Origin of the sequence: Streptomyces sp. NPDC048257, assembly GCF_043201855.1 — a bacterium.
Classification (GTDB): domain Bacteria; phylum Actinomycetota; class Actinomycetes; order Streptomycetales; family Streptomycetaceae; genus Streptomyces.
In genome coordinates this window covers 54912-168234 of the sequence record NZ_JBICZI010000011.1, presented here as the reverse complement: position 1 = coordinate 168234, position 113323 = coordinate 54912, and the positions used below count along the sequence as shown (strand labels likewise).

The following is a 113323-nucleotide window of genomic DNA, read 5'->3' as shown; positions in this document are numbered from 1 at the left end:
GGCGATACGGCCGCGCTCGACGACCATCGCGGTGGCGAAGGGGTCGGCGGGGCTGTGTACCTCGCCCCCGCGGAGGAGGACGGTCCTGGTCGGTGCTCCGGCGGCGTCGGCGGAGTGGGCGGTGCGGTCAGTCATGCCGACCAGTGTCCCGCGTCGCCCACCCCGGCCCGACCACCGGGTCCCCGCTCAGACGCGGGGCGGGCGGGCCTCGTAGGGGGTGGACAGGACGACCGTCGTGCGTGTCGCTACGTGGGCGAGGGCGCGCAGGCGGCCCAGGAGGTCTTCCAGCTCCAGGGGGGTGGCGACGCGCACCTTCAGGATGTAGTTCTCGTCGCCCGCGACGCTGTGGCAGGCCTCGATCTCGGGGACGCCGGCCAGCCGGTCGGCGATGTCGTCCGGGGCGCTCGGGTCGAAGGGCTTGACCGAGATGAACGCGGTCAGCGGCAGGCCGACGGCCTCCGGGTCGACCACGGCCGCATAGCCGCGGATCACCCCGCGCTGCTCCAGACGACGTACTCGCTGATGGACTGCCGACGTGGACAGTCCCGTGGCCTTGCCCAGATCCGTGTAGCTCATCCGCCCGTCCCGCACGAGCAGATCCACGATCTGGCGGTCCAGCTCCTCCATTGCGCTCATAGCCGCTCAACTTACGGCCCAAGAGCGCTCCAGGCCCAGTGCTGTCCGCCCACTGGAGGCATCTGCGGCAGGCATGTGACCAAGGCCACAGGGGTATGCAGGTGGAGGCCTGTCTGTTGTGGTTACTCGTGACGCTCGACGGGAATTGGTTGCTGTGGCCGAGGCCGAAGAACCTGCCCGCCCGGCCCACCCAAGGGGGAGTACATCCATGCTGAACACCAAGCGCACCGGTCGCACCGAACCGGAGCCCCTGGAACTGCTCGATTCCGCGGACGGCGCGTACCCGGACGACGGCGGGGACGGCGATTACCTCGACGACATCGAGGGATTCGAGATCCACCACGCGATCTGCCCCGACTGCGGCCAGTCGATCGCCCTCGTCGCGGACGAGGAGTACCTGCCGCAGCACGCGCTCTGCCTGACCCCGTGGAACCCCTTCGGCCTCACCGTGTGCGCGGGCACCGGGCGGCCCGCCACCGACGCGCTGCCCACCGTCGGCATGATCCAGCCGGTGGAGGCGCCGGAGCCGGCGTCCGTCATCCTCTCGGCCCTGCCCCAGGGGCTGGACTGGCGGACGCAGCCCTTCTCGCACGTCGGCGGTCCGGGCTCGCGTCCGGTGCGTGTGGTGAGCCCCGTGCTGCCGCGGCCGCAGACGCGGCAGCAGCACGCCCAGGCGGCCTGACGGCCGCCCCTCTCCCTTACCAGTACGTTCCCTGCACCATGGCGGCCAGGCTCGCGTGGTGCAGGATCAGGCTGTCCGGATCCGCCGGGACCTCGACCTCGCCGAAGTGGGCCTGCCGGTAGGCGATGCGCAGCATCACGATCCCGTGGCGCAGGGCCGCGTAGAGGGTGTGGAACTCCATGTCCCGCGGGGTGTGCCCGGTGAGTTCGGCGTACCTTCGCTCCAGGTCCTCGCGGCGCAGGAAGTCCGGCAGACCGGGCTGACCGAAACCGACGGTGAGGTCCTGGAAGAACCGGTGCAGGTACACGGTCCAGCCGAGGTCCACCTCGCGCGGGGCGTACGCCGCCATCTCCCAGTCCAGCACGGCCACCGGCGTGAAACCGTCGTAGATGACGTTGCCGATGCGGGCGTCCCCCCAGTTGAGGACGGCGGGACCCTCGTCCTGCGGCCACAGCTCCTCCAGGCGGGCGAACGCCCGCTCGATGAGCGGGGACGGGGCGAGCCCGCCCACCACCCAGGAGTAGTAGGCGCGTTGGGCGTCCACGTGCCGGCGCAGGGGCGTGCCCTCGCCGTCGGGGAGGAGGAACTCGGCCTCCTTGGACGGGAACTGGTCGTGCAGGCGGGCCAGCAGCGAGATGCTCGCCTCCTGGAGGTCGGCGCGCTCGGCGTCGGTGGCGGCGTGCAGCCAGTTGCCCTCGTAGGTGTAGGGCATCACGTCGGGCGGGACGCGGCCCTCCGCACGGGCCATGACGAAGAACGGCGCCCCCAACGGCCCCGGATCCGCCTCCAGCCACTGCACGCGCGGGACGGGCACGTCCGTGTGCTCCGCGACCAGGCTCATCACACGGTGCTGGCGCGGCATGTCGTACGTCGGGAAGACGGTGTAGGCGGCCGGGTCGGCGGCGAGGCGCAGCGCGCAGGCGCGGAGCGGGGTGCCGGGGTGCTCGATGTCGAAGAGCAGGGTCTCGCTGGACATCCCGTTGGAGCCGGGGACGGAGACGTTGGTGACCTCGGCGCCGGGGAGCCTGGCGTCCAGCCAGACGGCGAGGCGGCGGCCGAGCTCCTCGGGCTCCCGGGTGGAGGTGCGCGGACGTGGTGCGGTGGCCATGGATGAGCCCCTTTCCTGCTGGTCCTCGCGGTCCTGGCGGGTGCTGACCGGTGCTGACCGGTGCTGACCGGTGCTGACCGGTGCTGACCGGTTCTACTGGGCGACGGAGGAGTAGTCGGCGAAACCGCTCGGGTCGTGTCGCCCGAAGCTGCCGTGCTCGAAGATGCCGTAGCCGGTCTGCCCGTCGAGGGTGAAGCGGGCCGAGTGGTCGGTCACCCCGAAGGCGGCCATCGGGTGGGCGGCGGGGTCGGAGAGGTCGTACACGCGGCGGTCGCTCCAGCCGCGGCCCTGCCAGGTGCCGTGCTGCCAGTCGGCGGCGGGCGGATAGCCGGCGCCGACGGCGAGCGGGGAGGAGTTGAGGATCTCCACGCCCAGCTCGAGGGGCTTGCGGGAGGGGTCGGTGAGGTGGACGACGGCCCGCTCGGGGTGCCGGCTGCCGGGCCGGTAGCGGATCTCGGTCTGGGGCCAGCCGAGCTGGACGTCGCGCCGTCCGCTGCCCTCGGGGAATACCTGCACGGCTTCGTTCAGGGTGCGGTGGCCGTCGGCGTCCTCCTGGGCGATGACCATGACGAAGCGGTCCTCGAAGCGGACCGGGATCCACAGCCAGTGGAATCCCTCGGGGCGGTGCTCCTCGGCCGCGCGGCCGCCCTCCTCACCGGGAATCGGCCGCACGCCCCAGCTCCGGTCGCGGGTGCCGGTCCACTCCCCCGGCGTGAGGGCGAACTCCTCGCCCTTGGCCCGGACGGTGCCGGTGACCTGGCCGGCCTGGACGAAGCGGCGGCCTTCGAGCATGAGGCGGTCACCGCGCCGCTGGATGTGGTGCGGCTCCCAGACCGCGGGGAACTCGGCGGTCCAGGTGATGTCGTACGAGAGCCCGTGCGGGTCGGCCGGATCGGGAGCGCAGCGCAGCGTGAGCTGCTTGAGCGGCACGTCGACGGTGATGGACAGGGGTCCCACCGAGAGGTTCATCCGGTCGTCGGTGAGGGCGTCGGAGGCCCGGACGGCCAGGAGCTCGTCGCCGAGGCGGAGGGTGGCGTAGGCGTCGATGACCCCGGCGTTGGGGTAGACGCCGAGGCCGAGTATCAGGACGGCGCGACCGGCGTGGTCGAAGACGTGGAAGATGCAGCGGTCGTAGGCGTTCCGGTCACCGCTGACGAGGTGCTTCATCGACAAGGGGGCCTGGTGGACGGGGTATTCGTCGAGGGCGACGGGCCGGTCGGCGGGCATGGCGGACCTCCTGGACGGACGGCTTCGGGCTGGCTTCGGCCTGGCTTCGGGGGCGACTCAGGCGGATATGACGGTACGTCAGAAACCGGTCCGGGGACCAGCCTTCTGGCACGGTGTGACAGAGCGACGCGCTGTGCCGGGTGTAGGGCGGGGTCGGCAGGAGCCGGGCGGGCGGGGTCAGGCAGCGCGGCGGCGGGGCGCGGGAGCCGCTCGGCCGGGGCCGGGACGGCGCGGCGCAGACCCGGGGCAGCGGAAGCAGAGCGACCGGGAGCGCGACACTGGACGGAGGCTCCGGGCAGGCGGAAGCCACTCGGCCGGAGCGGAACGGCGCGACGGAAGCCCGGGGCAGCGAAAGCAGAGCGACCGGGAGCGCGACACTGGACGAAGGCTCCGGATAGACGGAAGCCACTCGGCCGGCATCGGGGATGCGTATGGGGGTTTCCCGTCAGTCTCATCGTCTCTCCGGTTCGGGCCGGTCCCTCAAGGGCGCTCGTTCCTCGCGTCGCTACGCGATGTCGCTGCGCTCCACCCTTGACCGACCGTCCCGCCCCGGAAAGTCGAAGACAGCCGGGAAACCCCCAAAAGAACGAGCCGGGCGGCAAGAGACCATCAGGGCGATCAGAGATGCCCGACCCGGTCGGGCGCAAGAGGCACGACGGACAGGCGGGGCCCATGGCTGCCATCGGCCGGGTCGGTGGGGCGCGCCACATCGCTACGCGCTCCTCACCTCTCAGCGTCCGACGACCGCCTGTGGCTGGACATAGGCCGCCCACGGTCTCGGTTCGGTGCCCGCTATGCGTCCGGCGACCGTCTGTGGTTGGGCATAAGCCGCCAGCCCCCTCGGGCGCTCCTCATGAGAGGCGTCTGACGGCTGCCGGGGGGGGTGGAGGAGCGTCTGACGGCGGCTATGTCGAGGTGAGCTCGGGTCAGCGAGTGCGGGCGGCACGGACGGTTGACCACTTGCCCTAATTACCCTTGTTTGTGCGTGAGTTTGTGGTGCCGTCCTCGCGCTGACCCGCCCCCACCTCGGCTGAGGCGAGGAATCAGCCGTCAGCCCCCTCACCGGCCCCTGACGGCGGCCGGTCGCAGTCAAAGAGGGAGTGCTGAGGCTGTGGGCCGCCTATGACCAGCCACAGACGATCGTCGGACGCGGGGAGTGGGAAACGCCCAGGCAGTGGGCGGCCTATGTCCAGCCACAGACGGTCGTCGGACGCTGGGACGTGAGGAGCGCGTAGCGATTGGACGCGCTCACCGACCCGGCCGATGGCTGTGATGGGCCCCGCCTGTCGGACGTGCCCCTTGCGCCCGACCGGGCCGCGGCATCTCCGACGAGGCCGTCCCTTTGTCCTTGGCCCGGCTCGTTCTTTTGGGGGCTTCCCGACAGTCTTCGACTTTCCGGGGCGGGACGGTCGGTCAAGGGTGGCCGAAGGCCATCGCGAAGCGACGCGACGAAGGAGCGCCCTTGAGGGACCGGCCCGAACCGGAGAGACGATGAGACTGACGGGAAACCCCCATACGCATCCCTGATGCCGGCCGAGTGGCTTCCGTCTATCCGGAGCCTTCGTCCAGTGTCGCGCTCCCGGTCGTTCTGCTTTGGCTGCCCCGGGTCTCCGTCGCGCCGTTCCGGCTCCGGCCGAGTGGCTTCCGCCTACCCGAAGCCCCCGCCCCACCTCACCATCCCGACCGGCCGGCTCCCCCCGCCCCGGACCCCGCCGCGCCGCCCCGGCCCCGGCCGAGGGGCTCCCGCACGCCCGAAGCCACCGCCCCACGTCTCCATCCCGACCGGCCGGCTCCCGCCGCCCCGGACCCCGCCGCGCCGCCCGTGCCCCGGCCGAGGGGCTCCCGCACACCCGAAGCCCCGCCCCACGTCACCACCCCGACCCGGCCGGCTCCCGCCGCCCCGGACCCCCGCCGCGCCGCCCCGGCCCCGGCTGAGTAGCCCCCGCACACCCGAAGCCCCCGCCCCCGGCACAGCGCCCCGCCCCCGACCCCGCCCCCCGGCGACACCTCGAACGGATAGCCGCACCCCGGGGGCGATTACCCGGCCCTTCGGTTCCGCGTTGGCCGGGTATGACCATGCTTCAGTCTTCAACGGGCCGAAGGCGTCGCCCGGTGCCGCCGGGTTTCGAAGAATCGGTTCAGCGTCCGCGTGAGCAGCCGCAGCAAGCGCCCGATCCGCCGATCTACCGCGACCTGCTGGCACGGTGGGCCGACGCCGGGCGGACCCTGCCCGGCCGGCGTGACCCGGAGTGGTCGCGGCTCACGTCCTCCCCGGTGTGGCCCACCACGAGCAGCGGGCTGTACTGACCGCGGTCAGCGCGTCTCCGGGCCCGCCAGGTGGCGGGCGATGACCATGCGCTGGATCTGGTTGGTGCCCTCCACGATCTGGAGCACCTTCGCCTCGCGCATCAGCCGCTCGACGGGGAAGTCCGCCGTGTAGCCGTATCCGCCGAGGACCTGCACCGCGTCGGTGGTGACGGACATCGCCGCGTCGGTGCAGAACAGCTTGGCCATGGCCGCCTGGCGGGAGAACGGCTTGCCCGCGTCCCGCAGCCGCGCCGCCGCGAGGTACAGCGCGCGGCCCGCCTCGATCTTGGTGGCCATGTCGGCCAGCATGAAGCGCAGCCCCTGGAAGTCCGCGATGGGGTGCCCGAACTGCTTGCGGTCCAGGGCGTACGTCAGTGCCTCGTCCAGCGCGGCCTGGGCCACGCCGATGGCGCAGGCGGCGATGCCCAGGCGCCCCGCGTCCAGCGCGGCCAGGGCGATGGTGAAGCCCTGGCCCTCCTCGCCGATGCGGCGGGCGTCGGGGACCCGTACGCCGTCGAAGTGCAGCTGGGCGGTGGGCGAGCCCTTCATGCCCATCTTCTTCTCGGGCACGGCGGCGGTCAGGCCCTCCGCGTCTCCGGGGACGAGGAAGGCCGTGATGCCCTTGGGTCCCTGGGCGCCGGTGCGCGCGAGGACGGTGTAGAAGTCGGCGACTCCGCCGTGGGTGATCCAGGCCTTGGTGCCGGTGATGATCCAGTCGTCGCCGTCGCGCACCGCCTTGGTGGTGAGCGAGGCCGCGTCGGAGCCGGCGGCCGGTTCGGAGAGGCAGTAGGCACCCAGCAGGCCGCCGCCGAGCATCGCGGGCAGGTGGGCGCCCTGCTGCTCCTTGGTGCCGTAGCCGGCGAGGCCGTGGCAGGCCAGGGAGTGCACGCTGACGCCGAGCCCGACGGTGAGGCGGGCCGCGGCGAGCTCTTCGAGGACCTGGAGGTAGACCTCGTACGGCTGCTCACCGCCGCCGAATTCCCCGGGGTAGGGCAGGCCGAGCAGACCGGCCTCGGAGAGCAGGGTGAAGACCTCCCGCGGGAAGCGGCCGGAGTCCTCCTCGTCGGCCGCCTTGGGGCGGATCTCCCGCTGCGCGATCTCGCGTACGAGGGCGAGGAGGTCCCGGGACTCCTCGGTGGGCAGCTGTCGGTCCACCGGCTGCGGGGCGCGGTCAGTCATGGCGGCGCTCTCCTCCCTGGTCGGGCACGGCGGCGACGCGTGAGGTGTGGGACGCGCCGCCGGGTCTCGGATCTCTCACAGCCGATGTTGCCCTCCCGGATCACGGAAGGGGCTGTCAGCGGCTGCGGCGGCTTGAGTATGCCCGATCAGTGGCTTCCCGTCACCGGGGCAAGATCACCTATGGGGTCGGACGGCTCTTCGGGGGCGGGAGGTGCCGGACACTCCGGGACGAACTCCTCGATCACCGTCAGTGTCGCGCGCAGCTGGCGCACCAGCAGGCCGGCGAGCTCGGCGCGGTCGGGCTGGTCCGGGGCGCTCAGCCCGCCGATCCAGTCCAGGGTGGTCCCTTCGACGCCGGACAGCCAGCCGACGAGGGCGAGCCGGGCGAGCGGCGGGAGGGTGCGGCGTCCGTACGCGCCTTCGGCGATGGTGGCGACGAGTTCCTCGCGGACGGTGTCGCGGATGGCGAGCACCTCGGCGTCGGATCCGACGCCGCCGGTGACGATGGTGCGGTAGGCGGCGTGGTGGTGCTCGGCGTAGTACAGGTAGCCGTCGATGGTGCGGCGGACGCGTTCCGCGTCGGGGAGGTCGGTGTCGCCGCCGGCGCGGGCGACGAGTTCGGCCACGGAGTCCTCGACGATGGCGAGGTAGTAGCCGCGCTTGCTGGCGAAGTAGTAGTAGATCAACCCCTTGGCGACGCCCGCCTGTTTGGCGATGTCGTCCATGGAGAGCGCGTCTCCCGCCGCTCGTCTTCGTGACCCGGGTGAGTGCCGAGCAGGCGCTCGTGGCGTCGGACGTGATCGTCACCGAGGGCCACACCGACGGGCCACACCGACGGGCCACGGCTGGCGGCCTCGTGATCCCGGGGGGCTAGAGCCAGCCGACCTGGGTGACGAACATGGCGACGACGACCACGAGGGTCCAGCCGAGTACGTGTTCCAGCCAGGAGGAGTCGTCCTGGGGGCCTCCGGTGCGGACGAGGTCCTTCGGGGCGGCGATCGGGGCGGCGCTGTCGGCAGTCATGCCGCCCAATGTGCCAGCGTTCGCGGCTTTCGCGGTAGAGACGCCCTGGGTGGCATGCGTCACGCAAACGCAGACAGAAGCAGGCAGAGTCGGACAGCCCAGGCCCGGCAGCAGGAGGCCGGGCCCCGGCCTCCTCGGTCGGGGCCCGGCGCGCTCGTCCATCCGGCGCCCGGCGTCTCGCTCCGGCGCTTCCTCCGGTGCCCGGGTCAGACGCGGGACTCGCGGTTGCGGCCCGCCATGCCGGCCATCGCGAGGCCGAGGCACAGTGCGACGCATCCGGCGATCACGTTGCTGACCACCGTTCGCGTCGTGTCCATCTCACCGGCGATGACCCACGGGGCGATGATCGTCCACGCACCGAGGGCGACCGCCGTCCACGCCATCGCGTGGGTGCGCTCGTAGGCGGAACCCAGACCGCCCATGCACAGGCAGAATGCCAGGCCGGCGATCAGGTTGTTGATGGCCAGCGGGGTGAGGTCGCTGAATCCCGCGATCCACGGCGAGGCCGCCAGGTACAGGCCCGTGATCAGGGCCAGTGCTTCGACGGCCTGCGCGGCCGGTGTGCTGGTCACCCGCTCGAACCGGGTGCGCATCTCGGCGAGGTCGGGGTGGTGCTCGATGCTGGGGTGGGTGGTCATGGCGGGCCGCCTCCTATTGAGAAGCCTTTATGTGCCATTTACCCCACTATATTCCGCTTACCCGTGCGCTCGGTCAACGGGGAAATTCGCGGCCTCCTCACAACACGCCCACCGCCCGCAACGCACGGACCTGCACCCGGTTCGGGAGGGCCGGGGCGTAGAGGTAGCAGATGCCTCCGGATCCCGAGGTGACCTTGCCGGAGACTCCCGTGCGCTTGGTCCGCAGCCAGATATTCTCCCACTCGGCGCGCTTGTAGACGCGGCGCACGGCGGGGTTGTCGGGCGAGTTGGGGTCGTTGGCGATCACGTCGCCGGCGGCGGTGAAGCCGATGACGGTCATCAGGTGGCCGGCGGTGCCGTAGCCGGCGCCCGTGAGCTCGTCCGGACGGAAGGACTGGGAGGTGATGACGGGGATGCCGGCCCCGACCAGGGTCTCCAGGTCGGTCAGGGAGGTGAGGCGGGTGACGACTCCGGCGAGCCCGCGGTAGGTGGCGGCGTACGCGGCGTTGAAGGGCCAGTTGCCGCAGCCCTTGTAGGCGGCGTCGTAGGTGGAGCGGGCCGCGTGGCAGATCTGCGGGTCGGCGTACTTGGGGTTCACCCAGGTCAGGGAGGAGGCGGCGGCCCTGCCGCCCCAGTACTCGATGATCATCTGGGAGGAGGTGGGGCTGCACCAGGCCTCGCCGCCGTTGTCGTACTCCGGGTACTGGCCGACGTGGATCTCCTGCGAGTAACGCGGGACCTTCAGCTCGTGGGCGGTACCGGAGGGGGTGGAGGCGGGGACGGTGAAGCGGTCCGGGACGTCCGAGACCATGGCGCCGGCGAGCCACACGGTGGGACCGCTTCCGGCGCCCGGCCTGCGGTGGAGGGTCAGCCGCAGCTGCCAGGCCGCGATCCGCAGACCGGCGGTCACGGCCGGGGTGTCCAGGGCCAGCGTGTCGGTCCACACGGTGGACCTTCCGTCGGTCTGGCCGTCCACCGAGGTGCGGCGGATGTCGCCGTCGCCCGAGGCCCAGCGGCCCATCACGTACCAGGGGGTGGCGGTGCCGTCGGAGTAGGTGCCGCGCAGTTCGGCCTGGATCCAGGTGCCGGCCGGGGTACGGGCGTTCCAGGAGGCGATGGCCTCGGTGGCGGGCACGGTGGAGCGGTGCACAGGGGAGGTCCAGGTGGCGTACTCCCAGGTGCTCTTGCGGCCGGTGTGCGGGTCGGCGTACTCGGTGCGGCCGACTGCCGCCGCGATCTCCAGGCCGGGGCGGGAGCCGCCGACGGCGGTGGTGCCCTGGTGGGTGCCGGCGAGCCAGTGGCCGTAGGAGTACCAGAAGCGGTTGTCGACGGTGGGGCCCGGCGTGCGCGGGGCCGGAAGGGTGGCGGCCGCCGAGGCGCCGCCGCCGGGGACGGTGGCGGCGGCGGCCGCGGTGGCGACCGCGAGCGCGGCGACGAGTACGGACCTGCGCGGCGTGGCTTCGGTCATCGCGTGGTTCCCCCAGGGTGGGTCGGCACTTCGGTGACACTCGGTGGCACTCGTGGCACTCGGTGGACTCGGTGGACTCAGTGGCTTCACCCTTCCATTTCCCGGCGGCGGCGGCCCGAAGCCACGGGTCGTGTCGGGCTTGTCTACGCTGGTCGGGTGGAGCCACAGCAGTCACTTGAGTCACTCGCCCGGGAGCTCGCGGCCCTTCCGCCCTCCCTCGGCGCGGTGCGCCTGATCGGGATCGACGGGCATGCCGGATCCGGGAAGAGCACCTTGGCGGGACGGCTCGCCGAGCTGCTGGGCGCGCCCGTGCTGCACCTGGACGACGTGGCCACCCATGAGGAGCCGTTCGGCTGGGAGGAGCGACTGCGCGCACAGGTGCTGGAGCCGCTGGCCGCCGGGCGGCCCGCGCACTGGGCCCCGTACGACTGGGTGGCGCGCCGGTTCGGGCCGGAGCGGGTGCTGGAGCCGGCGCCGGTGCTGCTGGTGGAGGGGGTCGGAGCCGGGCGGCAGGCGTTGCGCCCGTGTCTGGCGCGGCTGCTGTGGGTGGAGACGCCGCGCGAGGAGTCCTGGCAGCGGGGGCGAAACCGGGACGGGCGTGAACTTTCCGACTTCTGGGACGGATGGGAGTGCGCGGAGCGCGCGCACTTCTCCAACGACCCTTCGCGCCCCTTCGCCGACACCCTGGTACGCCAGAGCGGTACGGGATACGAGTGGTCTTCCGGGGCCCGTGCGACGGCGGGAACCTCCACTTCCGTCACGAAGAGTGACGACCTCCCCCGGGCCTGAGCGACCCCGTACGCCGGCTCCGCCGGGCCTCGACCGACCCGCTTGACCTGGGACACGCACCGGCCTTACGTTCTCAATGCGAGGCCCTTACAGGCCGACGCGGACACGAAGCCCCCGATTGTTCCCCCGTGATCGGGGGCTTCGTTCTGCCCGCGAACCCCCTCCCCGGTGGTGTCACGCGAGGCCGATCCACCCGGATCCTTCACCCAGCGTCACCACACACCCCAGGGGCGCACTCCGGAACCGGGTCTGTCGCGCCCTACGTAAGGTGCGTGACCGCGGGTACGATGCAGCCCTGATTTCATCGGCGCAGTGGGCAACTCATGTGCTCGTCACGGGGGTTGCCGCGCACCACGGGGGCGGGCTTGTGGGGGACGTGATGGATTTCGGCACGCCGGGCAGCATGCACGCCCCGGCCGAACTCGCCTGGCTGCGCGGGGTCGACGCCTGCACCATGGGCGCCTATCCGCAGGCCGAGGAGGAGTTCCGGGCGGCCGTACGACTCGATCCCTCCATGGCCGACGCATGGCTGGGCCTGCACGCGCTCCGGATCGACACCGGCAACGCGTTACTTCGCATGTACGCCCACCGGGACCGGTTCGGCGAGCAGCGCGCCCGGCACCGCCGGACGCTGAACTCCTGGTACTGGCTGGGCTGGTGGGTGCAACCGGTGCTGGAGAGCCCGCGGGACCTGCTCCTCGCCCATGCCTCGCACTGGCTGGACGGCCGCCACGTGCCCGAGCTGGACCAGGCGCTGGCCGCGCTGCCACCGGTGGACACCGATGCGCAGGTTCGGTTCCTGCACGCCTGCCGGGCCTATCTGGTCAAGGACTGGGAGCAGCTGGTCCGGCACACCGAGCCACTGGTGAACGATCCGCTGCTGGGCATCGAGGCCGGGCTGTTCGGCGGGATGGCGCGGGTCCGGCTGGAGATGTACGGGCAGGCGGAGCCGATGCTGGCGGCGGCGCTGATGCGCTGTCGCAGTGAGCAGCCCCAGCGCAAGGAGCTGCGGTACTGGCTGGCGCGGGCGCGGGAGGGCACCGGGCGCACTGCGGCGGCGCTGCCGCTGTACCGGGCGGTGCACCGGGTGGATCCCTCGTTCATGGACACCGCGGCCCGGTTGACGGCCATCGAGGACGGCGACGACACGGACGGCATGGCCGATCTGGCGGGGCTCGCCGGGTACGCCGGGTACGGGGGCTACGCCGGGCACGGCCCGTCCCCGGCGGGAGGGGACTTCGCGGCGGTCGCGCTGGGCGGCGGGCCCGTCCAGGACATCGCGGCGGACGGTCAGGTGGAGCCCGATCCGCCGGCTCCGCCCCCTCCCCCGGCGGAGCGGGTGGAGGGCGGCGTGCGGCGCAAGGTGTCCGTCCCGCCGCAGGGCACGCCCGGGGGGCTGCCGACCGGGCCGGCGGACCCGGCGGCGCTCGCGGAGGCGCTGGCGGAGCTGGAGCGGATGGTGGGCCTGGAGCCGGTGAAGCGGCAGGTGAAGGCGCTCTCCGCACAGCTGCACATGGCGCGGCTGAGGGCGGGTCAGGGGCTGCCCGTGCAGCCGCCGAAACGGCATTTCGTGTTCTCGGGGCCGTCCGGTACCGGGAAGACGACGGTGGCCAGGATCCTGGGCCGGGTCTTCTACGCGCTGGGCCTGCTCGGCGGCGACCATCTGGTGGAGGCCCAGCGGGCCGACCTCGTGGGCGAGTTCCTCGGGCAGACCGCGGTGAAGGCGAACGAGCTGATCGATTCGGCGATCGGCGGGGTGCTGTTCGTGGACGAGGCGTACTCGCTGTCGAACTCGGGCTACAGCAAGGGCGACGCGTACGGCGACGAGGCCCTGCAGGTGCTGCTGAAGCGGGCCGAGGACAACCGGGACCACCTGGTGGTGATCCTGGCGGGCTACCCGGCCGGGATGGACCGGCTGCTGGCCGCCAATCCGGGGCTGTCCTCGCGCTTCACGACCCGGGTGGACTTCCCCAGCTACCGGCCGCTGGAACTGACCGCGATCGGCGGGGTGCTGGCGGACGCGAACGGGGACCACTGGGACGAGGAGGCGCTGGAGGAGCTGCGCAGCATCAGCGGGCACGTGGTGGAGCAGGGCTGGATCGACGAGCTGGGCAACGGGCGCTTCCTGCGGACCCTGTACGAGAAGAGCTGCGCGTACCGGGACCTGCGGCTGGCGGGCTTTCCGGGTGAGCCGTCGCGGGACGACCTGGCGACGCTGCGGCTGCCGGACCTGATGCAGGCGTACGGGGAGGTCCTGTCGGGCCGCGGCCCGCAGGAACGGCCGGATCCGCCGCCGTTGTAGGGGCCGGGCAGGGCGCCGCGCGGGGTGTTCCCCCCGGCCGGGGCCCGGACCCGGGCCCCGAACGCCGGACGGGCTGGAAGATCCGGCTTCGCCGGCGTTCGGGGCGCGGGGTGCGCGGGGCGGAGCCCCGGCAGCGGGTCCGCAGGGCGGTGGCTACGCGCCCCGGACGTACGCGCGGTGGGCCGGGTCGCGGACCTCGCCGACCAGCATCTCCAGGACGTCCTCCAGGGCGACCAGGCCGAGGACCCGGCCCCCCGGGTCCGCGACCTGCGCCAGGTGGGTGGCGTCCCGGCGCATGACGCCGAGGGCGTCGTCCAGCGGGACGGTGGAGCACAGCGTGGTCATCCGCCGCCACACCCGCTGGGGCACCGCCCGCTCCCGGTCCTCCAGGTCCAGTACGTCCTTGACGTGCAGGTAGCCCATGAAGGCGCCGCTGTCGGCACGGACGGGGAAGCGGGAGTAGCCGGTGCGCACCGTCAGCTGCTCGATCTGGCGCGGGGTCACGTCCGGGCCGACCGTGACCAGCCGGTCCGGGCCGAGGAGGACGTCGGCGACGGGGCGGCTGCCCAGTTCCAGTGCGTCCTCCAGCCGCTCCTGCTCGACCGGCTCCAGGAGCCCGGCCTGCCGGGAGTCCTTGAGGAGCCGGCCCAGCTGGGCGGAGGTGTAGACGGCCTCGACCTCGTCCTTGGGCTCCACCTTGAAGAGCTTCAGGACGAGCTTGGCGCAGGCCCCGAGCGCGGTGGTGACCGGCCCGCACAGGCGGGCGAAGGCGACCAGGCCGGGGCTGAACCACAGCGCGGTCCTCTCCGGTGCGGCCATGGCCAGGTTCTTCGGCACCATCTCGCCGATGACCAGGTGCAGGAAGACCACGGCACTGAGCGCGAAGGCGTAACCCAGGGGGTGGATCAGGCCCTGCGGTACGTGGACGGCGTGGAAGACGGGTTCCAGCAGCCGGGCCACGGTGGGCTCGGCGACCGCGCCGAGGGTGAGCGAGCACATGGTGATGCCGAACTGCGCCGCGGCCATCATGCGGGGCAGGTTCTCCAGGCCGTGGAGCACCTGGCGGGCCCGCTTGGACTCGGCCGCGAGGGGCTCGATCTGGCTGCGCCGTACGGAGACGAGCGCGAACTCGGCGCCGACGAAGAAGCCGTTGGCAAGGACCAGGAGCAGGGCGAAGAGGAGCTGGAGCGCGTTCATCGGGCGGCGCCTTCGAGCTCGGCCCGCTCGGGTTCGTACGCGGCCGTGCCGTCGGCCCCGGCGGTGGGCCGGTAGGTACCGGCGGCGGGCACCGCCGCCTGCCGGACCAGCCGGACCCGCTCGGCGCGGTTGCGGCCTACGCGGCGGACGGACAGCTTCCAGCCGGGGAGCTCCGCACGGTCCCCGGGGGCGGGGATCCGGCCGAGCAGGTCGGCGACGAGGCCGGCGACGGTCTCGTACGGGCCTTCGGGTACTTCCAGGCCTATCCGGCGCAGGGTCTGCACCCGGCAGCTTCCGTCGGCCTCCCAGGAGGGGCGGCCGTCCTCGGCCGGTACCGCGGCCAGTTCGGGGGTCTCGTCCTCGGCGAAGTCGTGCTCGTCGCGGACCTCTCCGACGAGCTCCTCCACGATGTCCTCGAGCGTGACGACGCCGGCCGTGCCGCCGTACTCGTCGACGACCACGGCCATCGGCTGCTCGCTGCGCAGCCGCTCCAGCAGCGGCTGCACCGGCAGGGAGCCGGGCACCAGCAGCGGGGCGACGCAGATCCGGCTCACGCAGGTGCGGTCGCGTTCGGACTCGGGCACGGCGAGGGCGTCCTTGAGGTGGACCACGCCGGCGATCTCGTCGATGCGGTCGCGGTAGACCGGGAAGCGGGACAGGCCCGTGGCGCGGGTCAGGTTGAGCACGTCGGCCGCGGTGGCCGTGTGCATCAGGGCGCTGACCCTCACCCGGGGGGTCATGACGTGCTGGGCCGTGAGCTCGCCCAGCGAGAGGGTGCGTACGAAGAGGTCGGCGGTGTCCTGTTCGAGGGCGCCGGCCTGGGCCGAATGGCGGACCAGGGAGAGCAGTTCGCCGGGGGTCCGGGCGGAGGCCATCTCCTCGGTCGGTTCCACGCCGAGCGCCCGCACGAGGCGGTTGGCCACGGCGTTGAGGCCGGCGATGACGGGCCGGAAGGCCCGGGAGAAGGCGTGCTGGGGGCCGGCGACGAAGCGGGCCACCTGGAGCGGCCGGGAGACCGCCCAGTTCTTCGGTACGAGCTCGCCGACGACCATCTGGACGGCGGAGGCGAGCAGCATGCCGATGACGACGGCGACGCCGGAGACGGCTCCCTGCGGCAGGCCGGTCGCGGCGAGCGGCCCGGCCAGCAGTGCGGCGAGGGCGGGCTCGGCGAGCATGCCGACCACGAGGGAGGTGATGGTGATGCCGAGCTGGGTGCCGGAGAGCTGGAAGGACAGCTCCCGCAGGGCCTTGACCACCGTGCGGGCACGGCGGTCACCGTCGGCTGCGGCGCGTTCGGCCTCGGGTCGCTCGACGGTGACGAGGCCGAATTCGGCGGCCACGAAGAAACCGTTGGCGAGGATGAGGGCGAAGGCCGCCGCGAGAAGAAGTAGCGGGATGGTCATGCCGCCGCCTCCGGGGGGAGGGCGGCGCGGGTACTACCGGACGATCCGTCCATTGCTGGAGGGAGTCACTCCTCGAGTCGCAGGTGCCCACGGGCCACGAGGTCCCGGGGCCGGTGGGAGGGCGCACGGCTGCGCCCCGCCACCAGGGTAGTCATTGAGATCCCGGCCGCAACGGTAGGCGGCCACGAGGATCGGCCGACTCAGTGGTCGCCGGCACCCGTTCCGCGGGCTTCGGCCAGGGCGCGCAGGGCGCGCGCGTCGCCGATCGCCTGCTGCCTGGCCACGCCCGGCTGGATGCCGAGGGCGGGCAGGCTGGTGCCGTCGCTGAGGTCGAGGAACACCCACGGGTCGCCGGGGCGGAGGTTGACCCTCAGGATCTGGGCCCATGCCAGGCGCCGGGTGGTGGTCAGGTTGACGACCGTGACGCCGGTCTCGTCCGCGACGACCTTGGGGCGGCTGAGCAGGACGAGTACGGAGCTGAGCAGGACGGCGGTGAAGACGAAGCTGATCCGCTCGCCGGGGCTGAGGTTCTCCAGCAGCAGGGCGATCCCCGTGATGGTGGCGAACATGGCGAGACCGACGCCCAGCAGGACGACCCGGGTGCGGGTCGGCCGGAATGTGACCGGCAGGGTGGGTGTGACGGGCTGGGCGGCGGACTCGGCCATGGTGCGTTGCCTTCTGGAGGTGGCGTGGGGATCGGGGGCGGGCGGGCCGGGACGGCTCGCCGGAAGGCCCCTCAGAGACGGCAGGCGTGGATCGAGGTGGTGAGGATCGCGCGCGCGCCGAGCTCGTACAGGTCGTCCATGATCCGCTGGGCTTCCTTGGCGGGGACCATCGCGCGGACCGCGACCCAGCCCTCGTTGTGCAGCGGGGAGACGGTCGGCGACTCGAGGCCCGGGGTGAGGGCGACCGCGCGCTCGAGGTGCTCGGCGCGGCAGTCGTAGTCCATCATCACGTAGCTGCGGGCCACCAGGACGCCCTGCAGGCGGCGCAGGAACTGCTGGACCTGCGGGTCGTCGGCGTCGGCGCCGTTGCCGCGGACGACGACGGCCTCGGAGGTGAGGATCGGCTCGCCGATGACCTCGAGGCCGGCGTTGCGCAGGCTGGTGCCGGTCTCGACGACGTCCGCGATGATCTGGGCGACGCCGAGCTGGATGGCGGTCTCGACCGCGCCGTCGAGGTGTACGACGGAGGCGTCGATGCCCTTCTCGGCGAGGTGCTTGGCGACGATTCCCTCGTAAGAGGTCGCGATCGTCATGCCGTTGAAGTCCTCGGGGCCCTTCGCCGTGCCGGGGGTGGTGGCGTAGCGGAAGGTGGAGCGGCCGAAGTTCAGCGGCAGGATCTCCTCGGCGCTGGCGCCGGAGTCGAGCAGCAGGTCGCGGCCGGTGATGCCGATGTCGAGCTTGCCCGAGGAGACGTAGATCGCGATGTCCTTGGGGCGGAGGTAGAAGAACTCCACCTCGTTCTCGGGGTCGACGACCACGAGCTCCTTGGACTCCTTGCGCATCCGGTAGCCGGCCTCATGGAGCATCGCCGACGCCGGTCCGGAGAGTGAACCCTTGTTGGGGACGGCGATGCGCAGCATGGGGCTTCCTTTGGTGCGTGGATTACGGGTGACGGGCGGGTGTGCGTGCCGGGGCTCAGAGGTGCGCGTAGACGTCGTCGAGGGAGATCCCGCGCGCCACCATCATCACCTGGACGTGGTAGAGCAGCTGGGAGATCTCCTCGGCGGCGGCTTCCTTGCCCTCGTACTCGGCGGCCATCCAGACCTCTGCGGCCTCCTCGACGACCTTCTTGCCGATGGCATGGACGCCCTTGTGGACGAGCTCGGCGGTGCGGGAGGTGCTGGGGTCGCCGTTGGCGGCCTTGAGCTGGAGCTCGGCGAAGAGTTCTTCGAAGCTCTTGGAGGGTGTGTTCGCCATGATGGTCCTCAGAATACGGGGTATCCCGTCGCCACTCAGCGCCAGGGTTCGCTGACGGTCCGCAGGGTCATGGCCGTGGAGACGGCGGCGGTGACCGCTTCGTGCCCCTTGTCCTCGTTCGACCCCTCGAGTCCGGCGCGGTCCAGCGCCTGCTCGTCGTTGTCGCAGGTCAGTACTCCGAAGCCGACGGGGACTCCGGTGTCGATCGACACCTGTACCAGGCCCTGGGTGACGCCCTGGCAGACGTAGTCGAAGTGCGGGGTGCCGCCGCGGATGACCACTCCGAGGGCGACGATGGCATCGTATCCGCGACCGGCCAGTACCTTCGCCACGACCGGGAGCTCGAAGCTGCCGGGGACGCGGAGCAGGGTGGGCTCGTCGATGCCCAGCTCGTGCAGGGCCCGCAGGGCTCCGTCGACCAGCCCGTCCATGACCTTCTCGTGCCACTGGGCCGCGATCACGGCGACTCGGAGGTCTCCGCAGTTCTTCACGCTCAGTTCGGGTGCGCCCTTGCCGCTCACAGCTCTGCTCCTCGGTGGTTCGTGATGGTTCGTAGTGGTTCGTAAGGGTGGATCTACGTACGGGTGGTGGTGCGTGCCTACTGGTTGCCGCAGGCGGAGGTGGTCACGGGCCCGTCCAGCCAGGGCAGGTCGTGGCCCATCCGGTCCCGCTTGGTGCGCAGGTACCGCAGATTGTGCTCGCCGGCCTCCATCGGCATCGGCTCCCGGCTGGTGACCGTGATGCCGTGGCGGACGAGGGCGTCGGACTTCTCGGGGTTGTTGGTCATCAGCCGGACGCTGTGCACGCCGAGGTCGGCGAGGATCTGGGCCCCGGCGCCGTAGTCGCGGGCGTCGGCGGGCAGGCCGAGTTCCAGGTTGGCGTCGAGGGTGTCGCGGCCGCGCTCCTGGAGCTCGTACGCGCGCAGCTTGGACAGGAGTCCGATGCCTCGGCCCTCGTGGCCGCGCAGGTAGACGACGATGCCGCGGCCCTCGGTCTTGATGCGTTCCATGGAGGCGTGCAGCTGGGGGCCGCAGTCGCAGCGCTGGGAGGCGAAGATGTCGCCGGTCAGGCACTCGGAGTGCATGCGGACCAGGATGTCGGCGCCGTCGCCGATCTCGCCGTGGACGAGGGCGACGTGCTCGACGCCGTCGACGGTGGAGCGGTAGCCGTACGCGGTGAAGTCACCGAAGGAGGTCGGCAGGCTGACCTCGGCCTCGCGGCGCACGGTGGGCTCGGCGGAGCGGCGGTAGGCGATCAGGTCCTCGATGGAGATGATCGTCAGGCCGTGCTTGCGGGCGAAGGGGATCAGCTCGGGCAGGCGCAGCATGACGCCGTCCTCGCCGGCGATCTCCACGATGGCGCCGGCCGGGCGCAGGCCCGCGAGGCGGGCGAGGTCGACGGCGGCCTCGGTGTGGCCGTTGCGGACCAGGACGCCGCCGGGCTTGGCACGCAGGGGGAAGACGTGGCCGGGGCGGACGAAGTCGCCGGGCTCGGAGACCCCGTCGGCGAGCAGCCGCAGGGTGGTGGCGCGGTCGGCGGCCGAGATGCCGGTGGAGACGCCGTGGGCGGCGCTCGCGTCGACGGAGACGGTGAAGGCGGTCTTCATCGACTCGGTGTTGTTCTGGACCATCTGGGGGAGTTCGAGCCGGTCCAGCTCCGGGCCCTCCATGGGGGCGCAGATCAGGCCGCGGCACTCGCTCATCATGAAGGCGATGATCTCGGGGGTGGCCTTCTCGGCGGCGATGACGAGGTCGCCCTCGTTCTCGCGGTCCTCGTCGTCGACGACGACGATGGGGCGGCCCGCCGCGATGTCGCGGATGGCCTGCTCGACGGGGTCGAGGCGGAAGGTCTCTTCGGGGATGTCGGGCACGGGCTTGAGGCTGGTCATGCCGTTGCTCCTTCCAGGGCCGGGGCGGGGGTGGTGCGGGAGCGCTGGTACCAGTCGTACGCGCCCCACAGCACGAGGGCGAAGTACACGACGTAGACGAGGCCGGAGAAGACCAGGCCTCCGTTGAAGGCGAGGGGGACGCCGACCAGGTCGACGAGGAGCCAGGCGAACCAGAACTCGACGAGGCCGCGGGCCTGGGCGACCATCGCGACGATGGTGCCGACGAAGATGTACGCGTCGGCCCACGGGCTCCACGACAGGTCCGGGTAGAGGGTGAAGAGGCCGCCGACCGCGAGGGTGCCGAGCGCGGCGCCGCCCAGGAGCAGCGCGCGCTCCTTCCAGCCGGCGGTCCGCACGGCGATCGAGCCGTCCTGGGCCTTCTGGCGGCCGAGCTGCCAGGCGCGCCAGCCGAAGACGGCCACGCCGATGACGAGGAGCTGCTTGCCGACGCCGCCGGCGAGGTGCGCGGAGGCGTAGGCGGCGATGAGGATCAGGCCGGAGAGGAGCTGGGCGGGCCAGGTCCATATGGAGCGGCGCCAGCCGAGGGCGAGCGCGGCCAGGCCCATCAGGTTGCCGATCATGTCGGACCAGATGACCTTCTGGCCGAAGACGGTGAAGGCCTCCGCGTTGAGCCAGGTCAGGGCGTTCACCGGTCGTCTCCCGTCGCGTGCAGCGGGTTCACGCCGGCGGCCAGCAGGCGCTCGACGTACTTCGCGAGGACGTCGACCTCGAGGTTGACCGGGTCGCCGCTCTTCTTGGTACCGAGCGTCGTCAGCGCGAGGGTGGTGGGGATGAGGCTGATGGTGAACCAGTCCGCTGCGGCCTCGACCACGGTGAGGCTGACGCCGTCGACGGTGATGGAGCCCTTCTCGACGACGTAGCGGGAGAGGTTCTCGGGGAGGGCGACCTTGACGATCTCCCAGTGTTCCGAGGGGGTCCGGGAGAGGATCTCGCCGGTGCCGTCCACGTGACCCTGGACCAGGTGGCCGCCGAGCCGTCCGCCGAGGGCCATCGGGCGCTCCAGGTTGACCCGGGAGCCCTTGGTCAGGGCGCCGAGGCTGGAGCGGTTGAGGGTCTCCTGCATGACGTCGGCGGTGAACTCGCCGTCCGCGGTCTCGACGACGGTCAGGCAGACGCCGTTGACCGCGATGGAGTCTCCGTGCTTGGCGCCCTCGGTGACGAGGGGGCCGCGCAGCCGGAAGCGGGAGGCTTCCTCGAGCTGCTCGACAGCGGTGACCTCGCCCAGTTCTTCGACGATTCCGGTGAACACTCAGTGCTCCTTGGTGGCGGGGGTGTGGGTGGGGGCGTTGCCTGGGGCGGGAACTGCGGTGATGCGGAGATCGGGGCCGATGCGAACGGCCTCGGTGATGTCGAGGCGCAGCGCACCGGAGATGTTCTTGATCCCGGCGTCGGCGAGGGCCGCGGGGCCGGCGCCGAGGAGGGCCGGGGCGATGTAGCCGATGACGCGGTCGACGGCGCCGGCTTCGAGGAGGGCGCCGGCCAGCGTGGGCCCGCCTTCCAGCAGGACGGAGCGCACGCCGCGCAGGTGCAGGTGGGTGAGGAGGTCGTGAAGGCCGATGCGGCCGTCGTGCAGGGGCAGCCGGAGCAGTTCGGCGCCGGTCAGGTGCCGGGTGTCGGCGTCCTCGCCGACGACGAGCAGGGTGGGCGCGGCGTCGTCGAGGATGCGGGCGGTCGGCAGGATGGTGGCGCGGGTGTCGAGGGCGATCCGCAGCGGCTGCGTCGCGCCGTCGACGCCGCGCACGGCGAGGTGCGGATCGTCGGCGCGCAGGGTGCCGCCGCCGACCAGGACGGCGTCGCTCTCGGCGCGCAGCCGGTGGACGTCGGCCCGGGACTCGGCGGAGCTGATCCAGCGGCTGCTGCCGTCCGCGGCGGCGCTGCGGCCGTCGAGGGTGGCGGCGTACTTCCAGGTGACGTGCGGCCGGCCGAGGCGTACGGAGGTCAGCCAGGCGGCGTTGCCCGCCTCGGCCTCGTCCGCGAGCAGCCCGGCCGTGGCGGGGATCCCGGCGGCGCGCAGGGTGGCGCCGCCACCGCTGGCCTGCGGGTTCGGGTCGGAGACGGCGTAGTGCACGCGGGCGATCCCGGCTTCGGCGAGGGCGCGGGCGCAGGGCCCCGTACGGCCGGTGTGGTTGCAGGGCTCGAGGGTGACGTAGGCGGTGCCGCCGCGGGCGGCCCCGCCTGCCGCGCGCAGGGCGTGGACCTCGGCGTGCGGGCCGCCGGCCCGCTCGTGCCAGCCCTCGCCGACGATCGCGCCCGAGGCGTCGGTGATGACGCAGCCGACGACCGGGTTGGGGCTGGTGGAGCCGAGTCCGCGCGCGGCGAGCTCGACGGCTCGGCGCATGGCACGGGTGTCCGCGTCGGGTGCTGCGTGCGCGGCGTGTGTCGCCACCGGGTCCTCCTGCCTCATCGGGCACGGACTCCGGGGCCTGTCGGGATACGACAGATGAAGCGGTACAGCACGCGGGGACGCCGAGGCCGGAAAAACGGTTCGAACGGGCATATCCGCAGGGATATGCCGACGAACCGCCGACGGCGGCGTACCGGTGACTGGCCCGCCGCGCACTGCCTCCCATCCGGACTTTAACCGTCGGTCCAGGAATCTCACCTGGTCAACCGGCCGCTGGCTGCGGACGGGTCGCGGACTATAACCGCCGGTTCGGAATTACACCGACCCCGGAGTGCGCTGCTACTGGTACTCCAGCCAGTTTGCCACGGGTGATCCGCCGCCATGCAGGCGATGCGGTGTGGCCTGGCTCACAGGAGGGTCGGTACCGGTGCGGACTTTGTCAAGTGGGACGACGTTGGTCCAGACCTATTGACGGGGTGGTCTAGTCCTCTTAACGTTCCCTTCATCTCCCCGGGAACAGCCCGTCAGATGTGCGCACGTCACGGGCCAACACGCTTCTGCACCACTCCTGTTGCCTGATGTTGTGTCCAGTTGTGTCCTGCATCCTCCCCTCCCCAGGAGGCACAATGCCGTCCCCCACACGTACGAGAGCACTGCTCCTGGCATCCGGCGCCGCAATCGCCGGACTCCTGGTGGGCGGGCTCTCGGCGGGCGTCTCGCACGCGGCCGACAACGAGAGCTGTCGCCCCGACGGGCTGTACAAGACCGCCGGTGTCGACGTCCCGTACTGCTCGGTCTACGACTCCGAAGGCCGCGAGAAGATGGGCGCCGACCACCAGCGCCGCGTCATCGGATATTTCACCGGCTGGCGCACCGGCAAGGACGGCACCCCCGCCTACCTCGCCAACAACATCCCGTGGGCCAAGGTCACCCACCTGAACTACGCCTTCGCCCACGTGGGCGCCGACAACAAGATCTCCGTCGGCTCGGACAACGTGAACAACGCCGCCACCGGGATGACCTGGCCCGGCGTCGCGGGCGCCGAGATGGACCCGGCCCTCCCCTACAAGGGCCACTTCAACCAGCTGACGAAGTTCAAGAAGCAGTACCCGGGCGTCAAGACGCTGATCTCGGTCGGCGGCTGGGCGGAGACCGGCGGCCACTTCGGCGACGACGGCAACCGGGTCGCCTCCGGCGGCTTCTACTCGATGGCCACCAACGCGGACGGCTCCGTCAACCAGGCCGGCATCGACACCTTCGCCGACTCCTCGGTCGAGTTCATCCGCAAGTACGGGTTCAACGGCGTCGACATCGACTACGAGTACCCGACCACCATGAAGGACGCCGGCAACCCGCTGGACTGGCAGCTGGCCAACGCCCGCCGCGCCGGCCTGGTCCAGGGCTACGCGGCCCTGATGAAGTCCCTGCGCGAGAAGCTCGACCGCGCGGGCGCCGCCGACGGCAAGCACTACCTGCTCTCCGTCGCCGCCCCCTCCTCCGGCTACCTGCTGCGGGGCATGGAGACGTTCCAGGTCCAGAAGTACCTGGACTACGTCAACATCATGTCCTACGACCTGCACGGCGCCTGGAACGAGTACGTCGGCCCCAACGCCTCGCTCTTCGACGACGGCAAGGACGGCGAACTCGCCGCCGCCGGCGTCTACTCCACCTCCCAGTACGGCGGCATCGGCTACCTCAACACCGACTGGGCCTACCACTACTTCCGCGGCTCCATGCCGGGCGGCCGCATCAACATCGGCCTGCCCTACTACACCCGCGGCTTCAAGAACGTGCAGGGCGGCACCGACGGCCTGTGGGGCAAGGCTCCCGCCACCACCTGCCCGGCCGGCGCGGGCCTGACCAAGTGCGGCGACGGCGCGGTCGGCATCGACAACCTGTGGCACGACAAGGACACCAACGGGGTCGAGTCCCCGGCGGGCTCCAACCCGATGTGGCACGCCAAGAACCTGGAGAAGGGCGTGGTCGGCGACTACGTCACCACGTACGGCTTCCCGGCGAACACCACGCTGACCGGCACCTACGTCCGCAAGTACGACTCCACCCTGGTGGCGCCGTGGCTGTGGAACGCGCAGAAGAAGGTCTTCCTCTCCACCGAGGACGAGCAGTCGGTGGCCGCCAAGGCCGACTACGTGGTGAACAAGGGCATCGGCGGCACGATGGTCTGGGAGCTCGCGGGCGACTACTCGTACAACGCGGCCAAGGGCCAGTACGAGATGGGCGACACGCTCACCGACACGATGTACCAGAAGTTCAAGTCGGCCTCCCCCTACGGCGCGAAGAAGGCGGGCGCGACCGCGCTGCCGACCCAGGCCGTGGACATCAGGACGGAGTTCACCGAGTTCAAGCTGGGCGACTCCAACTACCCCCTCACCCCGAAGCTGAAGATCACCAACAACACGAACGCCACCCTGCCCGGCGGCACCGAGTTCCGGTTCGACTACGGCACCTCGGCCCCGAACAACGCCTCCGACCAGTCCGGCTTCGGCACGACGGTGATCAGCAGCGGCCACACCGGCACCAACGTCGGCGGCCTGAAGGGCGACTTCCAGCGGGTCTCCCTGAAGCTCCCGGCCTGGCAGACCCTGGCCCCCGGCGCCTCCGTCGACCTGGCGTTCAACTACTACCTGCCGGTGTCCACCCCCTCCAACTGGACGGTGAACATCTCCGGCACCACCTACGCCCTCGCCGGGGACCTGGCCCGCGGCACCACGCCCGTCCAGCCCGGCGGCGGCACCCAGCCCCCCACCGCTCCCCCGACCACCCCGCCCACCACTCCCCCCACGACCCCGCCGACCACGCCCCCGGGCGGGACCTGCACCAACCCGGCGTACGCGGCGGGCACCGTCTACAACAGCGGCAACCTCGTCTCGCACAAGGGCCGCAACTGGAAGGCCCAGTGGTGGACGCAGAACGAAGAGCCCGGCACCACCGGTGACTGGGGCGTCTGGAAGGACGAGGGCGCCTGCTGACCCCCTGCGCCCCGAAATCCCTGATCCCTGACCTGATCCCTGATCCCTGAGTGGGCGTGAGGACCCGGTGGCCCGGCGGCCACCGGGTCCTCGCACGTCCGCGCGCACCCGGCCTCGTACGCTGCTGAGGTGATCACACACGTCACCGCGTCCGACGCGGACTTCGAGGAAAACCGTGCCCGGATGTTCGGCATCGCCTACCGCATGCTCGGCAGCGCCGCGGAGGCCGAGGACACCGTGCAGGACGCGTACCTGCGCTGGGTGTCCGCGGACCGCGAGGACATCGAGCACCCGGGAGCCTGGCTCGCCAAGGTCGTCACGAACCTGTGTCTCAACACCCTCACCTCGGCGCGGGTCCGGCGCGAGGAGTACGTCGGCCCCTGGCTCCCGGAACCCGTCCTCACCGGGGACGGCGCACTCGGCCCGCTGGAGTCCGCGGAGCAGCGGGACAGCGTGTCCATGGCCCTGCTGGTGCTGCTGGAGCAGCTCACCCCGGTCGAGCGGGCCGTCTACGTCCTGCGCGAGGCCTTCGCCTACAGCCACCGGGAGATCGCCGCAGTGCTGGACCTCACCGAGGCGAACTGCCGGCAGCTCTACCGGCGCGCGGCGGGCCGGGTGGCCGCCGAACGGGCGGCCGAGCCCGAGCGGCGCCTCCCGCCGGACCCCGAACGGTGGCAGAGCCTCGTGGAAACCTTCATGACGGCGGCGCGCGGCGGGGACCTGGCCCGGCTGGAGGGACTGCTGACAGCCGACGTCCGCTTCGTGTCGGACGGCGGCGGCGTGGTCAGGGCGGCGCTGCGGCCGGTCCTGGGGCGGGACAAGGTGGCCCGGTTCACGATCGGGTTGCTCAAGAAGTACGCCGGGGACCTGGCGGTCAGCTTCGCGGAGATCAACGGATCGCCCGCCTTGCTGTTCGGCGAGGAGGCCGTTCTTCTGGTGGAATTCGAGAACGGGCTGGTCAGCGGCCTCAGCACGGTACTCAACCCGGAGAAGCTGGAATACCTCCAGCGCCAGCTGTCACATTCCTGAGAGCTGTCCGGTCTCCGCTGCTGAAGGAACCACATCGGCGAAAGGCGGACCCCATGAGCACCATCCTCGTCACCGGAGGCACCGGCACCCTCGGCGTGCAGGTCGTCGAACGGCTGCGGCGGAACGCGGGCCACGAGGTCCGCGCACTGAGCCGGCACGCCCCGGACTACCCGGTCGACCTGAAGGACGGCAGCGGGCTGGACGCGGCGATGGCGGGCGCGGAGGTCGTCGTGCACTGCGCGAGCAACACGCGGGGAGGAGGCAAGGACGACGACCTCACCACCCGGAACCTCATCGACGCGGCCCGGCGGGCGGGGACCGTCACCAACATCGTCTACATCTCGATCGTCGGGGTGGACGTGGTGCCGTTCGGCTACTACCGGAAGAAGCTCCAGGTGGAGCGGCTGCTGGAGGCGTCCGGGCTGGGCGTGACCATCCTGCGCACGACGCAGTTCCACGACCTGGTGGCGCAGCTGGTGGACGTGGTGGCGAAGCTGCCGCTCGTACCGGTGCCGGTGCCCGGCGGGGTGCGGGTGCAGCCGATCGCCGTCGCGGAGGTCGCCGACCGCCTGGCCCAGCTGGCGGTCCCGACCCCGTCGGGGCGGGTCACGGACATGGGCGGCCCGGAGATCCACACCCTGCCGGACCTGGCCCGCACCTACCTGGCGGCAACGGGCCGCCCCCGCCGGGTGCTTGCCTTCCCCTTGGCGGGCAAGGCCTACGCGGCCTTCAAACGGGGCGGCAACCTGACCCCGTCCCACGCGGTGGGCCGCATCACGTTCGAGGAATTCGCGGCGGGTCGGGGGCGGTGAGGCCGGGGCCGGGGCGGTCGGGGGCGGGGGCGGGGGCGGGGGGGGGGGGGGGGGGGGGGGGGGGGGGGGGGGGGGGGGGTGGGGGGGGGGCGGGGGGGGGGCCGCCCCCCCCCCCCCCCCCCCCCCCCCCCCCCCCCCGCCGCGCCCGGGGGGGGGCGGGGGGGGGGGGGGGGGCCCCCGCGCCGCCCCCCCCCCCCCCCCCCCCCCCCCCCCCCCCCCCCCCGGCTCCCGCCGCCCCGGACCCCCGCCGCGCCGCCGCGCCGCCCGCCCCCGCCCGAGCAACTCCCGCCCACCGGAGCCCCCGCCCCACGTCACCGCCCCGACCGGCCCGCTCCCGCCGCCCCCACCCCCGGAGCCCGCCCTACCCCCCGAACAGCGCCGCCTGCGCTGCCTCCCGCGCCGCCAGCTTCGCTCCCGCCAGGACCGCCGGGTCGCCCAGGGTCGTTGCGCGGATCTCCGTCGGGACCGGGGTCAGTTTCGCCAGTCGGTGGGCGACCCTGGCCGCCAGGGCGGGGCCGCCTGCGCGGCCCAGTTCGCCCGCCAGCACCACGCAGCCCGGGTCCAGGATGGCCGCGGCCGCCGCCGCGCCCAGCGCGAGCCGTTCGGCCAGGGCCTCGAGGAACGCCTCCCCCGCGGCCCCGGCCACCGCCTCCTCGGCGGGGCCCGTGAAGCCGTGTGCGCGCGCCAGCGCGGTCACGGCCTCGCGGCCCGCCAAGGCATGGAACCCGCCCCCGCAGTCCGCGGCCGATGGCAGGCCGCCGGTGCCCGGCACCGGGAGGAAGCCGATCTCGCCGGCTCCGCCGGAGGCCCCCCGGCGCAGCCGGCCGTCCAGGACCACGGCCGCGCCCACGCCCGCGCCGAGCCACAGCAGGACGAAGGAGTCCAGGTCGCGGGCCACGCCCAGGCGCTGCTCGGCGAGAGCGGCCAGGTTGGTCTCGTTCTCCACCACGACCACGGCGGGCAGGCTCCGCTGCAGGGCACTGACCAGGTCCCGGTGCCAGGCCGGCAGGCCGCTGGTGTCGCGGAGTTCGCCGGTGGCCGGGGCGACCAGGCCCGGGGCGCCTATGACGACGGTGTGCAGCGCGGCGGCTCCTGCCTCGTGGCCGGTGCGCAGCAGGGCCGCCACCGCGTCCTCGGGGGCGCCGACGGGCAGGGCGGCTTCGGCGAGGGGGCGGCCGAGGAGGTCGGTGACGACGGCGGTGACCCGGTCGGTGCGCACGTCGAGGGCGGCCAGGTGGGCGCGGTCGGCGACGATCCCGTAGAGCTTGGCGTTGGGGCCGCGGCGCTGTTCGCCGGATTCGCCGGCGACCTCGACGAGCCCGGCTTCGGTGAGCCGGTCGACGAGGTCGGCGACCGAGGGGCGGGAGAGGCCGGTCATGGTTTTGAGCTGGGTGGCCGTCAGTGGCCCGGATTCCTGAAGGAGTTGCAGGGCGAGGCGGTCGTTGATGGCCCGGGCCGTGCTGGGCGAGGCGGGGGACGGTACCGGGGTGCGGGCAGGAGTCACGGCGCCCATCCTAGGAGTCGGGACCATTATCTATCAGGCAGGGTCCCTGATAGTTTAATGTCATGACCGGGGACACCGACCTCAGCCCGGCGCGCCTGCGCCATGCCCGCTACGCCATCGCCGCCGTGTTCTGCGTCCACGGCGCCGTCACCGGTTCCTTCGCGACCCGGATCCCCTGGATCCAGGAGCACGCCCAGCTCAGCGCGGGCACCCTGGGTCTGGCCCTGGCCGCCCCCGCCTTGGGCGCGGCCCTCGCGATGCCACTGGCCGGCCGGATCAACCACTGGCTCGGCGCCCGCACCGCGCTGCGGGTGCTGCTCTCGCTGTGGACCCTCTCGCTGATCCTGCCGAGCCTCGCCCCGAACCTGCCCGCCCTCTGCTGCGTGCTCTTCGTCTACGGAGCCACCGCCGGCATGTCGGACGTGGCGATGAACGCGCTGGGCGTGGAGACGGAGAACCGGCTGGGCCGCTCCGTCATGTCCTCGCTGCACGGCATGTGGAGCGTGGGCGCCCTGGTCGGTTCGGCCGCGGGCACCGTCGCCGCGCACACCGGGGTCGACGCCCGGCTGCACCACCTGGTCGCCGCGCTGGTGCTCACGGCGGCCGGGCTGATCGCCGTACAGGGTGTGCTGGACCTGAGGAGCGATCAGGAGGCGGAGGCTCCGCCACACTTCGCGCTGCCTCCGAAGTCGGCGCTGCTGATCGGGGCCGTCGGGTTCTGCGCGGTCTTCGCCGAGGGCGCGAGCCTGGACTGGTCGGCGGTCTACCTCCGGGACGTGCTGAACACCGACGCCGGTCTGGCGGCCGCCTCGACCACCGCCTTCGCGCTGACCATGGCCGTGGCCCGGCTGGTCGGGGACCGGGTGGTGGACCGCTTCGGCGCGGTGCGCACGGTCCGGGCGGGCGGGGTACTGGCCACGGTGGGCGGGCTGCTCGTGGTCGGGGTCCGGCATCCGGCCGGTGCGCTGGCCGGATTCGGGCTGATCGGGCTTGGTATCGCGGTGGTGGTTCCGCTGGCCTTCGCGGCGGCGGGGCGCAGCGGGCCGGCCCCGGCGCAGGCCATCGCCGGTGTCGCGACGATCACGTACACCTCGGGGCTGATCGCGCCGTCGGCGATCGGCGCGGTGGCGGATGCGACCTCGCTGGTGGTGTCCTTCGGGCTGGTCACCCTGCTGGCGTCCGCACTGATCGCGGGTGCCTCGGTACTGCGCCGGGGTACGCCGGTGGGGCAGGCTGGGGGCGGTCCCGGCGGGGGCAACGCGAAGAGCGGTCCCGCCGGACTCGACGAAGCTGCCCAAACCCGGCCGTAATATGTCGACCGGCCGCAGCGGCACGGATCCCGTGCGCTGCGGCCTCGACGTGTGAGCAGCCGAAAAGAGAGCTGCGACATCCGGAGTAGAGGAGTGGAACATGGGCCTCGGCGTGGGCTGGACCCTGCACGGAGACGGGCGGACTCCCGCCCCCGGCGCGGTGGTCCGGCCGGAGGAGCGGCTGTCGTGGCCGCGAACCGCCGGGCTGGGCGCCCAGCACGTCGTTGCGATGTTCGGCGCGAGCTTCGTCGCCCCGGTCCTGATGGGGCTGGACCCGAACCTGGCCATCATGATGTCCGGCGTCGCGACGGTGATCTTCCTCCTCGCGACGCGCGGCCGCGTCCCCTCGTACCTGGGCTGCTCGCTGTCCTTCGTGGGTGTCGCGGCGGCGATCCGGGCCTCGGGCGGGGACAGCGCGGTGGTCACGGGCGCGGTCTTCGTCGTCGGCGTGGCGCTGTTCCTGGCCGGTCTGGCCGTGCAGCGCTTCGGCGCGCGCATCATCCACGCGGCGATGCCGCCGGTGGTGACGGGCGCGGTGGTGATGCTGATCGGCTTCAACCTGGCGCCGGTGACGGCTTCGACGTACTGGCCGCAGGACCAGTGGACGGCGCTGCTGACGATGGCTTTCACCGGCACGGCCGTGGTCTGTTTCCGGGGCTTCTGGTCGAGGATCGCGATCTTCCTGGGGCTGCTCTTCGGGTACGGGATCTCCTGGATCTTCGACCTCGTCTTCGGGATGATCCACTCCCCGGCGGGCGGCCCGGAGGCCGTCGACCACTGGCGTCTGGACCTCTCCGGTGTCGGCAAGGCGGACTGGATCGGGCTTCCGTCCTTCCATGCGCCGGCCTTCGAGTGGTCGGCGATCCTGATCGCCCTGCCCGTGGTGATCGCGCTGATCGCGGAGAACGCGGGGCACATCAAGGCCGTGGGCGAGATGACGGGCGATCCGCTCGACGACAAGCTGGGTACGGCCATCGCGGCGGACGGCGCCGCGTCCATGCTCTCCACGGCGGTCGGCGGCCCGCCGAACACCACCTACTCCGAGAACATCGGTGTCATGGCGGCCACCCGGGTCTACTCCACGGCGGCCTACTGGGCGGCCGCGGGCTTCGCGCTGCTCTTCGGGCTGTGCCCCAAGTTCGGCGCGATCGTCGCCGCGATCCCGGGCGGGGTGCTCGGCGGCATCACCGTCATCCTCTACGGCATGATCGGCCTGCTCGGCGCCCAGATCTGGATCACCGGCCGGGTGGACCTGCGCAATCCGCTGAACCTGGTGCCGGCCGCGGCGGGCATCATCATCGGCATCGGCGGTGTGACGCTGCAGATCACCGACACATTCGAGCTGGGCGGCATCGCGCTGGGCACGATCGTGGTGATCACCGGCTACCACGCGCTGCGGTTCCTCGCGCCCGCGCACCTCAAGCAGGAGCCCCTGCTCGACGCCGGCACCTCCGCCTACGACGGCGACGGCTCCGGGGAGGCTGAGGACAAGCCCCGTTGACGGGGTTTCGCCCGAACCGGGGAAGCGTACGGCCAAGTTCCCCGGATCCGCGCCGGCGCCTGCGACTCTGCCCCCATGGAAGCGGTGCTGGCGCGGATGCGCGCCCTGGAGGAGCGGCTCCCGCCGCAGGACGGCGTCGCCGTCTTCAACCGGGTCTACCTGACGGTGACGGAGACCCTGCACCGGCGGATCGAGCACGGGGCGTTCCCGGCGCCCCGCCGGGCGCAGACCCTCAGCGTGCGGTTCGCGGAGCGGTACCTGACGGCGGTGGAGGCGGACCGGGCCCCGGCCTGCTGGCGGCCGCTGCTGCAGTACCGCCGCCACCCCGGTGTCCGTCCTCTCCAGCACGCGCTGGCCGGGATCAACGCGCACATCGGCCATGACCTGGCGGTCGCGGTGGTGTCCACCTGCCGGGCCCTGGAATGCGAACCGGCCGCCCTCGAGGCCGACTTCGACCGGGTCGGCGACACCCTGGTCGCCCTGGAGGAGCACATTCGGGAGGACCTGATGCCGGGTCCCGACCTCCTGGAGATCGCCGACCCGCTGACCCACCTGATCGGCTCGTGGAGCCTGGAACGCGCCCGCACCGGCGCCTGGGCGGCGGCCCGCCTGCTGTGGACCCTGCGCCGCTCCCCCGACCTGGCGGAGGAGTTCCGCGCGTCCCTCGACTCGGGCGTCGGCCTGGTGGGCCGCTGCCTGCTGACCCCGCGGGGCTGACACCCCCAGGGGTGTCTTTCCGGTCGGGCCGGGCATGGAAAACGGGCCGTCCCCGCGCTGCCCGCGCGGGGACGGCCCGTGGCCGTGGGGCCCGGAGGGTCAGTCCTCGGGGAGTTCGACCGGGGCGATGTCGTCGTAGCGGTCGCCCGGGCCCGGGTTGGTGGCGTCCGTGGAGCCGCCCAGGTGGTGCATGACGCCCCAGACGGCGTTGAGGGCGGTCTGGACCGCGCCCTCGGCCCAGCCGGCCGTCCAGGAGATGTCGTCGCCCGCGAGGAAGATGCCGCGCTTGTCCTCGGGGAGGCGGTCCTGCATGAAGTGGGTGAACAGGCGGCGCTGGTAGCGGTAGTGGCCCGGGAGGTTGGCCTTGAACGCGCCCATGAAGTAGGGCTCGTTCTCCCAGGACACGGTGACCGGGTTGCCGATGACGTGGCGGCGGATGTCGACCTTGGGGTAGATCTCGCCGAGGGACTTCAGCATGACCTCCATCCGCTCGTTCGCGGACAGCGGCAGCCACTTGAGGCTGTCGTCGCACCAGGTGTACGAGAGGCAGATGACGGCGGGCTTGTCCGGACCGTTGTCCAGCAGGTAGGTGCCGCGGGTCATCCGGTCGGTCAGCGTCATCGACATGACGTCGCGGCCGGTCTCCTCGTCCTTGTCGAGCCAGAACGGCCGGTCGACGGGGACGAACAGCTTGGACGACTCCATGTAGTGGGTGCGCTCGATCGCCGTCCAGTGGTCGATCGGGAAGAGCGTGTCGTCGCACTCGATCTGCGACAGCAGCATCCAGGACTGGGCCGTGAAGATCGCGGCCCGGTACGTACGGATGTCGCCGGAGGAGTCGGTGACCGTGATGCGGTTGCCGGCCGTGCGGTGCAGGCGGGTGACCGCCGGGCGCGGGGTGCCGTCGTGCAGGGAGGACAGGGAGGTGCCCTGGGCCCAGTGCACGATCTTCTCCGGCTCGCGCTCCCACAGGCGCAGCGGCAGCTGCTGCGAGCCGCCCACGATGCCACGGTGGTGGTCGTCGGCCTCGGTGTAGACGACGCGCAGGATCTCCAGGATGGAGTTCGGGAAGTCGGTGTCCCAGCCGCCCGTGCCGAAGCCGACCTGGCCGAAGATCTCGCGCTTGCGGAAGGACTTGAAGGCCTCGGACTTGCAGAGGAACCCGTAGAAGGTCTCGTCGTCGAGCTTCTCGACGAGCTTCGCCCAGATCTCGCGGATGCGCGGGACGTCCCGCTCGCGCATCGCGGTGTTCATGTCGGAGAAGTCGGCGCCCTCGTCGAGGCAGGCGTTCCACGCGGCGGCGACGTCGCGGTAGACCTGCGGGAGGTCGGCGATGGTCTCGGCGTAGTGCGTCTCGCCCTTGAGGTCGACGACCGTCGAGGGGGTGGCCTCGGACAGCGGGTTCGGGAAGGGCTCCGTGACCAGACCGACGAGGTCGATGTAGTGCTGCAGGGCCGTGGAGGACGGCGGGAAGCGCATGGCGCCCATCTCCGCGGTGAGCTCCTCGGTGCCGGCACCCTCGAAGCCGACGGTGCGCAGGCGGCCGCCGATCTGGTCGGCCTCGTAGACGACGGGCTTGAGGCCCATCTTCATCAGCTCGTACGCGGAGATGATGCCGGACAGCCCGCCGCCGATGACGGCGACCTCGGTGCCGAGCTCGGTCGCCGGTATCTGGCCGAGGCCCGCCGGGTGGGCGAGGAAGTCGTCGTACGCGTACGGGAAGTCCGGACCGAACATGGTGATCGGCGGCTGTCCGTCGCTGTGCGGGACGGCGGTGGTGGGCACCGTGGACGTCATGGGGGTACGTCTCCTTGCGGCAGGGCTGGGGGAAGAGAGGGCTTAGACGAGGGAGGCGTAGAGCCCGGGTCGGCGGTCGCGCAGGTACGGGTTGTTCTCGCGCGAGGCCGACAGCAGCTCGGGATCGGCCTCGCCGAACACCAGCTCCTCGCCGCGTCCGGCCCGGGTCCGGGTGACCCCGTCGGGGCTCGCCAGGCAGCTGAGTCCGACGAACTCGAACTCGCCTTCCGGGCCGGTGCGGTTGACGTACGCGATGTACATCTGGTTCTCGAAGGCCCGTACGGGGACCAGCTGTTCGGCGACGAACTGGAACGGGTGCATCTGCGCGGTCGGCACCAGGAGGAGGTCGGTGCCGGCGAGCGCGTGCGCCCGGACGTTCTCGGGGAACTCCACGTCGTAGCAGATCATGATGCCGATGCGGAGGCCGTTGAGGTCCGCCTGGACGACGGGGTTGTCGCCGGGGGTGAAGGCGTCCTGTTCGAAGCAGCCGAAGAGGTGGGTCTTGCGGTAGTTCGCCAGCGCCGCACCGTCGGGGCCGATGAGCTGGGCGGCGTTGTAGACGACGCCGTCCGCGCTCTCCGGGTAGCCGTACAGGACGGCGATCCCGTGGCGGCGGGCGATCTCGCCGATGGCGCGGGCGCAGGCGCCGTCGGCCGGTTCGGCGAGGCCGGGGATGTCCTGGAGGTCCAGGGCGTAGCCGGTCAGGAACATCTCCGAGGTCACGAGGAGCCCGGCCCCGCCCTGTGCGGCGCGCGCCGCTGCCTCGTCGAGCGCCTTGAGGTTCTCGGCGGTGTCGCCGAGAACGCCGGAGCTCTGGAGGAGGGCGGTGCGCAGCGGGGGCATGGGCTACCTCTGTGACAGACGGGGTGGGGGTCATTAGACGGTACGTTTGCGCGTTCGATCCGGACAAGCCGTGAGCGTTGCGCTCCGCGCATCGATTCGTTGCGTGTTCCACTATCGGCGCGGCGATTCGTTGCGCGGGCGCCTCCGGACCCCTCCTTCACCCTGCACGGACCCCTGCCGGACCCCTGCCGGACCCCTGCCGGACCCTCCCCCGATCCCTCCTGCGCGTCCTGCTACGAGGCTTGCCGCGAGGCCTGCTGCGCCTCCGTGCGGAAGGCCGGGTGGGCGGCCAGGAAGCCCAGGTCGTCGATGATGTCGGGGGTGTGGTCGGAGACGACGCGGCCGCTCCAGGTGTCGACGAGGGCCGGGACGGTCAGGGCTCCGTCGAAGTGGTGGCCGGTGGCCTCGTAGGCCAGGCGCAGGGCGGTGTACTCGGCCGCGTGGAGGTCCGTACCGAGGACGGTGGCGGTGATCGAGTGCGCCAGGCCCAGCTCGTCGAGGGCGGCGGTCACCCGCAGGGACCGGGGACAGCCGGCGCAGAGGTAGAGGTGGTAGCGGTGCGGGACGGGTGAGAAGCCGGTTCCGATGCGGCCGCGCGGGGCGGGGGCCGGGCCGGTGCGGGGCAGGACGGTGCGGGGCAGGACGGTGTGCGACATGACTCTCCTGGGGTGGAGGACAACACGGTGGGCCCCGGGCGGCGCGGTGCGCACGCCCGGTCCGGGTCACTCGTCTGTGAGAGGGGTCAGCCGCGCGGGCCGAATGCGCTGCACACCCGCAGGAGGTCGATGTGCAGGCGCCGGGTGAGCCACCAGCGCCGGAGGGTCTGGGCCTGCGTGTCCGTGTCCGCCGTCCTGGCCGTGTCCACCGCACCCACCCCCGATCCTCTCCTCGTCCGCCGCGCCCGCAGCTGGTTAGGCTTCCGGCGGCGGGCACGGTCCGTCGTGGCCGTCCCCCGCAGTCTCGTGGCGGCGCCCGGGGCCGTCAAGAAGGCGGTCGCGACCGGGCACCGTCGCCTCGTGGAAGGAGTCCCGCACCCATGTCCCCCGAGACCGGCACGCTGTCCGGCAGTGAAGTACTCGACAATCCGGTCTGGGCCGCGCTGACCGGGCCGCACGGCGGTTTCGCCGAGTTCGGGCCCGCGGGTCTGGCGGCCCGCTACGCCGTGGACGCGGCCCCCTTCTCGGCGCTCGCCGATGCCGAGGACCCGCGGGCGTGGGCGGATCTGGCCGCGCTGGCCGGGCCGGGGCAGGAGGTCTGGCTGACGGGGCTGCCGACGCCGCCGCCGGGGTGGCGGACGCTGGTGAAGCTTGCGGGTGTGCAGCTGGACGGCCGGGCGGTACGGGCCGAGGCCGCGCCGGAGGCGGTCGCGCTGGGCCGCGACGACGTGGCCCAGATGCTGGAGCTGGTGGGGCTGACCCGTCCGGGCCCGTTCCTGGACCGGACCGTCGAGCTGGGCACGTACCTCGGGATCCGCCACGGGGGCCGGCTGGTCGCGATGGCCGGGGAGCGGATGCGGCCGGCGGGCTGGTCGGAGATCAGCGCCGTGTGCACGCACCCGGACCACCGGGGCCGGGGCCTGGCCGGCCGGCTGGTCCGTGCGGTCGCGGCGGCGGCCCGCGAGCGCGGGGACAGCCCGTTCCTGCACGCGGCGGCCTCCAACACCGGGGCCGTGCGGCTCTACGGGTCGATGGGCTTCACCCTCCGCCGCAGCCCCCTCTTCCTGGGCCTGCGCACCCCCGGGCGCCGTGACCGCCGGGCGGGAACGCGGCGGGACACCCCCTCGGGGCGTCTTGTCGGTCGGGCCGGATCAGGCACCGCGAGCCCGGCCTGACCGGCAGGGCACCCCCTAGGCAAGCACTCCTTAGGCAGGCGCGCCGGAGGTGAAGCGGCGGAGCAGCGGGGAGAGGACGAGCACCGACTTGGTGCGTTCCACGAAGGGCTCGCCCGCGATGCGCTCCAGGACCCGCTCGAAGTGGCGCATGTCGGAGGCGAAGATCTGGACGAGGGCGTCCGCGTCGCCCGTGACGGTCGACGCGGCCACCACCTCGGGGTACCGCTCCAACCCTCGCCGGATGTCGTCCGGCGAGGTGTTGTGGCGGCAGTAGATCTCGATGAAGCCCTCGGTCTCCCAGCCCATGGCGGCCGGGTCCACCCGGACGGTGAAGCCGGTGATGGCGCCTTCGGCGCGCAGCCGGTCCACGCGCCGCTTCACGGCGGGGGCGGAGAGGCCGACCTCGGAGCCGATGTCCGCGTAGGAACGGCGGGCATCCTCGGCGAGGGCGTGCACGATGCGTTCGTCGAGATCGTTCAGTCGCACTGCGGGTGGATCACTTCTCTGCTGTGGCCAGTCGGGAGCGGCGGATGCCGTACAGGAAGTAGAACACGAGGCCAGCGGCCATCCAGCCACCGAAAACGATCCACGTGGCGGTATCGAGGCTGAACATCATGTAGCCGCAGGCGATCACGCCGAGGATCGGGGTGATCGGGAAGAGCGCCACCTTGAAGGTGCGCGGCATGTCCGGGCGGGTCCTGCGCAGGATGATGACGGCGACGTTGACCAGGCCGAAGGCGAAGAGGGTGCCGATGCTGGTGGCGTCGGCCAGCTTGCCGAGCGGGATGAAGGCGGCGAGGGCTCCGCAGAAGAGGGAGACGATCACCACATTGGCGCGGGGGGCGCCGGTCTTCGGGTTGACCTTGGCGAAGACCTTGGGGACGAGGCCGTCGCGGGACATGGCGAAGAGGATGCGGGTCTGGCCGTAGAGCACGGCGAAGACGACGGAGGCGATGGCGACGACGGCACCGGCGGCGAGAACGACGCCCCAGAAGGTGTGGCCGGAGACGTCGGTCATGATCTGCGCGAGCGCGGCCTCGGTGCCCTCGAAGTCCTGCCACGGCATGGCGCCGACGGCGACGAAGGCGACGAGGACGTACAGCACGGTGACGATCAGCAGCGAGAGCATGATCGCGCGGGGCAGGTCGCGCTTGGGGTTCTTGGCCTCTTCACCGGCGGTGGAGGCGGCGTCGAAGCCGATGTACGAGAAGAAGAGCGTGGAGGCGGCGGCGCTGATGCCGGTGACGCCGAGCGGGGCGAGCGGGGCGTAATTGCCGGCCTTGATGCCCATGAAGCCGATGCCGATGAAGAGCAGCAGGGTGACGATCTTCACGCCGACCATGATCGAGTTGACCCGGGCGCTCTCCTTGGCGCCGCGCATCAGGAAGACCATCGCGAGCAGGACCACGACCAGTGCGGGCAGGTTGATGAAGCCGCCGTCGCCGAGGGGTGCGGAGACCCCTTCGGGGATGGTGACGCCTATCGTCCCGTCGAGCAGTTCGTTGAGGTACTCGCCCCAGCCGACGGCGACCGCCGCCACGGACACGCCGTACTCGAGGACCAGGCACCAGCCGCAGATCCAGGCGACGAGCTCGCCCATGGTGGCGTAGGAGTACGAGTACGAGGACCCGGAGACCGGGACCGAGCCGGCCAGCTCCGCGTAGGAGAGCGCCGAGAACAGGGCGGTCAGGCCCGCGATGACGAAGGAGATCGTCACGGCGGGGCCGGCCTTGGGGGCCGCGGTGCCGAGGACGACGAAGATTCCGGTGCCCAGGGTGGCGCCGATGCTGATCATCGTCAGCTGCCACATGGTGAGCGAGCGGCGCAGCGAGCCGCCCTCGCCCTGGCCGCCCTCGGCGACGAGCTGCTCGACGGGCTTGCGGCGCATCAGCGGGTGGACGGGCCTACTGGGCTCGGACGTGAGCGGTGGCGCCTGGCCGGTTTCGAGCACGGATGACTCCTTTGACACTGCGGGTGGGGATAAGGCATCGACCGCAGCGGTCCGGAGCAGACAGGCGGGCAGGAGCCAGCCTGGGCATGGGGGACCGCCGAGCAGGCGGTCCGCGCCACTCCACGTACAGCGAGTGAGCCTACGAGCTGAGTGATACCGCCCGTAATGCACCATCCTTGCACATTGGCGCACGATCGTTGCGCGGATCCGTCACTGACAGTCCTTTGTTGCGCAGAGACGATCGATCACTGCGCAGGCCCCTCCGAACGCGTTTCTTGACACTTCGTCAGATCTGCCGCAGCGTGCCGCCATGGACCTGGACGTGCTCTACGAGATCGACGTGCCGAGGCCCTGGCCCGGGGCCCATCCGCACGGCCAGCGCACCGCCGAGCAGCGGGCCTACCGGGAGGCCGTCGAGCAGATCCGGCTCGCCGACCGGATGGGATTCCGTACGGTCTGGGCGGTCGAGCACCACTTCCGCGAGGGCCGCTCGCACTGCCCGGCCCCCGAGGTGCTCCTCGGGCACCTCGCCGCCCTGACCGAGCGGATCCGGCTCGGCTTCGGCGTGACCCTGACCCCCTTCGGCTTCACCCCGCCGCAGCGCATCGCGGAGAAGGTCGCCACCGTGGACGTGCTGTCCGGGGGCCGGGTGGAGTGGGGCACCGGGCGCTCCACGCCCATGGAGCAGGCGGCCTTCGGGGTGGACCGGGAGCGGTCCCGGGAGGACTGGCGCGAGGCCATCGGGATCGTGACCGGCATGTGGCGCGAGGAGTACTTCGAGTACGCCTCCGAGCGGTTCCGCTTCCCGCGCCGGATGGTCACCCCCAAGCCCGTGCAGGACCCGCATCCGCCCGCCTGGATGGCGGCCACCTCCCCCGGCTCCGCGGAGGTGGCGGGGGCCGCCGGGCTCGGGCTGCTCTCGTTCTCGATCATGCAGCCGCTGGAGGCGATGGCCCGGCAGGTGGCGGCGTACCGGGCGGCCGCCCGCGACCCGCGCCCGCTCACCGGTGTGACGACCGACCGGGTCAGCGCCTACACGCTCGTCCACGCCACCGAGCCGGGCGCGCGGCCGGGCGCCCGGGTGTGGGACTCGGTGGCCTGGTGGTACTCGAACCTGGCGCGGTTCACGCTGGAGTGGGAACTCCCGCACCTGGCGACCGAGGAGCGCGAGCGGGCCTTCCCCCTGCTCACCCCGATCCTCGAAGGGGACGTCCCCGTACGGGAGTTCAGCGAGGGGGACATGATCCTGATCGGGGACGCCGAGACGATCGTCACGAAGGCCAAGCGGTACGCGGACCTCGGCGTGGACCAGTTGATCTGCTACGTGCAGTGGGGGTACCTGGAGCACCGGGAGATCCTGCGGACGATCGAGATCCTCGGCAAGGAAGTCATTCCGGAGCTGGCCCGGTACGTGCCCCGGGACGAGCCCCGGGCGGCCCGCGGGTGAGCGCCGAACCGCTCGACACCTCGCCCGTGCCGGACTACGCGGCCCTGCACCGTCTCGACGGCCGGCGCCTGGTCCTGCTCGGCGCCGGCAACGGCATCGGGCGCCAGAGCGCCCACGCACTGGCCGCGGGCGGCGCCCGCGTGCTGTGCGTGGACGTCGACGGGGACCGGGCCGCGGCCGTCGCCGCCGAGACCGGGGGCGTCCCGTACCGCTGCGACGTGACCGGCCGAGCGGCCGTACGCGAGCTGTTCGCGGAGGCGCCGGGGCTGCTCGGCGGCCCGCTGGGCGGGGTGGTCGACGTCGTCGGCATGGCCCGGTACGCGGGGCTGCCCGAGCTGGACGACGCCGGCTGGGACTGGCACTTCGACGTCGTCCTGCGGCACGCCTGGCTCGCCGTCCAGTACGGCGGGGAGGCCGTCGCCGCGGCCGGGGGCGGCCCGCTGGTCTTCGTGGCCTCCGTCTCCGGGCTGACCGCCGCCCCGCTGCACGCCGCGTACGGGGCGGCCAAGGCCGCCCTGATGGCATTGGTGCGCTCCGCGGCGGTGGAAATGGGCCCGCGCGGGGTACGGGTGAACGCGGTGGCACCGGGGGTGGTGTGGACCCCGCGGGTCGCCGCGCTGCTGGGTACCGAGGGGCGGCGGCGCAACGCGGAGAACGCCCCGCTGGGCCGGGTCGCCGAGACCGCGGACATCGCGGCCGCCCTGTATTTCCTCGCCTCGCCGCTGTCCTCGTACGTGACGGGGCAGACGCTCGTGGTGGATGGCGGGGTCGGCGTGAAGTTCCCGTACCCGACGATCGGAGGCGACCAGTGATACCACCAGGACCGGCGGGGCTCGGAGGACCGGCGGGGTTCGAAGGACCGGCGGGGTTCGAAGGACCGGCGGGGTTCGAAGGACCGGGACGACCGGCGGGACCGCTGCGACTGGCGGGGCCGGCGGGCGGCCCCGACGCGCCCTCGTCGTGGCAGGACGCGCTGCCCTTCCTGCGCGGGGTCGCCTGGCTGGACAAGGGCCGGCCGGTACGGGCCGACCCGGGTGACACCATGCGGCTGCCCTGGGACACCGGCGAGCGCGCCACCCTGCCCATCGGGGTCCGGCTGGAGTTCACCACCGAGACCGCGCGGGCGGTGGAGGTCCGCTACCGGGCGACCGTGCCCGGCCCCACCGACGCCCTGCGCGACCTCGCGCACGGCTTCGCACTGTGGGACCGGCACGGGGTGGTCGGCGAGGTGTTCACCGAACCGGCCACGGAGGCCGTGGTACGCATCGAACTGGGCGGTGGGAGCGGCCCGTTCACCATCCACCCGCCCGAGACCCAGTCCCCGCTGATCCTCGGTCTGCGCGGGATCGGCGGGCCGCTCACCCCGGCGCCGCCCGCCCCTCGCTGGGTGGTGCACGGCGACTCCATCACCGAGGGCTGGTGGTCCACCCGCCCCGCGCACGGCTGGCCCGCCGTCACCGGCCGGGCGCTGGGCTGGGACACCGTCAACCTCGGCTACGCGGGGGCCGCCCGCGGTGAACTGGCCACCGCCGAACAGCTCGCGGGCCTGCCCGCCGACGTCCTCACCCTCGCTTTCGGCACCAACTGCTGGTCCCGGGTGCCCTTCTCGGCCCCCCTCATCTACGAGACCACGCGCGCCTTCCTCGAACTGGTCCGGCAGGGGCACCCGCGGACCCCGCTCCTGCTGGTCTCCCCCGTCCTGCGGCCCGACGCCGAGCGCACTCCGAACAAGCTCGGCGCCACCCTCGGCGCCCTGCGGGACGCGATGGAGCGCGCCACCCGGGACCGGATCGCCGCCGGGGACGACCGGCTGGCCGTGCTCCCGGGCCGGGACCTGCTCGGTCCGGAGCACCTCGCGGACGGGCTGCACCCCAACGACAGCGGACACCAGGTGCTCGGCCTCGCTGTGGCCACGGCTCTGCGGCGCGCCGGGTTCGGCGCGGGGTGAGTGAAACAGCCCACACCGGCCGGGTTGAACAGATCTCGCCCACCGCGGCGTGTCCTGGGCAGAGTTGACGCCACCACGGTGGCGGACACGAAGGACACCACACGTGGGAGAGATCAAGATGGGCATCAAGCGCGGAACCACCCTGGCCGCGGCCGCGATCGTCGTCGTCCTCGCGGCGACGGCCTGCGGCCCGACGGACGACAAGGCCGCAGACACGACCAAGCCGGTGGGTGCCGCCGCTGCTGCCCCGGACTACGGGCAGGCCCCGGCCGCCGCCGCCGACGGCGCCGCGGGCGCCAAGCCGGCCGGGCAGCTGGCCGCCGCCCCCAACGACCAACTCGGCCAGGTCCTCACCGACAGCGCCGGCCTCACCCTCTACCGCTTCGACAAGGACACGGCCAAGCCGCCGAAGTCGAACTGCGACGGGGACTGCGAGAAGACCTGGCCGGTGGTCGCCGCGGGCGACGCCACCGCCGCAGCCGGCATGGACCCGGCGCTGCTGGGCGAGGTGGTGCGCACCGACGGCAGCAAGCAGCTGACGGTGGCCGGCTGGCCCGCGTACCGCTACAGCAAGGACGCCAAGGCGGGCGACGTCAACGGCCAGGGCGTCGGCGGGGTGTGGTTCGCGCTCGCGCCGGACGGCAAGAAGGCCGCGAAGGCGGCGGCCCCGGCCCCGGCCGAGGGCGGCGCCGCCGAGGCCGACGGGAAGCTGTCGGTGGCCAAGGACCCCAAGCTGGGCGACCACATCGTCGACGGCAAGGGCATGACCGTCTACCGGTTCAAGCCGGACACCCAGTGGCCGATGACCTCCAAGTGCGTGGGCGACTGCCTGGCCAAGTGGCCGGTCGTCGCGCCGGTGGAGAAGGCCAAGGACAAGGGGATCGTCGAGAAGAACTACACGGTGCTCAACCGCCCGGACGGCCAGAAGCAGCAGAGCGTCGACTGCTGGCCCGTCTACACCTTCACCGGTGACAAGAAGCCCGGCGACGTCAACGGCCAGGGCGTGGGCGGCACGTGGTACGCCGTGTCCCCCGAGGGCAAGCTCATCACCGTCCAGTAATCCCCGCCCCTCCCTCCCCCCACCCCCATGCGCGCGGCCCCCGCCCACATCCCCCCTGGGCGGGGGCCGCGCCCCTTTTCGCCGTTCCGCCCCGGCGAAGTCCTCTCTAGACTCGGCCGCATGCTGCGCGTACTGGCCGTCGACGACGAGAAGCCGCTCCTGGAGGAACTCCTCTACCTACTGCGCTCGGACCCCCGGGTGCGCAGCGCGGAGGGTGCCTCGGACGCCACCGAGGCCCTGCGCCGGGTCACCCGGGCCCTGGAGTCCGGCCCGGACGGGGCCGACGGCATCGACGTGGTCTTCCTGGACATCCACATGGCCGGGCTGACCGGGCTGGACATCGCCCGGCTGCTGGCCGGGTTCGCGCGGCCGCCGCTGATCGTGTTCGTCACCGCCCACGAGGGGTTCGCCGTACAGGCCTTCGACCTCAAGGCCGTGGACTACGTACTGAAGCCCGTGCGGCCGGAGCGGCTGGCCGAGGCCGTCCGGCGGGCCAGCGAGCAGCTGGGCCGGTCCGAGGAGGGCGCGGTGGCGCCGGTGGCCGGCGAGGGCGCGGGCCCGATGGCGGGGGCGCGTCGCCGCCCGGTCGCCGAGGTCACGGTCGCCGACCGCGCCCCGGAGCAGATCGCCGTCGAACTGGGCGGGGTCACCCGCTTCGTGGCGATCGCGGACATCTCCTACGTCGAGGCGCAGGGCGACTACGCCCGCCTGCACACCGACGAGGGCAGCCATCTGGTCCGGATCCCGGTGTCCACGCTGGAGGAGCGGTGGGCGGCGCGCGGGTTCGTCCGGATCCACCGCCGTCATCTGGTGGCGCTGGCCCGGATCGACGAGCTGCGGCTGGAGGCCGGGTCCACGAGCGTCCGGGTGGGTTCGGCGGAGCTCCAGGTGAGCCGCCGGCACGCGCGGGAGCTGCGGGACCTTCTGATGCGGCAGGCGACGGGCTGAGCGCGAGCCCCCTGGGCGCGCCGGCCCGCTCGTGCCCGACCGTCCGGCGCGCGGGGACGCCGTTCGTCGCGCCGGGAGGGGCGTACGGCGATCCGGCCGAGCCGTCGGCCGCACCGTCGCTCCGTTCGGCCCTCCGGGGCCCTCGCCCGTGCGTATCGTGGATCTTCCGGCGCGGGAGGAGTGCGATGTCCGAGATCCAGGCGCTGGTCGAGACCCTGAGCGGACTGCCCCGCGCCCGGCCCGCGGGGCCGGCCGAGGCCGAGGTGCTGCTGGCCCGGCTGCGCAGTGCGGCCGCCCGCTGGGCCGACGTCCTGTACGAGGCCCGCGAGGGGGTCCGCGATCAGGTGCCGCCGCGCGCGGAGGCGGCCCTGACGCTGGCGTTCCGGCGTGCGGAGGAGTCGTACGTGGAGCTGGAGATCGCCCTGCGCGACTGCGCGGAGCACCGCGACCCGGCCGTCTGACTCCCGCCGGACGCTCCGGCTGCGCTGGAGCCGGTGCGGGTCCTGGGCGGGTCCGGGTGGGTCCTTGGCGGGTCCGGGGTGGGTCCGAATCGAGCCTGTCGCCCGGTCAGGGGGCGTGCGTAGACTCCGGAGACCCTCCCCAGCCGAAGGACGACCGGTGAACCAGACGTACGCGCTGACCGCGGTCGCCGTCGTCGTCCTGGTCACGATCCTGGTCGGCGCGCTGGGCCTGCGGATGTCCCGTACCACCTCCGACTTCTACGTCGCCTCGCGCACGGTGGGGCCCCGCCTGAACGCGGCGGCCATCAGCGGGGAGTACCTGTCGGCGGCGTCGTTCCTCGGGGTGGCGGGGCTGGTCTTGCTCCAGGGGCCCGAAATGCTCTGGTACCCGGTGGGCTACACCGCCGGGTACGTGGTGCTGCTCGTGCTGGTGGCGGCCCCGCTGCGCCGCTCCGGCGCGTACACGTTGCCCGACTTCGCCGAGGCGCGGCTGGAGTCGCTGGTGGTGCGCCGGATCGCGGTGCTGTTCGTGGTCGGGGTGGGCTGGCTGTACCTGCTGCCGCAGTTGCAGGGGGCCGGGCTGACCCTGGAGATCCTGACGGGGGCCCCGCACTGGGTCGGCGGGCTGGTCGTCGCGTTCGTGGTGACGGTGGCGGTGGCGGCCGGCGGGATGCGGTCCGTCACCTTCGTCCAGGCCTTCCAGTACTGGCTGAAGCTCACGGCCCTGCTGGTGCCGGCCTTCTTCCTGCTCGCGGCCTGGGCCGGGGACGGCGCGCCCCGGGCCTCCTTCGACGCCCCGGCCGTCTTCCGGGAGCACACCTCGGTGACGGTCGCGGAGGACGTGCGGCTGTCCGTGGCGGACCCGTTGACGGTGACGGTGACCGGACAGGTGGACGGGCGGGGCTATGTGGCGGCGCCGCTGACCCTGGCCGCCGGCGAGCATGCCGTACGGGCCCACGCGCGGCTGGAGTTCGCCCCGGACACGCCCGTTCCGGACACCCGGGCGCAGGCGCGGCCGGGGGTGTCGACCTGGTCGGTGCCGATGTCCGGCGGGCTGCGCGAGTACCGGCTGTACGCCACGTACGGGCTGATCCTGGCCACTTTCCTGGGCACGATGGGCCTGCCGCACGTCGCGGTGCGGTTCTACACCAGCCCCGACGGGCGGACCGCGCGGCGCACCACACTGGTCGTGCTCGCGCTGGTCGGCGCCTTCTACCTGCTGCCGCCGGTGTACGGGGCGCTGGGCCGGATCTACGCTCCCGAGCTCGCCCTCACCGGTGACGCGGACGCGGCGGTGCTGGTGCTGCCCGAGCGGATGCTCGGCGGGCTGCTCGGGGAGCTGCTGGGTGCGCTGCTGGCCGGGGGTGCCTTCGCGGCGTTCCTGTCGACGGCTTCGGGGCTGACCATGGCGGTGGCGGGGGTGCTGCACCAGGACGTGCTGCCGGCGCGCGGGGTGCGCAGTTTCCGCTCGGCGGCGGTCGTGGCGATCGCGGTGCCGCTGGCCGGGAGCGTGGCGGCGACGCAGGTGCCGGTGGCGGACGCGGTGGGCCTGGCCTTCGCCGTGTCGGCGTCCTCGTTCTGCCCGCTGCTGGTGCTGGGCATCTGGTGGCGCGGGCTGACCCCGCCGGGTGCGGTGGCCGGGCTGGTCACCGGTGGCGGGGCGGCGCTGGGTGCGGTGCTGGCGACGCGGGCGGATCTGGCCCCGCCGGGCTGGACGCACACGTTGCTGGCGTGGCCGGCGGCGTGGTCGGTGCCCCTCGGGTTCCTGACGATGGTCGTGGTGTCGCTGGCGACGCGGTCGAGGATCCCGGCCGGGACGGCGGCGACGCTGGCCCGGCTGCACCTGCCGGAGATAGTGGCCGGGGACCGGGCGGGACCGCGGTGAGCGGGGTGACTCCGGCGGTGCTGGCCGTGCTGGCGGTGGCGGGCGCGGTCCTGCTGCTGGGCGCGGGCTGGGCGGCGGGCCGCTGGCATGCCCGCCACGGGGAGCGGGCTGCCGGGATGGACCTGGGGACCCCGGTGGAGCGGGCCACGTTCCACACCCTGCACACGGCTTCGCTGGCCGCTCCCCCGCTGCGGGCCGGGCTGACCGAGGACGCCGCCCGCAAGGCGGCGCGGCGGCTGCGGTCTCTGCTGGGCACGGACGCGCTGTGCCTCACCGACCGGGAGTCGGTGCTGGCCTGGGACGGCCCGGGCGCGGACCACCACCAGCGCCGCGCGATGGTCCGGGTGGCGGTGATGCTGGCGTCGGGGCGCAGCCAGAGCGTGCGGACCGAGTGCCAGCGGCCGGACTGTCCGCTGAAGTGGGCGGTGGTGGCCCCGCTCACCGGTGAGGACGGGGTGCTGGGCGCGCTGGTGGCGTACGGGTCGCGGGAGTCGGCGGTGCTGGTGCGGGCCGCGACGGAAGTCGCGCGGTGGGTGTCCGTGCAGCTGGAGCTGTCCGAGCTGGACCGTTCGCGGACCCGGCTGATGGAGGCGGAGATCAAGGCGCTGCGGGCGCAGATCTCCCCGCACTTCATCTTCAACTCCCTTGCCGCGATCGCCTCGTTCGTGCGGACCGATCCGGAGCGGGCCCGGGAGCTGCTGCTGGAGTTCGCGGACTTCACCCGGTACTCCTTCCGGCGGCACGGCGACTTCACCACGCTCGCCGACGAGTTGCGCTCCATCCAGCAGTATCTGGCGCTGGCCGGGGCCCGGTTCGGCGACCGGCTGAAGGTGACCTTGCAGGTGGCGCCGGAGGTGCTGCCGGTGGCGCTGCCCTTCCTGTGCCTGCAGCCGCTGGTGGAGAACGCCGTCAAGCACGGGCTGGAGGACTCCACGCAGGAGTGCCGGATCACGATCACGGCGCAGGACGCGGGCGCGGAGGCGGTGATCACGGTGGAGGACAACGGGGTCGGGATGGATCCGGCCCTGCTGCGCCGGATCCTGGCCGGGGAGCGCGGCGGTTCCTCCGGGATCGGGCTGCCCAATGTCGACGAGCGGATCCGGCAGGTGTACGGGGACGAGTACGGCCCGGTGATGGAGACGGGCGTCGGGGCCGGCATGAAGATCACCGTCCGCATCCCCAAATACCGTGCGGGCGTACACAGTTCACCGACGGCCGTGGCCCCGGCCGACCGCGAGGGGTCGGGCGGGGCCACGGGACGCGGGATTTAGCTCCGGGGATTCAGTTCCAGCTGGCGTGCAGCGGCTTGCCCTCGGCGTAGCCGGCGGCGGACTGGATGCCGACCACGGCCTTCTCCTCGAACTCCGCGAGGGAGCCGGCACCGGCGTAGGTGCACGAGGAGCGGACGCCCGCGATGATCGAGTCGATCAGGTCCTCGACGCCCGGGCGGGCCGGGTCGAGGAACATGCGCGAGGTGGAGATGCCCTCCTCGAACAGGCCCTTGCGGGCACGGTCGTAGGCCGACTCCTCGCTCGTGCGGTTCTGCACCGCGCGGGCGGAGGCCATGCCGAAGGACTCCTTGTAGAGGCGGCCGTCGGCGGACTGCTGGAGGTCGCCCGGGGACTCGTACGTACCGGCGAACCAGGAGCCGATCATCACGTTGGACGCGCCGGCGGCCAGCGCCATCGCCACGTCGCGCGGGTGACGGACGCCGCCGTCGGCCCACACGTGCTTGCCGTACTTCTTGGCCTCGGCCGCGCACTCCAGCACCGCGGAGAACTGCGGGCGGCCCACGCCGGTCATCATGCGGGTGGTGCACATGGCGCCGGGGCCCACACCGACCTTGATGATGTCCGCGCCGGCGTCGATGAGGTCCTTGACGCCCTCGGCGGCGACGATGTTGCCCGCCACGATCGGGACCTGCGGGTCCAGGGCGCGGATGGCCTTGATCGCGTTGATCATCGACTCCTGGTGGCCGTGCGCCGTGTCGATGACGATCGTGTCGACGCCCGCGTCGAGCAGCTGCTTGGCCTTGGCCACGAAGTCGCCGTTGATGCCGACGGCGGCCGCGATGCGCAGCTTGCCGTCGGCGTCGGTGGCCGGGGTGTAGAGCGTCGCGCGCAGCGCGCCCTTGCGGGTGAGGATGCCGACGAGGCGGCCGTCCTTGTCGACGGCCGGGGCCAGCTTGCGGTGGCCGGCGTCGAGCTGGTTGAAGGCCTCGCGGGGGTCGATGTCGGCGTCGATGAGCAGCAGCTCCTTCGACATGACCTCGGAGAGCTGGGTGAAGCGGTCGACGCCGGTCAGGTCGTGTTCGGTGACGACGCCGACCGGGCGGCCCTCGCCGTCGACGACGACGCCGGCGCCGTGGGCGCGCTTGGGCAGCAGGGACAGCGCGTCCGCGACCGTCTGGGTGGGCGCCAGTGTGATCGGGGTGTCGAGCACGTGGTGGCGGGTCTTCACCCAGGAGATGACGTCGGTGACGATCTCGATGGGGATGTCCTGCGGGATGACGACGATGCCGCCGCGGCGGGCGACCGTCTCGGCCATCCGGCGGCCCGCGATCGCGGTCATGTTGGCCACGACGAGGGGAATGGTGGTGCCGGTTCCGTCGGGCGAGGACAGGTCGACACCCTGACGGGAACCGACCGCGGAGCGGCTCGGCACCATGAACACATCGTCGTACGTCAGGTCGTACGGCGGCTTCAGGTCATTGAGGAAACGCACGTGCTGAACATCCCAGTCGATCGAAGGATCCGTCTACGCCCCGGCAGGACAGCCGAGGAAACGCACGTACTTCATTCTCCCACGACCTGGCGTTCACGCCGCCCGGGCTGATCGTCCAGGACACACCCGTCCGGGTGGTCGGTTCCTACGGGACCTTGGTCCCGGCCGGCCGGCCGGCTCCGGCGGTGGACCGGGCCGCGGCGGCGGGCCAGCGGGAGCACCGATCCGCCGTGCCGGACCGCCGTGAACTCGGCGGCGATGGCCAGGGCCGTCTCCTCCGGGGTGGCGCCGCCGAGGTCGAGACCGATGGGTGAGCGCAGCCGGGCGAGGTCCGCGTCGGTGACGCCCTGCGCGCGCAGCCGGTCCTCCCATGCGGCGTGGGTGCGCCGCGATCCCATGGCGCCCACGTAGCCCAGGGGCAGTCGCAGGGCCAGTTCCAGCAGCGGTACGTCGAATTTGGCGTCGTGGGTGAGGACGCAGACCGCGGTACGGGAGTCCAGGCGGCCCGCGGCCCATTGCGCGGCCAGGTGCCGGTGCGGCCAGTCGACGACGACCTCGTCGGCGTCGGGGAAGCGGGCCGGGGTCGCGAAGACGGGCCGGGCGTCGCACACGGTGACCCGGTGTCCGAGGAAGGCGCCGATCCGCGCGAGGGCCGCGGCGAAGTCGATGGCCCCGTAGACGAGGAGCCGGGGCGGCTCGGCGGCCGATTCGACGAACAGGGTCAGCGGCTGCCCGCAGAGCCCGTCGGCGGTGCCGAGCTCGGCGGTTCCGGTGCGCCCGGCCAGCAGCAGGGCCCGTACCTGCCGGGCGGCGGCGCGGTCCAGGTCGGGGCCGCCGGCGAGCCCGCCCTCGTAGGAGCCGTCGGCGTGGACGGCGAGGGCCCGGCCGAGCTGGGCCGGCGGGCCGGAGACCACCCGGGCGAGCGCGGCGCGGGCGCCGCCGGTGGCGGCGGCGAGCACCGAGCCGAGCACGGGGCGGACCGGGTCGAGCCCGCGCACCGGGGTGACCAGGACGTCGAGGGCTCCGCCGCAGGTCAGGCCCACGGCGAAGGCGTCGTCGGCGCTGTAGCCGAAGAGGTGCAGGCCGCCTTCGGCCCGAGGCGATGGCGTCCAGGCACAGCTCGTGCACGGCTCGCGCTGCGCACCACGCGCGTAGCTCGTCGGCTATGTCGAGCATCAGCGGATGAATTCGCGGCGCGGGGTCTGTCCGGGCAGGTGCGGGCGCGGCGGCAGTACGGCCGGGGTGGCCGGCCGGGGTGCGGGTGGCCGTGCCGTGGCGGCGGCCGAGCGGGTGGGGCCGGGGTATCCGTCGGGTAGCCGCGGGCGGGCGCCGAGCAGTTTCGCGGCGTGGGCCACGCTGGCGAGGGTGGCGTGGTGGTGCCAGCCGCGGAAGGAGCGGCCCTCGAAGTCCCGGATGCCCACGGGTTCGCAGGTCCCGGCGAAGTCGAGGGAGACGCGGTCGGTGAGTTTGGCGAGCAGGAAGAGCTGGGCGAGCGGCCGGTCGCCGATGTTGGTGATCCAGAACTCGGAGGGGAGCAGGGCGGCTTCGGTCCAGGCTCCGACCAGCAGCAGCGGGGTGTGCGGCGCGGGCGCGGGGCGGTCCTCGCAGGGGGTCGCGAAGATCGAGGCCGCGGTCAGCAGGGTCACGGCGCCCTCGGCCCGGCCGTGCCGGGTCCATTCGACGACGCGGCGCTGGGAGCGCAGGGAGTCGATGAGCTCGCGGGCGGGGGCGGTGTGCGGCCCGGGTTTGTGCCGGCCGGTGCCGCCGAAGGAGACGGGCAGGGAGCCGTCGACCTTGAAGACGAAGGGGATGTCCTGGAGGGTGAAGGACTCGATGCTCTGCGGCAGATCGCCGTTGGCGACCTCCATCACCACGGGCCGGCGCTGGAGTTGCCAGGTGGCGGCCATCCGCCGGACGGCGTGTACGGCGTCCTGGGCGGGGGTGAGGGAGCGTGCGGTGTCGGGGATGCCGGCGCGGCGGCGGCGCGGGAGTTCGCTGGTCCAGGGCCCGGGGAGGGTGAGGGTCCATTCGACCGGGAAGCTGGCTTCGCTGGAGGCGAGCCAGATGCCGCTCGCCTGCTGGCAGTTGGCGGTGCGGCCGAGCTGGGGGACGAACTGCCGGCCGACGCCGACGGAGCGGTCTCCGGCCTTCTCGACGACCATCGGCTGGAGCACCCAGGCCAGGGGGCGCTGTGCGGTGCGCTCGAGGTGCTGGGCGAGGGAGCGTCGGACGGGGGTCCAGTCCCAGGGGGACTTGCTGATGAACTGCTGGAGGCTCTGCTCGACGGAACTGGCCCCTGTTCCGGCGATGTTACGAATTGTTTTCTTCCCGGTGGTCCGCACCAGGCCGTTCAGATAAACGCGGGCCCAGTTTCGCTGGTCCCGCCGGGGTAAGGACTCGAAGAGAAGAGAGATCAGGACGTCGATCAATTCGGAGATTTCCTGCGTGGAATCCTCCGGCAGGACTACGCGAGCCATCTGGGCCTCCCCCGCGACCAGCTAGATCCAATACCCTACTTGACCGCGCAGAACGGCCGTAGGCCCCGGCGGCTAATTCCTGAGGTCGCTGGCAGATTCGAGCCGCGCTTCCTCTACCACGAGAGGGATGGGGATCTGGTTCGCCGCATAGTAGATCGCGATCAGGAAGTGGGCGACAAGAGTGAGCGGTGCGGAATAGAAGGCCAGCAGGACGGTGAGGGGGTAGGCGATGGCACCGAGACCGAAGCGCACCCGGGTGGCTCGTGCGCCTTCCTTGTCCACCTGTTCGTGGAAGAGGTGGCCGACCCGGGTGACGTACCACCAGAAGGCCAGGAAGGCCATGGCGTAGGCCACGGTGACGGCGCTGTAGAGGACCGCGGCCGCGTTGGCGGAGCCGCCCTCCTCCATGAGGTGTTCGGCGAGGACATTGGTGGTGTACGGGACCACCGATACCACCATCAGCACCAGGAGATTCAGGAACAACAAGGGGCGGTCGACCCTTTTGAGATGACTGAAGATGGTGTGGTGGTTCACCCACATCACGCCGATGATGAGGAAACTCACCACGTAGGCGGCGTAATGGGGCCACTGTTCCCGGACGCCGTGCCAGAACTCCGACCCGGTTTCTTCCGGAACCTTTAATTCCAGAACGAGGATCGTGATGATGACGGCGAATACACCGTCACTGAATGCCTCGATCCGCCCGGTTTCGTTTTCCATTGCCTCCCCTTTGCCGCTTCTTGAATATGAGCGGCCCGCGCACGCGCCGTGCCACACATACGGGGAGGGCGTTCCCCCGCCCCCCCCGCACACGCTACCCAGATTTCGGCCGTCAGCCGCCGAATCCCGCCGTCTGGCGCCAGATTCGGCCATCGCGGACGACAAGCGTCCCGAACGCGTGCTCCGGTTCCCCGTTCAAGTTCATGATCGCCCGGTAGAAGGTGGTGTCTTCGGTCTCGATGTACTCCTGGAGTTCCACGAGCGTGGGCTTCACGGTGAGATAGCCGGTGAACGTCTCGCGAACGGCTTCGATCCCCACCGACACCCCCTCGAAGCGCAGCAGCACCGCGTCGTCGGTGTAGTTCTTCATCACCGCCTCGATGTCCAGGGCGGCCAGCGCCTCCATCTGGCGGACGAACACCGGGTGCAGTTTCGAGATGTCGTACGTGGCCATGTCGACTCCGTTTCAATGGGGAGCGGCGCCCTCGATGGGCGCCGCCTCGAGTGCCGTGTCGGGTGTCGTCGCAGGTGAGGCGCAGGACCGGGCGCTGCCGGCGAAGGGCAGCCGGACGACCATCCGGGTCTCGCCGGGGCGCGAGCGGGCGGTGATCGACCCGTGGTGGCGCTGGGTCACGATGCGGTAGCTGAGGTGCAGCCCCAGGCCCGTCCCCTTGCCCACGTCCTTGGTGGTGTAGAAGGGTTCGAAGATCCTCGGGAGGGATTGCGCCGGGATGCCGCGGCCGGTGTCGGCGATCTCCACGACCATGCAGACGCCCTCGGCGCGGGCGCGCAGGGTCAGCACGCCGGAGCCCTCCATGGCTTCGGCCGCATTGTCGACCAGGTTGGTCCACACCTGGTTCAACTCGCTCGGATAGCCCGTCAGTTCGGGCAGGCCGGGCTCGTACTCACGCACGATACTGAGGCCGGCGAGCTTGGCACACAGTACGACCAGCGTGTTCTCCAGTCCCTCGGTCACCCGGAAGCGCTGTTCGGGCGCCCGGTCCAGGTTGGCGTAATCCCGGGTGGCGGAGACGAGTTGGGAGATCCTGGGACCCGCCGCCCGGAGCTCCGCCGCGAGCGAGCGGATCTCCAGCAGCGCCGCCAGGTGGTCCAGGACGCAGGCGAGGGCCGGCTCCCCCACGCCCTCGAGCCGCTCCAGCAGCCAGCCCAGCTCCAGTCCGAGGTCGGCGACCCCGGAGCCGAGCAGGCCGGGCCGTTCGGTACCCGTCTCCTCGGCCCAGTCGGCGATCTCCTCCTCGGCGTCGGCCTGGGCGAACGGATCGGTGGTCGCCGGCGGCGGCAGCTTGTCCAGTTCGTCGGTGAGCCGGTCGAGCACGGCGCGCTCGGCCCCCGAGGCGGCCGCGCCCCAGGCCTGGGCGGTACGGGTGAGCCGGTCCAGGGCGGGGGCCAGTTCCTGCGCCGCCCGGGCCACGGCCGCCGCCGGGTTGTTCAGCTCGTGGGCGAGCCCGGCGGCCAGGGTGCCGAGGGCCTCCACGGTGGCCCGCTTGCGGGCCTGCACCTCGGAGGACTTGATGCGCCAGGCCAGGACGGGGATCAGTACGGCGGCCACCCCGTGGCAGCGGGTCAGCATCTCGAAGAAGACCGGCTTCGGGTAGGCGACGACGGTGGTCGACGGGCCGCTGGCGGCCGCGGTGGCCACGTAGGAGCCGTCGGTCAGCAGGGGCAGTTCGCCGGTGAACCGGTGGGCGGCGGACGGCTTGCCGTCGTGCTCCTCGGCTGCGGCGCTCTCCTCCTCGGTGGAGTGCCGGGTGAGGACCTCCTCCCGGCCGTCGACGACCTTGGTGACGACGAGCCCGCCGGAGAGCAGGACGTGGAATCCGCCCGCCTCCTCACCGTCCCGGAAGAGGACGTCGCCGTCGGCGAGGACCCGGGGCTCCGACACGGAGAAGCGAGCTCCCGGCCGAGTGGAGCCTCGAGCGCGCCCCGTACCCCCTGGAGACGAGCGTCCCCGGCGTCTTCGCGGCGGGCGACGTCCGCGCCCACTCGGTGAAGCGGGTCGCCTCGGGTGTCGGCGAGGGCGCGATGGCCGTCTCGCTGATCCACCGCTACCGCTCGATGGGCTGAGAGCGAACGCCGCGAGCCTTGCGATCAAGGCACCCACGGATGCAACGTTGATTACATGATTACAGCCGAACAGAGCGAACAGCTCCGCGCGTGGTTCGCCGAGCGCCTGCCGGTCGACGTCTACGAGTCCCTCGACTCGGTCACCGCCGACCGCGAGGAGATCACGGTCGTCGGCGTCATACCGGCGACCGAATCGGTCAAGGAGTTCCGCGAACGCACCCGCGAACAGCGCATCGAAGTGGCCCGCGAGGCCGAGTCCCTCTACCGCCGGAAGGTCGCCTGGGGCGTGCGCGTGGGTGAGGAGACGACGCTCTTCACCCACCTCGCCGTCCCGGTGATGACCCGCCTGCGCCAGTCCGAACGCCAGGTCCTCGACACCCTGGTCGCCGGCGGCGTGGCCCGCAGCCGGGCCGACGCCCTCGCCTGGTGCGTCCGCCTCGTCGGGCGCAACACGGACGAGTGGCTGACGGAGCTGCGCGACTCCCTGGACAAGGTCCGCCGGGTCCGCGCCCAGGGACCGGACGTCTCGGGGGACACCGACTCCAGGAAGTCCGCGTCCGAATGACGAATCCGCCCCACGGCGGCGCGTGATCGCGTAAGGCTGGCGACGACCTACACCCAGGGAGAGGCACGCACCCATGACCACCACCGTCGAATACATCCGCTACCGGATCGCATTGGACGACCAGCCGGCCTTCGAAGACGCGTACGCCCGGGCCGCCGAGTCCCTGGCCGCCTCGCCCGAGTGCATCGACTACGAACTGGCCCGCTGCGACGAGGAGAAGGAGCGCTACATCCTCCGGATCCGCTGGACCTCGATCGAGGACCACCTGGCCGGGTTCCGCAAGGGCGAGCACTTCCCGGCGTTCTTCAGCGCGATCCGTCCGTACGTGACGGCCATCGAGGAGATGCAGCACTACCTCGTGACGGGCGTCGCGGGCACGGGAAAGGCCGCCGGATAACGATGAGCACCACACCCACCATCTACGAGTGGATGGGCGGAGCGGAGGCGATGAACCGCCTCACGGACGCCTTCTACGCCCACGCCCTGCGGGACGAGATCCTCGCCCCGGTCTTCGCCGGCATGGACTCGGGACACCCGCAGCACGTCGCGGTCTGGCTGGCGGAGGTCTTCGGCGGCCCCTCGGAGTACACCGACCACCACGGCGGCCACCAGCACATGGCCACCAAGCACCTGGGCCGGGGAATCACCGAACAGCAGCGCCGCCGCTGGGTGGACCTGCTGATGGACACGGCCGACGAGGTCGGCCTCCCGACGGACCCCGAATTCCGCGGCGTGTTCGCCTACTACATCGAGTGGGGCACGCGCATGGCCCTGATCTACTCGGGCCCCAACCCGCCCCCGGTCGACGCGGCCAAGATCCCGATCTGGTCCTGGGGCCAAACCCCGCCGTGGATCCCGAAGACGGACTGACCGACAAGGCCCCGAACCCCCGCCCTCTCAGCCCCGCCGGCGCTTGAGGCGCTCTTTCAGCCCCGCCGATGTTTGAGGCGCTCTTTCAGCCCCGCCGACGTTTGAGGCGCTCTTTCAGCCCCGCCGGCGTTTGAGGCGCTCTTTCAGCCCCGCCGGCGTTTGAGGCGCGGGGCCCGGGGCCGAGCCCCGCTCTTCAGCCCCGCCGGCGTTTGAGGCGCGGGGTCCGGGGCGGGGCCCCGGCATCCGGCCCGGGCCCGGCGTCGGCCAGCAGCACCACCAGCTCCGGCGCGCCGCCACCCCGTGCCCGCCAGAAGTCGACCGCCTCCTCCAGCACCTCCACCAACGTCTCCCACTCGCCGGGCCGCGCGGCAGCGTACCCACGCCACGAGGTCACCGCGACCAGCCGCCCCGCGGCCCCCGGCAACCACGACAGATCCCGCATCGCATCGGCCAGCGCGTCCCAGTTCCCGCCGACCCACTCCGGCAGCCGCAAGGCGTCCCCGCAGCGCCGAAGAAGCTCCGCCTTGCCCCGTACGCCGTCCAGGTCCAGCCGTACGGTCGTCCAGCCGGCGGCATCGGCCGCCGCGAGCGCAGGGGCGAGCGGCTGCGGGTCCAGGCTCATCGGAGAACCGCCTTGAAGGTGTCGTAGTGGTCGTCCGTGTAGAAGAACTCCCCACCCTCGCCCGTCACGATCCGCCGGGCTCCGCGATCCCGCTCCCCCGGCGTCCGCACGGTGTACTCGTGGTAGTAGCCACGTTTCTGCTCGGGCAGGGCCTTCTCGAAGTTCCCGAAGACCGTGCCGTCCTGCCGGTAGGGGTACGGCCCGCCCTTGTCGATGAGCGCGAGCACGTCACGGGCCTGCTGCGGCAGCCCGTCGGCCCGTACGGTGGCCATCCCCTTCGCCCACCCGGGCACGGCGCCGGAACTCACGCCGCCACTCGCACTGGCGGCGGTAGGCGCGGGCGCGGGCTTCTGCCCGCCACAGCCCACCGCTCCGACCAGCGCGGCACAGAGGAACAGGGCCCCCAGCAAACGCAGCAACGATCGGGGCACGCTCCAAAAGATCATGCACCGATCGTGCCAAATATCCGATTCGCTCGCGAATCGCCCGATGACCTCAGAGAGCGGCCATCTTGGTGTACGGACTCAAGATTCGCTTCTGGACCGAACCGAAGTCGACGAGAACAGCGATCCCCTCCTCGATTCCGACGACACGGCCGAGACCGTGCTCATCGTGAGTAACCCGGTCGCCGACGTTGAACTGCCGGATGGGCTGTTCCACGGGCGCCTTGAACGGGCTGGACGGCAAATGGCGGCGAGGTACTGCTGACTTTGTCATTGGAACCAGTATGCGCCCCGGAGGCCGCCGCGCGGTCCGCCGTTCGGATCTCAATTCCAGCACCATCCGCACCGGCGGCGACAGTCAGAGGCCGCCGGAGCCCGTCTTGCCCGGTCAGGCCGCGTCAGTCGTCCGGGTCGGCCCGGTCCAGGGCCGGCCGCAGGCCCGGGGCCGACTCGGTGAGCAGGTAGTCGGCTACCGCCGTGTCGGTGACGAGGCTGGTCACCAGCCCCGACCTCAGCACGGCGCCGATCGCGGAGGCCTTCCGCAGCCCGCCCGCGATCGCCACGACCTCGGGGATACGCCGCAGCCGGTCCGCCTCGACCGTGATGCACCGCTCGCCGAGGTCCCGGCCCACCCGCCGGCCCTCCGCGTCGAAGAGGTGGGCCGACATCTCGGCCGCGACACCCAGCGAGGCGTAGTGGGCCCGCTCCTCGTCGGTCAGCATGTCGTGGACGGTCGAGATGCCCGGCTCCCACGAGCCGATGGAGACGGCCGCGACCGTCACCTTGTCGAAGTACTCGAAGGCGCGTGCGATCCCCGTCTGGCTGCGCAGCGCGGCCGCGGTCGCCGGATCGGGCAGCAGCATCGGCGCGTAGATCGGGTGCGCGTCGCCTCCCGAGACCTGGGCGGCCCGGCGGACGGCCTCGACCGATCCGCGCTCGGCGGTCCCCGCGTCGTACACGCCGGTCAGCTGCACCACGGTGCACTGCGGCAGCCGGTGCAGGGAGGCGGCCATGTGAATGGTCGACCGCCCCCACGCCAGGCCCAGTACGTCGCCCTCGTTGACCAGTTCGCCCAGCAGATCGGCGGCGACCGCGCCCAGGTTCTCCGGGTCGGGCGCGTCCTCGGTGGCGTCGGCGGGCGACTCCACGACGACGGCGTGCCGGAGCCCGTACCGGGCCCGGAGCGCGTCCGACCGCTCGGCGTCGAGTTCGGCCGGTACCCGGATCTCGATCCGTACGAGGTCACGCTCGAGGGCGGTCTCCAGGACCCGGGCCACCTTGAAGCGGCTCACGCCGAACTCCTCGGCGATCTGGATCTTGGACTTGCCCTCCAGGTAGAAGCGGCGCGCCATGGCCGCCGCCTGCACCAGCTCCGCGGGTCCCATCCGCAGGGCTGACCGTCCCGCCGACATTGCAGACACCGCGTTCTCCTCACTGCTGTTCACACTCTCGTGTTCACACTCTCGACTCGCCGTTCATCCTGTCAGATCCGACGGCCGTTGATCAGCCTGGACAGCTCCCGTTCACCGAGCTGTTCACCAACGCTTGGCTCAGTGGTCGCAAGCCCACGGCGCCGCCGCGATCGCCGCGCCCGCCTGATCACGCAGCGTGCGGACGGCGGCCGCCGGATCGACCGCCCCGTAGACCGCGCTGCCCGCCACGAAAACGTCCGCGCCGGCCTCGGCACAGCGTTCGATGGTCGAGGCCGAGACCCCGCCGTCGACCTGGAGCCACAGCTCCAGGCCGTGCTTGGCGATCAGCTCCCGGGTACGGCGGATCTTCGGAAGCATGATGTCGAGAAAGGGCTGGCCGCCGAAGCCCGGCTCGACCGTCATGATCAACAGCATGTCGAGCTCGGGGAGGAGGTCCTCGTACTGCTCGATCGGCGTGGCCGGCTTGAGCGCCATCGAGGCGCGCGCGCCCTTGGCCCTGATCTCCCGCGCGAGCCGCACGGGCGCGGCGGCGGCCTCGGCGTGGAAGGTGACCGAGCCCGCACCGGCCTCCACGTACTGCGGGGCCCAGCGGTCCGGGTTCTCGATCATCAGGTGAAGGTCCAGCGGGATGTCCGTGGCCCTGCTCAGGGACTCCACGATCGGCATGCCGAGGGTGAGATTCGGGACGAAGTGGTTGTCCATGACGTCGACATGCAGCCAGTCGGCCCCCTCGACGGCCTTCGCCTCCTCGGCGAGTCGGGCGAAGTCGGCGGACAGGATGCTGGGATAAATCTGAGCGGCCATGCCCCCAAGCCTGCCATGCCTGGGGCCGGTTCCGGCCACGACCCCGGAAGTCAGGATCCGCGCAGCAATCCTTAACCGACTACGAAGGACATTTAACTGGCTCTTACAGATCGCCTTCGGTGCGGTTCTGTCCATGACACCCTCCCCGCGCCGACGCCCGGAGCGCCGCCCCCGGACGGTCCGGACGACGCGCACACGCCCCGGGAACACCCACCGCCCCTCCGCCACCCGCCACCCGCTCCCCCTGGCGCAATCATGTGCAGCGGGACGACGGCCTGAGGGCCGGGATCGGAGGCGCAGGGATGGCTCCGCGAGCGCGAGCCGCCCGGGCGGGGGCAAGGCGCGGGGGCGACTTCGCGAGGCGAAAGCCACCCGCCCAGGAGCAGAAGGCGCGGGGATGCCTCGCGGGGTCGGAAGCCGCCGGGACGGAGCCGGAAGGCGCGGCGGCGGTGTGTGGGCGGGGTCCGTGTTGAGCGGCATCTGGGATGTTCTGGGGGTTTCCCGTCAGTCCCATCGTCTCTCCGTGTCGTGCCGGCCCGTCAAGGGCGCTCCTCCTCGTTCCTCGTCGTCGCGTCGCTACGCGATGTCGCTGCGCTCCACCCTTGACCGACCGTCCCGCCCCGGAAAGTCGAAGACTGTCGGGAAGCCCCCAAAAGAACGAGCCGGGCGGAGCCTTGGGGGACGGGGCGGTCGGAGCTGCCCGACCCGGCCGGGCGCAAGGGGCACCTCCGACAGACGGGGCCCATCCAGACCGGAGCCCGCGTCGGTGAGCGCGTCCAATCGCTACGCGCTCCTCACCTCTCAGCGTCCGACGACCGTCTTGGGCTGGACACAGGCCGCCCACGACCTCGGTCCGGTGCTCGCTATGCGTCCGACGACCGTCTGCGGCTGGGCGCAAGCCGCCCACGACCGCGGTTCGGCGCTCGACATGCGTCCGGCGACCGTCTTGGGCTGGGCATAAGCCGCCCACGACCGCGGTTCGGCGCTCGCCATGCGTCCGGCGACCGTCTTGGGCTGGGCGCAGGCCGCCAGCCCCCTCGGGTGCTCCTCATGGGAGGCGTCTGACGGCTGTCGGGGGGTGGAGGAGCGTCTGACGGCGGTTATGTCGAGGTGAGCTCGGGTCAGCGAGTGCGGGCGGCTCAGAAGGCTGACCGTTTGACCCAATTGCCCTTGTTTATGCGTAAGTTTGTGGTGCCGTCCTCACGCTGACCCGCCCCCACCTCGGCTGAGGCGAGGAATCAGCCGACCATCCCTCTCACCGGCCCCTGACGGCGGCCGGTCGCAGTCAAAGAGGGAGTGCTGGGGCTATGGGCGGCCTATGTCCAGCCACAGACGGTCGTCGGACGCTGAGACGTGGGGAGCGCGTAGCGATGTGGCGCGCCCCACCGACCCGGCCGATGTCGGCCATGGGCCCCGCCTGTCTGTCGTGCCCCTTGCGCCCGACCGGGTCGGGCATTTCCGACCGCCCCGTCCCTGAAAAGAAGCACCCGGCTCGTTCTTTTGGGGGCTTCCCGACAGTCTTCGACTTTCCGGGGCGGGACGGTCGGTCAAGGGTGGAGCGCAGCGACATCGCGAAGCGACGCGACGAAGGAGCGCCCTTGAGGGACCGGCCCGAACCGGAGAGACGATGAGACTGACGGGAAACCCCCATACACATCCCTGATGCCGCTCAACACGCACACCGGCCCCCCGAAGCCCCCGCCGCACCTTCCCGCCCCCCGCCCCGCCCGTAAGCACCCCCTAGGCCGGAGGCGCCCCGCGCAGGTGCCTCAGCAGCCGTTCCAGCGCCGCCTCGCCCAGCCTGTCCTCGAAGTGCTCGCTGTCGGCGAGCCGCACCAACCCACGGGCCGCGTCCAGACGAGGGGCCTCGGTTCCCTTCTCCCCCGCCAGATCCCGCTCCGCGACAGCATGCGCGAGCTGCGCGAACGTGCTGCTCATGGAGTACTTCCGGTCGATCGAGAAGTCGTACCAGGGGGCCCTCTTGGGATCTACGGCGGCACGGATCACTGCCTCGTGTCCGGCCGCCTCGCCCCAGGTCGTCAGCGTCGCGCACGCCCGGAAGCGCTCGATCTCGGGCATGCCGGGATCGTTGATCAACGCGACGAGGCCGGGAACGCCGTTCAGGCGACGGCGACTTTCGAACGCGTCGTAGATGACGTCGTCGATGTCGCCCGTCGGCCGGCCGTCGAAATCCGTTCCGCGCAGTTCACGATAGCCGTGCAGGGGCAGGCTCCTGATCTCACTGACTTCCTTGCCCACCGAGCCTCCGCCCACTAGCCGAGCGCCGCGTCTGTGACGTCCGGCCCCAGCCCGTCAAGGATGTCCGGGAACCCCCAGCTGGATGAGCCGGGCCAGGAGCAGTAGAGGTCAGTGCCCGACCGCTCATCCCTCACCCCGGCGCCGTCACAGGACCGGGTTGCCCCGCCGGATGGATGCGGCGGCCGGGGGCACCGTGCGCTCGTCGGCCCGCAGGATCTCGACGTCGAGGCGGCCCATCACGCGCCGGGCCGCCTCCGCGAGTTCGGGCGGGCTCTCGACGGTGAACCGGCAGCTGAAGGTGACCAGGAAGCCGATGAGTGCGGTCCACGACCAGGCCCCCATCCGTATCCGGGTCATCCGCTCGTCGACCGCTTCGAAACTCGCCGTGATCGGGGCCCACTTCGCAACCAGTGCCGCGGGGCACTCCATCAGGACGGTGCCCCAGCAGGGCCAGGCGTCCGGGGTGTCGCCGCGGTCGGGTTGGCTCTGGACGAAGCGGGTGATGTCCCCGTCGGGAAGGTCCCGCCGGCTGAAGCGCCACCCTGTGGGGGCGATGCGCCCGATCCGGTCGAGCCGGTAGGTGCGCCAGGAGTTCCCTTGCTGGTCGTAGGCCACCATGTACCAGCGCCCCGACCAGACGACGAGCCGGTGGGGTTCGGCGAGCACGTCCCTGGTGTCCTCCTCATCGACCTCGATGGACCGGTAGGTGAAGCGCACGAGTTCCCGTTCCTGCACGGCGGCGCTCAGGCGCGCCACCAGGCCGGGATCGACCTGTGGCGGGGCCAACTCCCATGCGTTCTCCATCTGTTCGATGGAAAAGGTCGCGAGTCGGCGCGCCAGGTGGGGCGGCAGGAGTTCCCTGATGGAGTTCAGCGCACGCTTCGTGGCGTCACCCATGCCCGCCACGGAGGCGGGCGCCGTCTGGAGGGACAGCGCGATGGCGACGGCCTGCTCGTCATCGACTATCAGCGGAGGCAGACGCGCCCCGCGGGACAGCCGGTAGGAGCCGGAGGGCCCCTTCGTCGCCGTGACGGGATAGCCCAGTTCCCGCAGCCGGTTGATGTCCCGGCGGACGGTTCGCGGCGAGACCCCCAGGCGCTCGGCCAGCCCGTCGCCGGTCCACTCCTTCTGTGCCTGCAGCAGGCTGAGGAGTTCCAGTGTGCGGTTGGCGATCACGCTTTTCCCTTCGGATTGAGGTCAGTAGAGGTCAGCACGCGTCCTCTTCTCCTGCGATGGTGCCTCTGCTTCGGGGGGCACACGTCCCCCTGCTCCAGTACTCGCCCTCGGCATGTCACCGGGTGCGTTGCATCGAGAAGATCGGAAGAACGCAGTGTCTGAACATCCAACTCGTTCCTCATCGGCCCCTCGGGACGCTTGGCTGGGTTTGGTCGCGATTTCCCTCGGTGTGGCGTTGGTGGTCGTGGACTTCACCATTGTCAACGTGGTGATGCCGCCGATCATCGACGACCTGAAGATCTCCGCGGTCGGTGCCCAGTGGGTCCAGGAGTCCTATGCGATCATCCTGGCCGCCCTCCTCCTGCTGATGGGGCGTCTTTCGGACATCGTGGGAGCACGACGCCTGTTCATCATCGGTACTGTGACCTTCGGGCTGGCGAGCATCGCCGCGGCGGCGTCGCCGAACGGGGAGTTCCTGACCATCAGCCGGTCTGCGCAGGGCATCGGTGGCGCGATCGTCATGCCGACGTCCCTGGCGCTGCTCAACATGACCTTCCGAGGCCCCAACCGTGGCAAGGCCTTCGCCATCTGGGGATCCACGATCGGTGCTGCCGCCGCGGTCGGACCGCTGCTGGGCGGTTGGCTCGCCGAGTTCTCCTGGCGGTGGGCCTTCGGCATCAACATCTTCGTCGTGGCGCTGATCCTCGCGGGTGTCTTGAAGTTCCTCCAGCGGTCCCCCCGGCAGTCGGGCAGGATCGACGTTGCAGGAGGAGTGCTGTCGGTGGTGGGTCTCGGGCTCCTCGCCTTCGGCCTGATCGAAGGACGCAACTACGGTTGGTGGGAGCCCCGCAAGGACCTCGGGCCCTTCGGTGACGGGGTAAACCTCTCCGTCGTCCCAGTCACCCTGGTCATCTCCGTGGTGAGCCTGGTCCTCTTCCTCCAGCTGCAGGTCCGGCGCACGCGGAAGAACGGCACGGCGCCGCTGATGGACACCTCGCTGTTCGGCATCAAGTCCTTCAGCACGGGCAACCTCGCGACGCTGATCATCGCCCTTGCCGAGTTCGGCATCCTGGCCGTACTGCCGCTGTGGCTCCAGTACACCCTGGGCTACTCCGCGCTCCAGACCGGTCTGATGGTCTTCGTCGTCGCGGTCGGCAGCTTCTTCGCGAGCGGTGCCGGCTTCGGCATGGCCGAGAAGACGGGCCCGGTCGGCCTGGTCCGCATCGGCCTGGTGCTCGAAGCGCTCGGTCTGCTGATGTTCGGTCTGCTGGCGAGCAGTGACTCCTCGTGGTGGGTCATCGCCATGGCCCTCTTCCTGTACGGCATGGGGGTCGGCTTCGCCACCGCGCAGGTCACCAACGTCGTCCTGGCGGACGTACCGGCGGGGCAGGCCGGCCAGGGTTCCGGAATCCAGAGCGCCGCGCGCCAGCTCGGGTCCGCGCTCGGCATCGCGATCCTGACCTCGACGTTCTTCACCGCCCTGAACTCCGACCTGTCCGAGCGGCTCGCCCAGCAGGGATTCCCCGGGGGCGACAAGCTCTCTTGGGCGGTCTCCGACAGCGCGGGCGCCATGATCCCCGGGCTGAGCCAGAATCCCAAGACGGCCGCGGCCGCCGACGCAGCCCGGGACGCCATGTCCCACGGCGTCCAGATCAACGGCTACACCTGCGCCGCGCTGCTGGTGCTCGGCATGCTAGCGACCTTCCTCATCCCAAAGCGCAAGCCGGACGCGCCGCAGTGGGGCGGGGACGAAAGTGCTCCCCGCGGCGCGGACGCCGGCGCTGACGTCCAGCAGACGCGCGCTTCCTGAAGGCCGTCTCCACAAGTCGCAGAGTGCTGTAGAGCTCGTCACACGATCATGATCGATGGGAGTGGTGGCGTCCCCCGCCATGACCCCGGACTCCGTGTACCCGTACCACGCGGCCAACGCCGGCTCGGGGGCGACGATCAGAGGGCCGCCCATCGACTCCGTCCAGACGGTGGGGCTGTGGGACGCATGGGCAGCGGTGGGCGCAGAGGGGTTCACGGCGTCAGTGTGCCGCCGCCCCCTGACAGACAGGCCCGCGACAGCCCGCGGGTACGGGGCACCCCCCGCGGTGGATGTCATCGCGGGGGGCGTCGGGCCGTGGGCCAGGCCGTGGGTCAGGCCGTGCGGCGCAGCAGGGCCAGGTACATCGCGTCCGTGCCGTGCAGGTGCGGCCACAGCTGGACGTCCGGGCCGTCGCCCAGACCGGGGACGCCCGCCATGAACGGCCGGGCGTCGATGAGTTCGGCGGACACCGGCGAGTTGCCGACGCCGCGGCCCTTCAGGACGTCGTCCACGACGACCCGGGTCTCCGCCAGGTGCGGCGAGCACGTCGCGTAGCCCACGACGCCTCCCACCCGCACCGCCGACAGCGCCTCGCGCAGCAGCCCGCGCTGGAGCGGCCCGAAGCCCTCCAGGTCCTCCGGGCGGCGGCGCCAGCGGGACTCCGGGCGGCGGCGGAGTGCGCCGAGCCCCGAGCACGGGACGTCCATCAGGACGCGGTCGAAGGAGCCCGGCAGCCATGCCGGGCGGGTGCCGTCGGCCACGATGACCTGGTACGGGCCCGGGTTGCCCGCGAGGGAGCGCTCCACGAGCCGTGCGCGGTGCGGCTGCTTCTCCGAGGCCAGCAGGAACGCCCCCCGCTGCGCCGCGAGCGCCGCGAGCAGCGCCGCCTTGCCGCCCGGGCCCGCGCAGCCGTCGAGCCACCGCTCGTCGCGGCCCTCGACGGGCGCGGCCGCGAGGGCCATGGCCACCAGCTGGCTTCCCTCGTCCTGCACGCCCGCGCGGCCCTCGCGGACCGCCGCCAGCGCGCCCGGTTCGCCGCCCTCGGCCATCCGGACGGCGTAGGGGGACCAGCGGCCCGGCAGCGCCGAGTCCTCGCCGACCGCCTCGAGCAGTTCCTCCGGGGTGGAGCGCCCCGGGCGGGCGACCAGGGTCACCTCGGGCCGCTCGTTGTCGGCCTCCAGCAGGTCCTCGATGCCCGCGCGGCCGCCGCCCAGCGCGTCCCACAGGGCGGTGACGACCCACCTGGGGTGCGAGTGGTACACCGCGAGGTGTTCCTCGGCGTCGTCCTCGTAGGGCGGGGCGACCCGCTCCAGCCAGCCGTCCATGTCGTGTGCGGCGATCTTCCGCAGGACGGCGTTCACGAACTTCGCGCGCCCGTCCCCGAGCACCACGCGGGCCAGCTCCACGCTCGCGGACACCGCCGCGTGCGTGGGGATGCGGGTGCCCAACAGCTGATGGGCACCGAGCGAGAGCACGTCCAGCACCGGCGGGTCCACTTCGCGCAGCGGCCGGTCGATGCACGCCTTGATGACGGCGTCGTAGGTGCCCTGGCGGCGCAGCGTCCCGTACACCAGCTCGGTGGCCAGCGCCGCGTCACGCGCTTCGAACTTCTCGTCCTGGCGGGCCTTCTTCAGCAGCGGCGGCAGGACGAGGTTGGCGTAGGCGTCGCGCTCGTCCACCGCCCGCAGCACCTGGAAGGCCAGCATCCGGACGGGGTCCTTCTGGGGCCGGCGGTGCGGCCTGGCCTGCTTGCCACCCGCGCCTGCGGGGGCAGGCTTGCGACGGGGCTGACGGGGCTGTTCGCTCACGTGAAAGGTGCTCCGGGTTTACGAGTTCTACGAGTGCTACGACTTCTGCGGGTGCTGCGGATGCTGCGGGTGCTGCGGGTGCTGCGGATGCTGCGCGTCCTACGGGTGGTTCGCCGGGGCGTCCGCGCCGGGACGTCCCACCGATCAGCCTACGTCGGCTCCGCCGAGCCGCTCGCCGAGAGCGATCCGCACCCCGCGCGCCCAGTCGGCGGCCCGCATCGGCTTCTTGCCCTGCGGCTGCACCCAGAGCAGCTCGACGGCGTGCGAGCCGGTGCCGGCGTAGACGTTGTTCTTGGCCGCGGCCAGTGCACCCGGCTCCAGGTCCGTACGGTCGGGCACCAGGCCCAGCGAGATCAGCTTGAGCCGCTCCCCGCGGAAGACGGTCCACGCGCCCGGCGCCGGCGTGCAGCCGCGCACCACCCGGTCGGCGCGCATGGCGGGGGCGGTCCAGTCGATCCGGGCGTCGTCCACGGTGATCTTGGGTGCGTGGGAGACGCCGTCGTGGGGCTGCTCGACGGCGCGCAGGGTGCCGTCCTCGATGCCGTCCATGGTGGCGGCGAGCAGTCCGGAGCCGGCGAAGGCGAGCCGGGTGAGCAGGTCGCCGCTGGTGTCGGTCGGCCGGATCTCCTCGGTGAGGATGCCGTAGACGGGGCCGGTGTCCAGGCCCTCCTCGATCCGGAAGGTGGAGGCGCCGGTGACCTGGTCCCCCGCCATGATCGACTGCTGGACGGGCGCGGCTCCTCGCCAGGCGGGCAGCAGCGAGAAGTGCAGGTTGACCCAGCCGTGCCGGGGGATGTCGAGGGCGGTCTTGGGGATCAGGGCGCCGTAGGCGACGACCGGGCAGCAGTCCGGGGCGATCTCGCGCAGCCGGGCCTGGAAGTCGGGGTCGCGGGGCCGGGCGGGCTTGAGCACCTCGATGCCGGCCTCCTCGGCGCGCTCGGCGACGGGGCTGGCGAGGAGCCGGCGGCCGCGGCCGGCCGGTGCGTCGGGCCGGGTGACGACGGCGGCGACCTCGTGCCGCCCGGAGGCGATCAGGGCGTCCAGGGCGGGTACGGCGACCTCGGGGGTGCCTGCGAAGACGAGCTTCACTGGGGACTACCTCGCTATCTCGGCTGTCAGCAGCGCACCAGTCTATGGGGCGCCGGTCGGGCCGCCCACCTGTGGTGTTGAGGGGGCGTACGCACACGCGCGCGCCTCTCGCATATGCCGACACGCCCCCATAGCGTGACCTGGGCGACCGGTGGCGCGTTGGTCAAGAGAGATTGACCAAAACGGGCCGCGTGTGAACGGTGTCAGCGGCCCGATCCGCCCTTCAGCACCGGTTCGAGAGGCTTCTTCATGGCCGACCACGCCACCCACGACGCTCAAGCCCGGGCCAGCCTGCACCTCCTGGTACGGGACATCGAGCGGGTTCGCCGGCAGGTGGATGCCCTGCGTACGCTCACCGCCCAGCTCGGCAACGTGTACCGCCCGCGCCGATCGGGTCCCTCCACGGGCTTCGTCGTCTACGGCCGGGCGCCCGCGCCGACCGTCCGCCTCGCGCAGGAGCTTCGGGACAGCGTCGAGACGCTGGTCACCGCCGCGGTGGACTTCGACCGTTCGCTCGGTTTCTCGTGGGACGCGGTCGGCTCGGCGCTCGGTGTCACCAAGCAGGCCGTGCACCGCCGCTACGGGGCCCGGCGGGCGCAGTCCGCGGAATCCGCGGAGCCGCTGACCGAGGGGACGGCCACCCGGACGATGGGGCCGCTGCCGACCGTCCCGGCCGCCCGCTCGATGCCGCCGCAGCCGGTGCGCGAGGAGGCCCAGGCCGCTGCCGGGGGCGCTCCCGGACGGGCTCTGGGAGAGGCTCCCCGCTCCCCCGCCTTCCCCGGCCCCCGCAACGGCTGAGGGGTGTCCTGCCGCCGGGACGCCGACACCCGACGGCCGGCCGGCCCGGCGCGCCGCGCCTGATTCCGCCCCCGGTGGGACGACCGTACGGGTCGTCCCACCGGGGGTTTCCTCGTCCGGCGAAGCGTCCGGCGAAGCGTCCGGCGACGGCGTCGCCCCCTCGGGGTCCGGGTCAGCCGATGTCCGGCGGGTCGATCCGCACCCGGACCGCCTCCGCCGCCGGAGCCCCACGGGCCATACGGGCCGCCTGCGCCGACTTCAGGGCGGCGGCCAGGGCCGCGCCGCTGCCCGGCGGGACCCGCACCAGCGCCCGCTCCCCGGGGGACGGTTCCCCGCGCCGCCCGGGGAGCGGTACCGGCCCCAGGATCTCCGCGTCCGGTGGCAGCCCGGCTCCGGTCAGGAAGGTCTCCACCGCCTCGCCCCGCCCGGCCACCGCCGCCATCCGGGACACCGGCGGGAAGCCGAGCTGGGCCCGCTCCGCGAGCTCCCGCACCGCGTGGCCCACCGGGTCCCACCGCACGAGCGCCTGGACCGGCCGCAGCGTCGGCTCGGCGACCACCACGACCTGCCCGTCGCCGCGGACCAGGGAGGCGGCCGCGATCCAGCGGCGCAGCGCGTCCTCCCCCGCCCGCAGGTCGGGCCGGGTGAGCATGGCCCAGCCGTCGAGCAGCAGGGCGGCCGCGTACCCGGCGCCCGCGGCCACCGGTTCGGCGCCCGGGGTGCACACCACCAGCGCCGGCCGGTCCGGCACCTCGTCCAGGACGTGGTCGCGCCCGGAGGTCCGGACGGGTACGGCCGGGAAGGCCCGCCCCAGTTCCTCGGCGGTGCGCCGCGCGCCGACCACCTGGGCCCGCAGCCGGAACGACCCGCACTCCTCGCAGTGCCAGGACGGTTCGTCCCTCCCGCACCACCCGCACCGCAGGTCCCGCTCGTCGGGGGCCTCCAGCGGTCCCGCGCAGACCGTGCAGCGGGCGGGGGTGCGGCACCGCTCGCACGCCAGCCGGGGCACATAGCCCCGCCGCGGCACCTGGACCAGTACGGGGCCCGTCTTCAGCCCTTCCCGTACGGTCTCCCAGGCCAGGCTCGGCAGGCGCGCGGCCCGGGCCGCCTCGTCGCGGGCCAGCAGTTCGTCGCCGACGGTCCGGATCCGGGGCGCGCAGGCCCGTACGGTCTCGCGGTCGGCGACCAGGGGCCGCGCCCAGCCGGTCTCGACCAGCTGGGCGGCCTCAACGGTGCAGCTCGTACTGCCCGCGAGGAAGCCGCAGCCGTCGCTGACGGCGCGCAGCTCCAGTACCTCCCGCACGTGCGGGAAGGGGGCGTGGTCGTCGCTGTGGCTGGAGTCGCCGTCGTCCCAGATCGCGACCAGCCCGAGGTCCCGTACGGGGGCGAACATCGCGGCCCGGGTGCCGATGACGGCTCGCACCGCGCCGCGGTGCACGGCGAGCCACTGGCGGTAGCGCTTCTCGGGTCCCGACTCGGCGGTCAGCAGGGCATGCCGTCCTTCGCCGAGCAGGGCGGTCAGGGCCGCGTCGACGCGGGCTGCGGTCCGGCCGTCCGGGAGCACGGCGAGGGCGCCGCGGCCGGAGGCCAGGGTGGCGGCCATGGCCCGGGCGAGTTCGTCGGCCCAGCCGGGGCCGGGCAGGGCGGTCCACACGGCGCGCGGGGTGCCGCCGGTGGCGAGGGCGCGCAGGAAGCCGGGGCCGGCGCCGTACCGCTCCCAGCCGCCGGGCTCGGGGGCGGCGGGCGGGGGCAGGGGCTCGGGCGAGGGCTTGGCCTCGGCACGGGCATTGCGCGGGGGCAGGGCGAGCTGGAGCACGTCGGCGAGGCTGCCGGCGTACCGGTCGGCCACGGCCCGGGCGAGGGCGAGCATGCGGGGGCTGAGGACGACCTCGGGCGAGACCACGTGGGCGAGGGCGGCCAGTGCCCCGTTGTAGTCGGACTCGGCGCGGCGCTCGACGATGAACCCGTCGATGAGGCCGCCGCCCTCTCGGCGGCCTCCGTGCACCTGGTGGGAGCCGGCCCCGAAGCGGACGCGGACGCGGACGCCGGGCTGGGCGGCCTCGGAGAGCTCCTCCGGGACGGCGTAGTCCCAGAGCTGGTCGAGGTGGAGCACACCCTTGTTGACGAGGATCCGGGCGACGGGCAGCTCGGCGGCGAGCGCGGCCCCGCGCCAGGTGCGTGGCTTCGCCTTGGGCGCCTTGGCCTTCGCCTCGGCGACCATTTCCCGGATCAGTGCGAGCTGCTCCGGCGGGGACTCATTCGCGCTGCTCACATCAGCATTCTTACCAAAGTCCGCTGACAGTCACGGCATGCGTACGGCCCCGGACCAGAAGGTCCGGGGCCGTACGGCGTCCGTCCGGGGACGGGGGGTCCTACAGGCCGGCGGCCGCGCGCAGCGCGTCCACGCGGTCGGTGCGCTCCCAGGTGAAGTCCGGCAGCTCGCGGCCGAAGTGGCCGTAGGCGGCGGTCTGGGCGTAGATCGGGCGCAGCAGGTCGAGGTCGCGGATGATGGCGGCCGGGCGGAGGTCGAAGACCTCGCCGATCGCGTCCTCGATCTTCTGGACGTCCACCTTGGCGGTGCCGAAGGTCTCGACGAAGAGACCGACGGGCTCGGCCTTGCCGATGGCGTACGCGACCTGGACCTCGCAGCGCGAGGCGAGGCCGGCGGCGACCACGTTCTTGGCGACCCAGCGCATGGCGTAGGCGGCGGAGCGGTCGACCTTGGAGGGGTCCTTGCCGGAGAAGGCGCCGCCGCCGTGTCGGGCCATGCCGCCGTAGGTGTCGATGATGATCTTGCGGCCGGTGAGGCCGGCGTCGCCCATCGGGCCGCCGATCTCGAAGCGGCCGGTCGGGTTCACCAGGAGGCGGTAGCCCTCGGTGTCGAGCTTGATGCCGTCCTCGACGAGCTGGGCCAGGACGTGCTCGACGACGAACTCGCGGATGTCCGGGGCGAGCAGCGAGTCCAGGTCGATGTCCGAGGCGTGCTGCGAGGACACGACGACGGTGTCCAGGCGCACGGCCTTGTCGCCGTCGTACTCGATGGTGACCTGGGTCTTGCCGTCGGGGCGCAGGTACGGGATGGTGCCGTTCTTGCGGACCTCGGAGAGCCGGCGGGAGAGCCGGTGCGCGATGTGGATCGGCAGCGGCATCAGTTCGGGGGTCTCGTCGCAGGCGTAGCCGAACATCAGGCCCTGGTCGCCGGCGCCCTGCTTGTCGAGCTCGTCCTCGTCGCCCTCGACGCGCTTCTCGTAGGCGGTGTCGACGCCCTGCGCGATGTCCGGGGACTGGGCGCCGATGGACACCGAGACGCCACAGGAGGCGCCGTCGAAGCCCTTCTTCGAGGAGTCGTAGCCGATTTCGAGGATCTTGTCCCGGACGAGCTGCGCGATCGGCGCGTAGGCCTTCGTCGTCACCTCTCCCGCGATGTGCACGAGACCCGTGGTGATCAGGGTCTCCACGGCGACGCGCGAGGTCGGGTCCTCGGAGAGGAGCGCGTCGAGGATCGTGTCGCTGATCTGGTCAGCGATCTTGTCGGGGTGGCCCTCGGTGACGGACTCCGAGGTGAACAGACGACGGGACACAACGCTCCCTGGGGTTGCAGCGGCTGCTGGCTGATCATTTGGCGGAACCACATCGGAGGCTGCGCCCGATCACGTTCCGGATGCAGTTTATCGGTCGCCACCGTTTCCGGGACCACCCGTCTCGCCTTATGGGAGCCGTGTGACCTGCGGCACTCCCATTCTTACGCACGGACGTGATCAGGAGAAGGGGAATCGGCCCAGGCGCGTCGCGCTACAGACGGGCCGCCACCTGGTCCCAGATGACTTCGGCCAAGGCTTCCTTGGGACCATAGGGAACAGGAGTCTCGGATCCGTCGGAGGAAAGGATGACCGCCTCGTTCTCCTCGGAACCGAAGGTTCGCGCCTCCCCGACCTCGTTCACGACGAGAAGATCACACCCCTTGCGGGCAAGCTTGGCCCGGCCGTTCGCGAGGACGTCGTCGGTCTCCGCGGCGAATCCCACCACCACCTGCCCGGCCCTGGCCCGGTCGGCCGAGATCTCCGCGAGAACGTCCGGATTGCGTACGAGCGCGACCGGCGCCGGGTCCTGCCCGTCCTTCTTCTTGATCTTTCCGCCCGCGTACTCGGCGGGCCGGAAATCGGCCACGGCCGCAGCCATCACCACGGCGTCGGCGTCCGCGGCCGCCTTGAGCACGGCCTCCCGCAGCTGCACGGCCGTCCCGACGCGTACGACGTCCACCCCGGCCGGGTCGGCCAGCGCGGTGTTGGCCGAGACCAGGGTGACCCGGGCCCCGCGGGCGACGGCGGTCCGGGCGAGGGCGTAGCCCTGCTTGCCGGAGGAACGGTTGCCGAGGAAGCGGACCGGGTCCAGGGGCTCCCGGGTGCCGCCGGCACTGATCACCACGTGCCGCCCGGTGAGGTCCGGCTCGGCCACCCCGCGGGCCAGGACCCGGCGGCAGACCTCGAAGATCTCCTCGGGGTCGGGCAGCCGCCCCTTGCCGGTGTCCTTGCCGGTCAGCCGGCCGACGGCGGGCTCGATGACAAGGGCGCCGCGCCGGCGCAGCGTGGCCACGTTCTCCCGGGTGGCGGGGTGCTCCCACATCTCGGTGTGCATGGCGGGGGCGAAGACCACCGGGCAGCGGGCGGTGAGCAGGGTGTTCGTGAGGAGGTCGTCGGCGAGTCCGTGGGCGGCCTTGGCCAGCATGTCGGCGGTGGCCGGGGCGACGACGACGAGGTCGGCGGACTGGCCGATGCGCACGTGCGGCACCTCGTGGACGGATTCCCACACCTCGGTGGAGGCGGGGTTCCCGGAGAGGGCGGACCAGGTGGCTTCCCCCACGAAGTTCAGGGAGGCCGCGGTGGGCACCACCCGCACGTCGTGGCCGGACTCGGTCAGCCGGCGCAGCAGCTCGCACGCCTTGTAGGCGGCGATCCCGCCACTGACTCCCAGTACGACCTTCGGCTTACCCATCCACACACACCCCTTTTGCTTGCGCGACGTGTCCGACGCGGCCGACGTGTCCGACGCGGCCGACGCCTTCGGCTCTGCTCGTCGTCGTACCCACCCATGACACACCACAGGCCCGGCAGATGTTCTGCCGGGCCTGTGGTGAAAGGACTTCTCGGAGCCTTACTGGGCCGGGGCCTCGATGGCCTCGGAGGTCAGCAGACCCGCGTTGATCTCGCGCAGCGCGATCGAAAGCGGCTTCTCGTGGACGTGGGTGTCCACCAGCGGGCCGACGTACTCGAGCAGGCCCTCACCGAGCTGCGAGTAGTACGCGTTGATCTGACGCGCGCGCTTGGCCGCGTAGATCACGAGGCTGTACTTCGAGTCAGTAGCCTCGAGCAGCTCGTCGATCGGCGGGTTGATGATGCCCTCGGGCGCAGTGATGGAAGAGGACACGCTCTACCTTCCGAAGATGGGTGAAAGATGGGGCCGTCCTGGAATCGAACGACGGGAAAACATCGATCAACGATCAGACAACTGCCATCAAGGCTAGCAGCTCACGAGCCACGTCCTCGACGGAGGTGTTGACCAGGGTGGTGTCGAACTCGGACTCGGCAGCGAGCTCGATCTTGGCGGCGGCGAGCCTGCGCTCGATGACCTCCGCCGATTCGGTGCCCCGGCCGGTCAGCCGGCGGACCAGCTCGTCCCAGCTCGGTGGGGCCAGGAAGACCAGCTGGGCGTCGGGCTTGGACTCGCGGACGAGTCGCGCGCCCTGGAGATCGATCTCCAGCAGTACCGGCTCGCCGTTGTCCAGGCGTTCCAGCACCGCGCCGCGGGGAGTGCCGTAGCGGTTGCCCGCGAACTCGGCCCACTCCAGCAGCTCGCCGTTGGCGATCAGCTTGTCGAACTCGTCGTCATTGACGAAGAAGTAGTGGACTCCGTGTCGCTCACCGGGCCGCGGCTTGCGGGTGGTGGCCGACACCGAGAGCCATACCTCGGGGTGAACCTTGCGCATATGCGCGACGACCGTGCTCTTGCCGACCCCAGAAGGGCCGGAGAGCACGGTCAGCCGCGGACGAACCTCTGCTGCCATAGAGCGATTATCCAGGTTCTCGGGACTGCCTGAGAACGCCGGGAGAACTTCAGTCGACGCCTCAGGCGCCGGTGCTGCCGAACTCGCGCTCCAGAGAGGCGATCTGGTTGGAACCGAGACCTCGGACACGCCGGGACTCGGAGATGCCGAGACGCTCCATGATCTGCTTGGCGCGCACCTTGCCCACGCCAGGCAGAGACTCCAGCAGGGCGGAGACCTTCATCTTGCCGATGACGTCGTTCTCCTGGCCCGTCTTGATGACCTCTTGGAGCGAGGCGCCGGAGTGCTTGAGTCGATTCTTCACCTCGGCCCGCTCCCGGCGAGCCGCGGCGGCCTTTTCGAGCGCGGCTGCGCGCTGTTCAGGGGTAAGGGGCGGAAGAGCCACGCCTACGTCACCTCGGATGTCGAACTGTCGGATACGGACCGGTGGGCAACCCAAAGGCAACACACCTCGCGAGCTCCCGAACAGCGATGGAACTCGTTCGCTGCACGTTCACTCTGGTCGGAGACTAGCGGCCATCACCGCTCCAGTCAGCGAGAACGGACGAAAAGTCCTGGTCAGCCTCCACTGAACCGTACATCACGGACAAAATACCCCGGTTTTGTCCGATGAAGAGCGTTCGAGTTTCGCCAAGAAGCGCGAGAGGCCGCACCGCGGAAGTGCGGCCGGCCTCTCCCAGGTGACCGATTACGCGGAAACGGCCTCGTGGATCTCGTCGGCGAACCGCCGCGCCGAGTCGCGCAGGGCACTCACGTCCGGACCGTGCTTCAGGACGCCCCGCGACACGTTCGGGACCACGTTGCGCACGGCCTTGCCGAACACGCCCGGCAGGTCCGCTGCCGTCGCGCCCTGCGCGCCGATGCCGGGGGCCAGCAGCGGCCCGTTGATGTCCAGGTCGAAGGTGGACAGATCGCCCAGGGTGGCGCCGACCACCGCGCCGAAGGAGCCCATCGGGGCGGCGCCCGCGTTCTCCGCCGCGAGGTGCGCCAGCATCGTCGCGCCGATCGTCCGGCCGTCCTCCCGGACCGCCCGCTGGACCTCCGCGCCCTCCGGGTTGGAGGTCAGCGCCAGGACGAACAGGCCCGCGCCCGACTCCCGGGCCAGGTCCACGGCCGGCTTCAGCGAGCCGTAGCCCAGGTACGGGGAGACGGTGAGCGCGTCCGAGAACAGCGGCGAGGCCGGGTCCAGGAAGGCCGAGGCGTACGCCGCCATCGTCGAGCCGATGTCGCCGCGCTTGGCGTCCATGACGACCAGGGTCCCGGCCGCGCGGGCGTCCGCGACGGTCCGCTCCAGGACGGCCACGCCCTTGGAGCCGAACCGCTCGAAGAAGGCCGCCTGCGGCTTGAAGACCGCCACCGACTCGGCGAGCGCCTCGACGACCGTACGGGAGAACCGCTCCAGGCCCGCGATGTCGTCCTGCAGGCCCCACTGCGCCAGCAGGGCGGCGTGCGGGTCGATGCCCACGCACAGCGGGCCCCGGGAGTCCATCGCCGCGCGCAGGCGGGTGCCGAACGGGGTCACAGTCACTTGGTGGCCTTTCGGGTCTCGGCGCCCACCGCGTCGGCGAGCGTCGCGTACGGGCTGTTGGCCAGGCGCGCGGCAAGGCCCTTGTGGATGGCGCGGGCGTAGAACGGGCCCTCGTAGATGAAGGCGCTGTAGCCCTGGACCAGCGTGGCGCCGGCCAGGATCCGCTGCCAGGCGTCCTCGGCGTTCTCGATGCCGCCGACCCCGACCAGGACCAGGCGGTCCCCCACACGGGCGTACAGGCGGCGCAGGACCTCCAGCGAGCGCTCCTTGACGGGGGCGCCGGAGAGCCCGCCGGTCTCCTTCACCAGCGACGGGGAGGACTTCAGGCCCAGCCCCTCGCGGGCGATGGTGGTGTTCGTCGCGATGATGCCGTCGAGGCCGAGCTCCAGGGCCAGGTCGGCGACCGCGTCGACGTCCTCGTCCGCGAGGTCGGGGGCGATCTTGACGAGCAGCGGTACGCGGCGGTCGGTCACCGTGCGGTCCGCGGCCTCGCGTACGGCCGTCAGCAGCGGGCGCAGCGACTCGGTGGCCTGGAGGTTGCGCAGGCCGGGGGTGTTCGGGGAGGAGACGTTCACGACCAGGTAGTCGGCGTGCCGGGCCAGGCGCTCGGTGGAGGCGACGTAGTCCCCCACGGCCTCCTCCTCGGGCACGACCTTCGTCTTGCCGATGTTGACGCCGACCACGGTCCGGAAGACGGCCTCACGGGCCGCCAGGCGGGCCGCCACGGCCGCCGAGCCCTCGTTGTTGAAGCCCATCCGGTTGATCAGCGCGCGGTCCGGCACGAGGCGGAAGAGCCGCTTCTTCGGGTTGCCGGGCTGCGGCTCGGCCGTGACCGTGCCGATCTCGATGTGGTCGAAGCCGAGCATCGACATGCCGTCGATGGCGACGGCGTTCTTGTCGAAGCCCGCCGCGAGGCCGAAGGGGCCGTGCATGCGCAGGCCGAGGGCCTCGGTGCGGAGCTCCTCGTGGCGCGGGGCCAGGGCGGCCGCGACGAAGGTGCGCAGCACGGGCGTGCGGGCGGCGAGGCGGATCCAGCGGAAGGCCAGGTAGTGGGCCTGCTCCGGGTCCATCCGCTTGAAGACCAGGTTGAAGAAGGTTTTGTACATCGTCGGAAAATCCCTCTGCGCTCGTGAAGAGGGGGACACCCGTCGTGAAACCGGTGTCCCCCTCCCCGTGTCCGGGCTGTACGGGCCTGCGTCAGGCGCGGGCTGCGGTCAGGTGCTCCGCGTGCTCCTGGAGGGAGCGCACGCCCACGTCGCCGCGGTTGAGCGCGTCGATGCCCTGGACGGCGGCGGCCAGCGCCTGGACCGTGGTGAGGCAGGGGACGCTGCGGGCCACGGCCGCCGTGCGGATCTCGTAGCCGTCGAGGCGGCCGCCGGTGCCGTACGGGGTGTTGACGATCAGGTCGACCTGGCCGTCGTGGATCAGCTGGACGATGGTCTTCTCGCCGTTCGGGCCCTCGCCCTCGCTGAGCTTGCGCACCACGGTGGCGTTGATGCCGTTGCGGCGCAGCACCTCGGCGGTGCCGGAGGTGGCCATCAGCTCGAAGCCGTGCGCGACGAGCTCGCGCGCCGGGAAGATCATCGAGCGCTTGTCGCGGTTGGCCACGGAGATGAAGGCGCGTCCCTTGGTGGGCAGCGGTCCGTAGGCGCCGGCCTGCGACTTGGCGTAGGCCGTGCCGAAGACGGCGTCGATGCCCATGACCTCGCCGGTGGAGCGCATCTCGGGGCCGAGGACGGTGTCCACGCCGCGGCCGTGGATGTCGCGGAAGCGCGACCACGGCATGACGGCCTCCTTGACGGAGATCGGCGCGTCGATCGGCAGGGTGCCGCCGTCGCCGGTCTTCGGCAGCAGGCCCTCGGCACGGAGCTCGGCGATGGTGGTGCCGAGCGAGATGCGGGCGGCGGCCTTGGCGAGCGGGACGGCGGTGGCCTTCGAGGTGAAGGGGACGGTCCGGGAGGCGCGCGGGTTGGCCTCCAGGACGTAGAGGATGTCCCCGGCCATCGCGAACTGGATGTTGATCAGGCCGCGGACGCCTACGCCCTTGGCGATGGCCTCGGTGGAGGCGCGCAGGCGCTTGATGTCGTAGCCGCCGAGGGTGATCGGGGGCAGGGCGCAGGCCGAGTCGCCGGAGTGGATGCCGGCCTCCTCGATGTGCTCCATGACGCCGCCGAGGTAGAGCTCGTGGCCGTCGTAGAGGGCGTCCACGTCGATCTCGATGGCGTCGTCGAGGAAGCGGTCGACCAGCACGGGGCGGGTCGGGGAGATCTCGGTGGACTCGGCGATGTACGACTCGAGGCGGGCCTCGTCGTAGACGATCTCCATGCCGCGGCCGCCGAGCACGTAGGACGGGCGCACCAGGACCGGGTAGCCGATCTCGTCGGCGATGGCCTTCGCACCCGTGAAGGTGGTGGCGGTGCCGTGCTTGGGGGCCGGGAGGCCCGCCTCGGCGAGGACCTGGCCGAAGGCGCCGCGGTCCTCGGCGGCGTGGATGGCCTCCGGGGAGGTGCCGACGACCGGCACGCCGTTGTCCTTGAGCGCCTGGGCGAGACCGAGGGGGGTCTGGCCGCCGAGCTGGACGATGACACCGGCGATGGGGCCGGCCAGCGACTCCGCGTGGACGATCTCCAGCACGTCCTCGAGCGTCAGCGGCTCGAAGTACAGGCGGTCGGAGGTGTCGTAGTCGGTGGAGACGGTCTCCGGGTTGCAGTTGACCATCACGGTCTCGTAGCCGGCGTCGCTGAGGGCGAAGGAGGCGTGGACGCAGGAGTAGTCGAACTCGATGCCCTGGCCGATGCGGTTCGGGCCGGAGCCCAGGATGATCACCGCGGGCTTGGTGCGGGGCGCGACCTCGGACTCCTCGTCGTACGAGGAGTAGAAGTACGGGGTCTTCGCGGCGAACTCGGCGGCGCAGGTGTCGACCGTCTTGTAGACCGGGCGGACGCCGAGGGCGTGGCGGACCTCGCGGACGACGTCCTCGCGCAGGCCGCGGATCTCGGCGATCTGGGCGTCGGAGAAGCCGTGGCGCTTGGCCTCGGCGAGCAGCTCGGGCTGGAGCTTCTCGGCGGCTGCCAGGTCGTCCGCGATCTCCTTGATGAGGAAGAGCTGGTCGACGAACCAGGGGTCGATCTTCGTGGACTCGAAGACCTCTTCCTGGGTGGCGCCGGCGCGGATGGCTTGCATGACGGTGTTGATGCGGCCGTCGGTCGGGCGGACCGCGGTGCGCAGCAGCTCGTCCTTGTCGCCGGTGGGGCCGACGAAGGTGAACTGCGAGCCCTTCTTCTCCAGGGAGCGCAGGGCCTTCTGGAGGGCCTCGGTGAAGTTGCGGCCGATGGCCATGGCCTCGCCGACCGACTTCATGGTGGTGGTGAGGGTGGCGTCGGCCAGCGGGAACTTCTCGAAGGCGAAGCGCGGGGCCTTGACGACGACGTAGTCGAGGGACGGCTCGAAGGAGGCCGGGGTCTTCTCGGTGATGTCGTTGGGGACCTCGTCGAGCGTGTAGCCGATGGCCAGCTTGGCGGCGATCTTGGCGATCGGGAAGCCGGTGGCCTTCGACGCGAGCGCCGAGGAGCGCGAGACGCGCGGGTTCATCTCGATGACGATGACGCGGCCGTCGACCGGGTCGATCGCGAACTGGATGTTGCAGCCGCCGGTGTCGACGCCGACCTCGCGGATGATCGCGATGCCGATGTCGCGCAGCCGCTGGTACTCGCGGTCGGTGAGCGTCATCGCCGGGGCGACGGTGATCGAGTCACCGGTGTGGACGCCCATCGGGTCGAAGTTCTCGATGGAGCAGACGACGACCACGTTGTCCTTGGTGTCGCGCATCAGCTCCAGCTCGTACTCCTTCCAGCCGAGGATGGACTCCTCCAGGAGCACCTCGGTGGTCGGGGAGAGCGTGAGGCCCTGGCCGGCGATGCGGCGCAGCTCGTCCTCGTCGTGGGCGAAGCCGGAGCCGGCGCCGCCCATGGTGAAGGAGGGGCGCACGACGACGGGGTAGCCGCCGAGGGTGTCGACGCCCTTGATGACGTCGTCCATCGAGTGGCAGATGACCGAGCGGGCGGACTCGCCGTAGCCGATCTTGGCCTTGACGGCTTCGACGACGCCCTTGAAGAGCTCGCGGTCCTCGCCCTTGTTGATGGCCTCGACGTTGGCGCCGATGAGCTCGACGCCGTACTTCTCCAGCACACCCTGCTCGTGCATGGAGATGGCGGTGTTGAGCGCGGTCTGGCCGCCGAGGGTCGGCAGGAGCGCGTCGGGGCGCTCCTTCGCGATGATCTTCTCGACGAACTCGGGGGTGATCGGCTCGACGTACGTGGCGTCGGCGATCTCCGGGTCGGTCATGATCGTCGCGGGGTTGGAGTTGACCAGGATGACCCGCAGGCCCTCGGCCTTGAGGATGCGGCAGGCCTGGGTGCCGGAGTAGTCGAACTCGGCGGCCTGTCCGATGACGATCGGGCCGGAGCCGATGACCAGGACGGACTGGATATCGGTGCGCTTAGGCACGCTCGGCCTCCATCAGGGCGGTTTCCATCAAAGACGTGAAGCGGTCGAAGAGGTACGCGGCGTCGTGCGGGCCGGCAGCCGCCTCGGGGTGGTACTGGACGCTGAAGGCCGGCTGGTCGAGCAGCTGGAGGCCTTCGACGACCTGGTCGTTCAGGCAGACGTGGGAGACCTCGGCGCGGCCGTAGGCCGTGTCGGAGACCTTGTCGAGGGGCGCATCGACGGCGAAGCCGTGGTTGTGCGCGGTGATCTCGACCTTGCCGGTGGTGCGGTCCTGCACCGGCTGGTTGATGCCGCGGTGGCCGTACTTCAGCTTGTAGGTGCCGAAGCCGAGCGCGCGGCCCAGGATCTGGTTGCCGAAGCAGATGCCGAAGAGCGGGGTCTTGCGGGCGAGCACGCCCTGCATGACGGAGACCGCGTGGTCGGCGGTGGCCGGGTCGCCCGGGCCGTTGGAGAAGAACACGCCGTCCGGGTTGACGGCGTACACGTCCTCGACGGTGGCGGTCGCGGGCAGCACGTGGACCTCGATGCCGCGCTCGGCCATCCGGTGCGGGGTCATGCCCTTGATGCCGAGGTCGACGGCGGCGACGGTGAAGCGCTTCTCGCCGATCGCGGGGACGACGTACGCCTCCTTGGTTGCGACCTCGGCGGAGAGGTTCGCGCCCTTCATCTGCGGCTGCGACTGGACCTTGGCCAGCAGCGCCTCGTCGCGGATGCCCACCCAGGCCTCGCCCGAGAAGATGCCGACGCGCATGGCGCCGCGCTCGCGCAGGTGGCGGGTCAGGGCGCGGGTGTCGATGCCGGAGATCCCGACGACGCCCTGCTTGACCAGCTCCTCGTCCAGCGAGCGCCGGGAGCGCCAGTTGGAGGGGACGCGGGCGGGGTCGCGTACGACGTAGCCGGCCACCCAGATGCGGGAGGATTCGGGGTCCTCGTCGTTGACGCCGGTGTTGCCCACGTGCGGGGCGGTCATCACGACGACCTGCCGGTGGTACGACGGGTCGGTGAGGGTCTCCTGGTAGCCGGTCATGCCGGTGGAGAACACGGCCTCGCCGAAGGTCTCCCCCACAGCGCCGTAGGCGCGGCCGCGGAAGATCCGACCGTCCTCCAGGACGAGTACGGCGGGAGCTTTGGCTGCTCCCCTGGTGGAGGTCGTCATCGTTCGGCGCCTTCCGTCGTGATGGATGAGTTCTGTGTTGTCAGCGTGCTGATGCCCTCGACCCAGGCGGCGTGTTCGGCCGCGCGGTCGGAGCGGAATCCGGAGTCGATCAGCTTGTCGCCGTGCGCCCATGTGACGACGAGCAGACCGCCCTCGGTGAGTACCTTGCCCGCGATTCCCTTGTCGAGGCGGGCGCCGCGCAGCTGGTCGGCCGGTACGAAGAAATCGGTGGCCCCCGGTCGGACCACGTCGAGGCCCACGTCGGTGAGCGTGAGCTCGACCCGGCTGCGGACGCCCAGACCGTGGGCGACGATCCGGTCGAGCCACTGCCCGGCCGTGGTGGACCCGTGGTACCGGCCGGTCAGGGCCAGCCGGTGGGCGGGCAGACCGTCGGGGGCGGCGGGCAGCTCCGGCAGGTCGTTCTGCAGGGCGCCGCGCCATTTCCAGCCCTGCCGCATCAGCCAGTACACGAACGCGATGAAGACGGCCAGGCCGATCACCCATGCGATGCGGGCGCCGAAGCTGGTCACCTCCGCCGACTGTCGTTCGGCGGCCTCGGCGGCCAGTTGGATTACTGCAGGTGTCACGCCAGTTTCCCGTCCACGACCGTTGCCCGGCCCCGCAGGAAGGTATGAGTGACGCGCCCCGGCAGCTCACGGCCCTCGTAAGGCGTGTTGCGGCTGCGGGAGGCGAAGTGTGCGGGGTCCACGACACCACGGTACGAGGTATCGACCAAGGTCAGGTTCGCGGGTTCACCTGCCGAGACGGGACGGCCGTGGTTCTCCAGGCTGCCGATGCGCGCCGGGGCGAAGGACATCCGCTCGGCGACGCCGGCCCAGTCGAGCAGTCCGGTCTCGACCATCGTCTGCTGGACGACGGAGAGTGCGGTCTCCAGGCCGACCATGCCCATGGCGGCGGCGGCCCACTCGCAGTCCTTGTCCTCGTGCGGGTGCGGGGCGTGGTCGGTGGCGACGATGTCGATCGTGCCGTCGGCGAGCGCCTCGCGCAGGGCCAGCACGTCGCGCTCGGTGCGCAGCGGCGGGTTCACCTTGTAGACCGCGTTGTACGAGCGCACGAGCTCCTCGGTGAGGAGGAGGTGGTGCGGGGTGACCTCGGCGGTGACGTCGATGCCGCGGGACTTGGCCCAGCGGACGATCTCGACGGAGCCGGCGGTGGAGAGGTGGCAGATGTGGACGCGGGAGCCGACGTGCTCGGCGAGCAGGACGTCGCGGGCGATGATCGACTCCTCGGCGACGGCCGGCCAGCCGCCGAGACCGAGCTCCGCGGAGACGACGCCCTCGTTCATCTGGGCGCCCTCGGTGAGGCGGGGCTCCTGGGCGTGCTGGGCGACGACGCCGCCGAAGGCCTTCACGTACTCCAGGGCGCGGCGCATGATCACGGCGTCGTCCACGCACTTGCCGTCGTCGGAGAAGACGGTGACGCGGGCGGCGGACTCGTGCATGGCGCCCAGCTCGGAGAGCTGCTTGCCCTCCAGGCCGACGGTGACGGCGCCGATGGGCTGCACGTCGCAGTAGCCGGACTCCTTGCCCAGGCGCCAGACCTGCTCGACGACGCCGGCGGTGTCGGCGACCGGGAAGGTGTTCGCCATGGCGAAGACTGCGGTGTAGCCACCGGAGGCGGCGGCGCGGGTGCCGGTGAGGACGGTCTCGGAGTCCTCGCGGCCGGGCTCGCGCAGGTGGGTGTGCAGGTCGACGAGGCCGGGGAGGAGGATCTGGCCCTCGGCCTCGATGACGGTCGCGCCCTCGGCGGAGAGGTTCCGGCCGACCTCCGCGATGGTCTCGCCGTCGATCAGGACGTCCTGCGCCTCGCCGCCGAGTACCTTCGCGCCACGGATAAGGATCTTGCTCATGGTTACTTGCTCTCCTCGGTACGGGCGGTGGTGACGGCGGGCTCGGAGCCTCCGAGCAGCAGGTACAGGACGGCCATCCGGGTGGAGACGCCGTTGGCGACCTGCTCGACGGCCGTGCAGCGGTCGGAGTCGGCGACCTGGGCGGTGATCTCCATGCCGCGGTTCATCGGGCCGGGGTGCATCACGATGGCGTGCTCGGGCATCTTCGCCATGCGGTCGCCGTCGAGCCCGTACCGGCGGGAGTACTCGCGCTCGGTCGGGAAGAAGGCGGCGTTCATGCGTTCGCGCTGCACACGCAGCATCATCACCGCATCGGACTTCGGCAGCACGTCGTCGAGGCTGTACGAGACCTCGCACGGCCAGGACTCGACGCCGATCGGGACGAGCGTGGGCGGTGCCACCAGGGTGACCTGGGCGCCGAGGGTGTGCAGCAGGTGGACGTTGGAGCGGGCCACGCGGCTGTGCAGGATGTCGCCGACGATGGTGATCCGGCGGCCGTTCAGGTCCTTGCCGAGGCCGGCGTCGCGGCCGACCAGGCGGCGGCGCATGGTGAAGGCGTCCAGCAGGGCCTGGGTGGGGTGCTCGTGGGTGCCGTCGCCGGCGTTGACGACGGCGGAGTCGATCCAGCCGGAGGTCGCGAGCCGGTAGGGGGCGCCGGAGGCGTGGTGGCGGATGACGACCGCGTCGGCGCCCATGGCCTCCAGGGTCAGCGCGGTGTCCTTCAGGGATTCGCCCTTGGAAACGGACGAACCCTTTGCGGAGAAGTTGATGACGTCGGCCGAGAGCCGCTTGGCGGCCGCCTCGAAGGAGATCCGGGTGCGGGTCGAGTCCTCGAAGAAGAGGTTGACGACGGTGAGGCCGCGCAGGGTGGGCAGCTTCTTGATCGGCCGGTCCGCGACGCGGGCCATCTCCTCGGCGGTGTCGAGGATCAGGACGGCGTCGTCGCGCGTGAGGTCGGCGGCCGAGATGAGGTGGCGCTTCATCTGGATGGCTCCGTAGGTCGGGAGGGCAGGCGGACTGACGGGCGGAGGTGCGAGCGGGCAGGGCAGGCCTCGGCGCGGGCCCGATCGGGGCCCGTCACTCGTATGGGCTACTGCCCTGCTGCCTGGGCGGTCCGCTGGCCGAGCAGTACGGCGTCACGGCCGTCCTCCTCCTGGAGCTGGACCTTGACGGTCTCCCGCAGCGACGTGGGGAGGTTCTTGCCGACGTAGTCGGCGCGGATCGGCAGTTCGCGGTGGCCCCGGTCGACGAGGACCGCGAGCTGCACGGCGCGGGGGCGGCCGAGGTCGCCGAGTGCGTCGAGGGCGGCGCGGATGGTGCGGCCGGAGAAGAGCACGTCGTCGACGAGGACGACGAGGCGGCCGTCGAGGTCGTCACCGGGGATTTCGGTGCGCCCGATCGCGCGGGCGGGCTTCATCCGCAGGTCGTCGCGGTACATGGTGATGTCGAGGGAGCCGACCGGGATCTTCGTACCGGTGATCTCTTCGAGCTTGGCGGCCAGCCGGCGGGCGAGGTAGACACCGCGGGTGGGAATGCCGAGGAGCACCACGTCGTCGGCGCCCTTGGCGCGTTCGACGATCTCGTGGGCGATGCGGGTCAGTACCCGCGCGATGTCCTGCGCCTCGAGCACGGGGCGCGTGGAATCGCCGTTCTGCTGGGTGTCCATGAAAAGGACCTCCTTCTCCGCCTCACGGGACGGACCTTAAAGGACGTCTGATGTACGCCTCACACGGTACCAGGCAGCGGCCGGTGGCTCGGACCGGGCCGGTACGGATGGGCTCTCAGAGGCCTCCTGGGAGTGGCCCCCCGGGGGGCGACGAAGACCATTCGGCTTGACGCATCCAAGTAACGCTGCGTAACCTCACAGTGAGTTACCAGCCCGCGCGGCGGAGCCGCACGTAGTTATGTAGTCGCAGTGTCCACAGTCACAGCGTCACAGCGTCCGGGAGCGTTATGTCCAGCGAATACGCCAAACAGCTCGGGGCCAAGCTCCGCGCCATCCGCACCCAGCAGGGCCTTTCCCTCCACGGTGTCGAGGAGAAGTCCCAGGGCCGGTGGAAGGCCGTAGTGGTCGGTTCGTACGAGCGCGGGGACCGCGCCGTGACCGTCCAGCGTCTCGCCGAGCTGGCGGACTTCTACGGGGTTCCGGTGCAGGAACTGCTGCCGGGCACGACTCCCGGTGGAGCGGCCGAGCCGCCGCCGAAGCTGCGTCTCGACCTGGAGCGCCTGGCGGGCGTCCCCGCCGAGAAGGCCGGTCCGCTGCAGCGCTACGCGGCGACGATCCAGAGCCAGCGCGGCGACTACAACGGCAAGGTGCTGTCGATCCGCCAGGACGACCTGCGCACCCTGGCGGTCATCTACGACCAGTCCCCCTCGGTGCTGACCGAGCAGCTGATCAGCTGGGGCGTGCTGGACGCGGACGCCCGTCGCGCGGTGGCGCACGAGGAACTCTGAGTCTCGGGTTCCAGACCAGCAGAAACGTTTACCGGTGGGTGCCGGACCCCGCAAGGGTCCGGCACCCACCGGTTTTTTTCGTCCCCGCGCCCCGGTGCCGTGCGCGCACGTACGGAAGGGCCCGCAACGCGTACGTTGCGGGCCCTTCCGTAGGGGCGGCGCCGGCGCCGGGCCGTGCGGTCAGCTCTCGCTGCGCCGCAGGTTCGGCTTCAGGTCCTTGAAGCGGGCCAGCAGCCCGTTCACGAACGAGGGCGACTCGTCCGTCGAGAACTCCTTGGCCAGCTGGACGGCCTCGTCGATGGCCACGGCGTCCGGGGTGTCGTCCACCCAGATCAGCTCGTAGGCACCGAGCCGCAGGATGTTCCGGTCGACGACCGGCATGCGGTCGAGCTCCCAGTCCACGGCGTAGGTGACGATCAGGTCGTCGATGCGGTCCACCTTGTCGGCGTAACCCTCGACGAGATCCATCGTGAAGGCGCTGACCGGCGGCTGCCGGTCGTCCGACCGCGCGTGGCGGATCCAGTCCGCGAGGACCTCGCGCACGGGCACCCCGCGCTGGTCGGCCTCGAAAAGGATCTGGAAGGCGCGCTTGCGCGCATTGCTCCGAGCAGCCACGGGTTAGTTGCTCTTCCGGCCGAGGTAGTCGCTGGTGCGGGTGTCGACCTTGACCGTCTCGCCGGTGGTGACGAAGAGCGGGACCTGGATCTCGTAGCCGGTCTCCAGGGTGGCGGGCTTGGTGCCACCGGTGGAGCGGTCGCCCTGGACGCCCGGGTCGGTGTGCTCGATCTTGAGCTCGACCGCGGCCGGGAGCTCGACGTAGAGCACCTCGCCCTCGTGCTGGGCGACGGAGGCGGTGAAGCCCTCGATCAGGAAGTTGGCGGCGTCGCCGACAGCCTTCTTGTCCACCATCAGCTGCTCGAAGGTGCTCATGTCCATGAAGACGAAGTACTCGCCGTCCATGTACGAGAACTGCATGTCACGGCGGTCGATGGTGGCCGTCTCGACCTTCGTGCCGGCGTTGAACGTCTTGTCGACGACCTTGCCGGACATCACGCTCTTCAGCTTGGTACGCACGAAGGCCGGGCCCTTGCCGGGCTTGACGTGCTGGAACTCGACGACGGACCAGAGCTGGCCCCCGTCGAGCTTCAGCACCATGCCGTTCTTGAGGTCGTTCGTGGAAGCCACGGTTGCGGAATCTCCTGCACTGGAAGACCACGGGTGCGCGCACAGCCCGGCAAGTGCGGGCTAGAGCGCGAGCAGCTCCTTGGTCGTAATGGTGAGTAGCTCGGGACCGCCGTCCGCCTCGGGGCGTACGACGAGCGTGTCATCGATCCGGACACCTCCCCGGCCCGGGAGGTGAACCCCCGGTTCGACGGTGACCGGCACGCAAGCGTCCAGTTTACCCATTGCCGTAGGTGCAAGCTGCGGGTCCTCGTCGATTTCGAGCCCCACACCGTGTCCGGTCCACGGAGCGAGGGCCTCCGCGTGCCCTGCGGAGTCCAGGACGGAACGTGCGGCATGATCCACGTCCCGGTACGCGGCTCCGGGCAACAAGGCCTCGCGCCCGGCCCGCTGGGCGGTGAAGACCAGGTCGTACAGCTCGATCTGCCAGTCGGCCGGGCTGGTCCCGATCACGAAGGTCCGGCCGATCTCGCACCGGTAGCCGCGGTAGTTGGCGCCCAGGCAGACCGTGAGGAAGTCACCCTCCTCGACCCTGCGGTCGGAGGGCCGGTGCCGGGAGTGGCCGGAGTGGGGGCCGGTGCCGACCGAGGTCGGGAAGGCGGGGCCGTCCGCCCCGTGGTCGACGAGCCGCCGCTCCAGCTCCAGGGCGAGGTGCCGCTCGGTACGCCCGACGAGGATGGACTCCAGCAGCTCGCCGAGGGCCTGGTCGGCGATCTCGGCGGCGATCCGCAGGCAGGCGATCTCTTCCTCGTCCTTGACGAGGCGCTGCTGTTCCACGGCGGTGCCGAGGTCGGCGAGGCGCAGCTTGGGCGCCACGGAGCGCAGGGCCCGGTGCCGGGCGACGGTGAGGTGGTGTTCCTCCACGGCGAGCGAGTCGGCCCGTACGGAGGCGGCCAGGTCGGCGGCCGCGACGGCCGGGTCCCCGCCGGGGCTGCCCAGGACGGAGAAGTCCAGGTGCTCGTCGAGGCGGCCCTCGTCGGCCTCGCCGGTGGGCGCGCCGACGCAGAACAGCATGTCCTCGGTGGGGCCGACGAGCAGCACCGCGCCGAGCGGGGACGCCCCGGAGAGGTAGCGGACGTTCGCCGGACGCGTGATCAGTGCGGCGGCGTTCCCCGCGGCGGCGCATCGGTCGCGAAGCAGGCCCCGGCGGGCGGCGTACACGTCTGACATGTCTTCGAGCGTACGAGCGCCCCGCGGATCCGGCCCGGCGAGCGCGTCCGGACGGGCCTGGCCCGGCGGGCACCGCCCAGGGCGGCGGGCACCGGCCTCGGGCTCCTACCAGCCGCCGGGGGCGGCCAGGGCGCGGGCCAGGGCCTCGTCGAGGGCGCGGGCGGTGCCTTCGACGTCGAGGTGGGAGTTGTCGATGATCGGCAGGCCGGAGCCGTACCAGCCGGCCATCCGGCCGTGGATCCGCGCGACTTCCTCGTCGGAGAGCCGGCGGTTGCCGGAGCGGGCCGCGTTGCGCTCCAGGACGATCTCCAGGCCGGGCAGGAGGACCACCGGCAGGAGGGTGGGGCCCACGTGCCGCTTCCAGCCGCCCAGACCGACCACGGGCCGGTCGGGGAAGACGGCGTCGTCCAGGATGCAGGAGATGCCGTTCGCCAGGTAGTTGCGGGCGGCGAAGCCGCAGGTGCGGCGGGCGAGCCGGTACTGGGCCTCGGAGTGCTCGTTCCAGCCCGCCTGCGGGTCCGCGAAGCCGGAGCAGACCCACTCGCGGACGTCGTCCAGGCTCACGTGGGCGGTCGCTACGGGCCGGGTGCTGGCCCAGTGCCGGGCGACCGTGGTCTTCCCGGCGCCGGCCGGACCGATGAGCAGCACGGCGAGGACGGCCCCGCCGGTGCCCGGTACGGCGGGCGGCAGCGGGATGTGCCCGGTGGCCTCCGGCACGGCCGGCACCGGATACGACTGATGCTGCTGGTGGGACTGGTGGGGTGGCTGCTGCTGAGACTGTGCCGGGGGCGAACCCGGCCAGCCCTGCGCCGGGGGTATCGGCGGCTGCGGGGGCGCCTCCGGACGCGGCCCCGGCTGCCCCCAGCCCGCGCCCCCACCCCCCACTCCGTGCTGCATCCGCTGCCACTCCGTCTCGTTCCGGCGACTGATGCGAGAACGTTATATGACTGCCGGGGCCCGGCCGTCCACCAGCACCGTCAGGCAGCGTGTCAGGCGGAGATCTCGTCCGCCAGTGCGCGCAGTGCCAGCCGGTACGAACCGATGCCGAAGCCCGCCACCGTCCCGGTCGCCACGGCGGCGATGACGGAGGTGTGGCGGAACTCCTCGCGGGCGTACGGGTTCGAGATGTGCACCTCGATCAGCGGCGCCGTGCGCTGCGCGGCCGCGTCCCGCATGCCGTACGAGTAGTGGGTGAAGGCTCCCGGGTTGATGACCACGGGGATCTTCCCGTCCGCCGCCTCGTGCAGCCAGCGGATCAGCTCGCCTTCGTCGTTGGTCTCGCGGACCTCGACGTCGAAGCCGAGCTCCTCCCCCAGCGAACGGCAGCTCTCCACCAGGCCCGTGTACGAGGTGGCCCCGTACACGTCGGGCTCGCGCGAGCCGAGCCGGCCCAGGTTCGGGCCGTTCAGCACGAGGACGGGGCGGCTCACGCCGAGACCTCGCCGTAGGCGGCGATCAGGTGCGCCGGGTCGGGACCCTCCAGGACGGTCGGCTTGGCCAGTCCGTCGAGGACGATGAAGCGCAGCAGGTTGCCGCGGGACTTCTTGTCGAGCTGCATGGTCTGGAGCAGCTTGGGCCACTGGTCGCCGCGGTAGGTCAGCGGCAGGCCGACTGCGGCCAGGACCTCCCGGTGCCGGTCGGCCGTCGCGTCGTCGAGGCGGCCCGCGAGCCGGCCGAGCTCGGCGGCGAAGACCATGCCGACGGACACGGCCGCGCCGTGCCGCCACTTGTAGCGCTCGTTCTTCTCGATGGCGTGCGCGAGGGTGTGGCCGTAGTTGAGGATCTCGCGGAGTCCCGACTCCTTGAGGTCGCTGGAGACCACGTCGGCCTTGACCTGGATGGAGCGCACGATGAGCTCGGCGGTGTGCGGGCCCTCGGGCGTACGGGCCGCCGCCGGGTCCGCCTCGATCAGGTCGAGGATCACCGGGTCGGCGATGAAACCGGCCTTGATGATCTCGGCGAGGCCGCTGACGTAGTCGTTGACCGGCAGCGAGTCCAGCGCAGCCAGGTCGCACAGCACACCGGCCGGCGGGTGGAAGGCGCCCACGAGGTTCTTGCCCTCGGCGGTGTTGATGCCGGTCTTGCCGCCGACCGCCGCGTCCACCATCGCGAGGACGGTGGTCGGTACGGCGACCCAGCGCACCCCGCGCAGCCAGCTGGCCGCGACGAAACCCGCGAGGTCGGTGGTGGCTCCGCCGCCGACGCCGACGATCACGTCGGTGCGGGTGAATCCGGACTGGCCGAGGGCCTTCCAGCAGTAGGCGGCCACCTCGACCGTCTTGGCCTCCTCGGCGTTCGGCACCTGGATGGCGACCGCCTCGTAGCCCTGCGCGGCCAGGTCGTCGCGCAGCGCCTCACCGGTCGAGGCCAGCGCCTCGGGGTGGATCACGGCGACCCGCTGGGCCCTCGTACCGATCAGGGAGCCGAGCTCGCCGAGCAGCTGCCGCCCGACCAGCACGTCGTACGCGTCGTGTCCGGCGCTCGCGCCGACGTGGATCCGCGTCACCTGGTCTGTCATACGTCCTTCAACTCCAGAGCGTCGAGGACCGCCTGGGCGACCTCTTCGGGGGTGCGGTCGTCGGTGGCCACCACGACGCGCGCGACTTCGGTGTACAGGGGGCGCCGGGCGTCCATCAGCTCGCGCCACTGGCGGCGCGGGTTGACGGCGAGCAGCGGACGCGCGGCGCCGAGGCCCACGCGCCGTACGGCTTCCTCGACGTCCATCGACAGGTAGGCGACGGGCAGGCCGGCCAGCAGGGCGCGGGTGCCCTCGTCGAGGACGGCGCCGCCGCCGAGGGCGAGGACTCCGGTGTGCCCGGCGACGGCGGCGGCGACCGCCTGCCGCTCCAGGTCACGGAAGTACGGCTCGCCCTCGTCGACGAAGATGTCGGAGATCTCGCGGCCCTGGGCCGCGACGATGTCCGCGTCCGTGTCCCGGTAGGGGACGCCGAGCCGCTCGGCGAGCAGCGCCCCCACCGTGGACTTGCCGGATCCCATGGGGCCGACGAGGACGACCAGTGGTCCGGCCGTCACCGGATCTGCAGGTTGTCGAGGTAGGACCGCACGTTGCGGCGGGTCTCCGGGACGGAGTCACCGCCGAACTTCTCGACGACCGCGTCGGCCAGTACGAGGGCGACCATGGCCTCGGCGACGATGCCGGCGGCCGGCACGGCGCACACGTCGGAGCGCTGGTGGTGGGCCACCGTCGCCTCACCGGTGGCCACGTCGACGGTGGCGAGCGCGCGCGGGACGGTCGCGATGGGCTTCATCGCGGCCCGTACGCGCAGCAGTTCGCCGGTGGTCAGACCGCCCTCGGTGCCACCGGCGCGGCCGGAGGTGCGCTTGAGGCCCTCGGGGGTGGACACGATCTCGTCGTGCGCCTTCGAGCCGGGCACGCGGGCGAGCTCGAAGCCGTCGCCGACCTCGACCCCCTTGATGGCCTGGATGCCCATGAGGGCGGCGGCGAGGCGGGCGTCGAGACGACGGTCCCAGTGGACGTGCGAGCCGAGGCCGACCGGGACCCCGTACGCCAGCACCTCGACGACGCCGCCGAGGGTGTCGCCGTCCTTGTGGGCCTGGTCGATCTCGGCGACCATCGCCTTCGACGCATCGGCGTCGAGGCAGCGCACCGGGTCGGCGTCGAGCTTGTCGACGTCGGCGGGGGTCGGGTAGACGCCGTACGGGGCCTTGGCCGCGGCCAGTTCCACCACGTGCGAGACGATCTCGATGCCGGCGACCTCCTTGAGGAAGGACCGGGCGATCGCGCCGAGGGCGACGCGGGCGGCCGTCTCCCGGGCGCTGGCGCGCTCCAGGATCGGCCGGGCCTCGTCGAAGCCGTACTTCTGCATGCCGGCGAGGTCGGCGTGGCCGGGCCGCGGACGGGTCAGCGGCGCGTTGCGGCCGGTGTCCTTGAGCAGCGAGGGGTCGACGGGGTCGGCCGACATGACCGTCTCCCACTTGGGCCACTCGCTGTTGCCGACCATGACGGCCACGGGGGAACCCAGCGACAGTCCGTGCCGCACGCCTCCCAGGAAGGTGATCTCGTCCTGCTCGAACTTCATCCGGGCACCGCGGCCGTAGCCGAGCCGGCGCCGGGCCAAGTGGTCGGCCACCAGCTCGGTGGTGACCGGAACGCCGGCGGGAAGTCCCTCCAGCGTCGCCACCAGTGCCGGTCCGTGGGACTCCCCGGCGGTCAGCCAACGCAACCTGCTCAACGATGCTCCTCATGCTCGCGCCTGCTACAGCGACGGCGCGATCGGGTGCGCGGCCCTGACCCGCCTGCCCCGATCCTCCCACGTCCGGGCCGGTGCACCACTCCCGGTCCAGCTGTCGGACGGCGGTTCTGTCAAGTACCCGGCCGAATTCAGCAGGGACGGGCCCCTGACATGCCGCAAGATCCATCCGGGCGGGACGAGGGCGCGGCTAGCTCAGTGGGCCGACGAGAGGGCCGCGAGGCCCGCCTGCCGCATCACGGCGAGCGGCGCGTTCGGACGCCCCGTCATCTGTTCGACCTGGAGCACGGCCTGGTGGACCAGGAGGTCCAGGCCGCCGATGACCGTGCCGCCCTGCCGGGACCAGGACGCGGCCAGCGCCGTCGGCCAAGGGTCGTAGAGGACGTCGAAGAGGGTGCCCGCACCCTCGGGTACGGACGCGGCCAGGGCGTCGGTCGTACCCGCGGGCGTCGTGGCGATCACCAGCGGCGCGGCCAGCGCCCCGGCCGCCTCGGACCAGTCGGCCGTGCGGACGGCGACGCCGAGCCGCTCGCCCCACTGCCGCATCTCGTCGGCGCGGACCCGCGAGCGGACGTACGCCGTGACCTCCCCGGTGCAGATCCGCGAGAGCGCGGCGAGCGCCGAGGAGGCGGTGGCGCCGGCGCCCAGGATGGCGGCGGACGGCACCTTCTCGATGCCGCGCTCGTGGAGCGCGGCGACGATGCCGGGGATGTCGGTGTTGTCGCCGAGGCGACGGCCGTCCGCGGTGAGGACGACCGTGTTGACCGCCTCGACGGAGGCGGCCGTGTCACTGATGCCGTCCAGCAGCGGGATGATCGCCCGCTTCAGCGGCATGGTCAGCGACAGCCCGGCCCACTCGGGGCCGAGGCCTGCCACGAACCCCGGGAGCGCGGCCTCGTCGATCTCGAAGCGGTCGTACGACCAGTCGTCGAGGCCGAGCTCCCGATAGGCGGCGCGGTGCAGCACCGGTGAGAGGGAGTGCTCGATGGGCGAACCCAACACCGCGGCCCTTGTGCGTGACATGTACTGCTATCCGCCGTTCTTCTGCTTCTGCCGTTCCTGGAACTCGTTGGCCAGCTTCGTGTGCTCTTCGTAGGTCTTGGTGAAGGTCGTCGTGTTGCCGTCGACCGACACGAAGAACATCCAGCCGCCGTGGTCCGGGTTGAGCGTAGCGGTCAGCGCGTCCAGGCCCGGGTTGTTGATCGGACCGGTGGGGAGTCCCCTGACGAAGTGCGTGTTGTAGGGGTTGTCGAAGGCCTGGGCTTCCTTCAGGTTGAAGTTGATCTCGCTCTGGTTCTTGACGTAGTTGTACGTCGAGTCGAACTGGAGCTTCTGGTTCGTGACGTCGTTGGTCTTCTTGAGGCGGTTGTAGACCACCTCGGCCATCTTCCGGAAGTCGTCGTGGTTCTTGCCCTCGGCGTTGACGAGGCTGGCGACCGTGACCACCTGGAGCGGATTCTCCAGGCCCAGTTCCTTGGCCTTGCCCTCGATGCCCAGCTCCGCGTACTTGTCGGTCGCGTTCTTGACCATCTGCTTGAGCAGGGAGTCGGGGGTGCTGTCCTTGCTGAGGTCGTAGCGCGCCGGGTACAGGAAGCCCTCGAGCGGGTCGATGAGCTTCGGGTTGTTGTTCGCCCAGGCCGGCAGGCCGAGGTTCTTGGCCTCTCGCTTGGCGAGGTCCGCGGTGGTGCCCTCCTGCTGGCCCAGCTTCTTGTCGATCGCCGCGTACACCGCGGTGTTGCGCATGCCTTCGGTGACGGTGATGACGTTCAGCTTCGAGGGATCGCTCATCACCTCGACCGCGGACGCGGCCGACATCTTCTTCCTGAGCGGGTAGACACCGGCCTGGATGGCCTTGCCCGGAGGGAGCTTGGCCGCGGCGTCGGCGAACGCCTGCCCGCTGGCGACGACGCCCGCCTTCTTGAGGATCAGGCCCATCTGCAGGAGGCCCGAGCCCTTGGGGATCTCGACCTCGACGATGTCGCCGGTGCCCTCGCCCGCGAAGTCCTCGGCCGAGCTGAACCTGGCCTTGATGTAGTTGTAGCCGTAGTAGCCTCCACCGCCGACCACGCCGAGGATGACGACCGCGGCGATCAGGCAGGCCATGCCGCTGCGCTTCTTGGGCTTGCCGCCCTTGGAGCGGCCGCCCCGGCGGCCGTCACCGGGCTCGTCGCCGTCGCCGTCGTCGTCACCGTCACGGCCACCGCCCGCGGTGGGAAGGCCGCTCTCCGGCTCCTCCTCCACGGGTTCCGGCTCCAGGTGACGCCGGCCCGGGGGCTGCGGCGGCGCGTAGGCGTCTTCCGTGCTGTAGAGGTCGGGGGCCTCGCCGGGGTAGCCCGCCACGGGCTGCCGGGTGTAGGGGTCCACGCCCGCGTACGGGTCGGTCTGCACGGCGCCCGCGTACTGGCCCTGTCCGGTGTCCCAGCCCTGGCTGTCGTACACCGGCTGCTGGGGCTGGGGTTGCTGGGGCTGCTGGGGCTGCTGCGCCTGCTGCTGCGGGGCATAGCCCTGCTGCTGCTCGGCGTACTGCTGCGGCGCGTACTGCTGCTGGTGCTGCGGCTCCTGCTGCTGCGGGTACTGCCCCTGCGGGTACTGCTGCGGCGCGTACGCCTGCTGCTGGTACTCCGGGTACTCCTGGTACTGCGGATGCTGGGGGTACTGCTGCTGGTACTGCGGCTCCTGCGGGTACTCCTGTTGCGGGGCACCGGCGTAAGGCACCTGACCCTGCTGGGTCTGGTGCCCGGTCCACCCCTGGTCCCCGTAGAGGGGGTCCTCGGGGTGCCAGGGTTCGGGGCCCTGGCCCCGGCCGTACTCAGTCATCGGTCCCCTAGAGCCGCGAGACGGAGGCCACGGACTCCGTCATCCGTGGCACCCGGGTCCGTCTCTTTGACGGTGGGCGACGGCTGTTCGAATGCCGTCTCATCGCGCGGAACGTTACCGTATCGCGATCAGACAACCACTTCGACGCACTCACCGGGCGGATTACCTGATACCCGTTCGGTCTCAAGAGCGTTCTGAAGGATCACCACAGCGGCTGCCTGGTCGATGACCGACCGGCCCTTCTTCGCGTTCTTTCCGGAGGCCCGCAGTCCCTGGGCGGCGGTGACCGTGGTCATCCGCTCGTCCACCAGACGGACCGTCACCGGCTTGATGCCCTTCGCCAGTTCGTTCGCGAAGACGCGCACCTTGGCCGCGGCCGGCCCCTCCCGCCCGCTGAGCGAGCGGGGGAGGCCGACCACGACTTCGAGGGGCTCGTACTCCTCGACGAGCTGCCGCAGCCGCCGGTGGGCGAAGGGGATGTCCCGGCCCGGAACGGTTTCCACCGGTGTGGCCAGCACCCCGTCGGGGTCGCACGAGGCGACCCCGATACGGGCGTCACCGACGTCGATGGCGAGCCGGCGGCCACGGCGCAGAGTCATCGTCAGACCGTCTCGACGACGAGGCGCTCGACGGCGCTGATGGCCTCCGGGACGGCGGCCGCGTTCTGGCCTCCGCCCTGGGCCACGTCCGGCTTTCCGCCACCGCCGCCACCGAGGGTCTTGGCGGCGGCGCGGACCAGGTCGCCGGCCTTGAGGCCGCGCTCGCGGGCGGCCTCGTTGGTGGCGATGACGGTCAGCGGGCGGCCACCGGCCACGGTGAACAGGGCCACGACGACCGGGCGGTCACCCTGGATGCGGCCGCGGACGTCCAGGACCAGCTTGCGCAGGTCGTCGGCGCCGGTACCGTCCGGCACCTGGCCGACGACGAGGGCGACGCCACGGATGTCCTGGGCGTTCTCGGCAAGACCGGCGGCGGCCTGGAGGACCTTCTCCGCGCGGAACTTCTCGATCTCCTTCTCGGCGTCCTTCAGCTTGCCGAGCATGGAGGCGATCTTCTCCGGCAGCTCCTCCGGACGGCCCTTGACCAGCTCCTGGAGCTGGGCGACGACCGTGTGCTCCTTGGCGAGGAAGTTGTACGCGTCCACACCCACCAGGGCCTCGACACGGCGCACGCCGGAGCCGATGGAGGACTCGCCGAGCAGCTTCACCAGACCCAGCTGGGAGGTGTTGCCGACGTGCGTACCGCCGCACAGCTCCTTGGAGAAGTCGCCGATGGTGACGACACGGACGCGCTCGCCGTACTTCTCGCCGAACTCGGCGATGGCGCCCTGCTTCTTCGCCTCGTCGATGCTCATGATCTCGGCGGTGACGTCGAGCTCGCGGGAGAGCACGTCGTTGATCTTCTGCTCGACGTCGGTGAGGACCGTGCCGGGGACGGCGTTCGGGGAACCGAAGTCGAAGCGGAAGCGGCCGGGGCTGTTCTCGGAGCCGGCCTGGGCGGCCGTCGGGCCGAGGGCGTCGCGCAGCGCCTGGTGGGTCAGGTGCGTGGCCGAGTGGGCGCGGGCGATGGCCCGGCGGCGGTGGATGTCGATGGCGGCGTACGCGGAGGCGCCCACCGTCACCTCGCCGACCTGGACGGAGCCCTTGTGCACGGAGACGCCCGGGACGGGCTGCTGCACGTCGCGGACGACGATGACGGCGCCCGAATCGAGCTTGATGCGGCCCTGGTCGGCGAGCTGGCCGCCGCCCTCGGCGTAGAAGGGGGTGCGGTCGAGGACGACCTCGACCTCGTCGCCCTCGGAGGCGGCGGGCGCGGAGACGCCGTTGACCAGCAGGCCGACGATGGTGGACTCGCCCTGGGTGGTGGCGTAGCCGGTGAACTCGGTGGCGCCGGAGCCGTCGGCGATCTCCCGGTAGGCGGACATGTCCGCGTGGCCGGTCTTCTTGGCCTTGGCGTCGGCCTTGGCCCGGTCTCGCTGCTCCTGCATCAGGCGGCGGAAACCCGGCTCGTCCACGGAGAGGCCCTGCTCGGCGGCCATCTCGAGGGTGAGGTCGATCGGGAAGCCCCAGGTGTCGTGGAGCAGGAAGGCCTTGTCGCCGGAGAGGACCGTGCCGCCGGCGGCCTTGGTCTCCGTCACGGCGGTGTCGAGGATGTTGGTGCCGCCCTTGACGGCCTTGAGGAAGGCGGCCTCCTCGGCGAGCGCGACGGTCTCGATGCGCTTGCGGTCGGTGGCGAGCTCCGGGTACTGCCGGCCCATCGTGTTGATCACGACGTCGACGAGGTCCTGGACGACGGGACCGGTCGCGCCCATGAGGCGCATGTTGCGGATGGCGCGGCGCATGATGCGGCGCAGCACGTAGCCGCGGCCCTCGTTGCCGGGGGTCACGCCGTCGCCGATGAGCATCACGGAGGTGCGGATGTGGTCGGCGACCACGCGCATCGACACGTCGGTGCCCTGGGCGGCGCCGTACTGCACGCCGGTCAGCTCGGTGGCCTTGTCCATGACCACGCGCAGGGTGTCGGTCTCGTACATGTTCTGCACGCCCTGCAGGATCATCGCGAGGCGTTCGAGGCCGAGACCGGTGTCGATGTTCTTCGACGGCAGGTCGCCGAGGATCGGGAAGTCTTCCTTCCCGTCGCCGGCGCCGCGCTCGTACTGCATGAAGACCAGGTTCCAGATCTCCACGTAGCGCTCGTCGTTGACGGCCGGGCCGCCCTCGACGCCGAACTCCGGGCCGCGGTCGTAGTTGATCTCCGAGCACGGGCCGCAGGGACCCGGGACGCCCATGGACCAGAAGTTGTCCTTCTTGCCCAGGCGCTGGATGCGCTCGGCCGGGACGCCGATCTTCTCGCGCCAGATCTGCTCGGCCTCGTCGTCGTCGAGGTAGACGGTGATCCAGAGCTTCTCCGGCTCGAGGCCGTAGCCGCCGTCCGCCACGGAGCTGGTGAGCAGCTCCCAGGCGTACGTGATGGCGCCTTCCTTGAAGTAGTCCCCGAAGGAGAAGTTGCCGCACATCTGGAAGAACGTGCCGTGGCGGGTGGTCTTGCCGACCTCTTCGATGTCCGGCGTACGGACGCACTTCTGCACGCTGGTGGCGCGGGGGGCCGGGGGCTTGGTCTCGCCGAGGAAGTACGGCTTGAAGGGGACCATGCCCGCGTTGACCAGCAGCAGAGTCGGGTCGTCCGCGATGAGCGACGCCGAAGGGACAACGGCGTGACCGCGCTCCTCGAAGAAGCTCAGCCAGCGGCGGCGAATTTCAGCCGACTCCATCAGTGGTCCTCATTCCGGTCGTACGAAAACTTGGGGCGGTAGGTGGTCTTGGTGTTCTCGATGGCCCGCAGCCGCCGCGGCCCGGGCAGGGCGGTGACGTTGTCGGGCCGGTCGGGGTCCTGGTGGAGCCCCAGTGCGTCGTTCAGCTCGTCCTCGCGCTGCGTCATTCCCGCTTTGACGTCGAGGGCGAAGTCCTTGAGGCGGTGTCCCGCCTCCACGGCCTTGTCGGCCGCCTGGGCGGCGAGACTCTCCGGCGTCAGCTTCTTGAGCTGGCGGTTGACCTTGGTGGTGGCCCACACGCCGGCGGCTGCGCCTGCGGTGAACCAGAAGGCTCGGCGGAACATCGGCGGTCTCAGCCCTTCTGCTTCCGGCGCCGGGCGGCCGGCACCGTACGGCCAACGATCACGGTTCGTCGGGATGCCTTCGGCGGGGTGCCGCCCGACGTCGCGGCATCCCCCTTGCCCAGCGCCTTGCGGACGCCGTAGCCGAAGGCCGCGACCTTCACCAGCGGCCCGCCGAAGGCGGTGGCCACGGTGGAGGACAGTGCGGAGGCGTTGGAGGTGACCTCCTGGACGTCGCTCGCGATCGCGTCGACCCGGTCGAGCTGGGTGCGCGCGGAGCGGACGGTGGTGGAGGCCTCGGCCAGCAGCGGGACGGCCTGGTCGGTCACGTCGGCCACCAGCTTGGTGGTCGCCCTGAGCACCTGGGCCAGCCTCACCAGGGCCACGGCCAGGAAGGAGGTCAGGATGGCCCAGAAGACGGCCACGATGATCCCGGCCACCTCTACACCGGACACGTCACACCGCTCTCTGTCTGTTCCTGAAGTGCAGGACTATTCGCCCTCCGACCCTATCGCGCCGGAGATCCCCGGCCGTACCGGAATTGGGGGAGGACGGGGCCCGCCTTGAACGCAGCGCATCCGGACCAGTACCCTCCGTGTCCCATGCGACAGAGACCCCTTCCAAGTGCCGCCTGGGGCAATCTTCCCTCGGAGCTCAGCCGGTTCGTCGGGCGGGGTGGCGAACTAGCCGGGCTGGAGCGGCTCCTGGAGTCCTCGCGGCTGGTGACGGTGACCGGCGTGGGCGGGGTGGGCAAGTCCCGGCTCGTGCTCGCGGCGGCCCGGGCCGCCGCCGAGGGAGCGCAGGAACGCTACTGCGACGGGGTCTGGCTGGCCGAGCTGGCCGCCGTACGGGATCCGGCGCTGCTGGAACTGGCCCTCGCCGAGGCGCTGGAGCTGACGGACCACACCACCCGGCCGCCCCGGACCGTCCTGGCCGAGCACCTGACCGGGCGCCGGCTGCTACTGGTCCTGGACGGCTTCGAGCAGCTGGTCGACGAGTGCGCCGACCTGGTGGGGGACCTGCTGCGCCGCTGCCCGGGCCTGCGCGTGCTCGCGGCGGGCCGGCGCCCGCTGGCCCTGGACGGGGAGCTGACCTTCCCGCTGGCCCCGCCCGCCCCGGAGGAGGCGCTGGACCTGCTGGTGGCGCGGGCGTCCGCGGCCGACCCCGCCTTCGCCGTGACTGCCGGGAACCGGGCGGCGCTGGTCGAGCTGTGCGCCCGCCTCGACGGGATCCCGCTCGCGCTGGAGCTGGCGGCGGCGCGGCTGCGGACGCTGCCCCCCGCGCAGGTGCTGGCCCGGCTGGAGGACCGCTTCGCGCTGCTGACGGGCGGTGCGCGCGGCGGGCTCGCCCGGCACCGGGCGCTGCGTACGGCCATCGGCTGGAGCCATGAGCTGTGCACGCCCGCGGAGCGGCTGCTGTGGGCGCGGCTGTCGGTGTTCGCGGGGCATTTCGACCTCGACGCCGTCGAATACGTGTGCGCGGGCCCGGACCTGCCGGTGGAGGACGTCCTGGACCTGGTCGGGGAGCTCCTGGCTCAGTCCCTGCTGGTCCGGGAGGAGACGCCCGCCGGGGTGCGCTTGCGGATGCTGGAGACCGTACGGGTGTACGGGGCGGGCTGGCTGCAGTCGCTGGGTGATGCCGGACGGCTGCGGCGGCGCCACCGGGACTGGTACGTGGGGCTGGCGACGTGGTGCGAGCTGGACTGGTTCAGCGCCCGGCAGCAGGAGGTGGCGGCGCTGGTGGAGACGGAGCTGGCGAACCTCCGGCTCGCCCTGGAGTGCTGCCTGGACGAGCCGGACGAGGCGCACCTGGGCCAGTACCTGGCGGGGACCCTGTGGTTCTACTGGGCGGGCTGCGGGCGCCTGACCGAGGGCCGGCACTGGCTGGACCGGGCCCTGGAGCCGCTGGACCAGGCGGCGTCGGAGTACGAGAGCTCGCGGCTGAAGGCCCTGTGGGTGCTGGGCTACGTCGCGGCCCTGCAGGGGGACGCGGCGGCCTCGATGAGCGCGCTGTACGAGTGCCGGGACGTGGCGGCGCAGAGCGGGAACCCGGTGGCGTCGGCCTACGCGGTCCACCGGATGGGCTGTCTGGCCCTGGTCTCGGACGACATGGCGCGGGCCCGGGAGCTGCTGGGCACCGCGCTGGAGCAGTACCGGGCGGCCGGCGAGCTGAACAGCAGCGTGCTGATGTGCCAGGTGGAGCTGGGGATGGCGCTGGCCTTCCTCGGTGACCTGCCGGGCGCGCTGGCGCTGTGCGGTGAGGTGCGGGAGATCTGTGAGGAGCGCGGGGAGCGCTGGACGAAGGCGTACGCCCTGTACGTCCTCGCGTACGCGGCCCTCGACGCGGGGCGTACGGAGGAGGCGCGGCGGCTGCTGACCGAGTGCGTGGCGATCAACCACGTCTTCCACGACCTGGTCGGGCTGGTGCTCGCGCTGGAGCTGCTCGCGCTGGTCACGGTCGCGGAGGGGGATGCGGCCGAGGCCGCGGTGCTCCAGGGCGCGGCGGAGCCGATGTGGGGCGGGGTGGGGCTGCAGCTGTTCGGCTCGGGGTACTTCAACGCCCCGCGGTTGAAGTGCCGGGAGCGGGCCTGCGAGCTGCTGGGCGCCGAGCGCTACGCGGCGTACGAGGCCGAGGGGCGGGAGCTGAGCCGTGAGGCGCTGGTCGGGCGGGCGCTGAGCAGTCCCGAGGAGCGCGGTGGCGGCGGGGTGCCCCGGCAGGCGGGCCGGCCGCGCGCCTCGCGGGTGCCGTCGACCCGCACGGCGGCGGACCAGCCGTAGCGCGGTGGCCCGGCCGCCGGGGAAACGGAAAACCCGCCGTCCCCCGGAGGGGACGGCGGGCTGACCAGTCGGTGAGACTAGGCCTGCATCAGCGGGCGTAGTACTCGACGACGAGCTGCTCGTCGCAGATGACCGGGATTTCCTTGCGGTTCGGGTCGCGGTCCAGGCGGAAGGCCAGGGCCTTCAGGTTGACCTGCAGGTAGCGCGGGGTCTCGCCCTCGCCTGCGTAGCCACCCTCGCGGGCAACCTGGAACGGAACCTTCTCGCGGCTGCGCTCGCGCACGGTGATGACGTCGTCCGGACGGACACGGAACGACGGCTTGTCGACCTTGTCACCGTTGACCTCGATGTGGCCGTGAACGACCATCTGGCGGGCCTGGTAGATGGTGCGGGCGATGCCCGAACGCAGGACCAGGGCGTCGAGGCGACGCTCGAGCTCGACGACCAGCGCCTCGCCCGTCTTGCCTTCGGCCTTCTTGGCGCGGTCGTACGCGCGGGCCATCTGACGCTCAGAGATGTCGTACTGAGCGCGCAGACGCTGCTTCTCCAGCAGACGAACCTTGTAGTCCGAGTTCTGCTTGCGGCCACGGCCGTGCTCGCCCGGCGGGTAGGGGCGGGCCTCGAAGTACTTGACGGCCTTCGGGGTCAGCGCAATGCCGAGGGCACGCGACTTCTTGACCTTGGGTCGCTTCTGGTTCACGGGGAACCTACCTCCATGTAAGTTAGGTGAGGCTTACCTTAGCGAGGAGGACGTAATGTCTCGACCACATGGGATCCCCCTGCCCAGTGCGCATCGAAGTTCAGATTCCAACGAAACGGAATCTGCTTTCGACGACGATAAGCAAGGTCAGCCGCGTCCCAGGGAAGGCGTTCGGCAGCTCACCGGAGCCGAACGCGTACGAACCCTCGTAGAGTCCAACGCCTCAGTATCCCTCACGCTGATCGGTGCTCGTGACAGTCACGATGCCGAGGAGTTCGGGACAGGGCTGCCGGTCGCACGGACCGTCACCCCGGACGGGGACGTGATTCTCCTTGTTTCCGGGGAATCCACGGCTGCCAGGGCAGCCGCTCACGCCCAGGACGACGACATCACGGCCGTGATCGAGATCACGGATGTGGCGCCGGTGTCCGTCCCACATCGTATCCGAGGCCGCGCCTGGCTGGCGGGGTGGCTGACACCGGTGCGCGGGGACGACCGCGCGGCCTGCGCCGCGCTGCTCGCGGAGCGGCAGCCGGTCGGCGAGCTGCTGGGCATGCGGGAGTCCCTCGACCCCCCGCACGCCGGCCGCCCGGCCTGGATGATGCTGCGCCTGGAGGTCGGCGAGATCTCGGTGGACGACCTGTGGGGCGCCGAGCACGTGGACCCGGACGACCTGGCCGCGGCGGAGCCGGACCCGATGGTCGCGCACGAGACGGAGCTGCTGCAGCACCTGCACGCCGCCCACGGCGACCGGCTCGGCGAGCTGTGCGGGCTGCTCGGCGCCCGCGAGGCCCGCGGCATGACCGCCGTCCCGCTCTCGCTGGACCGGCTGGGCCTGCGGGTCCGCTTCACCGGGGGCGCGGCCGGCTCCTTCGACGCCCGCTTCGACTTCCCGGAGCCGGTCGCGGACATCTGCGGCCTGCGCCGGGCGATGCACTCCCTGTTCTCGGCGGCCTCGTACTAGGGCCTCGTACTAGGCGGCGCAGGTGGCCGGCATGTCCTGGAGGGCGATCTTCTCCGGCGCCGTCACGGACAGGGCGCCGCAGGTCAGGAGCCGCCCCGGAGCCGCTCGCGGACCTTTTCCACCACATCCGCGTAGCGGGCCTCGGCTCCGTACCGCGTCGGCTCGTAGTACCGCTTGCCCTGGATCTCGTCCGGCGCGTACTGCTGCGCCGCGATCCCGCCCGGCACGTCGTGCGGGTACACGTACCCCTGCGCGTGCCCCAGTTTCGCCGCGCCCTTGTAGTGCCCGTCTCGCAGGTGCGCCGGAACCGAGCCCGCCAGTCCCGCCCGTACGTCGGCCAGGGCCGCGCCGATCGCGGTCGTGGCGGTGTTCGACTTCGGGGCCAGCGCCAGCGCGATCGTGGCGTGCGACAGGGTCAGCGCCGCCTCCGGGAAGCCGATCATCGCCACCGCCTGGGCCGCGGCCACCGCGATCGGCAGGGCCGTCGGGTCCGCCAGGCCGATGTCCTCGCTCGCGGAGATCATCAGGCGGCGCGCGATGAACCGGGGGTCCTCGCCGGCCTCGATCATCCGCGCCAGGTAGTGCAGCGCGGCGTCCACGTCCGAGCCGCGGATCGACTTGATCAGCGCGCTCGCCACGTCGTAGTGCTGGTCGCCGTCCTTGTCGTACCGGACCGCCGCACGGTCGACCGCCTCCTCCAGCGTCTGGAGGGTGATCTCGTCCTCGCCCTTGGCGATGGCCGACCCGGCACCGGCCTCCAGCGCCGTCAGCGCCCGCCGGGCGTCGCCGCCGGCGATCCGCAGCAGGTGCGCCTCGGCGTCCGCCGGGAGGGAGACGGCCCCGCCCAGGCCCCGCTCCTCGGTGAGCGCGCGCCGCATCAGCGCGCTCAGGTCCTCATCGGTCAGCGGTTCCAGCGTCAGCAGCAGCGAACGCGACAGCAGCGGGGAGATGATCGAGAAGTACGGGTTCTCGGTGGTGGCCGCGATCAGCGTCACCCAGCGGTTCTCGACGGCGGGGAGCAGCGAGTCCTGCTGCGCCTTGCTGAAGCGGTGGATCTCGTCGAGGAAGAGGACGGTCTCCTTGCCGTACCCACCGGCCGCGCGCTTGGCGCCCTCGATGACGGCGCGTACCTCTTTGACGCCGGCCGTGATCGCCGACAGTTCCACGAAACGCTTCTGCGTGGCCTGGCTGACCACGTACGCCAGCGTGGTCTTTCCGATGCCCGGCGGGCCCCAGAGGATCACCGACGAGGCACCGGCCGGGCCGCCCGCCCCTTCCTCGACCAGCCGTCGCAGGGGTGATCCGGGCTTCAGCAGGTGCTGCTGGCCGACGACCTCGTCCAGGGTGCGCGGGCGCATCCGGACGGCGAGCGGGGAGCTCGCGGGGTCCTTCTCCCGGCGGTCTTCGGCAGCGGCGGTGAACAGGTCTGGTTCCACACAGGAAGCCTAAGCGAGCCCACCGACAGGGCCGCCCGCCGTCAGGAGGTCCAGAAGTCCCACCAGCGGGTCAGGATCAGCATCCCGATGATCCCGACGTGCAGCACGGGCAGGACCCAGGTGAACTCGTCGAGGAAGGACCTGAGCCAGCCCGGGGCCGGCAGCAGCCCCTCGCGGACGTTGTGCGAGGTGACGTACCAGAACATGAAGATCGTGGCGACCCAGGCAAGGCAGCACCACAGGCAGAGCGAGTTGATGTTGTACAGCGACTGGTACATCAGCCAGGTGCAGAAGACGACGCCGAAGAGGGTGCCCGCGTTCAGCGTCAGCCAGTACCAGCGGCGGAACGAGGCTCCGGCCAGCAGGCTCATGCCGACGCAGATCACGATCCCGTAGGCGACGAGTCCGAGCATCGGGTTCGGGAAGCCGAAGGCCGACGCCTGGTCGCTCGTCATGATGTTGCCGCAGGAGACGATCGGGTTCAGGCTGCAGGCCGGCTTGAAGGTCGGGTCCTCCAGCAGCTTGAACTTGTCGATCGTGATCACCCAGGCGGCGAGCAGGCCCGCGGCTCCGGTGATGACCAGCAGCAGGGCCAGGGCCCGGCTTCCCCCGACGGTCCTGCCCCGGGCGGTGTCCGCGTCCGCACTTCGTGTCGTCATACCGCCCGCTCCACATCTGCAAGGTGATCAAGCACGGGCCATTGTGCCGTATGAGCCTGTGAACGGACGGGGCCGGGGAAATGTCCCCGGCCCCGCCCTGCGCACTCCCGTGCCGCCGCCGTCAGGCGAGCCGCGCCCGGACCGTGTCGACCAGCTCGGCGACGGGCACGGCCGTCTGCTCGCCGGACTCCATGTCCTTGAGCTGGACGACGCCCTCGGCGAGGTCGCGCTCGCCCGCGACCACCGTGAGCGGGGCCCCGGACCGGTTGGCGTTCTTCATGTGGCTCTTGAGGCCCTTGGACCCGTACGAGAAGTCGGCCGCCACGCCCGCCTTGCGCAGCTCGGTGACGGCCGCGAAGAGCACCTTCCGGGCCTCGTCGCCCATGGCGATCGCGAAGATGCTGGTCGTCGGCGGGATGTCCAGTTCGATGCCCTCGGCCTCGAGTGCCAGCACCGTGCGGTCCACGCCCAGTGCCCAGCCCACCGACGGCAGCGCCGGTCCGCCGATCATCTCGGACAGGCCGTCGTAGCGGCCGCCGCCGCCCACCGCGGACTGCGAGCCCAGACCGTCGTGGACGAACTCGAAGGTGGTCCGGGTGTAGTAGTCCAGCCCGCGCACCAGCTTCTCGTCGTCCTCGAAGACCACGCCCGCGGCCGTGATCAGCTCACGCACCTCCGCGTGGTACGCCTTGCACGCGTCGCACAGGTAGTCCTTCAGCATCGGCGCGCCGACCAGCTGCTTCTGCACGGCCTCGCGCTTGTCGTCGAGGACGCGCAGCGGATTGATTTCGGCGCGGCGCAGCGTCTCCTCGTCGAGGTCCAGGCCGCGGAGGAAGCCCTGGAGCGCCTCGCGGTAGACCGGACGGCACTGCGCGTCGCCCAGCGAGTTCAGCAGGATCCGGAAGTCGCGCAGGCCCAGCGAGCGGTAGGCCTGGTCGGCCAGGATGATCAGCTCGGCGTCCAGCGCCGGGTCCTCGGCGCCGATCGCCTCGGCTCCCACCTGCGAGAAGTGGCGGTAACGGCCCTTCTGCGGGCGCTCGTACCGGTAGTACGAGCCCGAGTACCAGAGCTTGACCGGCAGGCCGCCGGCCTTGTGCAGGTTGGCCTCCAGGGCCGCGCGCAGCACGGACGCGGTGCCCTCCGGGCGCAGCGCCAGGTTGGCCCCGCCCTTGGTCGTGAGGGTGTACATCTCCTTCGTCACGATGTCGGTGGACTCACCGACACCGCGGGCGAAGAGGTCCACGTCCTCAAAGCCGGGCGTCTCGACGTATCCGTACCCGGACTTCCGCAGCGGGCCGGAGATGGCCTCGCGGACCGCGAGGTACTTGGCCGAGTACGGCGGGATCAGGTCGTACGTGCCCTTGGGGGCCTTGAAAGTACTCACGAAACTCTCGTCACATTCCTCGTCGTGGAGCGGCGGTGCCGTCTCCGAGCCCGGCGGCGACCTCCCGCAGGTACGGGTTGGTCGCGCGCTCGCGGCCGATGGTGGTCTGGGGACCGTGGCCGGACAGCACCACGGTCGAGTCGTCGAGCGGCAGGCACACGCGGCCCAGCGACTCGAGGATCTCGGCGTGGGAGCCGCCGGGCAGGTCGGTGCGTCCGATGGAGCCGGCGAAGAGCAGGTCGCCCGAGAAGAAGACCGGCGGGACGTCGGCCAGCTCGGGCATCCGGAAGGTCACCGACCCCTTGGTATGCCCCGGCGCGTGCGCCACGGAGAATTCCATTCCGGCCAATTTCAGGGCGGCGCCGTCGGTCAGCTCGCGGACGTCGTCCGGCTCCCCCACGGTCAGCTCGCCCATGAGGGGCATCCCGATGGAGCGGCCGAGGGCCTTCTCCGGGTCGCTCATCATGTAGCGGTCCTCGGGATGGATCCAGGCCGGTACGTCGTGTGCTCCGCACACCGGGACCACCGAGGCCACATGGTCGATGTGGCCATGGGTCAGCACGACCGCGACGGGCTTGAGCCGATGCTTCTTCAGCGTCTCCTCGACACCCTGGGCGGCCTGATGGCCCGGGTCGATGATGACGCACTCCTCGCCGGCGGCGGGGGCGACCACGTAGCAGTTGGTGCCCCAAGCGCCTGCGGGGAACCCGGCAATCAGCACGTTCGTCCTCAATCGTCGTCCGTCGGGAGGCTGCAGACAGGAATCCTGCTGCTCAGAGCCTACCGGCGCCGCTCATTACACAGCGAACCCATATACGGTACGGCCTATCCCAGCCCGGACAGCAGTACCAGACACGTACAAGGAGACGACCCGGTGGTCACGAGCGATCAGCGACGGCGACAGCTCGCCAAGGAGAAGTACGAGCGCCAGCAGAAGCGCCGGGCCGAGGCCCGGCAGAAGTCGCGCCGGCGTGCGGCCGTGATCGGCGCGGCGGTGGCCGTGGTGGTCGCGACGCTGGTGGGCCTGGTCGTCGGCGGTGTCTTCGACAAGGACAAGAAGGACCAGGCCGCTGACCCGTCCGCGAGCCCGTCGGCCTCGGCGAGCGAGCCCGCGCCCAAGCAGTCCCCGTCGCCCGAGATGGCGATCGACCAGAAGGCGAAGTACACCTTCGCGCTGAAGACCAGCGCGGGTGACGTCAACTTCGCGATGGACGCTGCGAAGACCCCGCAGACCGTGAACTCCTTCAAGTCGCTCGCCGACAAGGGCTACTTCGACAACACCAAGTGCCACCGGCTGACGGCCGGCGGGATCTTCGTGCTCCAGTGCGGCGACCCCGAGGGCACCGGCCAGGGCGGCCCGGGCTACAACATCCCGGACGAGAACCTGGACGCCCTGGGCAAGGCCAACGAGCAGGGCCAGGTCGTCTACCCGGCCGGCACGGTGGCCATGGCCAACACGGGCCAGCCCGGCACGGGCGGCAGCCAGTTCTTCCTCGTCTACAAGGACAGCCCGCTGACGCCGACGTACACGCCGTTCGGCAAGATCGACGCGGCCGGTCTGAAGGTCCTGGAGGAGATCGCGAAGGCCGGTACGGTCGACGGCGGCCAGGACGGCGCGCCGAAGAACGAGGTCAAGATCGAGAAGGGCACGGTCACGCAGAACTGACGTGATGCGGCGACCCCGGGCCCGGCCGGCCCGCCGCCCGCACGCCGATATTCCGTCGTGCGGGATGCGGACAGCCGGCCCGGCGGTCGCCTATGTTGGCGTTGTGCAGGGCGGGCGCTGCCCGCCCCAGGAAACTGTGGACGATGCCCAGGGGGTGAACCCCTCGCAAGGCATCAGGTGGAGGAGGCGCTGTGAGCAGCGACCCGTGGGGCCGAGTCGACGAGACGGGCACCGTGTACGTGCGTACTTCCGAGGGCGAGCAGGTCGTCGGATCGTGGCAGGCCGGCACCCCTGAGGAGGCCCTGGCCTATTTCGAGCGCAAGTACGAGGGCCTGGTGGTCGAGATCGGCCTCCTCGAAAAGCGGGTGCGGACCACTGATCTGTCCGCCAAGGACGCCCAGACGGCGATCGACCACCTGCGCACGCAGGTCGACGAGCACCACGCCGTGGGTGACCTTGACGCCCTGCGCGTGCGGCTGGACAAGCTGGTCACGACCGTGGAGTCCCGGCGTGAGGAGCGCAAGGTAGCGAAGGCCAAGCAGACGGACGAGGCCCGTGCGGCCAAGGACGCGCTGGTCGTCGAGGCCGAGCAGCTGGCGCAGAGCGACCAGTGGCGCAGTGCCGGTGAGCGGCTGCGCGCCCTGGTGGACATCTGGAAGGGGCTGCCGCGCCTGGACCGCAAGTCGGACGACGAGCTGTGGCACCGGTTCTCCCACGCCCGCTCCGCCTTCTCCAAGCGCCGCAAGGCGCACTTCGCCTCGCTGGACGCGCAGCGCGAGGATGCCCGCAAGGTCAAGGAGAAGCTGGTCGCCGAGGCCGAGTCGCTGTCGAAGTCGACCGACTGGGGTCCGACGGCCGCCCGCTACCGCGAGCTGATGGCGGACTGGAAGGCGGCCGGCCGGGCGCAGCGCGAGTCCGAGGACGACCTGTGGAACCGTTTCCGCGGCGCCCAGGACGTGTTCTTCGCGGCGCGCAGCGAGGTCTTCGCGGAGCGTGACGCCGAGCAGATCGAGAACCTGAAGCTGAAGGAGGAGCTGGCCGACGAGGCCGAGAAGCTCGTCCCGATCACCGACCTGAAGGCGGCCCGTTCCTCGTTCCGCTCCCTCAACGAGCGCTGGGAGGCCGTCGGCCACGTGCCGCGGGACGCCCGGCCGAAGGTCGAGGGCCGCATGCACTCGGTCGAGCGGGCGATCCAGGAGGCCGAGGAGGGCGAGTGGCGTCGTACGAACCCGGAGGCGCGGGCCCGGGCGGCCGGTCTGACGGGTCAGCTGCAGGCGGCGGTCGACAAGCTGCGCGAGCAGGTCGACGCGGCGCGCGCGGCGGGCAACAACGCCAAGGCCGACAAGCTCTCGCGTGAGCTGGAGGGCCGCCAGGCCCTGCTGGACCAGGCGCTGAAGGGCCTGGAGGAGTTCGGCGGCTGATCGGCGGCCGGTCTTCGGCGGCCGGTCAGTCCGGCCGCCGGGTACGTGCGAGGGCCCCGGTACGGATCTCCGTACCGGGGCCCTCGTGCGTGTTACGGCCTGCGGGCCGAGGTGACGCGGTAGACGTCGTAGACGCCCTCGACGCCCCGGACGGCCTTCAGGACGTGCCCCAGGTGCTTGGGGTCGCCCATCTCGAAGGTGAACCGGGAGGTGGCCACCCGGTCGCGGGAGGTCTGAACGGCCGCCGACAGGATGTTGACGTGCTGGTCCGAGAGGACCCGCGTGACGTCCGACAGCAGCCGGGACCGGTCCAGCGCCTCGACCTGGATGGCGACGAGGAAGACCGAGGACTGGGTGGGCGCCCACTCGACCTCCAGCATCCGCTCGGGCTCCTGGGAGAGGGAGTCCACGTTGACGCAGTCCGCGCGGTGAACCGATACGCCGCTGCCGCGCGTGACGAACCCGACGATCGGGTCGCCCGGCACGGGGGTGCAGCAGCGGGCCAGTTTGACCCACACGTCGTCGACGCCCTTGACGACGACACCCGGGTCGGCGTTGCTGCGCCGCTTGCGGCCGCGCGCGGGCGGGATCGATTCCTCGATGTCCTCGTTGGCCGCCTCCTCGCCGCCGAGGGCCGCCACCAGCTTCTGTACGACGCCCTGCGCGGCCACGTGGCCCTCGCCGATCGCCGCGTACAGGGAGGAGATGTCGGGATAGCGCATCTCGTGCGCGAGGGTGACGAGCGAGTCGCCGGTGAGGATGCGCTGGATCGGCAGGTTCTGCTTGCGCATGGCCCGCGCGATGGCGTCCTTGCCGTGCTCGATGGCCTCGTCGCGGCGCTCCTTGGAGAACCAGGCGCGGATCTTGTTGCGGGCCCGCGGGGACTTGACGAAGCCGAGCCAGTCGCGGGACGGGCCCGCGCCCTCGGCCTTGGAGGTGAAGACCTCGACCAGGTCGCCGTTGTCGAGCGTGGACTCCAGCGGGACGAGCCGGCCGTTGACCCTGGCCCCTATCGTCCGGTGGCCGACCTCGGTGTGGACGGCGTACGCGAAGTCCACGGGGGTGGCACCGGCGGGCAGCGCGATGACGTCGCCCTTGGGGGTGAAGACGAAGACCTCGTTGCGGGAGAGGTCAAAGCGCAGCGAGTCGAGGAACTCGCCCGGGTCCTCGGTCTCCTTCTGCCAGTCCAGCAGCTGGCGCAGCCAGGCCATGTCGTTGACCGTGTCCTGGCCGGCGCTGCCCTTGGCGGCCTGCGGGACGTCGGTGCGGACCTTGGAGGTGCCCGCGACGGTCTGCTGCTTGTACTTCCAGTGCGCGGCGATGCCGTACTCGGCGCGGCGGTGCATGTCGAAGGTGCGGATCTGCAGCTCGACCGGCTTGCCGCTGGGTCCGATGACCGTCGTGTGGAGCGACTGGTACATGTTGAACTTGGGCATCGCGATGTAGTCCTTGAACCGGCCGGGGACCGGGTTCCATCGCGCGTGCACGGTGCCCAGGGCCGCGTAGCAGTCCCGGACGGTGTCGACGAGGACGCGAATGCCCACCAGGTCGTAGATCTCCGCGAAGTCACGGCCGCGGACGATCATCTTCTGGTAGACGCTGTAGTAGTGCTTCGGGCGGCCCGTGACGGTGGCCTTGATGCGGGCGGCCCTGAGGTCGACCTGCACCTCGTCGGTGACGACGGCGAGGTACTCGTCGCGCTTGGGCGCACGCTCGGCGACCAGGCGCACGATCTCGTCGTACATCTTCGGGTAGAGGATCGCGAAGGAGAGGTCCTCGAGTTCCCACTTGATCGTGTTCATGCCCAGCCGGTGTGCCAGCGGGGCGTAGATCTCGAGGGTCTCGCGGGCCTTCTTCTCCTGCTTCTCCCGCTTGAGGTAGCGCATGGTGCGCATGTTGTGCAGCCGGTCGGCGAGCTTGATCACCAGGACGCGCGGGTCCTTGGCCATCGCCACGACCATCTTGCGGACGGTCTCGGCCTGGGCGGCCTCGCCGAACTTCACCCGGTCGAGCTTGGTGACGCCGTCGACGAGCAGGGCCACGGCGTCACCGAAGTCGCGGCGCAGGTCCTCGAGGCCGTACTCGGTGTCCTCGACGGTGTCGTGGAGCAGACCGGCCATGAGGGTGGCCGGATCCATGCCGAGCTCGGCGAGGATGGTGGTCACCGCGAGCGGGTGGGTGATGTACGGGTCGCCGCTCTTGCGCTTCTGGCCACGGTGCCAGCGCTCGGCCACCTGGTAGGCCTGTTCGAGCTGGCGCAGCGTCGACGTCTCGATCTTCGGGTCGTTGCTGCGCACTATGCGGAGCAGTGGCTCCAGTACCGGGTTGTACGGGTTCGAGCGCTGCACGCCGAGCCGGGCGAGACGGGCGCGCACCCGGTTGGAGGACCCGGCGGACTTCGCCGGCGCGGGCTTGACCGGCGGCACCGGCTGCACCGGCGCGGTCGGCGGGGCCGGCGGGGGCGTGGCGGGGGCCGCCGTGGCCGGTTCGGCCTGCGGGTCGGGCTGCGCGGCGGAGATTGGCTGGACCTCGTCTGGCAAGAGCGCTCCTCAGCGGATCCGGTGCCCGTGTCCGGTCCGGACAACCCATGGTAGCGAGGGTTGCGCCACCCCGTTCCCCGAGCCTGCGCCTCGACCGTTGCGGGTGCGGGTCCGCTCCTGTGGCTCCGCCCCAGACCCCGCGCCTCGACGGCGTTCGAGGCGCGGGGGTGCGGGGGGCCCCGCAGCGGCGCCGCACGCGAGAGCGGCGGGCACCCGGGGTGTCCCGGATACCCGCCGCTCGACAGGTGAAGAGGTCAGACCACGATCAGCGCGTCCAGCGGAGCCCCGTCCAGGGCGGGCGCCAGCTTGGCCCGGCCCGGGAGGAACGACAGCTCCATCAGGACCGCCACGCCGGCGACCTGCGCGCCGGCCCGCCGGATCAGCGAGAGCGAGGCCTCCGCGGTACCACCGGTGGCCAGCACGTCGTCGATGACCATGACCCGGTCACCGGCCGACAGGTCCTCCGCGTGGACCTCGATCTCCGCGGTGCCGTACTCCAGCTCGTACGACTGCGCGAGCGTCGCGCCCGGCAGCTTCCCGGCCTTGCGCACCGGCACGAAGCCGATCCCGGCCTGCACGGCGACCGGAGCCGCGAGGATGAACCCGCGCGCCTCCAGCCCGACGATCTTCGTCGCGCCGTACCGCCCGGCCAGCTCCACCAGCGTGTCCGTCAGCGCGGCGAACGCCTTGGGGTCCGCCAGCAGCGGGGTGATGTCCTTGAACATCACGCCCGGCTTCGGGTAGTCCGGCACGTCCTTGATCCGGCTGACCAGCAGGTCCCGTACGTCCTCGGACAGCGGCGCGGTCAACGCCGCCGCCCCGACCGGCCCTGCGCCACGACCTGCGGCTCGTCCTCGGCCTCGTGGCCGTCGTCCGGCGACTCGCCCTTGGCCACCGCGGCCGCCCGCTTGGCGAGCACCCGCTTCTTGAGCGCCTTCATCGCCGGCTCGCGCTCCTTGAGGTCGACGACCAGCGGGGTCGCGATGAAGATCGAGGAGTACGCACCGGCCGCGAGGCCGACGAACAGCGACAGCGAGATGTCGTTGAGCATGCCCGCGCCCAGGAAACCGCCGCCGATGAACAGCAGGGCACCGACCGGGAGCAGCGCCACGACCGTGGTGTTGATCGAACGGACCAGGGTGCCGTTGATGCTGCGGTTGGCGACCTCGCTGTACGTCCAGCGGGTCTGCTTCGTGATGTCCTTCGAGCCCTCCTTCAGACCGTCGAAGACGACGACGGTGTCGTAGAGGGAGTAACCGAGGATCGTCAGCAGACCGATGACCGTGCCCGGGGTGACCTCGAAGCCGACGAGCGCGTACACGCCGACGGTGATGGTG

The 113323-nt window shown here is 71.7% G+C and carries 104 protein-coding genes, 1 pseudogene and 1 riboswitch (2 of these 106 only partly in view); of the genes and pseudogenes, 28 read left to right on the top strand and 77 right to left on the bottom strand.

Annotated features, from left to right (window positions below; translation table 11 throughout):
• Together ACGFZK_RS22500 and ACGFZK_RS22495 are read right to left on the bottom strand one after the other, a co-directional pair.
• Nucleotides 1-135 carry the start of an amidohydrolase gene (locus ACGFZK_RS22500; RefSeq protein ID WP_393850651.1) on the bottom strand. 1494 nt of this gene lie to the left of the window's left edge, so only the first 135 of its 1629 coding nucleotides appear in the window; it begins with the start codon at nt 133-135; its stop codon lies off the left edge, out of view.
• A gap of 51 nt (nt 136-186) precedes the next feature.
• Entirely contained in the window at nt 187-627 is a 441-nt protein-coding gene (locus ACGFZK_RS22495; RefSeq protein ID WP_030030904.1) for an Lrp/AsnC family transcriptional regulator, read from the bottom strand.
• A 217-nt stretch (nt 628-844) separates the two neighbouring features.
• Here ACGFZK_RS22495 and ACGFZK_RS22490 point away from each other — a divergent pair, with 217 nt between their 5' ends.
• Nucleotides 845-1318 (top strand): hypothetical protein, encoded by a 474-nt coding sequence (locus tag ACGFZK_RS22490; protein WP_393850650.1) that lies wholly within the window; start codon nt 845-847, stop codon nt 1316-1318.
• Between the two features lie 16 nt (nt 1319-1334).
• Here ACGFZK_RS22490 and ACGFZK_RS22485 read toward each other — a convergent pair whose 3' ends face one another.
• The 7 genes from ACGFZK_RS22485 to ACGFZK_RS22455 all read right to left on the bottom strand — a co-directional run bounded on the left by ACGFZK_RS22485 (nt 1335) and on the right by ACGFZK_RS22455 (nt 10268).
• A complete protein-coding gene (locus tag ACGFZK_RS22485; RefSeq protein WP_393850649.1) occupies nt 1335-2426 on the bottom strand; it encodes a phosphotransferase family protein in 1092 nt (363 codons plus the stop codon).
• Between the two features lie 93 nt (nt 2427-2519).
• Nucleotides 2520-3653, bottom strand: coding sequence for a hypothetical protein (locus ACGFZK_RS22480; RefSeq protein WP_393850648.1), 1134 nt, complete (start codon nt 3651-3653; stop codon nt 2520-2522).
• Between the two features lie 2313 nt (nt 3654-5966).
• Nucleotides 5967-7139, bottom strand: coding sequence for an acyl-CoA dehydrogenase family protein (locus ACGFZK_RS22475; protein WP_393850647.1), 1173 nt, complete (start codon nt 7137-7139; stop codon nt 5967-5969).
• 146 nt (nt 7140-7285) lie between these two features.
• On the bottom strand, nt 7286-7864 hold the full coding sequence (locus tag ACGFZK_RS22470; protein ID WP_393850646.1) for a TetR/AcrR family transcriptional regulator: 579 nt from the start codon (nt 7862-7864) through the stop codon (nt 7286-7288).
• A gap of 145 nt (nt 7865-8009) precedes the next feature.
• Nucleotides 8010-8162 carry an SCO1431 family membrane protein gene (locus tag ACGFZK_RS22465; RefSeq protein ID WP_393850645.1) on the bottom strand — a complete coding sequence of 51 codons (153 nt, stop codon included), beginning with the start codon at nt 8160-8162 and terminating at the stop codon, nt 8010-8012.
• Between the two features lie 206 nt (nt 8163-8368).
• Nucleotides 8369-8800 carry an SPW repeat protein gene (locus ACGFZK_RS22460; protein WP_393850644.1) on the bottom strand — a complete coding sequence of 144 codons (432 nt, stop codon included), beginning with the start codon at nt 8798-8800 and terminating at the stop codon, nt 8369-8371.
• A 97-nt stretch (nt 8801-8897) separates the two neighbouring features.
• Nucleotides 8898-10268, bottom strand: a complete 1371-nt coding sequence (locus ACGFZK_RS22455) for a peptidase C39 family protein (protein ID WP_393850643.1) — start codon at nt 10266-10268, stop codon at nt 8898-8900.
• 156 nt (nt 10269-10424) lie between these two features.
• Here ACGFZK_RS22455 and ACGFZK_RS22450 point away from each other — a divergent pair, with 156 nt between their 5' ends.
• Complete coding sequence (locus tag ACGFZK_RS22450; RefSeq protein ID WP_393850642.1) at nt 10425-11057, top strand: uridine kinase; 633 nt, start codon at nt 10425-10427, stop codon at nt 11055-11057.
• A gap of 379 nt (nt 11058-11436) precedes the next feature.
• Nucleotides 11437-13359, top strand: coding sequence for an AAA family ATPase (locus ACGFZK_RS22445; RefSeq protein WP_393850641.1), 1923 nt, complete (start codon nt 11437-11439; stop codon nt 13357-13359).
• A 153-nt stretch (nt 13360-13512) separates the two neighbouring features.
• Here ACGFZK_RS22445 and ACGFZK_RS22440 read toward each other — a convergent pair whose 3' ends face one another.
• The 10 genes from ACGFZK_RS22440 to ribD all read right to left on the bottom strand — a co-directional run bounded on the left by ACGFZK_RS22440 (nt 13513) and on the right by ribD (nt 22194).
• Nucleotides 13513-14556, bottom strand: a complete 1044-nt coding sequence (locus tag ACGFZK_RS22440) for a hemolysin family protein (RefSeq protein WP_393850640.1) — start codon at nt 14554-14556, stop codon at nt 13513-13515.
• Nucleotides 14553-15959 carry a hemolysin family protein gene (locus ACGFZK_RS22435; protein WP_393850639.1) on the bottom strand — a complete coding sequence of 469 codons (1407 nt, stop codon included), beginning with the start codon at nt 15957-15959 and terminating at the stop codon, nt 14553-14555. The genes ACGFZK_RS22440 and ACGFZK_RS22435 overlap by 4 nt, the downstream gene beginning before the upstream one ends.
• 200 nt (nt 15960-16159) lie before the next feature.
• Complete coding sequence (locus tag ACGFZK_RS22430) at nt 16160-16624, bottom strand: PH domain-containing protein (protein WP_393850638.1); 465 nt, start codon at nt 16622-16624, stop codon at nt 16160-16162.
• Nucleotides 16625-16695: 71 nt separating this feature from the next.
• Nucleotides 16696-17544: an ATP phosphoribosyltransferase gene (gene hisG, locus ACGFZK_RS22425; protein WP_393850637.1), complete on the bottom strand. Its 849-nt coding sequence runs from the start codon at nt 17542-17544 to the stop codon at nt 16696-16698.
• Between the two features lie 55 nt (nt 17545-17599).
• Nucleotides 17600-17881: a phosphoribosyl-ATP diphosphatase gene (locus tag ACGFZK_RS22420; protein ID WP_393850636.1), complete on the bottom strand. Its 282-nt coding sequence runs from the start codon at nt 17879-17881 to the stop codon at nt 17600-17602.
• A 35-nt stretch (nt 17882-17916) separates the two neighbouring features.
• On the bottom strand, nt 17917-18402 hold the full coding sequence (ribH, locus tag ACGFZK_RS22415) for a 6,7-dimethyl-8-ribityllumazine synthase (RefSeq protein ID WP_007262951.1): 486 nt from the start codon (nt 18400-18402) through the stop codon (nt 17917-17919).
• 77 nt (nt 18403-18479) lie between these two features.
• Nucleotides 18480-19769, bottom strand: coding sequence for a bifunctional 3,4-dihydroxy-2-butanone-4-phosphate synthase/GTP cyclohydrolase II (locus tag ACGFZK_RS22410; protein WP_393850635.1), 1290 nt, complete (start codon nt 19767-19769; stop codon nt 18480-18482).
• Nucleotides 19766-20419 carry a nicotinamide riboside transporter PnuC gene (locus ACGFZK_RS22405; protein ID WP_393850634.1) on the bottom strand — a complete coding sequence of 218 codons (654 nt, stop codon included), beginning with the start codon at nt 20417-20419 and terminating at the stop codon, nt 19766-19768. The genes ACGFZK_RS22410 and ACGFZK_RS22405 overlap by 4 nt, the downstream gene beginning before the upstream one ends.
• Entirely contained in the window at nt 20416-21039 is a 624-nt protein-coding gene (locus ACGFZK_RS22400) for a riboflavin synthase (RefSeq protein ID WP_393850633.1), read from the bottom strand. Before ACGFZK_RS22400 ends, ACGFZK_RS22405 begins: the two co-directional genes overlap by 4 nt.
• Nucleotides 21040-22194 (bottom strand): bifunctional diaminohydroxyphosphoribosylaminopyrimidine deaminase/5-amino-6-(5-phosphoribosylamino)uracil reductase RibD, encoded by a 1155-nt coding sequence (ribD, locus tag ACGFZK_RS22395; protein WP_393850632.1) that lies wholly within the window; start codon nt 22192-22194, stop codon nt 21040-21042.
• A gap of 148 nt (nt 22195-22342) precedes the next feature.
• A riboswitch (FMN riboswitch) is annotated at nt 22343-22473 on the bottom strand.
• A gap of 287 nt (nt 22474-22760) precedes the next feature.
• Between ribD and ACGFZK_RS22390 the strand changes: the two genes are divergently transcribed.
• The 3 genes from ACGFZK_RS22390 to ACGFZK_RS22380 all read left to right on the top strand — a co-directional run bounded on the left by ACGFZK_RS22390 (nt 22761) and on the right by ACGFZK_RS22380 (nt 26965).
• Nucleotides 22761-25124, top strand: coding sequence for a chitinase C-terminal domain-containing protein (locus tag ACGFZK_RS22390; RefSeq protein WP_393850631.1), 2364 nt, complete (start codon nt 22761-22763; stop codon nt 25122-25124).
• Between the two features lie 129 nt (nt 25125-25253).
• On the top strand, nt 25254-26153 hold the full coding sequence (locus ACGFZK_RS22385; protein ID WP_393850630.1) for an RNA polymerase sigma-70 factor: 900 nt from the start codon (nt 25254-25256) through the stop codon (nt 26151-26153).
• A 53-nt stretch (nt 26154-26206) separates the two neighbouring features.
• The gene (locus ACGFZK_RS22380; RefSeq protein ID WP_393850629.1) at nt 26207-26965 is read left to right on the top strand and encodes an SDR family oxidoreductase; all 759 of its coding nucleotides are present in this window, start codon (nt 26207-26209) and stop codon (nt 26963-26965) included.
• A gap of 361 nt (nt 26966-27326) precedes the next feature.
• On the opposite strand, the gene ACGFZK_RS22375 is transcribed toward ACGFZK_RS22380, so the two are convergent.
• The gene (locus ACGFZK_RS22375) at nt 27327-28478 is read right to left on the bottom strand and encodes an ROK family protein (RefSeq protein WP_393850628.1); all 1152 of its coding nucleotides are present in this window, start codon (nt 28476-28478) and stop codon (nt 27327-27329) included.
• A gap of 53 nt (nt 28479-28531) precedes the next feature.
• Here ACGFZK_RS22375 and ACGFZK_RS22370 point away from each other — a divergent pair, with 53 nt between their 5' ends.
• From ACGFZK_RS22370 to ACGFZK_RS22360, 3 genes are all read left to right on the top strand, one after another.
• Nucleotides 28532-29779 carry an MFS transporter gene (locus ACGFZK_RS22370; RefSeq protein ID WP_393850627.1) on the top strand — a complete coding sequence of 416 codons (1248 nt, stop codon included), beginning with the start codon at nt 28532-28534 and terminating at the stop codon, nt 29777-29779.
• Nucleotides 29780-29879: 100 nt separating this feature from the next.
• The gene (locus ACGFZK_RS22365) at nt 29880-31280 is read left to right on the top strand and encodes a uracil-xanthine permease family protein (protein ID WP_393850626.1); all 1401 of its coding nucleotides are present in this window, start codon (nt 29880-29882) and stop codon (nt 31278-31280) included.
• Between the two features lie 75 nt (nt 31281-31355).
• Nucleotides 31356-31997, top strand: coding sequence for a DUF5995 family protein (locus tag ACGFZK_RS22360; protein WP_393850625.1), 642 nt, complete (start codon nt 31356-31358; stop codon nt 31995-31997).
• Between the two features lie 99 nt (nt 31998-32096).
• Here ACGFZK_RS22360 and ACGFZK_RS22355 read toward each other — a convergent pair whose 3' ends face one another.
• The 4 genes from ACGFZK_RS22355 to ACGFZK_RS22340 form a co-directional block, all read right to left on the bottom strand.
• Nucleotides 32097-33794, bottom strand: coding sequence for a flavin monoamine oxidase family protein (locus ACGFZK_RS22355; protein ID WP_393850624.1), 1698 nt, complete (start codon nt 33792-33794; stop codon nt 32097-32099).
• A 42-nt stretch (nt 33795-33836) separates the two neighbouring features.
• On the bottom strand, nt 33837-34637 hold the full coding sequence (locus ACGFZK_RS22350) for a carbon-nitrogen hydrolase family protein (protein ID WP_393850623.1): 801 nt from the start codon (nt 34635-34637) through the stop codon (nt 33837-33839).
• 233 nt (nt 34638-34870) lie between these two features.
• Nucleotides 34871-35293 (bottom strand): hypothetical protein, encoded by a 423-nt coding sequence (locus ACGFZK_RS22345; RefSeq protein ID WP_393850622.1) that lies wholly within the window; start codon nt 35291-35293, stop codon nt 34871-34873.
• A gap of 86 nt (nt 35294-35379) precedes the next feature.
• A complete protein-coding gene (locus ACGFZK_RS22340; protein ID WP_393850621.1) occupies nt 35380-35511 on the bottom strand; it encodes a cell envelope biogenesis protein OmpA in 132 nt (43 codons plus the stop codon).
• A gap of 162 nt (nt 35512-35673) precedes the next feature.
• On the opposite strand from ACGFZK_RS22340, the gene ACGFZK_RS22335 reads away from it, so the two are divergent.
• Nucleotides 35674-36468 carry a GNAT family N-acetyltransferase gene (locus ACGFZK_RS22335; RefSeq protein WP_393850620.1) on the top strand — a complete coding sequence of 265 codons (795 nt, stop codon included), beginning with the start codon at nt 35674-35676 and terminating at the stop codon, nt 36466-36468.
• A gap of 30 nt (nt 36469-36498) precedes the next feature.
• Here the strand turns inward: ACGFZK_RS22335 and ACGFZK_RS22330 are convergent, their stop codons facing one another.
• Both ACGFZK_RS22330 and ACGFZK_RS22325 read right to left on the bottom strand, forming a co-directional pair.
• A complete protein-coding gene (locus ACGFZK_RS22330; protein WP_393850619.1) occupies nt 36499-36954 on the bottom strand; it encodes an Lrp/AsnC family transcriptional regulator in 456 nt (151 codons plus the stop codon).
• A 10-nt stretch (nt 36955-36964) separates the two neighbouring features.
• Nucleotides 36965-38419, bottom strand: coding sequence for an amino acid permease (locus tag ACGFZK_RS22325; protein ID WP_393850618.1), 1455 nt, complete (start codon nt 38417-38419; stop codon nt 36965-36967).
• Between the two features lie 310 nt (nt 38420-38729).
• Here ACGFZK_RS22325 and ACGFZK_RS22320 point away from each other — a divergent pair, with 310 nt between their 5' ends.
• The 8 genes from ACGFZK_RS22320 (at nt 38730) to ACGFZK_RS22285 (ending at nt 47439) form a co-directional block, all read left to right on the top strand.
• Complete coding sequence (locus ACGFZK_RS22320) at nt 38730-39866, top strand: LLM class flavin-dependent oxidoreductase (protein WP_393850617.1); 1137 nt, start codon at nt 38730-38732, stop codon at nt 39864-39866.
• Nucleotides 39863-40678 carry an SDR family NAD(P)-dependent oxidoreductase gene (locus ACGFZK_RS22315; RefSeq protein ID WP_393850616.1) on the top strand — a complete coding sequence of 272 codons (816 nt, stop codon included), beginning with the start codon at nt 39863-39865 and terminating at the stop codon, nt 40676-40678. Before ACGFZK_RS22320 ends, ACGFZK_RS22315 begins: the two co-directional genes overlap by 4 nt.
• 110 nt (nt 40679-40788) lie before the next feature.
• A complete protein-coding gene (locus ACGFZK_RS22310; RefSeq protein WP_393850686.1) occupies nt 40789-41814 on the top strand; it encodes a GDSL-type esterase/lipase family protein in 1026 nt (341 codons plus the stop codon).
• A gap of 118 nt (nt 41815-41932) precedes the next feature.
• Nucleotides 41933-42874, top strand: coding sequence for an SCO0930 family lipoprotein (locus ACGFZK_RS22305; RefSeq protein ID WP_393850685.1), 942 nt, complete (start codon nt 41933-41935; stop codon nt 42872-42874).
• A gap of 120 nt (nt 42875-42994) precedes the next feature.
• Nucleotides 42995-43822 carry a LytR/AlgR family response regulator transcription factor gene (locus ACGFZK_RS22300; protein ID WP_393850615.1) on the top strand — a complete coding sequence of 276 codons (828 nt, stop codon included), beginning with the start codon at nt 42995-42997 and terminating at the stop codon, nt 43820-43822.
• 185 nt (nt 43823-44007) lie between these two features.
• Complete coding sequence (locus ACGFZK_RS22295) at nt 44008-44283, top strand: hypothetical protein (protein WP_393850614.1); 276 nt, start codon at nt 44008-44010, stop codon at nt 44281-44283.
• 157 nt (nt 44284-44440) lie between these two features.
• Entirely contained in the window at nt 44441-46168 is a 1728-nt protein-coding gene (locus tag ACGFZK_RS22290; protein ID WP_393850613.1) for a cation acetate symporter, read from the top strand.
• A gap of 5 nt (nt 46169-46173) precedes the next feature.
• Nucleotides 46174-47439: a sensor histidine kinase gene (locus ACGFZK_RS22285; protein WP_393850684.1), complete on the top strand. Its 1266-nt coding sequence runs from the start codon at nt 46174-46176 to the stop codon at nt 47437-47439.
• Nucleotides 47440-47449: 10 nt separating this feature from the next.
• Here the strand turns inward: ACGFZK_RS22285 and ACGFZK_RS22280 are convergent, their stop codons facing one another.
• From ACGFZK_RS22280 to ACGFZK_RS22255, 6 genes and pseudogenes are all read right to left on the bottom strand, one after another.
• Complete coding sequence (locus ACGFZK_RS22280; RefSeq protein ID WP_393850612.1) at nt 47450-48892, bottom strand: GuaB1 family IMP dehydrogenase-related protein; 1443 nt, start codon at nt 48890-48892, stop codon at nt 47450-47452.
• A 71-nt stretch (nt 48893-48963) separates the two neighbouring features.
• A pseudogene (locus ACGFZK_RS22275) lies at nt 48964-50035 on the bottom strand (XdhC family protein); the annotation flags it as partial.
• A 32-nt stretch (nt 50036-50067) separates the two neighbouring features.
• Nucleotides 50068-51369: an IS701 family transposase gene (locus ACGFZK_RS22270; protein ID WP_393850611.1), complete on the bottom strand. Its 1302-nt coding sequence runs from the start codon at nt 51367-51369 to the stop codon at nt 50068-50070.
• Nucleotides 51370-51441: 72 nt separating this feature from the next.
• Nucleotides 51442-52089 carry a TMEM175 family protein gene (locus tag ACGFZK_RS22265; protein ID WP_393850610.1) on the bottom strand — a complete coding sequence of 216 codons (648 nt, stop codon included), beginning with the start codon at nt 52087-52089 and terminating at the stop codon, nt 51442-51444.
• Nucleotides 52090-52201: 112 nt separating this feature from the next.
• The gene (locus ACGFZK_RS22260; protein WP_393850609.1) at nt 52202-52543 is read right to left on the bottom strand and encodes a nuclear transport factor 2 family protein; all 342 of its coding nucleotides are present in this window, start codon (nt 52541-52543) and stop codon (nt 52202-52204) included.
• A 12-nt stretch (nt 52544-52555) separates the two neighbouring features.
• Nucleotides 52556-53992 (bottom strand): ATP-binding protein, encoded by a 1437-nt coding sequence (locus tag ACGFZK_RS22255; RefSeq protein WP_393850608.1) that lies wholly within the window; start codon nt 53990-53992, stop codon nt 52556-52558.
• Between the two features lie 237 nt (nt 53993-54229).
• On the opposite strand from ACGFZK_RS22255, the gene ACGFZK_RS22250 reads away from it, so the two are divergent.
• The 3 genes from ACGFZK_RS22250 to ACGFZK_RS22240 all read left to right on the top strand — a co-directional run bounded on the left by ACGFZK_RS22250 (nt 54230) and on the right by ACGFZK_RS22240 (nt 55609).
• Complete coding sequence (locus tag ACGFZK_RS22250; RefSeq protein ID WP_393850607.1) at nt 54230-54739, top strand: hypothetical protein; 510 nt, start codon at nt 54230-54232, stop codon at nt 54737-54739.
• A 73-nt stretch (nt 54740-54812) separates the two neighbouring features.
• On the top strand, nt 54813-55136 hold the full coding sequence (locus tag ACGFZK_RS22245; RefSeq protein WP_393850606.1) for a putative quinol monooxygenase: 324 nt from the start codon (nt 54813-54815) through the stop codon (nt 55134-55136).
• 2 nt (nt 55137-55138) lie between these two features.
• On the top strand, nt 55139-55609 hold the full coding sequence (locus ACGFZK_RS22240) for a group II truncated hemoglobin (protein WP_393850605.1): 471 nt from the start codon (nt 55139-55141) through the stop codon (nt 55607-55609).
• Between the two features lie 193 nt (nt 55610-55802).
• On the opposite strand, the gene ACGFZK_RS22235 is transcribed toward ACGFZK_RS22240, so the two are convergent.
• The 7 genes from ACGFZK_RS22235 to ACGFZK_RS22205 form a co-directional block, all read right to left on the bottom strand.
• Nucleotides 55803-56231, bottom strand: coding sequence for a barstar family protein (locus ACGFZK_RS22235; protein ID WP_393850604.1), 429 nt, complete (start codon nt 56229-56231; stop codon nt 55803-55805).
• Entirely contained in the window at nt 56228-56677 is a 450-nt protein-coding gene (locus ACGFZK_RS22230; RefSeq protein WP_393850603.1) for a ribonuclease domain-containing protein, read from the bottom strand. The genes ACGFZK_RS22235 and ACGFZK_RS22230 overlap by 4 nt, the downstream gene beginning before the upstream one ends.
• Nucleotides 56678-56726: 49 nt before the next feature.
• On the bottom strand, nt 56727-56948 hold the full coding sequence (locus ACGFZK_RS22225) for a CarD family transcriptional regulator (protein WP_030012151.1): 222 nt from the start codon (nt 56946-56948) through the stop codon (nt 56727-56729).
• 124 nt (nt 56949-57072) lie between these two features.
• Nucleotides 57073-58086 carry a sugar-binding transcriptional regulator gene (locus ACGFZK_RS22220; RefSeq protein WP_030388458.1) on the bottom strand — a complete coding sequence of 338 codons (1014 nt, stop codon included), beginning with the start codon at nt 58084-58086 and terminating at the stop codon, nt 57073-57075.
• A gap of 138 nt (nt 58087-58224) precedes the next feature.
• Nucleotides 58225-58911, bottom strand: a complete 687-nt coding sequence (gene rpe / locus ACGFZK_RS22215) for a ribulose-phosphate 3-epimerase (RefSeq protein ID WP_393850602.1) — start codon at nt 58909-58911, stop codon at nt 58225-58227.
• A 1740-nt stretch (nt 58912-60651) separates the two neighbouring features.
• A complete protein-coding gene (locus tag ACGFZK_RS22210) occupies nt 60652-61170 on the bottom strand; it encodes a hypothetical protein (RefSeq protein ID WP_393850601.1) in 519 nt (172 codons plus the stop codon).
• A 144-nt stretch (nt 61171-61314) separates the two neighbouring features.
• Nucleotides 61315-62346: a helix-turn-helix transcriptional regulator gene (locus ACGFZK_RS22205; protein ID WP_393850600.1), complete on the bottom strand. Its 1032-nt coding sequence runs from the start codon at nt 62344-62346 to the stop codon at nt 61315-61317.
• A gap of 112 nt (nt 62347-62458) precedes the next feature.
• Here ACGFZK_RS22205 and ACGFZK_RS22200 point away from each other — a divergent pair, with 112 nt between their 5' ends.
• A complete protein-coding gene (locus ACGFZK_RS22200) occupies nt 62459-64156 on the top strand; it encodes a DHA2 family efflux MFS transporter permease subunit (protein WP_393850599.1) in 1698 nt (565 codons plus the stop codon).
• 332 nt (nt 64157-64488) lie between these two features.
• Here ACGFZK_RS22200 and ACGFZK_RS22195 read toward each other — a convergent pair whose 3' ends face one another.
• Together ACGFZK_RS22195 and fmt are read right to left on the bottom strand one after the other, a co-directional pair.
• On the bottom strand, nt 64489-65964 hold the full coding sequence (locus ACGFZK_RS22195) for an RsmB/NOP family class I SAM-dependent RNA methyltransferase (protein WP_393850598.1): 1476 nt from the start codon (nt 65962-65964) through the stop codon (nt 64489-64491).
• A gap of 144 nt (nt 65965-66108) precedes the next feature.
• Nucleotides 66109-67053, bottom strand: coding sequence for a methionyl-tRNA formyltransferase (gene fmt, locus ACGFZK_RS22190; RefSeq protein ID WP_393850597.1), 945 nt, complete (start codon nt 67051-67053; stop codon nt 66109-66111).
• 249 nt (nt 67054-67302) lie between these two features.
• Here fmt and ACGFZK_RS22185 point away from each other — a divergent pair, with 249 nt between their 5' ends.
• A complete protein-coding gene (locus tag ACGFZK_RS22185; protein ID WP_393850596.1) occupies nt 67303-67851 on the top strand; it encodes a hypothetical protein in 549 nt (182 codons plus the stop codon).
• Between the two features lie 172 nt (nt 67852-68023).
• Here the strand turns inward: ACGFZK_RS22185 and ACGFZK_RS22180 are convergent, their stop codons facing one another.
• From ACGFZK_RS22180 to pyrR, 14 genes are all read right to left on the bottom strand, one after another.
• A complete protein-coding gene (locus ACGFZK_RS22180) occupies nt 68024-70123 on the bottom strand; it encodes a primosomal protein N' (protein ID WP_393850595.1) in 2100 nt (699 codons plus the stop codon).
• A gap of 100 nt (nt 70124-70223) precedes the next feature.
• Nucleotides 70224-71432: a methionine adenosyltransferase gene (metK, locus tag ACGFZK_RS22175; RefSeq protein WP_393850594.1), complete on the bottom strand. Its 1209-nt coding sequence runs from the start codon at nt 71430-71432 to the stop codon at nt 70224-70226.
• A gap of 211 nt (nt 71433-71643) precedes the next feature.
• Nucleotides 71644-72843, bottom strand: a complete 1200-nt coding sequence (gene coaBC / locus ACGFZK_RS22170; RefSeq protein ID WP_393850593.1) for a bifunctional phosphopantothenoylcysteine decarboxylase/phosphopantothenate--cysteine ligase CoaBC — start codon at nt 72841-72843, stop codon at nt 71644-71646.
• Nucleotides 72844-73002: 159 nt separating this feature from the next.
• A complete protein-coding gene (rpoZ, locus tag ACGFZK_RS22165; protein WP_004948662.1) occupies nt 73003-73275 on the bottom strand; it encodes a DNA-directed RNA polymerase subunit omega in 273 nt (90 codons plus the stop codon).
• Between the two features lie 73 nt (nt 73276-73348).
• Entirely contained in the window at nt 73349-73912 is a 564-nt protein-coding gene (gene gmk, locus ACGFZK_RS22160; RefSeq protein ID WP_030008745.1) for a guanylate kinase, read from the bottom strand.
• 61 nt (nt 73913-73973) lie between these two features.
• On the bottom strand, nt 73974-74297 hold the full coding sequence (locus ACGFZK_RS22155) for an integration host factor (protein WP_030008746.1): 324 nt from the start codon (nt 74295-74297) through the stop codon (nt 73974-73976).
• A 303-nt stretch (nt 74298-74600) separates the two neighbouring features.
• On the bottom strand, nt 74601-75440 hold the full coding sequence (pyrF, locus tag ACGFZK_RS22150) for an orotidine-5'-phosphate decarboxylase (protein ID WP_393850592.1): 840 nt from the start codon (nt 75438-75440) through the stop codon (nt 74601-74603).
• The gene (locus tag ACGFZK_RS22145) at nt 75437-76546 is read right to left on the bottom strand and encodes a quinone-dependent dihydroorotate dehydrogenase (RefSeq protein ID WP_393850591.1); all 1110 of its coding nucleotides are present in this window, start codon (nt 76544-76546) and stop codon (nt 75437-75439) included. Before ACGFZK_RS22145 ends, pyrF begins: the two co-directional genes overlap by 4 nt.
• Nucleotides 76547-76637: 91 nt before the next feature.
• Nucleotides 76638-79946: a carbamoyl-phosphate synthase large subunit gene (gene carB / locus ACGFZK_RS22140; protein WP_393850590.1), complete on the bottom strand. Its 3309-nt coding sequence runs from the start codon at nt 79944-79946 to the stop codon at nt 76638-76640.
• A complete protein-coding gene (gene carA / locus ACGFZK_RS22135) occupies nt 79939-81102 on the bottom strand; it encodes a glutamine-hydrolyzing carbamoyl-phosphate synthase small subunit (RefSeq protein ID WP_393850589.1) in 1164 nt (387 codons plus the stop codon). The genes carB and carA overlap by 8 nt, the downstream gene beginning before the upstream one ends.
• A complete protein-coding gene (locus ACGFZK_RS22130; protein ID WP_393850588.1) occupies nt 81099-81689 on the bottom strand; it encodes a hypothetical protein in 591 nt (196 codons plus the stop codon). Before ACGFZK_RS22130 ends, carA begins: the two co-directional genes overlap by 4 nt.
• Nucleotides 81686-82972: a dihydroorotase gene (locus tag ACGFZK_RS22125; protein ID WP_393850587.1), complete on the bottom strand. Its 1287-nt coding sequence runs from the start codon at nt 82970-82972 to the stop codon at nt 81686-81688. The genes ACGFZK_RS22130 and ACGFZK_RS22125 overlap by 4 nt, the downstream gene beginning before the upstream one ends.
• A 2-nt stretch (nt 82973-82974) precedes the next feature.
• Nucleotides 82975-83955: an aspartate carbamoyltransferase catalytic subunit gene (locus ACGFZK_RS22120; RefSeq protein ID WP_393850586.1), complete on the bottom strand. Its 981-nt coding sequence runs from the start codon at nt 83953-83955 to the stop codon at nt 82975-82977.
• A gap of 107 nt (nt 83956-84062) precedes the next feature.
• A complete protein-coding gene (gene pyrR, locus ACGFZK_RS22115) occupies nt 84063-84638 on the bottom strand; it encodes a bifunctional pyr operon transcriptional regulator/uracil phosphoribosyltransferase PyrR (RefSeq protein ID WP_393850585.1) in 576 nt (191 codons plus the stop codon).
• Between the two features lie 287 nt (nt 84639-84925).
• Between pyrR and bldD the strand changes: the two genes are divergently transcribed.
• Nucleotides 84926-85426, top strand: a complete 501-nt coding sequence (bldD, locus tag ACGFZK_RS22110) for a transcriptional regulator BldD (protein WP_030008755.1) — start codon at nt 84926-84928, stop codon at nt 85424-85426.
• Between the two features lie 180 nt (nt 85427-85606).
• Here the strand turns inward: bldD and nusB are convergent, their stop codons facing one another.
• The 14 genes from nusB to ACGFZK_RS22040 form a co-directional block, all read right to left on the bottom strand.
• Nucleotides 85607-86041 carry a transcription antitermination factor NusB gene (gene nusB, locus ACGFZK_RS22105; protein ID WP_393850584.1) on the bottom strand — a complete coding sequence of 145 codons (435 nt, stop codon included), beginning with the start codon at nt 86039-86041 and terminating at the stop codon, nt 85607-85609.
• A gap of 3 nt (nt 86042-86044) precedes the next feature.
• Nucleotides 86045-86611, bottom strand: a complete 567-nt coding sequence (efp, locus tag ACGFZK_RS22100; protein ID WP_393850583.1) for an elongation factor P — start codon at nt 86609-86611, stop codon at nt 86045-86047.
• A gap of 60 nt (nt 86612-86671) precedes the next feature.
• On the bottom strand, nt 86672-87778 hold the full coding sequence (locus ACGFZK_RS22095) for an aminopeptidase P family protein (protein WP_393850582.1): 1107 nt from the start codon (nt 87776-87778) through the stop codon (nt 86672-86674).
• A 105-nt stretch (nt 87779-87883) separates the two neighbouring features.
• Complete coding sequence (locus ACGFZK_RS22090; protein WP_393850581.1) at nt 87884-88675, bottom strand: AAA family ATPase; 792 nt, start codon at nt 88673-88675, stop codon at nt 87884-87886.
• A gap of 92 nt (nt 88676-88767) precedes the next feature.
• Nucleotides 88768-89208, bottom strand: coding sequence for a type II 3-dehydroquinate dehydratase (aroQ, locus tag ACGFZK_RS22085; protein ID WP_052873988.1), 441 nt, complete (start codon nt 89206-89208; stop codon nt 88768-88770).
• A complete protein-coding gene (aroB, locus tag ACGFZK_RS22080) occupies nt 89205-90296 on the bottom strand; it encodes a 3-dehydroquinate synthase (protein ID WP_393850580.1) in 1092 nt (363 codons plus the stop codon). The genes aroQ and aroB overlap by 4 nt, the downstream gene beginning before the upstream one ends.
• Nucleotides 90293-90811: a shikimate kinase gene (locus ACGFZK_RS22075; protein WP_266389286.1), complete on the bottom strand. Its 519-nt coding sequence runs from the start codon at nt 90809-90811 to the stop codon at nt 90293-90295. The genes aroB and ACGFZK_RS22075 overlap by 4 nt, the downstream gene beginning before the upstream one ends.
• Nucleotides 90808-91992: a chorismate synthase gene (gene aroC / locus ACGFZK_RS22070; RefSeq protein WP_393850579.1), complete on the bottom strand. Its 1185-nt coding sequence runs from the start codon at nt 91990-91992 to the stop codon at nt 90808-90810. The genes ACGFZK_RS22075 and aroC overlap by 4 nt, the downstream gene beginning before the upstream one ends.
• A 213-nt stretch (nt 91993-92205) precedes the next feature.
• On the bottom strand, nt 92206-93033 hold the full coding sequence (locus ACGFZK_RS22065) for a shikimate dehydrogenase (RefSeq protein WP_393850578.1): 828 nt from the start codon (nt 93031-93033) through the stop codon (nt 92206-92208).
• A 6-nt stretch (nt 93034-93039) separates the two neighbouring features.
• A complete protein-coding gene (gene mltG / locus ACGFZK_RS22060; RefSeq protein WP_393850577.1) occupies nt 93040-94827 on the bottom strand; it encodes an endolytic transglycosylase MltG in 1788 nt (595 codons plus the stop codon).
• A gap of 128 nt (nt 94828-94955) precedes the next feature.
• Nucleotides 94956-95426: a Holliday junction resolvase RuvX gene (gene ruvX / locus ACGFZK_RS22055; protein ID WP_030387206.1), complete on the bottom strand. Its 471-nt coding sequence runs from the start codon at nt 95424-95426 to the stop codon at nt 94956-94958.
• A gap of 2 nt (nt 95427-95428) precedes the next feature.
• Entirely contained in the window at nt 95429-98098 is a 2670-nt protein-coding gene (alaS, locus tag ACGFZK_RS22050) for an alanine--tRNA ligase (protein WP_393850576.1), read from the bottom strand.
• On the bottom strand, nt 98098-98442 hold the full coding sequence (locus ACGFZK_RS22045) for a DUF6167 family protein (protein WP_266389302.1): 345 nt from the start codon (nt 98440-98442) through the stop codon (nt 98098-98100). Before ACGFZK_RS22045 ends, alaS begins: the two co-directional genes overlap by 1 nt.
• An 8-nt stretch (nt 98443-98450) precedes the next feature.
• A complete protein-coding gene (locus ACGFZK_RS22040; RefSeq protein ID WP_393850575.1) occupies nt 98451-98894 on the bottom strand; it encodes a DUF948 domain-containing protein in 444 nt (147 codons plus the stop codon).
• Nucleotides 98895-99041: 147 nt separating this feature from the next.
• Here ACGFZK_RS22040 and ACGFZK_RS22035 point away from each other — a divergent pair, with 147 nt between their 5' ends.
• Nucleotides 99042-101216 carry an ATP-binding protein gene (locus tag ACGFZK_RS22035; RefSeq protein WP_393850574.1) on the top strand — a complete coding sequence of 725 codons (2175 nt, stop codon included), beginning with the start codon at nt 99042-99044 and terminating at the stop codon, nt 101214-101216.
• 88 nt (nt 101217-101304) lie between these two features.
• On the opposite strand, the gene rpsD is transcribed toward ACGFZK_RS22035, so the two are convergent.
• Nucleotides 101305-101916 carry a 30S ribosomal protein S4 gene (rpsD, locus tag ACGFZK_RS22030; protein ID WP_008740451.1) on the bottom strand — a complete coding sequence of 204 codons (612 nt, stop codon included), beginning with the start codon at nt 101914-101916 and terminating at the stop codon, nt 101305-101307.
• A 241-nt stretch (nt 101917-102157) separates the two neighbouring features.
• On the opposite strand from rpsD, the gene ACGFZK_RS22025 reads away from it, so the two are divergent.
• Nucleotides 102158-102880: a DUF2470 domain-containing protein gene (locus ACGFZK_RS22025; protein WP_393850683.1), complete on the top strand. Its 723-nt coding sequence runs from the start codon at nt 102158-102160 to the stop codon at nt 102878-102880.
• An 83-nt stretch (nt 102881-102963) separates the two neighbouring features.
• On the opposite strand, the gene ACGFZK_RS22020 is transcribed toward ACGFZK_RS22025, so the two are convergent.
• The 4 genes from ACGFZK_RS22020 to ACGFZK_RS22005 form a co-directional block, all read right to left on the bottom strand.
• Entirely contained in the window at nt 102964-104316 is a 1353-nt protein-coding gene (locus tag ACGFZK_RS22020) for a replication-associated recombination protein A (RefSeq protein WP_393850573.1), read from the bottom strand.
• A 41-nt stretch (nt 104317-104357) separates the two neighbouring features.
• Complete coding sequence (locus tag ACGFZK_RS22015; RefSeq protein ID WP_393850572.1) at nt 104358-104975, bottom strand: vitamin K epoxide reductase family protein; 618 nt, start codon at nt 104973-104975, stop codon at nt 104358-104360.
• Nucleotides 104976-105096: 121 nt separating this feature from the next.
• Nucleotides 105097-106359, bottom strand: coding sequence for a histidine--tRNA ligase (gene hisS / locus ACGFZK_RS22010; RefSeq protein WP_393850571.1), 1263 nt, complete (start codon nt 106357-106359; stop codon nt 105097-105099).
• 10 nt (nt 106360-106369) lie between these two features.
• Entirely contained in the window at nt 106370-107080 is a 711-nt protein-coding gene (locus tag ACGFZK_RS22005; RefSeq protein WP_393850570.1) for an MBL fold metallo-hydrolase, read from the bottom strand.
• A gap of 153 nt (nt 107081-107233) precedes the next feature.
• Here ACGFZK_RS22005 and ACGFZK_RS22000 point away from each other — a divergent pair, with 153 nt between their 5' ends.
• Together ACGFZK_RS22000 and ACGFZK_RS21995 are read left to right on the top strand one after the other, a co-directional pair.
• Complete coding sequence (locus ACGFZK_RS22000; RefSeq protein ID WP_393850569.1) at nt 107234-108025, top strand: peptidylprolyl isomerase; 792 nt, start codon at nt 107234-107236, stop codon at nt 108023-108025.
• Between the two features lie 191 nt (nt 108026-108216).
• Nucleotides 108217-109446 (top strand): DUF349 domain-containing protein, encoded by a 1230-nt coding sequence (locus ACGFZK_RS21995; RefSeq protein ID WP_393850568.1) that lies wholly within the window; start codon nt 108217-108219, stop codon nt 109444-109446.
• Between the two features lie 92 nt (nt 109447-109538).
• On the opposite strand, the gene ACGFZK_RS21990 is transcribed toward ACGFZK_RS21995, so the two are convergent.
• From ACGFZK_RS21990 to secF, 3 genes are all read right to left on the bottom strand, one after another.
• Entirely contained in the window at nt 109539-111986 is a 2448-nt protein-coding gene (locus ACGFZK_RS21990; RefSeq protein WP_393850567.1) for a RelA/SpoT family protein, read from the bottom strand.
• Nucleotides 111987-112240: 254 nt separating this feature from the next.
• Nucleotides 112241-112795, bottom strand: a complete 555-nt coding sequence (locus ACGFZK_RS21985; protein WP_393850566.1) for an adenine phosphoribosyltransferase — start codon at nt 112793-112795, stop codon at nt 112241-112243.
• Nucleotides 112792-113323 carry the 3' portion of a protein translocase subunit SecF gene (gene secF / locus ACGFZK_RS21980; protein WP_393850565.1) on the bottom strand. The gene runs 524 nt beyond the window's last position, so only the last 532 of its 1056 coding nucleotides appear in the window; the start codon falls outside the window, past its right edge; the stop codon is at nt 112792-112794. The genes ACGFZK_RS21985 and secF overlap by 4 nt, the downstream gene beginning before the upstream one ends.

What these genes read in the sequence shown, in the direction of transcription:
- hisG (WP_393850637.1), bottom strand. Translation starts at nt 17,544, where the DNA reads ATGCTGCGCATCGCCGTCCCCAACAAGGGTTCACTCTCCGGACCGGCG.
- ACGFZK_RS22220 (WP_030388458.1), bottom strand. Translation starts at nt 58,086, where the DNA reads ATGTCGGCGGGACGGTCAGCCCTGCGGATGGGACCCGCGGAGCTGGTG.
- bldD (WP_030008755.1), top strand. Translation starts at nt 84,926, where the DNA reads ATGTCCAGCGAATACGCCAAACAGCTCGGGGCCAAGCTCCGCGCCATC.
- ACGFZK_RS22045 (WP_266389302.1), bottom strand. Translation starts at nt 98,442, where the DNA reads ATGTTCCGCCGAGCCTTCTGGTTCACCGCAGGCGCAGCCGCCGGCGTG.
- ACGFZK_RS22470 (WP_393850646.1), bottom strand. Translation starts at nt 7,864, where the DNA reads ATGGACGACATCGCCAAACAGGCGGGCGTCGCCAAGGGGTTGATCTAC.
- ACGFZK_RS22420 (WP_393850636.1), bottom strand. Translation starts at nt 17,881, where the DNA reads ATGGCGAACACACCCTCCAAGAGCTTCGAAGAACTCTTCGCCGAGCTC.
- ACGFZK_RS22250 (WP_393850607.1), top strand. Translation starts at nt 54,230, where the DNA reads ATGATTACAGCCGAACAGAGCGAACAGCTCCGCGCGTGGTTCGCCGAG.
- ACGFZK_RS22360 (WP_393850625.1), top strand. Translation starts at nt 31,356, where the DNA reads ATGGAAGCGGTGCTGGCGCGGATGCGCGCCCTGGAGGAGCGGCTCCCG.
- ACGFZK_RS22410 (WP_393850635.1), bottom strand. Translation starts at nt 19,769, where the DNA reads ATGACCAGCCTCAAGCCCGTGCCCGACATCCCCGAAGAGACCTTCCGC.
- ACGFZK_RS22230 (WP_393850603.1), bottom strand. Translation starts at nt 56,677, where the DNA reads ATGATCTTTTGGAGCGTGCCCCGATCGTTGCTGCGTTTGCTGGGGGCC.
- ACGFZK_RS22125 (WP_393850587.1), bottom strand. Translation starts at nt 82,972, where the DNA reads ATGAGCAAGATCCTTATCCGTGGCGCGAAGGTACTCGGCGGCGAGGCG.
- carA (WP_393850589.1), bottom strand. Translation starts at nt 81,102, where the DNA reads ATGACGACCTCCACCAGGGGAGCAGCCAAAGCTCCCGCCGTACTCGTC.
- mltG (WP_393850577.1), bottom strand. Translation starts at nt 94,827, where the DNA reads ATGACTGAGTACGGCCGGGGCCAGGGCCCCGAACCCTGGCACCCCGAG.
- ACGFZK_RS22355 (WP_393850624.1), bottom strand. Translation starts at nt 33,794, where the DNA reads ATGACGTCCACGGTGCCCACCACCGCCGTCCCGCACAGCGACGGACAG.
- ACGFZK_RS22305 (WP_393850685.1), top strand. Translation starts at nt 41,933, where the DNA reads ATGGGCATCAAGCGCGGAACCACCCTGGCCGCGGCCGCGATCGTCGTC.
- ACGFZK_RS22440 (WP_393850640.1), bottom strand. Translation starts at nt 14,556, where the DNA reads ATGAACGCGCTCCAGCTCCTCTTCGCCCTGCTCCTGGTCCTTGCCAAC.
- ACGFZK_RS22465 (WP_393850645.1), bottom strand. Translation starts at nt 8,162, where the DNA reads ATGACTGCCGACAGCGCCGCCCCGATCGCCGCCCCGAAGGACCTCGTC.
- ACGFZK_RS22495 (WP_030030904.1), bottom strand. Translation starts at nt 627, where the DNA reads ATGGAGGAGCTGGACCGCCAGATCGTGGATCTGCTCGTGCGGGACGGG.
- ACGFZK_RS22145 (WP_393850591.1), bottom strand. Translation starts at nt 76,546, where the DNA reads ATGTACAAAACCTTCTTCAACCTGGTCTTCAAGCGGATGGACCCGGAG.
- ACGFZK_RS22260 (WP_393850609.1), bottom strand. Translation starts at nt 52,543, where the DNA reads ATGGCCACGTACGACATCTCGAAACTGCACCCGGTGTTCGTCCGCCAG.
- coaBC (WP_393850593.1), bottom strand. Translation starts at nt 72,843, where the DNA reads ATGGGTAAGCCGAAGGTCGTACTGGGAGTCAGTGGCGGGATCGCCGCC.
- ACGFZK_RS22270 (WP_393850611.1), bottom strand. Translation starts at nt 51,369, where the DNA reads ATGGCTCGCGTAGTCCTGCCGGAGGATTCCACGCAGGAAATCTCCGAA.
- ACGFZK_RS22120 (WP_393850586.1), bottom strand. Translation starts at nt 83,955, where the DNA reads ATGAAGCGCCACCTCATCTCGGCCGCCGACCTCACGCGCGACGACGCC.
- ACGFZK_RS22245 (WP_393850606.1), top strand. Translation starts at nt 54,813, where the DNA reads ATGACCACCACCGTCGAATACATCCGCTACCGGATCGCATTGGACGAC.
- ACGFZK_RS22335 (WP_393850620.1), top strand. Translation starts at nt 35,674, where the DNA reads ATGTCCCCCGAGACCGGCACGCTGTCCGGCAGTGAAGTACTCGACAAT.
- ACGFZK_RS22035 (WP_393850574.1), top strand. Translation starts at nt 99,042, where the DNA reads ATGCGACAGAGACCCCTTCCAAGTGCCGCCTGGGGCAATCTTCCCTCG.
- ruvX (WP_030387206.1), bottom strand. Translation starts at nt 95,426, where the DNA reads ATGACTCTGCGCCGTGGCCGCCGGCTCGCCATCGACGTCGGTGACGCC.
- ACGFZK_RS22240 (WP_393850605.1), top strand. Translation starts at nt 55,139, where the DNA reads ATGAGCACCACACCCACCATCTACGAGTGGATGGGCGGAGCGGAGGCG.
- ACGFZK_RS22490 (WP_393850650.1), top strand. Translation starts at nt 845, where the DNA reads ATGCTGAACACCAAGCGCACCGGTCGCACCGAACCGGAGCCCCTGGAA.
- ACGFZK_RS22460 (WP_393850644.1), bottom strand. Translation starts at nt 8,800, where the DNA reads ATGACCACCCACCCCAGCATCGAGCACCACCCCGACCTCGCCGAGATG.
- ACGFZK_RS22370 (WP_393850627.1), top strand. Translation starts at nt 28,532, where the DNA reads ATGACCGGGGACACCGACCTCAGCCCGGCGCGCCTGCGCCATGCCCGC.
- ACGFZK_RS22480 (WP_393850648.1), bottom strand. Translation starts at nt 3,653, where the DNA reads ATGCCCGCCGACCGGCCCGTCGCCCTCGACGAATACCCCGTCCACCAG.
- rpe (WP_393850602.1), bottom strand. Translation starts at nt 58,911, where the DNA reads ATGGCCGCTCAGATTTATCCCAGCATCCTGTCCGCCGACTTCGCCCGA.
- ACGFZK_RS22485 (WP_393850649.1), bottom strand. Translation starts at nt 2,426, where the DNA reads ATGGCCACCGCACCACGTCCGCGCACCTCCACCCGGGAGCCCGAGGAG.
- ACGFZK_RS22375 (WP_393850628.1), bottom strand. Translation starts at nt 28,478, where the DNA reads ATGGGCGCCGTGACTCCTGCCCGCACCCCGGTACCGTCCCCCGCCTCG.
- ACGFZK_RS22445 (WP_393850641.1), top strand. Translation starts at nt 11,437, where the DNA reads ATGGATTTCGGCACGCCGGGCAGCATGCACGCCCCGGCCGAACTCGCC.
- ACGFZK_RS22015 (WP_393850572.1), bottom strand. Translation starts at nt 104,975, where the DNA reads ATGACGACACGAAGTGCGGACGCGGACACCGCCCGGGGCAGGACCGTC.
- ACGFZK_RS22235 (WP_393850604.1), bottom strand. Translation starts at nt 56,231, where the DNA reads ATGAGCCTGGACCCGCAGCCGCTCGCCCCTGCGCTCGCGGCGGCCGAT.
- ACGFZK_RS22200 (WP_393850599.1), top strand. Translation starts at nt 62,459, where the DNA reads ATGTCACCGGGTGCGTTGCATCGAGAAGATCGGAAGAACGCAGTGTCT.
- ACGFZK_RS22095 (WP_393850582.1), bottom strand. Translation starts at nt 87,778, where the DNA reads ATGTCAGACGTGTACGCCGCCCGCCGGGGCCTGCTTCGCGACCGATGC.
- ACGFZK_RS22390 (WP_393850631.1), top strand. Translation starts at nt 22,761, where the DNA reads ATGCCGTCCCCCACACGTACGAGAGCACTGCTCCTGGCATCCGGCGCC.
- ACGFZK_RS22300 (WP_393850615.1), top strand. Translation starts at nt 42,995, where the DNA reads ATGCTGCGCGTACTGGCCGTCGACGACGAGAAGCCGCTCCTGGAGGAA.
- ACGFZK_RS22320 (WP_393850617.1), top strand. Translation starts at nt 38,730, where the DNA reads ATGGACCTGGACGTGCTCTACGAGATCGACGTGCCGAGGCCCTGGCCC.
- ACGFZK_RS22435 (WP_393850639.1), bottom strand. Translation starts at nt 15,959, where the DNA reads ATGACCATCCCGCTACTTCTTCTCGCGGCGGCCTTCGCCCTCATCCTC.
- ACGFZK_RS22455 (WP_393850643.1), bottom strand. Translation starts at nt 10,268, where the DNA reads ATGACCGAAGCCACGCCGCGCAGGTCCGTACTCGTCGCCGCGCTCGCG.
- ACGFZK_RS22065 (WP_393850578.1), bottom strand. Translation starts at nt 93,033, where the DNA reads ATGTCACGCACAAGGGCCGCGGTGTTGGGTTCGCCCATCGAGCACTCC.
- ACGFZK_RS22430 (WP_393850638.1), bottom strand. Translation starts at nt 16,624, where the DNA reads ATGGCCGAGTCCGCCGCCCAGCCCGTCACACCCACCCTGCCGGTCACA.
- gmk (WP_030008745.1), bottom strand. Translation starts at nt 73,912, where the DNA reads ATGGCAGCAGAGGTTCGTCCGCGGCTGACCGTGCTCTCCGGCCCTTCT.
- ACGFZK_RS22090 (WP_393850581.1), bottom strand. Translation starts at nt 88,675, where the DNA reads ATGCAGCACGGAGTGGGGGGTGGGGGCGCGGGCTGGGGGCAGCCGGGG.
- ACGFZK_RS22365 (WP_393850626.1), top strand. Translation starts at nt 29,880, where the DNA reads ATGGGCCTCGGCGTGGGCTGGACCCTGCACGGAGACGGGCGGACTCCC.
- aroB (WP_393850580.1), bottom strand. Translation starts at nt 90,296, where the DNA reads ATGACAGACCAGGTGACGCGGATCCACGTCGGCGCGAGCGCCGGACAC.
- ACGFZK_RS22295 (WP_393850614.1), top strand. Translation starts at nt 44,008, where the DNA reads ATGTCCGAGATCCAGGCGCTGGTCGAGACCCTGAGCGGACTGCCCCGC.
- ACGFZK_RS22185 (WP_393850596.1), top strand. Translation starts at nt 67,303, where the DNA reads ATGGCCGACCACGCCACCCACGACGCTCAAGCCCGGGCCAGCCTGCAC.
- alaS (WP_393850576.1), bottom strand. Translation starts at nt 98,098, where the DNA reads ATGGAGTCGGCTGAAATTCGCCGCCGCTGGCTGAGCTTCTTCGAGGAG.
- ACGFZK_RS22225 (WP_030012151.1), bottom strand. Translation starts at nt 56,948, where the DNA reads ATGACAAAGTCAGCAGTACCTCGCCGCCATTTGCCGTCCAGCCCGTTC.
- pyrR (WP_393850585.1), bottom strand. Translation starts at nt 84,638, where the DNA reads ATGGACACCCAGCAGAACGGCGATTCCACGCGCCCCGTGCTCGAGGCG.
- ACGFZK_RS22475 (WP_393850647.1), bottom strand. Translation starts at nt 7,139, where the DNA reads ATGACTGACCGCGCCCCGCAGCCGGTGGACCGACAGCTGCCCACCGAG.
- ACGFZK_RS22345 (WP_393850622.1), bottom strand. Translation starts at nt 35,293, where the DNA reads ATGTCGCACACCGTCCTGCCCCGCACCGTCCTGCCCCGCACCGGCCCG.
- ribD (WP_393850632.1), bottom strand. Translation starts at nt 22,194, where the DNA reads ATGAGGCAGGAGGACCCGGTGGCGACACACGCCGCGCACGCAGCACCC.
- ACGFZK_RS22380 (WP_393850629.1), top strand. Translation starts at nt 26,207, where the DNA reads ATGAGCACCATCCTCGTCACCGGAGGCACCGGCACCCTCGGCGTGCAG.
- ACGFZK_RS22350 (WP_393850623.1), bottom strand. Translation starts at nt 34,637, where the DNA reads ATGCCCCCGCTGCGCACCGCCCTCCTCCAGAGCTCCGGCGTTCTCGGC.
- ACGFZK_RS22265 (WP_393850610.1), bottom strand. Translation starts at nt 52,089, where the DNA reads ATGGAAAACGAAACCGGGCGGATCGAGGCATTCAGTGACGGTGTATTC.